Genomic DNA, 113,984 nt, shown 5'->3' with positions numbered 1-113,984 from the left:
AGATCACGGTCGGGGCGCGCGGCGAGGTCGCCGAGCTGGCCGACACGATGAACTCGCTCACCGACACGCTGCGCCTCTTCGCCGAGCAGGTGACCCGGGTGGCGCGCGAGGTGGGCACGGAGGGCAAGCTGGGCGGCCAGGCCGACGTGCCGAACGTCGCCGGCACCTGGAAGGACCTCACCGACAGCGTCAACTCGATGGCGTCGAACCTGACGGCGCAGGTGCGCAACATCGCCCAGGTCTCGACGGCCGTCGCCCGGGGCGACCTGTCGCAGAAGATCACCGTCGCCGCGCAGGGCGAGATCCTGGAGCTGAAGGACACCGTCAACACGATGGTGGACCAGCTCAGTTCGTTCGCCGACGAGGTGACGCGGGTGGCGCGGGAGGTGGGCAGCGAGGGGAAGCTGGGCGGTCAGGCGCAGGTGCGCGGGGTCTCCGGCACCTGGCGCGACCTCACCGAGAACGTCAACCAGCTCGCCGGCAACCTGACCAGCCAGGTCCGCAACATCTCGCAGGTCTCGACGGCCGTCGCGAAGGGCGACCTGTCGCAGAAGATCACGGTGGACGCGCAGGGCGAGATCCTGGAGCTGAAGAACACCGTCAACACGATGGTGGACCAGCTCAGCTCGTTCGCCGACGAGGTGACACGGGTGGCGCGGGAGGTGGGCACCGAGGGCAAGCTGGGCGGCCAGGCCCAGGTCAAGGGCGTGCTGGGCACGTGGCGGGACCTGACCGACAACGTGAACTCGATGGCGTCGAACCTGACGTCGCAGGTGCGCAACATCGCCTCGGTGACCACGGCGGTGGCGAAGGGTGACCTGTCGCAGAAGATCACGGTGGATGCCCGGGGCGAGATCCTGGAGCTGAAGTCGACGGTGAACACGATGGTGGACCAGCTCAGTTCGTTCGCCGACGAGGTGACGCGGGTGGCGCGGGAGGTGGGCACCGAGGGCAAGCTGGGCGGTCAGGCCCAGGTGCGCGGCGTCGCCGGCACGTGGCGGGACCTGACCGACAACGTGAACTCGATGGCGTCGAACCTCACCGCCCAGGTGCGCAACATCGCCCAGGTCTCCACGGCGGTGGCGAAGGGTGACCTGTCGCAGAAGATCACGGTGGATGCCCGGGGCGAGATCCTTGAGCTGAAGTCGACGGTGAACACGATGGTGGACCAGCTCAGTTCGTTCGCCGACGAGGTGACGCGGGTGGCGCGGGAGGTGGGCACCGAGGGCAAGCTGGGCGGTCAGGCCCAGGTCAAGGGCGTCTCCGGCACGTGGCGTGACCTCACGGACAACGTGAACTCGATGGGGTCGAACCTGACGTCGCAGGTGCGCAACATCGCCTCGGTGACCACGGCGGTGGCGAAGGGTGACCTGTCGCAGAAGATCACGGTGGACGCGCAGGGCGAGATCCTGGAGCTGAAGAACACCGTCAACACGATGGTGGACCAGCTCCGGTCGTTCGCCGACGAGGTGACCCGGGTGGGCCGCGAGGTCGGCATCGAGGGCAAGCTGGGCGCACAGGCCCAGGTGAAGGGCGTCTCGGGCACCTGGCGGGACCTCACGGAGAACGTCAACCAGCTCGCCTCGACGCTCACCACCCAGCTCCGGGCCATCGCCGAGGTGTCGACCTCGGTGACCCGGGGCGACCTGACCCAGCGGATCGCGGTCGAGGCGCAGGGCGAGGTCGCCGACCTGAAGGACAACATCAACCAGATGATCGTCACCCTCCGGGAGACGACGAAGAAGAACGCCGAGCAGGGCTGGCTGGACTCCAACCTGGCCCGCATCGGCGGCCTGCTCCAGGGGCAGCGCGACCTCGGCGAGGTCTGCCGGATGATCATGATGGAGGTGACCCCGCTGGTCGACGCGCAGCTCGGCGCGTTCTTCCTGGCGGACACCTCGGACGGCAGCATGCGGCTGCGGCTGACCGCCTCGTACGGCTACGTGGCGCGGGGGCACGACGTCACGTTCGGGCCGGGCGAGGGACTGGTCGGGCAGGCCGCGCTCTCCCGCCGGACGATCCGGGTGAGCGCCTCGCCGGACGGCCGGCTCACCCTGCGTTCCGGGCTCGCCAACACCCCGCCGGCCGACCTGGTCGTGCTCCCCGTCCTGTTCGAGGGCGAGCTGCTCGGCGTGATCGAGTTCGCCGGCGTGGCGGCCTTCCCCGACCTGCACCTGACGTTCCTGGAGCGGCTGGTGCTGACCATCGGCGTGGCCGTCAACACCATCCAGGCCAACCGGCGCACCGAGGAGCTGCTGGCGCAGTCGCAGCGGCTGGCCCACGAGCTGCAGGAGCAGTCGGCCGAGCTGCAGCGCACCAACGCCGAGCTGGAGGACAAGGCCCAGCTCCTGTCGGAGCAGAAGGCCAACATCGAGACCCAGAACCGGGAGATCGAGCTGGCCCGGCTCGGCCTGGAGGACAAGGCGCAGCAGCTCACCCGGGCGTCGGCGTACAAGTCGGAGTTCCTGGCCAACATGAGCCACGAGCTGCGTACGCCGCTGAACTCGCTGCTGCTGCTCGCGCGGCTGCTGGTGGAGAACTCCGAGCAGAACCTCACCCCGAAGCAGATCGAGTTCGCCCGCACCATCCACGGCTCCGGCTCGGACCTGCTGCGCCTGATCGACGACATCCTCGACCTGTCGAAGATCGAGGCGGGCCGGATGGACGTCGAGCCGACGGAGGTCCAGTTCACCGAGATCCGGGGGTACGTCGAGCAGGCGTTCGCCCCGCAGGCGGAGGAGAAGGGCCTCGACTTCCAGGTGCGGCTGGCCAAGGAGCTGCCCCCGGCGCTGGTCACCGACGCGGGGCGGTTGCAGCAGATCCTGCGCAACCTGCTCTCCAACGCGGTGAAGTTCACCGACAACGGCGCGGTGACGCTGCGCATCGCCCCGGCCCCCGAGAACGTCGTGTTCGACGTCCCGGCGCTGACCAACGCCCGCCAGGTGATCGCCTTCACGGTGATCGACACGGGCATCGGCATCTCGGACGACAAGCTGTCGCTGATCTTCGAGGCGTTCCAGCAGGCGGATGGCACGACGAGCCGCCGGTACGGCGGGACGGGGCTGGGCCTGTCGATCAGCCGGGACCTGGCCCGTCTGCTCGGCGGGTCGATCACGGTCAGCTCGGCGCCCGGGGAGGGTTCGACGTTCACCCTCTACGTACCGGAGGTGCTGGCGCCGGACGCGGTGGTCGCGCCCGCGCCGCCCTCGCCGGCCCGGGCGGGCCTGCCGTCGTCGCTGCTCATGCCCCCGCTGGAGCTGCCGGAGCCGGCCGAGGCGCCGGGGACCCGCCGGCTGGAGGGCGTGACCGTGCTGATCATCGACGACGATGTGCGAAATGTCTTCGCTCTGACCAGCGCATTGGAGTTGCACGGTATGACCGTGTTGTACTCGGACAACGGGGCGGACGGGGTCCGCCTGCTGGCCGAGCATCCGGAGGTGGACATCGTGCTGATGGACGCGATGATGCCCGACCAGGACGGCTACGAGACGACCCGGCAGATCCGCCGCAACCACCACTTCGCCGACCTCCCGATCGTCTTCCTGACCGCGAAGGCCATGCCGGGGGACCGCGAGTCCGCGCTCGCGGCGGGAGGCAGCGACTACATCACCAAACCGGTCGACCTGGACGAGCTGATCGAGCTGATGTCGTCCTGGGTGAGCGGCAGCCGAGGCGAGGAGAGTTCGTGATTCAGACGGCCAAGGCGCTGCTGGTCGACGACCGGCGGGAGAATCTGATGGCCCTGGAGGCGATCCTCCAGGGGCTGCCGGTGCAGTCGGTGGCGGTGGAGAGCGGCGAGGCGGCGCTCAAGCAGCTGCTGGTGGACGACTTCGCGGTCATCCTGCTGGACGCGCAGATGCCCGACATGGACGGCTTCGAGACGGCCAGCCACATCAAGCGGCGGGAACGCACCCGGCACGTGCCGATCATCTTCCTCACCGCCGCCGACAAGGACGCCCAGCTGGCCCTGCGCGGGTATGCGGTCGGCGCGGTGGACTACCTGACCAAGCCGTTCGACCCGTGGGTGCTGCGGGCCAAGGTGTCGGTCTTCGTCGAGCTGTGGGTGAAGACCCGGCAGTTGGCCGCGCAGTCCGACCTGGTCCGCGAGCGCGAGACGCAGTGGCGGGCGCTCACCGACGCGGTCGACGAGGCCACGACGCTGCTGCGCGGCGACACCCCGGACGGCCGCGCCCGTGCCGTGGAACTCCTCGAACAGGCCCGCTGGGGCAACAGCCTCTAGGCCGCGCGGCGGCGGGGCGGGCCGACCGGCAGGGCGGTGGTCGGCACGGGGCGGGTCACCGGTCGGCCGGGTGCCTGCCGTGCCCGGTGGCGGCGCGCCGGGCCCGCCAGCGCTCGCCCAGCGAGTCGATCTCCTCCTGGACGAAGACGAAGAAGTCGCGCATCTCGGAGACCCGCTCGCCGGCCACGGTGCCGCGTCCGTTCAGGGCGTCGACCCCGCCGTCGGCGAGGTCGATGAGGTTCTTGTAGATCCCGGTCTTGGTGATGGTCCCCTCGTACCAGGGGTTGTCGGGCAGCCGGTACCGGTCGCGGCGGGAGCCCTTCACCGGCTCGCGGACCAGCATGCCGAACTGGGTCAGGTAGCGGACCGCGCCGGAGACGGCCGCCGCGCTGACGTCGAGCCGCTCGCCGATCTCGGCGGCGGTCAGCGGGTCGTCCGCGCTCATGACCGTGAACAGCACCCGGGCCGCCATCCGGGGGAAGCCGACCTCCGCGAAGGCCATGGCCATCCGCTCGACGAAGTGGTGGACCGCCTCCTCGTTGCGGCGGGGCGGATCGGCGGCGCTCATCGGGCTCTCCTCGGCGGTCGGGTATCTGATCGTGCCTCAGGTTCTACAGACTTCACAACTTTCTGAAATCACTGTAGCTTCGGAAGCGTGGAAACTCCGATAGAGATCTCCGGCCTGGTGAAGACCTTCGGCCGGACCAGGGCGCTCGACGGGCTCGACCTGACCGTCCGCGCCGGCGAGGTGCACGGGTTCCTGGGCCCCAACGGGGCCGGCAAGTCCACCGCCATCCGCGTGCTGCTCGGCCTGCTCCGCGCCGACGCGGGAGCCGTCCGGCTGCTCGGCGGCGACCCGTGGCGCGACGCCGTCGCCCTGCACCGCCGGCTCGCGTACGTGCCCGGCGACGTGACGCTGTGGCCCAACCTGACCGGCGGCGAGGTGATCGACCTGCTCGGCCGGATGCGCGGCGGCCTCGACCGCGCCCGCCGCGACGAGCTGCTCGCCGCCTTCGAGCTGGACCCCCGCAAGAAGGGCCGGGCCTACTCCAAGGGCAACCGGCAGAAGGTCGGGCTGGTCGCCGCCCTCGCCTCCGACGCCGAGCTGCTGATCCTCGACGAGCCCACCTCGGGGCTCGACCCGCTGATGGAGGAGGTCTTCCAGCACTGGGTCCGCCGGGCCCGCGCCGACGGCCGCACCGTGCTGCTCTCCAGCCACATCCTCGGCGAGGTCGAGGCCCTCTGTGACCGGGTGACGATCATCCGCAGCGGCCGGGCCGCCGAGGCCGGCACCCTGAGCGAGCTGCGCCACCTCCAGCGCACCAGCGTCGACGCCGAGCTGGCCGGGCCGCCGCACGGGCTGGCCGGGCTGCCCGGCGTGCACGACCTGCGGGTCGACGGCGACCGTGTCCGCTTCGACGTGGACACCCCGGCCCTCGACGCCGCGCTGCGCCGGCTCACCGAGATCGGCGTACGCAGCCTGGTCAGCCGGCCGCCCACCCTGGAGGAGCTGTTCCTGCGGCACTACGGGACGGCCGCGCCCGACGCCGCGCCGGCCGGGGCGACGCGATGAGCCGCGCAGCCGCCGCACGGGGCGACGCGACGAGCCGCCCGGCCACCGGGCGGGGCGGGCCGCTCACCGGCACCCGGCACCTGGTCCGGCTGATCCTGCGCCGCGACCGCGTCCTGCTGCCGATCTGGGTGCTGGTGATCGCCGTCCTCCCCGCCAGCTACGCGGCGACCTACGCCGAGCTGTACCCGACCGCCGCCCAGCGCGCCGAATACCTGGCCACCACCGCCGGCAACCCGTCGATCGTGGCGCTGCTCGGCCCCGCGTACGGCGACAGCGTCGGCGCGCTCGCCACCCAGCGGGCCGGGCTGCTGCACCTGATCGTGGGCCTGATCAGCCTGCTCGTCGTCGTCCGGCACACCCGCACCGAGGAGGAGGCGGGCCGGCGGGAGCTGCTCGGTGCCACCGTCCTCGGCCGGGCCGCGCCGCTGGCCGCTGCGCTGCTCGTCACGTACGCGGCGGACCTGCTGCTCGGGCTGCTCGTCGCCGGCGGCCTGGTCGCCACCGACCTGCCGGCCGCCGGCTCGGTGGCGTTCGGGCTGTCGGTGACCCTCGCCGGCATGTTCTTCGCCACCGTCGGCGCGCTCGCCGCGCAGCTCACCGAGAGCGCCGGCGCCGCCCGGGGGCTGGGCCTCGCGGTCCTCGGCGTGGCGTACCTGGTCCGGCTCGCCGGGGACGCCGGCGGGGTGGAGTGGCTGAGCCGGCTCTCCCCGCTGGGCCTGGCCCAGCGCACCCACCCCTACACCTCGGAGCGATGGTGGCCCCTGGCGGTGCTGGTCGTGCTGACCGCCCTGGTCGGGGCGCTGGCGTCGGGGCTGGCCGCCCGGCGGGACCTCGGTGCCGGCGTGCTGCCGCAGCGGCTCGGCCCGGCCACCGCCGGTGGTGCCCTCGCCGGCCCGCTGGGGCTGGCCTGGCGGCTCAACCGGGTCGCGCTGCTCGGCTGGACGGTCGGCGCGGCGGCGCTCGGGGCGGTGCTCGGCGGCGCGGCCGAGGCGGCCGGCAGCGCGGTGGAGGGCAACGAGGCCGTCGCCCGGCTGATGGAGCGCCTGGGCGGCTCCGCGTCGGTCGCCGAGGCGTACCTCGGGGCGACCCTGAGCATCACCGCCCTCGCCGCCGCCGGCTACGGCATCCAGGCCGCGCTGCGGATGCGGGCCGAGGAGACCGCCCAGCGGGCCGAGCCGGTGCTCGCCACCGGCGTGAGCCGGTCCCGCTGGCTGCTCGGCCACCTCGCCTTCGCCCTGCTCGGCCCGACGGCCGTGCTGGTCGTCACGGGCCTGGTGACCGGGCTCGCGTACGGCCTCAGCATCGGCGACGTCGCCGGGCGGGTGCCCCGGCTGACCGGGGCGGCGCTGGCGCACGTGCCGGCGGTGTGGGTGCTGGTCGGCGTGGCGGTGCTGCTGTTCGGCCTGCTGCCGCGCGTCAGCGTCGGGGTGGCCTGGGCGGCGCTCGCGGCCTGCCTGCTGCTCGGGCAGCTCGGCGCGGTGCTGGAGCTGAGCCAGTGGCTGCTGGACCTGTCGCCGTTCACCCACACCCCGCAGGTGCTGGGCGGCCCCGTCCCCCGCACGCCGCTGCTGGCGCTCACCGCCACCGCGGCGGCCCTGTCGGCGGCGGGCCTGCTGGCGTTCCGCCGCCGCGACCTGCCGCGCTGACCCGGGGTGCGACCGGCGCCCGGGTCAGTCGGCGGGCGCGCCGTTGCGGATCATGAGGGCCGAGCGCAGGCCCGTGATGTCCAGGACGCGCAGCAGGAAGTCGCCGACGTTGGTCAGGACCAGCAGGCTCTGCGCGTGGCTGGCCTTGCGGCTGAGGACGACCAGGGTGCCCAGGCCCTGGGAGTCGCAGAAGGTGACGCCGCCCAGGTCGAGGACGATGCGCGGCGGCGGGTCGGCCAGCGCCTCGTTGACGGCGGTCGAGAGCTGGGCGGCCGTGAGCATGTCGATCTCACCGGCGAGGCGAAGCACGGCTTCATCGCCCGTCCGGTGTACCGTGATGGACAGTTCGGCACGATCCACCCGGTCAGCCTATCGCGATCTCGCCCACCCGGCCCGTCGAGGCGACCAGGCGCGGCGGGGCCCGCCGCAGCGACCGTCCCAGCCCTCGTCGAGCCCCACCGCAGGGGTGAGCCCGGTAACCCCGATCAGGGGTGGGTGCCGATTCGCCGTCCGGCGCTGACACAATGGCCGCATCGTGACCGATGACTTCTCCGCCGGATCCGGCCGCTACCCAGCCGACGCGCCGGCCTCAGAGGCCCTGTTCGACCGCGCCCGCGCCATCGTGCCGGGCGGGGTCAACTCCCCCGTGCGCGCGTTCCAGGCCGTCGGCGGGACGCCGCGCTTCATGGTCCGGGGGGAGGGTCCCTGGCTCTACGACGCGGACGGTCGGCGCTACGTCGACCTCGTCTGCTCCTGGGGGCCGCTGCTGCTCGGGCACGCCCACCCCGAGGTGGTCGAGGCCGTCCAGGCCGCCGCCGCCCTGGGCACCAGCTTCGGCACCCCGACCCCCGGCGAGGTCGAGCTGGCCGCCGAGATCGTCGACCGGACCCCGGTCGAGCAGGTCCGGCTGGTCAACTCGGGCACCGAGGCCACCATGTCGGCGATCCGGCTGGCCCGGGGCCACACCGGCCGCTCCAAGATCATCAAGTTCGCCGGCTGCTACCACGGGCACGTCGACGCGCTGCTCGCCGCCGCCGGCTCCGGCGTGGCCACCCTCGGCCTGCCCGACTCGCCCGGCGTCACCGGCGCGGCGGCGGGCGAGACCATCGTGCTGCCGTACAACGACGTCGCCGCCGTCGAGGAGGCGTTCGCCGCGCAGGGGCAGCACATCGCCGCCGTCATCACCGAGGCGGCGGCCGGCAACATGGGCGTGGTCGCCCCGCGCGACGGGTTCAACGCCCAGCTCGCCCGGATCGCCCACGCGCACGGCGCGCTGCTCATCGTCGACGAGGTGATGACCGGGTTCCGGGTGTCCCGCTCCGGCTGGCACGGGCTCGACCCGGTCGACGCCGACCTGTGGACGTACGGGAAGGTCATGGGTGGCGGGCTGCCCGCCGCGGCCTTCGGCGGGCGCGCGGAGATCATGGCGCGACTCGCCCCGGCCGGGCCGGTCTACCAGGCCGGCACGCTCTCCGGAAACCCCCTCGCGTGCGCCGCCGGCCTGGCCACGCTGCGGCTGGCCGACGACGCCGTCTACCGCCGGCTCGACGACACGGCCGCCGTCGTGGGCAAGCTCGCCGCCGACGCGCTGGCCGCCGCCGGGGTCCCGCACCGCCTGTCGTACGCGGGCAGCATGTTCTCGATCTTCTTCACGGACGCCGACGTGGTCGACTACGACAGCGCGCGGACCCAGCAGGTCCCGGCGTTCCGGGCGTTCTTCCACTCGATGCTCGCCGACGGCGTCTACCTGCCGCCGAGCGCTTTCGAGTCCTGGTTCGTCTCGGCGGCGATCGACGACGCCGCCCTGGAGCGGATCGCCTCGGCCCTGCCGGCGGCGGCGAACGCGGCGGCAGCGGCAGGCAACGGGGGGTAACCGGTGAGCAAGACGGTGGTGCACGTGCTGCGGCACGGTGAGGTGCACAACCCGGGCCAGATCCTCTACGGCCGGCTGCCCGGCTTCCGCCTGTCGGAGCTGGGCGTGCAGATGGCCAAGGCGGCGGCCCAGGGGCTCGCCGAGCGGCACGTGGTGCACGTGGTGGCCAGCCCGCTCGAACGCGCCCAGCAGACCGCCGAGCCGATCGCCGCCCAGTTCGGCCTGCCCGTCGGGGTGGACGAGCGGCTGATCGAGAGCGCCAACTGGTTCGAGGGCAAGAAGGTCTCCCCGGGCGACGGGTCGTTCCGCGACCCGCGCAACTGGTGGGTGCTGCGCGACCCGGTCACCCCGAGCTGGGGTGAGGCGTACCGGGCCATCGCCGAGCGGATGTTCGCCGCCCTGCACGCGGCCCGCGTCGCCGCCGAGGGCCGGGAGGCCGTGCTGGTCTCCCACCAGCTCCCCATCTGGACCCTGCGCCGGTACGTCGAGCGCAAGCGGCTCTGGCACGACCCGCGCAAGCGGCAGTGCGGGCTGGCCAGCCTCACCTCGTTCCACTTCGACGGCGCGAAGGTGGTGGGCATCGGCTACTCGGAGCCCGCCGCGCACCTCGTCGCCACATCGCCGACCGCCCGGACGGCCAAGGGGGCCTGATGCCAGCCCGAAGGTGGATCGCCGGACTCCTCGCGGCCGTGACGGCCACGGCGGCGCTGGCCGGCTGCTCCGGCGACAGCCAGGAGCGGCGCTGCGCCACCACCGACGGGGTCATCGAGTGCGCCCCCGACGAGCGCTCCGCCGCGCCGAAGCTCGCAGGTGAGCTGCTCACCGGCGGCAGCTACGACATCGCGAAGGACCTCGGGCAGGTCGTCGTGGTCAACTTCTGGGGCTCCTGGTGCCCGCCCTGCCGGGCCGAGGCCGACGACCTGGAGGCCACCTACCAGGCCACCAAGGGCTCCGGGGTGACGTTCCTCGGCATCAACGTGCAGGACAACCGGGACAAGGCGCTCGCGTTCGAGTCCGGCCGGGTCACCTACCCGAGCCTGTTCGACCCGCCGAGCCGGCTGGCCCTCGCTTTCGACATCGCGCCGAACACCATCCCGGCCACCGTGATCCTCGACCGGGACGGCCGGGTCGCCGTGGTCATCCGGTCGGCGGTCACCCAGGACCGGCTGCAACCGATCGTCGAGCGGATCGCCGCCGAGAAGCCCGCGCCCGACGGTTCCCGCTGATGGGCGAGACCTTCCACGACATCGCCAGCGGCGGCCCGCTGCTGCTGGCCATCGGCGCGGCGGCGCTCGCCGGTCTGGTCAGCTTCCTCTCCCCGTGCATCCTCCCCCTGGTCCCCGGCTACCTGTCCTACGTGACGGGCCTGGCCGGCACCGACCTGGAGCGTGCAAGGAAGGGCCCCCTGTTAACGCCTTCTGTAGAGCAGGGGCCCCCTGTTAACACCCCCGCGCCGGGGGAGCCGGCCGGCGGCGGGGTCGCCGTGCGGGAACGGGCGGCGGAGCGTACCCGGGAGGGCAGCCGGACCGGCGCGGCCGTCAAGGGGCGGGTGCTCGCCGGGACGCTGCTCTTCATCGCCGGCTTCACCGCCGTCTTCACCGCCACCGCGATCCTCTTCGCCAGCGTCGGCCGGGTCCTCATCCAGTACGAGCGGCAGCTGGAGATCGGCGCGGGCGTGCTGATCGTCGTGCTCGGGCTGGCCTTCGTCGGAGTGCTCCCCGGCCTGCAACGGGAGTTCCGCATCCAGCGGCTGCCCGCCGCCGGCCTGCTCGGTGCCCCCGTCTTCGGCGCGGTCTTCGCGCTGAGCTGGATGCCCTGCACCGGCCCGACGCTCGCGGCGGTGCTCGGCATGGCCACCCCCGGCGGGCAGCTCGACCGGGCCGTGGTGCTCGCCGTGGCGTACTGCCTCGGGCTGGGGGTGCCGTTCGTCGTCTTCGGGCTGGCCTTCCACCGGCTGCTCGGGGTGTTCCGCGCCGTGCGGCGCAACAGCCGCTGGGTCACCCGCGTCGGCGGGGTCCTGCTGATCCTGATCGGCCTGGCGCTGGTCACCGGCGGGTGGACCAACTTCGTGATCTGGTTGCAGACCACCGTCGGCGTGGGCGAGGTGAGCATCTGATGACGGTCGTCGAGGACCGGCCGGCACCGCCGGCCGACGCCCCCCGCCGCCGGCCCAACCCCGTGCTGGCCCTGCTGCGCAACTCGTGGCGGCAGCTCACCAGCATGCGTACGGCGCTGATCCTGCTCTTCCTGCTCGCGGTCGCCGCCGTCCCCGGCTCGGTGCTGCCGCAGCGCGGGGTCAACCCGGAGAACGTCAACAAGTACTTCGCCGAGCACCCCGACCTGGCCCCGAAGCTGGACCGGATCGGCGCGTTCGAGGTGTTCGGCTCGGTCTGGTTCTCGGCGATCTACCTGCTGCTGTTCACCTCGCTGATCGGCTGCATCGTGCCCCGGCTGCGCGACCACGTGCGCGCCCTGCGGGCGAAGCCGCCGGCCGCGCCGAAGCGGCTCGACCGGCTGCCCCAGCACGCGGTGCTGACCGGCGTCGGCACGGCGGGCCCCGGAGCCGAGGCCGGCGTGGCCGACGCTGTCGCCGTCGAGGCCATCGCGGCCGAGCTGCGCCGGCGCCGCTGGCGGGTCCAGGTGCGCGGCACCGAGGTCTCCGCCGAGAAGGGCTACCTCAAGGAGACCGGCAACCTGCTGTTCCACACCTCGCTCATCGCCGTGCTGCTCGGGGTCGCGCTCGGCTCGTGGTACGGCTGGCACGGCAACAAGCTGCTGGTGGCCGGCCCGGACAACGCGTTCTGCAACACCCGGCAGCAGTACGCCGAGGCCAAGCTCGGCCCCCGCGTCGACAGCGCCGACCTGCCGCCGTTCTGCCTGACGCTGAAGAAGTTCGACGCGACGTTCCTGGAGTCGGCGCAGCCGGAGTCGTACCGGGCCACGGTCGACGTGGAGGAGCGGGGCCGGGCCACCCGCACCGCGTCCTTCTCGGTGAACGACCCGCTGCGCCTCGGCGGCGCCAACGTCTACCTGCTCGGCCACGGCTACGCGCCGGTCCTGCGCTACACCGACCGCTACGGCAAGACGCAGACCAGCAACTTCCCGTTCCTTACCACCGGGGACGCCACCCTGACCAGCGAGGGAGTGGCCGCGTTCCCCGACGTCAACGTCGACCCGGCCACGGGGAAGCGCAACGCCGACCTCCAGGTCGCCTTCGAAGGGCTCTACCTGCCCACCGCGCCGCAGCAGCCCCCGTTCACCCGGTCGGAGTTCCCGACCGAGCGCAACCCGGCGGTGGTGCTGGTCGCCTACCGGGGCAACCTGGGCATGGACGCCGGCATCCCCGGCTCGGTCTACCAGCTCGACCAGCGCCAGGTCAGCAACGGCAAGCTCAAGCAGATCGGCGACCGCAAGCTCGCCGTCGGCGAAAAGTGGACGCTGGACGACGGCAGCGTGCTGGAGTTCGTCGGCACGCAGCCGTACATCACGATCTCGGTCCGGTACGACCCCGGCTCGGCCCTGCTGCTGGTCAGCTCGACGACGCTGCTGATCGGCCTCATGGGCGCGCTGTTCGGCAAGCGCCGCCGGGTCTGGTTCCGCGTCACGCCGGCCGGGACGCCCCCGGCGACCGGCGCGACGGAGACTGCGGCGGACCCCGCCGGTGGATCTCCGACGGCCGGTAGTAGCTTGGTGGAGGCCGGTGGCCTGCCGCGCACCGACTATCCAGGGTTCGCCGACGAGTTCGCGCAGCTCGTCGCCGCCATCCGCGGCGACGGGACGCCGGGCGAGCGGGCCGGCGAGGCAACAGCGCGTGGCCCGGCCGGGACGCGAGAAGGAGCGCAGTGATGTCCGCACTCTCCGACCAGCTGGTCACGTTCGCGACCCTGGCGTACCTGATCGCGATGATCAGCCACGCCGTCGAGTACGCCCTGGGCAACGCCCGCGCCGTCGCCCGGCCCGCCGCGCCCGCGCGCGAGCTGGTCGGGGCGGGGGTGGGTGCCGGTGGCGGCGTCCTTCCCGACGGTCCCGTCGCCAAGGCCGACGCCCCGCCGGTCGGCGTCGACCGTTCGACGGCCCGGGGCCGGCTCGCCGGCCGCATCGCGGTGTGGATCACCGCGCTCGCCGCCGCGCTGCACCTCGGCGCCACGGTCACGCGCGGCATCGCCGCCGACCGGATGCCCTGGGGCAACATGTACGAGTTCGTGCTGACCGTGTCGTTCATCGGCACGGCGGCGTGGCTCGCCGTGCTGTGGAAGCGCCCCTCGCTGCGCCGCCTCGGGCTGTTCCTCACCCTCGTCATGGTGCTGCTGCTGGCGTTCGCCGAGCTGAAGCTCTATGTCGAGGTGGTGCCGCTGACCCCGGCGCTCAACTCCTACTGGTTCATCGTGCACGTGTCGACGATCAGCTTCTCGTCGGGCATCTTCCTGCTGGGCGTCGTGCCGGCGGTCGCGTTCCTCATGCGTAACGGCTACGAGCAGGGCAAGCGCAGCTTCCCGTACACCCTGGCGAAGCGGCTGCCGGCGGCGGCCGGCCTGGAGCGGCTGACCTTCTCGCTGCACGCCTTCGCGTTCCCGGTCTTCACCTTCGCGGTGATCGCCGGGGCGATCTGGGCGGAGGCCGCGTGGGGCCGGCCGTGGGGCTGGGACCCGAAGGAGACCTGGGCGTTCATCTCCTGGGTGGTCTACGCGGGCTACCTGCACGCCCGGGCCACCCCGAGCGTGCGACGCAACGTGGCGACCTGGCTCGCCATCGTCGGCTTCCTCACCGTGCTGATGAACCTGTTCGGCGTCAACTTCTTCTTCACCGGCCTGCACTCGTACGCCGGGGTGAGCTGACCCCGCCGGGCCCGACCCGCACGGGCGGGCCGGACCCGGCCCGGGTCAGTGGCAGGTGCCGGTGCCCGAGTCGGTGAAGGTGCCGCCGAGCACCGGCAGGAACTGCCAGGTGTAGCTGCTCGGGGAAAGCGTCAGCTTGAGCACGCCAAACGTGTTGCCGTTGCGGACCTGGCTGTTGGCGGCGGGCTCGGGGAACGTGCTCATCAGCGGGCGGCCCCCGGTGCCCGCCACCCACTCCCGGATGCCCCGGGCCGGGTCGGCGACCCCGGACGGGTTCTGCGGGGCGAACCGTTCGTACTGGTGGTTGTGCCCGTTGACGACGATCTCGGCCCCGGCGTCGTAGAGCGCCTGGAACAGGGGCCGCACGTTCGACGACGTCCGGCCGCCGGAGCTGAACAGCGGATGATGGTATTGGGCCAGGGTGCAGCGGGTCGGGTGCGCGGCCAGGTCCGCGCGCAGCCACCGTTCCTGCGCCGAGCCGGCCTGGCAGCCGCCCACCTGGGAGCAGTTGGTGTTCAGCACCACGATGTGCCAGCCGGCCTTGTCGAAGGAGTAGTAGCCCTTGCCGGGCGGCAGGACCGGGCCGAAGTAGTCGAAGGTGGGCTTGGCGTTGGCGGTCAGGTAGTCGTGGTTGCCGAGGATGGGCTTCGTCCGGTCCTTGAACTGGCCCCACGTCGGGCCGTAGCAGTTGGCGAGCTGGGCCGCCGTACCGCTGTCGGTGAGGTCGCCGCCGGCCATCACGGTGCCGGGCTCGCGGGCGATGATCTGCGCGGTCTGCGCCGCCCCGGTGGTGCTGCACGCGGAGATGTCCCCGGCGTTGAGCAGAACGTTGTCGCCGGTGGGCGGGGTGCCGGTGCCGACGATCAGCTGCGGGGCGAAGGTGGCGGACTCCCGGCTGTCGTAGAAGGCGCCGTCCGGGTTGGTGGACGACAGGGAGAAGGCGACGAGCCCGTTGCCGGTGACGGCGGCGGTGACGTCCAGCTCGTACCAGGTGTTGCTGCGCACCGTGCCGAGCGACCCGAGCGGTCCGCCGATCGACGGCGGCCGGGTGGCGTACGTCAGCGTGCGTTCCGACCAGTCGGTGCCGACCTGCTGTGCGGTGCCGCCGGCCGGGCTGGGGGCGTTGGTGACGCTCTGGACGTGCAGCCGAAGGCGGGCGCTGGTGACCGGGTCACTCAGCCGGGTGACCGTGAACTGGAGGTACGAGATCCGGGCCGGGGATGCGCCGACCATGAGCGAGTTGGTGCTGTTGAAGTTCGTGTTCGGGCTCGACGAGTTGACGTAGGTGTCCTGGCCGGGGAGGAACGTCACGGTCGTGGTGGCCGCCGTAGCCGGCGGCGCGCCGCCGAGCAGCCCGGCCACGAGGGCGAGGGCCGTCAGCACGCGGTGGGAAGCGCGTGTGCTCATGGGATCTCCGTCCGGGCCGGCCGACCGCCACGGCTCGCGGCGCTGCCTCCCGGCCCGCCCATACCCGGCGAGTGGACCCCGGGATCCGTCACCGTCGTGTCAACGGCTGGTCACCGCCGGGTGATCACCCCATCGACGCGGAGCGTCACCTGGTAGGCGATCTCCGGCACGTCGGCCAGCTCGATCCGGTCCGACCGCATGGCGAGCTGGGCGTGCAGCTCCCGGGCCACGGCGTCGCGGATGCGGACCAGCAGGGGCGAGAGGCCGTCCGGGTCGCCGGACACGTACGCGTCGTCCATGCCCCCATCCTGTCGCCGGGTGCGCCTTCGGAGCGAGCGCCAACCCGCTTCTGCGAGATGTCCAACTACACGAAGCAGTCCGGCATCCGCTACCCGGGCAGCCTGGCCGCCGTGATTCCACAACTGCTCCACCTGTTCCGGCTGCTGGCGGTGCGGGCCCCGGTGGTCGGTCAGGTGCCGAACCAGCCCGGGACGTCGAGCCGGAAGAAGTTCGGCTGGGCGACCCGGCGCAGGTCGTCCTCCAGGGCGCTCACCCGCTGCTCGCCCAGCGTCTGCGCCCACCGGGCCCGCAGCTCGTCGAAGAGGGTCGCCGAGCGGCGCAGCCCGTCGTGCCCCCGGTCGGTCAGCCGGATGAGCTTGCGCCGTGCGTCGGCGGGGTCGTCGGCGCGTTCCAGGTAGCCGAGGACGACGAGCCGGTCGACGGTCTTGCCGGCGGCCTGCTTGGAGACGCCGAGGCGGTGGCCCAGCTCGCTGGCGGTCGTGCCGGCCGGGCCGACGGCCTGAAGCACGAAGCCGTGCACCGGCCGTAGGTCCGCGTGCCCCTGCCGGGCCAGCTCCGCGTGCAGGTCGTCGACGAGGGTACGGAAGCCGGCCAGCAACAGCAGCGGCAGCAGGAAGCCGGGGCGCTCCGGGTCGGCCGTCGCCGTGTTCGCGGGGTCAGCCGTTGCCATGTTCGACAACCACGTTTACTATTTGGTCAACCACGTTGACTATCGTACGCGAAGAGGTTGTCCATGTCTCGATCGGCCTTCACCATCCACACCCTCGACACCGCGCCCGCCGCCGCCCGGCCCGCCATGGCCGGGGTCCGCCGCAAGCTCGGGCACCTGCCCGCCGCCGTCGCCCTGATGGCCGAGTCTCCGGAGCTGCTCAAGGGCTTCCTGGGCGCCGCCGCCGTCTTCGAGTCCACCGATCTCGACCCGGTCGCCCGCGAGGTGGTCGTGCTCACCGTCGCCGCCCGCAACGGGTGTCAGCTCTGCGTGGCCATGCACACCGCCACCCTGGCCCGACACGACGGCACCACGGCACTGATCGAAGCGCTGCGCGCCGGGGCGGCGCTGCCCGCACCGCGACTCGAAGCGCTGCGCCGGTTCACCGTCGCCGTGCTCGATCACCGGGGCGACGTCCCCGACGAGGAGGTGGCCGCCTTCCTCTCGGCCGGCTGGCGGCCCCGGCACGCGCTGGACGTCGTGCTCGGCATCGGCGCGTACACCATCTCCACCTTCGCCAACCGCCTCCTGGACGCCCCCCTCGACCCGGCTCTGCCCGACCCGGCTCCTCTCGACCCAGCTCGTCTCGGCCCGGCTCTTCCCGGTGATCAAGAGAAAAGTGTCACCGCATAGATCAACTCTGACGCTCTTCTCTTGATCACCGATCCGGGGGGCGGGGCAGGGGGCCGGGGTGGGGTGGGTCAGTCGTGTAGGAAGGGGAGCAGGAGGGCGGTCAGCTTGGCCGGGCGCTCCTCGAAGAGCCAGTGGCCGCAGTCCTCGACCACTCGGCCCTCGACCGTGCGGGCATACCGGCGCACCTGGTCGGCCACCTGCCCGCCGAGGCTGGCCGCGGCCCCGATGGCGAGCACCGGCATCGGCAGCGGTCGCTTCCGGTACGCCGCGTTGTCCACGACGTCCTGCCCGAACGCCCGGAAGTAGGCGAAGCTCGCCCGCAGGTGCGCCGGGTCGGTCAGATGTCGGGCGTACTCCTCGATGTCGTCCGCGCCGATGCTGCCCTTGTGCACCATGATCGAGTCGGTGAAGCGGTCCACCCAGAGGGACTCCCGGCCGGCGACCAGCTCCTCCGGCAGGCCGTTGGCGAGGTTGAAGAAGCCGAAGTTCCACACCGCCGGCCCGGCGGCGGTCAACGCGGGGAACGCGTAGATGCTCTCGTCGGGGATCGGCGCCTCGGTCAGCACCAACCGGGACACCTCGGCGGGTGCGCGGCGGCGTAGGCGTACGCGACCATGGTGCCGACGTCGTGGCCGACCAGCCGGATGTCGCCGGCCAGGCCCAGGCCGGTCAGCAGCCCGTGCAGGTCGGCGGCGACGGTCTTCTTGTCGTACCCGTCGGGCGGGGCGTCGCTGTCGCCGAAGCCGCGCAGGTCGGGGGCGATCACGTGGTACGAGTCGGCCAGCTCCGGCAGCAGCCCCCGCCACATCCGCCAGCACTGCGGGTAGCCGTGCAGCAGCACCAGGGTCGGTCCCCGGCCGCCCCGGACGTAGTTGATCGCCACCGCGCCGACCTGGGTCCGCTGCTCGGTGAACCCCGCCGGCACCCGTCCGTCGCCCATCGCCGCCCCCTCTCCCACCCCCGGCGGCCCGACCACCCGGCGCACCGCCACCCGATCCAACGAGCGCCGGTCGGCTGTGGAGACGCCCACCGCCCGCTGACCGGGCTTGTTAACAGGGGGCCCTTCCTCTACGGAAAGCGTTAACAAGGGGCCCTTCCTTGCACCTCAGCACGGTGCGGGAGACTGGGGGGCATGGCGGTTCGTGGGTTTCCGTACACCGATCTGTTGGACTTCCTCGCGGCCCTGGAGCGGGCGGGGGAGCTGCGCCGCGTCCGCGTCCCCGTGGACCCGACGTTGGAGATCAGCGAGATCGTCACCCGGACCGTGCGCGAGGGCGGCCCCGCGTTGCTGTTCGAGCGCCCCACCCGGGGCGAGCTGCCGGTGGCGATCAACCTGTTCGGCACCGAGAAGCGGATGGCGATGGCGCTGGGCGTCGACTCGCTCGACGAGATCGGCGCGCGGATCGGCGCGCTGATCAAGCCGGAGCTGCCCGTCGGCTGGTCCGGCATCCGCGAGGGCCTCGGCAAGGTCATGCAGCTCAAGTCGGTGCCGCCGCGCAAGGTCAAGACGGCCCCCTGCCAGCAGGTGGTCTACTCCGGCGACGACGTCGACCTCGGCCGGCTGCCCGGCCTCCAGGTCTGGCCCGGCGACGGCGGGATCTTCCACAACTACGGGCTCACCCACACCAAGCACCCCGAGACCGGCAAGCGCAACCTCGGCCTCTACCGGCTCCAGCAGCACTCCCGCAACACCCTCGGCATGCACTGGCAGATCCACAAGGACTCCACCGCCCACCACGCGGTCGCTGAGCGGCTCGGCCAGCGCCTGCCCGTCGCGGTCGCGATCGGCTGCGACCCGGTCGTCTCGTACGCGGCCAGCGCGCCGCTGCCCAGCGACATCGACGAGTACCTGTTCGCCGGGTTCCTGCGCGGCGAGCGGGTCGAGATGGTCGACTGCCTCACCGTCCCGCTCCAGGTCCCCGCGCACGCCCAGATCGTGCTGGAGGGCTACCTGGAGCCCGGCGAGCGGCTGCCCGAGGGGCCGTTCGGCGACCACACCGGCTTCTACACCCCGGTCGAGCCGTTCCCCGTGCTGCACATCGAGACGATGACCATGCAGCGCGACGCCGTCTACCACTCGATCGTCACCTCGAAGCCGCCGCAGGAGGACCACGGCCTCGGCAAGGCCACCGAGCGGATCTTCCAGCCGCTGCTCAAGCTGCTGATCCCCGACATCGTCGACTACGACCTGCCGGCCGCCGGGGTCTTCCACAACTGCGCGATCGTGTCGATCCGCAAGCGCTACCCCAAGCATGCCCAGAAGGTGATGAACGCCATCTGGGGCGCGCACCTGATGTCGCTGACCAAGCTGATCGTGATCGTCGACGAGGACTGCGACGTGCACGACTACCACGAGGTCGCGTTCCGGGCGTTCGGCAACGTCGACTACGCCCGCGACCTGCTGCTCACCGAGGGGCCCGTCGACCACCTCGACCACTCCTCCTACCAGCAGTTCTGGGGCGGCAAGGTCGGCGTCGACGCCACCCGCAAGCTGGCAGGCGAGGGCTACACCCGGGGCTGGCCCGAGGAGATGACCATGGCACCGGAGGTCGTCTCCCTGGTCGACAAGCGCTGGAAGGAGTACGGGATCTGATGGCCACCGCCGCCGCTGCGCCCGCGCGGCCGGGCCGCGTCAAGTCCTTCCTCAAGCTCGTCGCGATCGAGCACTCCGTCTTCGCGCTGCCGTTCGCGTACCTGTCGGCGCTGACCGCGATGCAGGTCGACGGCGGCCGGGTGCGCTGGCTCGACCTGCTGCTGATCACCGTGGCGATGGTCGGGGCGCGGACGTTCGCCATGGCCGCCAACCGCATCCTCGACCGGCGGATCGATGCGCGGAACCCGCGTACCGCCGCCCGGGAACTGGTCACCGGGGCGGTGAGCGTGCGGACGGCCTGGACCGGCGCGGGCGTCGCGCTCGTGGTGTTCCTCGCCGCCGCCGCCCTGCTCAACCCGCTCTGCCTGGCGCTCGCGCCGCTCGCGGTGGTCCCGCTGGTCGTCTACCCGTACGGCAAGCGGTTCACCAACTGGCCGCACGCGATCCTCGCGGTCGCCCAGGCGGTCGGCCCGGTCGGCGCGTGGCTCGCCGTCACCGGCACCTTCGCCGGCTCGTGGCCGGCGTTTCTGCTCGGCGCGGCCGTCGGCCTGTGGATCGGCGGCTTCGACCTGATCTACGCCTGCCAGGACGCCGAGGTGGACCGCGAGATCGGCGTGCACAGCGTGCCCGCGCGGTACGGGCTGCGGTTCGCCCTGCACGCCTCCACCGTCGCGCACGTGGTGACGTTCGCGCTGTTCGTCTGGTTCGGGGCGCTCGTCGGGTTCGGCTGGCCGTGGTGGATCGGGCTGGCCCTCACCGCCGCCGCGTTCGGCTACCAGCACCTGGTGGTCAGCCCGACCGACCTGAGCAAGGTCAACCGGGCGTTCTTCACGGCGAACGGGTTCGTCGGCATCGCGCTGTTCGTGTTCGCGCTGGTCGACCTCGTGGCCAGACTGGGCCTGCGCCCCTGAGCCAGCCCTCGCCGCCGCCCCCGGCGTTGCTGCCCGCGCTGCTCCCGCCGCTGCCCAGCGTTGTTAAGAAGGGGCCCCTGCTCTACCTGAAGCGTTAAGAAGGGGCCCCTCCTTACCGCCATCGCCGCCTCCGTAGCGGGCGCTCTCCAGCGTCCAGTCGATCGTGCCCCGGACGGCGGCGGCGACCCCGTCGAGGTGGTCGGCGACCGCCTCGTCCAGCGCCGGCCCGAACGACGGCACGCCCGCGCGCAGCTCGACGAAGCGGCGCATCGCCGCCCGCCACCGCTCGGCGGCCGGGCCGAGCGCCGCCTCCACCCCGACGCCCCGCTCGGCGGCCAGCGCCAGCACCAGGTTGTGCCCGCCGGAGGTGGCCCGGTCCCGCTCCAGCGAGGCGATGTCGTTGTACCAGGAGAGCAGGTCGTTGCCGAGATCGCCGATCTCGCGCAGCCGCGGGTGGTGGTACACCGCGTCGGGCAGCGGCCGGCCCGTCACGAACTCGATCAGCGGATACGACACGTACGCCGCCGAGGTGGCCCGGCGCAGCTCGACGTACCGGGCGACGTCCGGCGGGCGGCCGGCCGCCTTCTCCACCGCCTCCAGCCACGCGCCGTGCAGGTGGTTACCGACCGCGTCCGTGAACCTCTCCCGCCAGCGCGCCGGCATCCGGCGGCGCGGTTCCCGCCACGCCCGCACCAGCAGCCGGCGCAGTGGGCCCGTGAGGCCCGGGTGTCGCCCCCGGGGCCCGTCGCGCAGCAGCCGGAGCGTCCCGTCCCGCAGGGCGAGGATCTGGTCGGGGCGCAGCCGGTCCGGTCGGTCGCAGGCGTCGTCGACCAGGAAGAACCAGGTGAACAGTGCCGCGATGGCGCGCAGGTCGGGCTCGGTGGCCTCCGGGTAGAGCCGGCCCGCGTACCGGGCGAACCGGGCGCGGGACAACCGGTCCAGGGCGGGGGAGTCCAACGGCAGGCCGACCCCGGGCAGCCGGTCGTCGAGCCAGCGTTGCACCCGGTCGGCGTACGGCGACAGCCGAGGCGGAATCGGGCAGTCGGCGCGCAGCGACCGGAGGATGTCGTCGGTCATCACCGATTCCCCCTGTGGGACGTGAATCGTTTTCGGCAGCATGGCAGGTCGACCCCGTGCGATGCCCCCCACCCTGCCCGGGGTGGGGGCGGTCGGTGGACCATCCCCGTGACCAGGCAGGCTGGAGGGCATGCGGGAACCATGGGTGGTGGGAGTCTCCGGCGCATCGGGCACGCCGTACGCGGCTGCGGTCGTCCGGGGGCTGCTCGACGCCGGCGAACCGGTGGACCTGGTCGTCTCCCGGGCCGCCCGGCTGACCATCCTCGACGAGACCGGGCGGGCCTTCCGCGACGGGCACTGGGCCGAGGACCTCGCCGCCTGGCTCGGCCGCGACCTGGGCGACGCCGACGTGCGGCACTGGCCCGCCGGCGACCTCGCCGCCGGCCCCAGCAGCGGCTCCTACCGGGTACGCGGAATGGCGGTGGTGCCGGCCAGCACGGCGGCCTGCGCCGGCATCGCGATCGGCCTGTCGAAGGACCTGTTGCAGCGGGCCGCCGAGGTCAACCTCAAGGAGCGCCGGCCGGTGGTGGTCGTGCCCCGGGAGACGCCGGTGACCCGCAGCCACCTGGAGCACCTGATCGCCCTGCACGACGCCGGGGCGGTGGTGTTGCCGGCCAGCCCCGGCTTCTACGGTGCCGGGGCGTCCGCCTCCGCGCAGCAGCTCGTCGACTTCGTGGCCGGGAAGGTGCTCGACGCGCTGGGCGTGCCGCACACGCTGTTCCGCCGCTGGTCCGGCGAGCTGGGCGCCACCCGCTCCTGAACCACGTCCGGGGCCGGTGGTCGGCCCTGCCGCTGCGGGCTTCCGACGCCCGGGACCGGTGGCGGGACGCGGGCCGGACTGGCCGGCCCGTGCCCGTCAGCGCACCTGCTCAGTACATCCCGGCATTGGCCGGGCCAGGGCCGGTCGACGCGGCGGGGCCGACGTTACGGGCCTTCCCCATCTCATCCGCCTCGTCCAGCATGCCCTCCCCCTCAAGCAGGGCCCGCACCTCGGATTCCCGAAACCGGCGATGCCCGCCTGGAGTCCGGATGCTGCCGATCCGGCCGGCCGCCGCCCAGCGCGTCACAGTTTTCGGGTCAACCCGAAACAGCGCGGCGACCTCACCCGGTGTCAGCAGGCGATCTCCAGTGTCCACAGCCCCCTCCTCGCGTCGACGAAGCCCCCGGCTGAACACACTGCCCCCGGCCGGTGCGAGCCCAGAGCCGTCATGAGGGACGTATGGCAATTACAGCACCAGCGACCTGGCCTGTCCGCCAAACGCGAAAAACGCACTGAGTGGGAAGTTAGTAAACTGGGGCGTCTCTGCTCTCCCTCGACCGAAGGTCTGCGGACACTCACCTACTGTCATGTGCAACGCATGCCGGGCGACCGGCGTTACGCCCCAACGACTAGGGTCACAGTCCGTGGACGCCATCGACCTGAGCCTCGTGGAGCTGTTGCAGGGCAACGCCCGACTCTCGTACGCCGAGCTGGCCCGCCAGGTCGGGCTCTCCGCCCCGGCCGTGCACGAGCGGGTCGGCAAGCTGGAGTCGGGCGGCGTCGTGCGGGCCTACCGGGCCGAGGTCGAGCCCGAGGCCATCGGCCTCGGCGTGACCGCGCTCATCGGCATCGTCGAGGACTCCGGCGGCGACACCGACGACGTGCTGGAGGCGTTCCGGCGGATGCCCGAGATCGAGTCCTGCTACTTCATGGCGGGAGTCGAGTCGTTCCTGCTCAAGGCCCGGGTCGGCACCATCGCCGAGCTGGAGCAGCTGATCGTGCGGCTGAACCGTACCCCCGGGGTGGCCTCCACCCGGACGGGCATCGCGCTGTCCACCAAGTGGGAGAACCGCCCGCAACCGCTCGCCCGCCCCGCGACCTGACCGGGCCACCCGGCGGCCTCGCCGGCCTCGACCGGCCGGCGACCAGGGCCGATCCGCTTGCTACGTTTCCGAACATGACTCATCTCGACCGGTGCGACGAGGCCAGCCGGCGCTGGGTGACCGAGGCGATCGCCACGGTCGAGGCCGACGCCAACCGGTCCGCCGACACCCACCTGCTGCCGTTCCCGCTGCCCCGCGAGTGGGGCATCGACCTCTACCTCAAGGACGAGTCGGTGCACCCCACCGGCTCGCTCAAGCACCGGCTCGCCCGCTCCCTGTTCCTGTACGGGCTCTGCAACGGCTGGATCGGCCCCGGGACGACGATCGTCGAGGCGTCCTCCGGCTCGACGGCGGTCTCCGAGGCTTACTTTGCCCGGATGCTGGGGCTGCCGTTCATCGCGGTCATGCCGGCGTCCACCTCGCCCGAGAAGATCACCCAGATCGAGTTCCAGGGCGGGCGCTGCCACCTCGTCGACGACCCGGCCAAGGTGGTGGTCGAGGCGCGCTGGCTCGCCGAGGACTCCGGCGGGCACTTCATGGACCAGTTCACGTACGCCGAGCGGGCCACCGACTGGCGGGGCAACAACAACATCGCCGAGTCGATCTACGCCCAGCTCGCGCTGGAGCGGCACCCCGTGCCGGCCTGGATCGTCGTCGGGGCCGGCACCGGCGGCACCAGCGCCACCATCGGCCGCTACACCCGGTTCCGGCGGCTGCCCACCAAGCTCTGCGTGGTCGACCCCGAGAACTCGGCGTTCTACCCCGCCTGGCAGGCCGCCGACTGGACGGTGTGCACCGGTCGGGGCTCGCGGATCGAGGGCATCGGCCGGCCCAGCGTGGAGGCGTCGTTCCTGCCCGCCGTGGTGGACCGGATGGTCCAGGTGCCCGACGCCGCGTCCCTGGCCGCCATGCGGGCCGGCTCGGCGCTGCTCGGCCGCCGCGTCGGCGGCTCCACCGGCACCAACCTGTGGGGCGCGTTCGGCCTGATCGCCGGCATGCTCGCGGAGGGCCGCACCGGCTCGGTGGTCACTCTGATCTGCGACCCGGGGGACCGGTACGCCGACACGTACTACGCCGACGACTGGGTGGCCGGGCAGGGCCTCGACCTCGCCCCGCACCTGGCCACCGTCGACCGCTTCCTGGCGACCGGCGCCTGGCCCGCATGAAGCGCAAGGAAGGGCCCCCTGTTAACGCATTCTGTTGTACAGGGGACCCCTGTTAACACGGACCGCGCGGCCGTGGGCCCTCAGCGCGGGGCGATGCGTTCGGCCAGGCCCGGATAGCGCAGCACCCAGCCGCCCGGGTCGACGTCCAGCTCCGTGGTGAACGTCTCGCTGGCGAAGCGGAGCCGGCCGGGCCCGAGCGCCGCGTAGACCTGCTCGGCGGGCAGCACCATCAGGCTGGGCACCTGCACCCACGCCACGGTGATCCGGTGCGCCGCCCCCGGCTCCGCCGGACCCGGAGACGACGTCGTGGTCGCGGCCGGGGCCAGCCCGAGCCGGCGTACCGGAAGGGTGTTGAACAGCGGCGAACCGCCCAGGTCGACGTCCACCGCGCCCGCCAGCCGGTCCGGATCGTCGAGGCCGGGCAGGCCGGCCGCCGGATGCCCGGCCGCCCGCAACGCCGCGTCCAGGTCGCCCTGCTCGGCGGCGGTCACCCGCCACCGGTCGCCCGCCGGCTCCAGGCGCACGCTCCGCTGCCAGCCCGCGCCCTCCGCCTCGACCTCCAGCCGGCTGGTCGCCCAGTCGGGCCCGACCGTCAGCCGGTACCGGCAGGTGTAGGGGATCGGGTCGACGGCGAGCACGACGCCCTGCGCGCCGAGCCCGGCGCCGTCGTCGAACACCACGTGCTCGCTGCCGGCGGTGTCCGTCCGGGCCCAGAACAGCGACTTCGGCATTGTCGGCATGAACCGGACATTACGGCACGCCGGACCGGCCGGCAGCGCAAGCGGAAACGCCGCCGCGGAGCGTGGGCTCCGCGGCGGCGTTCCGGTCGTCGTCAGAATCAGTGGGTACGCGCCGGCGGTCGCCCGCCGAAGCCGCGCCGGTCGTCACGGGGCCGGTCGTCCCGTCCGCGCCCCTCGGGGCGGAAGCCGCCCCGCCGGTCGCCGGTACGCGGGTCCCCGCCCCGCTCGCCGAAGCCCCGCTCGCCGAAGCCCCGCTCGCCGAAGCGGCGCTCGCCCGTGGGGCGGTCGCCGGTGGGGCGGTCGCCGGTGGGCCGGTCGTCGTGGCGGCGGTCGCCGCCGGGGCGGTCGCCGTAGCGACGTTCCCCACCGGCGCGCTCGTCGAACCGACGCGGGCCGGCCGTCCGGTCGCCGAAGCGCCGCTCGCCGGTGGGCCGGTCACTGGTCGGCCGGTCGCCGTAGCGCCGCTCGCCCGTGGGCCGGTCGCCGGTGGGCCGGTCGCCGTAGCGGCGGTCGCCACCGGAGCGGTCGTCGAACCGTCGCTCGCCGAAGCCTCGGTCGCCCCGGTCGTCGTGGCGGCGCTCGCCCGTCGGGCGGTCACCGAACCGGCGGTCCCCGCCGACGCGCTGCTCCCGATCGCCGTGCCGCCGCTCGCCGTAGCCGCGCTCGCTGGTGGGCCGGTCGCCGTAGCCGCGCTCGCTGGTGGGCCGGTCGCCGTAGCCGCGGTCGCTGGTCGGCCGGTCAACGTAGCGGCGCTCGCTGGCGGGCCGGTCGCTGTAGCGGCGCTCGCTGGTCGGCCGGTCGCTGGTGGGCCGGTCGCCGTAGCCGCGTTCGCCGGTGGGCCGGTCGCTGTAGCGGCGCTCGCCGTAGCTGCGTTCGCCGGTGGGCCGGTCGCCGTAGCGACGCTCGCCCCGGCCGTCCCGGTCGCCGTAGCGGCGTTCGCCCCGCTCCTCGAACCGGCGCGGCCCGGCCGGACGGTCGCCGTGCCGGCGCGGGGCGGGCGGCTCGTCGCGGACCGGCACGCCGCTGGGCTCCTGGGCGCCGGTCAGCTCGGCCAGGGCCGGGTCGCCGGCCCGGACCCGGGTCTCCGCCGGCTCGACGCCGGCCTTCTGCAACATGGCGAGGGTGGTCCGGCGCTGCTTGGGCAGCACCAGCGTGGCCACCGCACCCGACTCGCCGGCCCGGGCGGTACGCCCCGCCCGGTGCAGGTAGTCCTTCGGGTCCTTCGGCGGGTCCACGTGCAGCACCAGGGAGACGCCGTCCACGTGGATGCCCCGGGCGGCGACGTCCGTGGCGACCAGCACACTCATCCGGCCCTCGCGGAACTCGGCCAGGGTCTTGGTGCGCATCCGCTGCGTCTTGCCCCCGTGCAGCCCACCGGCCCGTACGCCGACGGCGGCGAGCTGCTCGACGAGCCGGTCCACCCCGAGCTGGGTGCGGGCGAAGAGCATCGTCCGGCCGGACCGGGCGGCGATGGACGCCGCCACGGCGAACTTGTCGTGCGGCGGGATCAGCAGCAGGTGGTGGTCCATCGTGGACACGGCGGCGGTAGCCGGGGCCGTCGAGTGGGTGACCGGGTCGGTCATGAACCGCTTGACCAGCGAGTCCACGTCACCGTCCAGGGTGGCGGAGAAGAGCAGCCGCTGGCTGCCGGCCGGCGTCTTGGCCAGCAGTTCGGTGACCTCCGGCAGGAAGCCCATGTCGGCCATCTGGTCGGCCTCGTCGAGCACGGTCACCTCGACGTCGTCGAGGTGGCAGACGCCCCGGTTGATCAGGTCGCCCAGCCGGCCGGGGGTGGCCACGACGATCTCCACGCCCCGCCGGAGCGCGTCGATCTGCCGGTCGTACGGCACGCCGCCGACGGCGGTCTTCAGGAAGATCCCGACCGCCTTGCCGAGCGGCACGAGCGCGTCGTTGACCTGCATGGCCAGCTCCCGGGTGGGCACCAGCACCAGGGCCCGGGGGTGCAGCGGGCGGGCCCGGTTGCGCTTGGCGAGCCGGGCGATCACCGGCAGGCCGAAAGCGAGGGTCTTGCCGGAGCCGGTCTGGCCCCGACCGAGGACGTCGCGCCCGGCGAGGGCGTCGGGCACGGTGGCCCGCTGGATCGGGAACGGCGTGGTGATGCCCAGCCGGTCGAGCGCCTGGACCAGCGACTCGGGCAGGCCGAGCGCGCCGAAGTCCACGGCGACGTCGGACTCGGCGTCGGGTTCGCTGGCGTCGGCCTTGGCGGGTTCGTCGGCGGCGGCGCCGAGCGCCGCGTCGTCGACGACGGCGGTTTCGAGCGCCGCGTTGTCGTCGACGGTGTCGCGGGGGGCGGTCCCGGCGACGTCGGCGGAGCCGGTCTCGGCGGCGGGGGCGTCGGCCGGGTCGTTCGCCTCGGCCGTGGTGTCGAGGACGGACGGGAACGTGCTGGGGTCAGCAAACGTGGTCAAGAAATGCCTTTCGAGCGGGGCGCATCTTCGCGATGGCCTGCCGCAGCTGAACGCCGCCGGATCGCCCGCAAGATCGCCCATGGGCGCGCCTCACGCGCGCCGGGTCAAGGATCACGACAAGTGTACGGCGACAAGGCAAACCCGCCACCGTGCCACGAGACCGTAGTGGGCGGGCTCACCATCCCCGGCCCGCTCAGCCGCCCTCCGGTCCGGCTCGGTGGCCTGTGCGGTCCGCTCAGGGCCGCCCACGCCCGCCGGGTCGTCTACCTGTCCGCGCGTGCCCCGCCGCCTGCTCAGCTGTTGAGGAGGCCGCCGACCAGCCCGTCCATCGCGTCGCCGGCCAGCAGCACGACGAGCACGCCGATCGCGACGAGCAGCCCGAGCGACGCCACCAGGACGATCAGCACCTTGGCGGTGCTGGATCGCGCGGCCGGGGCGTCCGTCCAGCCCTGGGCCAGGATGTGCCCGGTCAGCGAGCCGGAATTGTCCAGTTGGTTGCCGGTGGGCAGCGCGACCGTGGCGAAGCCCGGCCCGTCGGTGCCGTACGCGGTGCTGGCGAGGTCGGCCGTCCCCGGCTCCGGGCGAGGGGCGGGGCTGCCGACGGTGGCCCGGCCGCCGGGGGCCCCGCCCGGGGGCGCGGGAGGCGCGTCCGGGGGCGCCACCGGCCAGGCGGTGGTCGGGGCCGCGCCGTACAGGCCGGACGCCGGCCGACCTGCGGCCGGCAGCCCCGTTGCGGGAGCACCCGACGCCGGGACGCCCGATGCGGGAGCTGCCGATGCGGGAGCTGCCGAGGCGGGGACGCCCGAGACCGGGGCGGCCGGTGCCGGCGTCCTTGCCACGCCGCCGGCGGCGGGCGTGCCGTCGCGCTGGGTGGCCGGGTTGGTCGGCGGCGGCCAGGCCGGGAGCGCCGGGGCCGGCACGACAGGGGACTGCGCGGCGGGCGGCGACGCCGGTTCCGTCGGGAACGGCGGTGCGGCGTGGCCCGCCGGCCAGCCCGCGGGGGCCCCGGACGACGGCGGAGCTGACGACGGCGCGGAGCCGGCCGGGCCGGCCGGTGGCCAGGTCGGGGTGGCCGGCGCGGTCAGTGGTGGTGGCGGGAACGGCGGTGCCGGCATCGGGCCGGGCGGCAGCGGGGACGGCGGCACGGCCGGACCGGGCGGGGGGACCGGCGGGCCCGGCACGGGACCGGGCGGAGGCACGGGACCGGGCGTCGGCGGCGGCACGGCCGGGCCGGGCGGCGGGACCGGGGCTGGCGGGTACGGCCCGGGGGTCGGCGGCGTCGGCTCGGGGACCGGCGGGTTCGGCGACGGCGGCGGGGGACCCGGCACGGGCGGCGTGGGCGGGTTCGGCCCCGGAACGGGCGTGGGTGCCGGGGCGGGCTCCGGCTCCGGCGGCGAGGGCGGCCCGGCCGGCTTCGGAGGCTCGGCCGGCTCCGGGGGCCGGGCGGGCTCGGGCGGCTCGGGGCTCACCGGGGCCGACCGGTAGACCTTGGCGCTGCCGGGCTTCGCCGCGCCGGCCGCCTCCGCCCCGACGGCGCCTGCCGCCTCGTCGGCGGAGACCCGGTTCAGGCCGGGCACCGAGACGCTGGCCCGGGCGGACCCGCTGCCGCCGGCCCGCTGGCTCGGCACGCCAGCGCCGGTCCGGGCGCTGCCCGGGGCGGGTGCCACGCCGACGCCGGCGGCCGGTGTGACACGGGCGTCCGGCGTGACGCCGCCGCCTTCGGCACCCGGTGTCGGCCCGGTGGCGCCGCCCCCGATCGTCCCGCCGGGCGGCGTCGAAGGCCGTCCCGGGACGGAATCGAGCGCCGGGGCACCCGCGCGGTACGTGGTGCCGCTGCTGCCCGCGACCGGCAACGCGGAGCTGTCGGGCGGGACGGTCACGCCGGAGACGCTCACCCGGGCCCGCGCTGTCGCGGCGGGCACCGCCGCCCGTCCGGCCGACCCGGGCTGCGACCCGTCGGCCGGCGCGGTGCCGACCGGGGTGCGTGTGGAGCCGGCCGGGCCACCGCCCGGGGCGGGTGGGGATCCGGGGTCAAGCCGGGATCCGGGGTCGGTCGTTCCCGCCGGAACCTCTTGCTCGCCCATGGTCGTCCTCCGTGCCCACGCTCGCCTCCGGGCCCGAGGCGTCGGGCCGGAAGTGTATGGGTGTCACGGTGCCACATTCCCGCCCGGCAGCACAGCCGGAGTGGACGGATGCGCTCAGTCCGCCGTGCTCGTCGAGGGGTCCGGTGCGGCGCTGTCGCTCGGTGCCAGGCTGCTGGCCTGGGTGGTTGGCGCGGGCGACGGGGACGGGGTGTCCGACGGGCTCGGCGTCGGAGTCGGCGTCGGCGTCGGGCTCGCCGTCGTCGGCTTCGGCGACGGGGTCGTGGGCTTGGGCGACGGGGTGGTCGGCTTCGGCGTCGGAGAGTTCGTCGGCTTGGGGGTGCTGGTGGGCTTCGGCGTGGTCGGAGCCGGGGTGGGGGTGGGCGTCGGGGCGGGCACCGCGCCGACCACGCGGGTCGCGGCGTAGAGCCGGGACCAACCCACCGTGCTGATCTTCACCGTCTGGCCCGTGGTGGGGGACTGCACCATCTTGCCGTTGCCGATGTACATCGCGACGTGGTGGATCGTCGTCCAGCTGCTGCCGGAGGCGAAGAACAGCAGGTCGCCGGGGAGCAGCGCGCTGCGGCTCACCGTGCGGCCCCGGGTCGCGTAGTACTGGTCGCGGGAGACCCGGGGCAGCTGGTTGTAGCCGGCCGACCGGTAGGCGGCCCACATCAGCCCGGAGCAGTCGAAGGCGTCCGGGCCCTCGGCGGCCCAGACGTACGGGTCGCCGAGCTGGGCCAGGGCGTAGCGGACGGCGGCCAGCGCGGTCGGGCTCGCGGTGAGGCCGTTGCTGCTCTGCCCGTCGACGTAGCCCGCGCCGAGCTGCTGCTCGAGGGCCTCCTGCTGGCGCTCCAGCTCGATGATCTGCGCGGCGTTGTCCTTGCGCAGCTTGAGCAGCTTCTTCTCCTGCTCGTGGAGGGACTTCTCCACGGCGGCGTACTGGTTTCGGACCGAACGCACCCGGGTGTCGGCGGCGAGCCACGCCTGGTAGGCGACCTGTTCGGCGGCGCGGGCGCGGGTCAGCTCGCCGGCTGCGGCGGTCGTCGCCCCCTCCGCCTCCTCGCCCCGGGTGATCTGCTGGAGCATGTTGAGCCCGTGCAGGTCCTCGGCGAACTCGCCGGGCGGCAGCGCGGCGGCGGCCTTGAGCGCGCCGGCCGCGGCGGCGTCGGCGCCCTCCTGGGCGCGGGCCAGGGCGTCGCGGGCCGCCTTCAGGTCCCGGTCGGCGGCGGCGAGCTGGGCCTCGGCGTCGGTGCGGGTCTGCCGCAGCCCGAGCAACTGGTCGCCGAGGAGGCCCACCTGGGCCTCGGCGGCCGCGATGGCGGCGGCGAGCGGCCCGGTGCCGAGCGGCGTCACCGGCGCGCCGGCACCGGGGATGGCGGGGCCGTTCAGGCCGGGCACCGGGAGCCCGCCGACGGCGACGGGGCGGGAACCGGTGTCGGGCACGACGTTGGGCAGCGGCGGTTCGGCGTACGCGGGGGTGGCGAGCGCGGCCGTGGCCACGGCGCTGAGCAGGGCGGACCACAGCGCTGGCCGGAGCACGGGCGAGAACAGGGGCGCCCTCCGTCGCTGCCGTCGCTGTCGTCGCGTGCTCTGCACCATTCCGCTCCCCGTCCGGCGTGGGTGGGCGCCGCGCTCGGGTGGCGCGACGGCGGGGGCGGCCCCGAATGTGGCGCGCCCCACCCTGTCTTACCGCACCCGGGCAGTGATGTCGATGGCGTAACAGGTTACGAGCGGCTGAGAGTCCGGTGAGGTACGTCGCTGGGGTCGACCGCATCGGCGGTGGGTCGACGACCCGACGTAGGCTCGACGGGACCGCAGGTGGAAGGGACGTGGCTTTCGATGGACGCCGGACTCAAGCGCGAGCTCGAAGAGAAGGTGTACGCGGGCGAACGGTTGACCCGTGAGGACGGGATCGCCCTCTACGACAGCGACGACCTGACCTGGCTGGGCCGCCTGGCGCACCACCGGCGCACGGAGCTCAACGGCGACCGGGTGATGTTCAACGTCAACCGGCACCTCAACCTGACCAACGTGTGCAGCGCCTCCTGCGCGTACTGCTCGTTCCAGCGCAAGCCGGGCGAGAAGGACGCGTACACGATGCGCATCGACGAGGCGGTCCGCAAGGCCAAGGAGATGGAGGACGAGCAGCTCACCGAGCTGCACATCGTCAACGGCCTGCACCCGACGCTGCCCTGGCGCTACTACCCGAAGGTGCTGCGCGAGCTGAAGGCGGCGCTGCCGAAGGTCAACCTGAAGGCGTTCACCGCGACCGAGGTGCAGTGGTTCGAGAAGATCAGCGGCCTGGGCGCCGACGAGATCCTCGACGAGCTGATGGACGCCGGCCTGGAGTCGCTGACGGGCGGCGGCGCGGAGATCTTCGACTGGGAGGTCCGCCAGCACATCGTCGACCACGCCTGCCACTGGGAGGACTGGTCGCGGATCCACCGGCTGGCCCACTCGAAGGGCATGAAGACCCCGTCGACGATGCTCTACGGCCACATCGAGGAGCCCCGGCACCGGGTCGACCACGTGCTGCGGCTGCGCGAGCTGCAGGACGAGACGGGCGGCTTCCAGGTCTTCATCCCGCTGCGCTACCAGCACGACTTCGTCGACTCGGCGGACGGCAAGGTCCGCAACCGGATCCAGGCGCAGACCACGATGGCGTCGCCGGCCGAGTCGCTGAAGACGTTCGCGGTCTCCCGGCTGCTGTTCGACAACGTGCCGCACGTGAAGTGCTTCTGGGTGATGCACGGCCTGTCGGTGGCCCAGCTCTCGCTGAACTTCGGCGTGGACGACCTGGACGGCTCCGTCGTGGAATACAAGATCACCCACGACGCCGACTCGTACGGCACCCCGAACACCATGCACCGCGACGACCTGCTGCACCTGATCTGGGACGCGGGCTTCCGCCCGGTCGAGCGCAACACCCGCTACGAGATCGTCCGCGAGTACGACGGGCCCCCGTCGCTGGCGGAGCGCCGGTCCGAGCCGCAGCAGGTGTGGGCCTGAGCAGCCCGTACCCTCGTAGGTCATGAGCGAGTCGAGTCGGCAGGGTCAGGGCGGGTTCCCGCGGCGGGACGCCGACGGGCGGATCGTCGCCCTCGGTGACCTGCTGGGCATCAGCCTCGCCGGTCTGGTGATCGGCCTGCTCGCCCTGCTGCTGTTCGACTGGGGCTTCGCCACGGTGGGCGCGGGCGACTTCGGCCGGGCCAACGGCTGGCTGGCGATCATCCTGCCGGCCTGGCTCTACTGGGAGGACTTCCGGGCCTGGGAGTTCGGCGCGGCCCGCGTGGTGGCCGCGCTGGTGGCGGCCGGGCTGGCCGTGGTCGGTGGCCTGGTGGTGGCCGGGCTGGCCGACGGGCTGCCGCCGCTGCTGGGCGGCGGGCTCGGCGCGGCGGCCTTCACCGTGGTCTACGCGGTGGTCTGGTTCACCGGGGTCCACTGGCTGGCCCGCCGGACGGGCTGAACCCCGCCCGGCGGGGACAGCCGGGGCGAACCCTACGGCCGGCCCCGCCGGCGGAGAACGGAGTGCGACGTGAGCGCGGCGGTCAAGTACACGCTGGGCCGGATCGGTCTGTTCGTGGTGGTCGTCGCGGCGCTCTGGCCGGTCGACCTGAACATCTTCCTGAAGCTCATGCTGGCGTTGGCGTTCTCCGCCGCGCTCTCGTTCTTCCTGCTGCGAAGCTGGCGGGACGAGATGGCCGGGGAGATGGCCGGGGCCGCCGAGCGCCGCCGGGCCGAGAAGGAGCGGCTGCGCTCCGCCCTGGCCGGCGACGACGAGCAGCCCGGCGACAAGAGCTGACGACCCCGCCGGTCACCAGTTGGTCGAGCCCGGGACCACCGGCCACGGCTGGTCCGCCGGCTTGATCAGGTACGCGATGCCGCCCGAGCCGCTGGCCACCTTCCCGTCGGCGCGGTAACGCTTGGTGCGCAGCCAGATCTGCTCGAACTGCTCCCGCTGGTAGACGTTGCGTACCTCCGCGTTCGACGACGACGCCGGGTCGTTGACGATCACGTCGCCGTCGGCGGTGAAGCCGACGACCACGAAGAGGTGCCCGGAGGTGCCGTAGTTGGACCCGTCCAGCTCGGTGTCGAGGAAGGACTGCGAGGTGATCACCGGGATGCCGGCGGCGACGAAGCGTTCCACCTCGTCGAGGGAGTGCAGCCGGGTCACCCGGGCGTCGATGTCGGGGAAGCTCGCGGCGTACGCGGTGTTGAACGGCCAGTTGCCCGCGCCCTCGTACTCGTAGTCCCAGGTCATCCGGGCGGCGTGGGCGACCTGCGGGTCGGTGTAGCCGGGGGTGACCCAGGCCAGGTCCTCGGCCGACGGGCCCCGGCCGTAGTACTCCAGCACCATCGTGGTCGACGTCGGGCTGCACCAGACCTGCCCGCCGCCGCCCCACTCGGGGTAGTTGCCCTTGTGGATCATCTGGGAGTGGGCGGGAACGGGCAGTTCCCTCCCCCAGGCGATCCCGCCCCGGCTCGGGGTGACGGTGAACCGGTCCGGCACGTTCGAGCTCATCGCGCCGAGCATCCGGACCCGGGGCGAGGCCGTCTGGCCGGGCTTGCGGTAGAGGCTGAGCCGCAGCTGGTACGACCGCAGCAGCACCCCGGCGTCGGCGTCGTCGATGGCGAACGTGTCCGTCCACACGCTCGACCACGGGTCGCCCTGACCGTCGAGGGTGGCCCGCCTGATGTCGGCGTCGCCGGAGGCCCACCGGCCCATGACGTACCAGGGGGTGCGGTCGCCGGTGTTGTACGTGCCCTGCAGCTCGACCTGGAGCCAGGTGCCCGCCGGGGTGTCGGCGTTCCACGAGGCGACCAGTTCGGTGGCGTCGAAGCCGATCCGGGTGGCCGGCGAGGTCCAGGTGGCGTACTCCCAGGTGCTGGTGGTGCCGGCGTGCTCGTCGGTGAACTCGGTCGTCCCGGCGGGTCGGCCGATGGTGATCCCGGCGCGGTGGCCGGGGACCGCCCGGGTGCCCCGGTGCGTGCCGGTACGCCAGTCGGGGTGGCGGGACCACTCCTGGAAGGTGATCTGCTCGTCGTGCTCGGCGGGCGGGTGGTGGCCGCTGGCGTGGGCGGGGACGGCCGTGCCGGCGAGGGCGAGGGTGGCGACGCCGGTGAGCGCGATCGCGCGTAGGGCAATGCTGGCCATGGGATCTCCGCGGGGTGAGGCGGGTCGGGGCATGCTTGCCGGTCACTATCCCGCTCGTCGGGAAGTTTCGCCAGATGTTCCCGCCAGGAAAATCCTTGCCGGCGTGAGGATGCGGTCGGGATGGATCGCGTAGTGAAAGATATTGATCTGACCATGTGACAGGTGGTGAAGTGTTGACCACGAGACGGGATCTCCCCGTACCCCCAGGAGGTTGTCCATGGCCTTCCGCACCTCGACCCGCCTGCGTCGCGCACTGGTGCTCGCCACCGCCGCCGGCCTGGGCCTCACCGTCGCCACCGGGCCGGTCTCCGCGCGCCCCGCCCCGGAGCCCGCCGCCGAGCCGGCCGCCGCCGAGTACGACGTGCTCGGCGTACGCACCCTGGCCGCCCGCACCGCCATCGCCCGCACCGGCGCCGCCGTCGACGCCGCCGAGCACGGCATCCTGCACGTCACGGCGACCGACGCCGAGGCGGCGGCGATCAGGCGGCTCGGCTACCAGGTGGAGAAGCAGGCACCCGTCCACGCAGACGGCGTCGGCACCACCGGCTTCCCGTCCGCCGACTCCAACTACCACGACTACGCCGAGCTGACCGCCGTGGTGAACAAGGTGGTCGCCGACCACCCGACCCTCGCCCGCAAGATCAGCATCGGCAAGTCGTACGAGGGCCGCGACCTGATGGCCGTCAAGATCTCCGACAACGTGGCCACCGACGAGGCCGAGCCGGAGATCCTGTTCAACTCGCAGCAGCACGCCCGCGAGCACCTGACCGTCGAGATGGCGATCTACCTGCTCAACCTGTTCACCGACAGCTACGGCAGCGACTCCCGGATCACCAACATCGTCAACACCCGGGAGATCTGGATCGTCCCCACCGTCAACCCCGACGGCAGCGAGTACGACATCGCCACCGGCTCCTACCGGTCCTGGCGCAAGAACCGCCAGCCCAACAGCGGCGCGTCGGCCGTCGGCACCGACCTGAACCGCAACTGGGGCTACAACTGGGGCTGCTGCGGCGGGTCCTCCGGGCTGCCGTCGTCGTCGACCTACCGGGGACCGTCTGCCTTCTCCGCCCCCGAGACGAAGGCGCTGCGTGACTTCGTCAACAGCCGGGTCGTCGGCGGCGTCCAGCAGATCAAGGCCAACATCGACTGGCACACGTACTCGCAGCTCGTGCTCTGGCCCTTCGGCTACACGACGGCGAACACCACCACCGGCATGACGGCGGACCAGTACAACACCTTCGCCACGCTCGGCCAGCAGATGGCGGCCACCAACGGCTACACCCCCGAGCAGTCCAGCGACCTCTACATCACCGACGGCGACAGCCTCGACTGGATGTGGGCGACGCACGGCATCTGGGCGTACACCTTCGAGATGTACCCCGGCTCGTCCGGCGCCGGCGGCGGCTTCTACCCGCCCGACGAGGTCATCCCGGCCCAGACCTCGCGCAACAAGGAGGCGGTCCTGCTGCTCTCCGAGTACGCCGACTGCCCCTACCGGGTGATCGGCAAGCAGGCCCAGTACTGCGCCTGACTCGCCCGTGGTGCGGGGTCCCGTCCGGGGCCCCGCACCCGTGTCGGTGTCGTCACGCCGGGTCATAGTCCCTAGATCAACGAGGTGTCACCGGGGCGTGCGCTACGGTGGCACCGACCAGACCGCAGCGAAGCCGGTGTGAATCCGGCGCTGTCCCGCAACTGTGATGCCCCACCCGCGGCGTCCGGCCCCCGGCCGCCGTCGACCCAGGCGTCGGCCGCCCGGCCGACGCCGACGTGTGTGGGGCGAGCCAGGTCGCCTGCGGCACGGTCGCGACACGCGCTCTCGAGGAAGGGCGCCTCGCGGACGGGCACCCCACCAGGCTCCTGTCGGCGAAGCACCACGCTCCTCGACCGACAGGAGGACCAGTGTTCCGACGTACCCCCCGGCTCTTCGCCGCGACCCTCGCGGTGGCCGCGCTCGCGCTCGGCGCGTGCGCCGAGAAGAGCCCCGACGAAGCCCCCGCCCCCGGCGGCACCTCGGCCGCCGCCGCCTTCCCGGTCACCGTCGGCAAGCTCACGCTCGACAAGCGACCCGAGAAGATCGTCTCGCTCTCGCCGACCGCGACCGAGATGCTCTTCGCCATCGGCGCCGGCAAGCAGGTCGCCGCCGTCGACGACCAGTCCAACTACCCGCCGGACGCGCCGAAGAGCGAGCTGTCCGGTTTCCAGCCCAACGCCGAGGCGATCGCCGGCAAGAGCCCCGACCTGGTGGTGCTCTCCAACGACACCAACAAGATCGTCGATCAGCTCACCACGCTGAAGATCCCGGTGCTGCTCACCCCGGCGGCGGCCACGCTGGAGGACTCCTACCGGCAGCTCGCCGACCTCGGCACGCTGACCGGCCACCCGGACGAGGCCGCCGACGTCGTCACCCGGATGAAGGACGACATCGCCAAGCTCACCAAGGACCTGCCGCAGCGGTCGGCGAAGCTGACCTACTACCACGAGCTGGGCCCGGAGCTGTACAGCGCGACCAGCAAGACCTTCATCGGCTCGATCTACGCCCTCGCCGGGCTGGAGAACATCGCCGACGCCTCCGACGCCGACGGCAAGAACGGCGGGTACCCGCAGCTCTCCCAGGAGATCATCGTCAAGGCGAACCCCGACTTCGTCTTCCTGGCCGACACCAAGTGCTGCAAGCAGAGCCCGGAGACGGTCAAGGCGCGCAGCGGCTGGGCCGGCGTCACCGCCGTCAAGAACAACCAGGTCGTCGCGCTCGACGACGACATCGCCTCGCGCTGGGGCCCGCGGGTCGTCGACCTGCTCCGGGCCGTCGTCGACGCCGTCGCCAAGGTGCCGGCGTGACCCTCGCCGCGGGGCGTGCTGCGCGCGGTGCGGGGCGTGTTGCGCGCGGTGCGGGGCGTTAAGAAGGGGCCCCTGCTATGCAGAAAGCGTTAACAAGGGGCCCCTCCTTCGCGCAGCGGCCGGCCGGGCTGCGGCCCGGCTGGCTCGCCGCGGGGGTCGCCGCCGTGCTCGTCGCGCTCGTCGCCGGAGTCTCCCTCGGCCCGGTCAGCCTGCCCCCCGGCAGCGTCGCCGCCGAACTGCTCAACCTGCTGCCCGGCGTGCGCCTCGACAGCGGGCTGAGCGAACGCGAGATCGCCATCGTCACCGAGCTGCGGCTGCCTCGGGTCGTGCTCGGGCTGCTCGTCGGCGGCCTGCTCGCCCTGGCCGGCGGCTGCTACCAGGGCGTGTTCCGCAACCCGCTGGCCGACCCGTACCTGCTCGGGGTGGCGGCCGGGGCCGGGCTCGCCGTCACCGCCGTGATCTCCCTCGGGGCCGGGGCGGGCGGCGCGCTGACCGGGCTCCCGCTCACCATCCCCCTCGCCGCGTTCGTCGGCTCGCTCGGCGCGGTCGCCATGACGTACCTGCTCGGGGTGGCCGGCGGGCGGGGGCGCTCCACCGCCACCCTGATCCTGGCCGGGGTGGCCGTGTCCGCGTTCCTCTCCGCCGGGCAGACGTACCTGCTCCAGCGCAACTCCGACAGCATCCAGCAGGTCTACTCGTGGCTGCTCGGCCGGCTGGCCACCGCCGGCTGGCACGACGTCCGGCTCGTCCTGCCGTACTTCCTGCTCACCACCGTCGTGGTGCTGCTGCACCGGCGCGAGCTGGACGTCCTCTCCGTCGGCGACGACGAGGCCAGCAGCCTCGGCCTGCACCCGCAGCGCTCCCGCTACCTGCTGATCGCGGCCGCGTCGCTCGGCACCGCCGCCGCCGTCTCCGCGTCCGGGCTGATCGGCTTCGTCGGGATCATCGTCCCGCACACCGTGCGGCTGCTCGCCGGCTCCAGCTACCGGGTGATCCTGCCGCTGTCCCTGCTGTTCGGCGGGGCGTTCCTGGCGCTGACCGACGTGGTCGCCCGGACCGCCGCCGCCCCCGCCGAGGTGCCCATCGGCGTGGTCACCGCGCTGCTGGGCGGCCCGTTCTTCGTCCTCGTGCTGCGCACCGCCCGCCGGGTGCTCACGTGAGCGCCCCGTCGGCCGACGACCCGTCGCCGGGTGCCGCGCCCGCGGTCGAGGTGTGTGGCCTGCGGGTCAGCCTGGACGGCGCGCCGATCCTGGCCGGCGTCGACCTGACCGTCGAGCGGGGCGAGTGGGTCACCGTGATCGGCCCGAACGGCGCCGGCAAGTCGACCCTGCTGCGCGCGCTCGGCGGCCTGCTGCCCGCGCCGGGCGCGATCCGCATCTTCGGTACGCCGAGCGAGGCGCTGCGCCGCCGCGAGCGGGCCCGGGTGGTGGCCACCGTCGCGCAGTCCCCGGTCGTCCCGGCCGGCATGACCGTCTTCGACTACGTGCTCCTCGGCCGCAGCCCGTACGTCCCGCCGTTGGGCCGGGAGTCCGCCGCCGACCTGGCCGCCGTGCGGGACGTGCTGGACCGCCTCGACCTCGGCGGCTTCGGCCGCCGCGAGCTGGCCACCCTCTCCGGCGGCGAGCGGCAGCGGGTCTTCCTGGCCCGGGCGCTGGCGCAGGGGGCGACCCTGCTGCTGCTCGACGAGCCGACCAGCGCCCTCGACATCGGCCATCAGCAGGAGGTGCTCGAACTGGTCGACCAGCTCCGCCGCGAGCACGGCCTCACCGTCCTCGCCACCATGCACGACCTCTCCCTGGCCGGCGAGTACGCCGACCGGATGGTCCTGCTCGCGGCGGGCCGGGTGGCCGCCGCCGGCCCGCCGCGCGACGTGCTCACCGAGGACCTGCTGGCGACGCACTACCGCGCCTCCGTCCGCGTCCTGCCCGGCGAGCACGGCCCGCTGGTGGTCCCGGTCCGCCCCCGCTGAGGCGCAAGGAAGGGCCCCCTGTTAACGCTTTCTGTATAGGAAGGGGCCCCTGCAAACAAGCCGCTGGCCGTCAGCCGCGCGCGGGGCGGGCGATGACCGAGAACAGCGCGCCCTCGGGGTCGCGCAGCGCGGCGAGGCGGCCCTGCGGGGTGTCGTGGGGCGGCACCAGGACGGAACCGCCCAGCTCGGCGGCCCGCTGGGCGGTGGCGTCGGCGTCGGCCACGGCGAAGTACACGGTCCAGTACGCCGGCAGGTCGGCCGGGAAGTCGTCGGCCAGCGGCGGCATCATCCCGCCGACGATCCGTTCGCCGCACCGCCAGCCGGTGTAGGGGGAGTCGCCGACCTCCGGCGGGACCGGCCCCGCCGGCTGTTCCTCCGGGTGCCAGCCGAAGACCAGCTCGTAGAAGACCTTCGCGCCCTCCGGGTCGGGGGTGACCAGCTCGTTCCAGCTCATCGCCCCGGGGGTGTCGAAGAGTTCCGCCCCGGGGTGGGCCATCGGCTGCCAGACGCTGAACACCGCGCCGGCCGGGTCGGCGAAGACCGCCATCCGGCCCTGGTCGAACACGTCGAACGGGGCGACCAGCACCTGCCCGCCGGCCGCCTCGACGCGGGTCGTGACCAGGTCCGCGTGGTCGGTCGCCACGTACGTCGACCAGATCGGCACCTGGTCCGGCGCGGCGGGCGGACCGGCCCCGGCCACGGCGCGCCCGTCGAGCAGGAACGTGGTGTAGCCGGCGGCCTCCGGCTGCGGGGCGATCCGGGTGGTCCAGCCGAACAGTTCCGGGTAGAAGCGCCGGGCCTCCGCCAGGCCCGGGGTGGCCAGGTCGGCCCAGCACGGCGTGCCCGGCGGGACGCTGCTCACGCTGACCCCTCTCCACAGGTGGCGGCCCGGTGGGACGCCCTGCCCGCATCCTGGCACCGCAACCCGATGGAACGGGCTCAAACGGGACGAATAACCCCAGCCGGGCGGCGCTCGCCGGCCCCGGCCCGCGCCCCACGGCCGATCGCCGGCCCGAACAGCGCCCCACGGCGCGGGTCGTCAGCGGAAGCGACGGCCCTCGTCGCGCCGGTACGCCCAACCGGCGAGCGCCGCCAGCGCCACCACCCAGACGCCGAGCATCACCACCGACACCGGCGCGGGACGCCAGTCGCCGACCGCCGCCCACATCAGCTCGACCGCGCCCCGCGTCGGCAGGTACGGCGCGATCGCCCTGACGAAGGCGGGCGCGGCGTCCGGCGCGGAGAGCAGGCCGCCCCCGAACGCCAGCGGAAAGAAGACGATCTGGGCCACCACGATCGCCGCCTTGCTCGGCAGCGCGTACCCGATGGCGAGGCCCATCAGCGTGAACGGCACGGAGATCAGCCCGACCACGACGACGGCCAGGACGAACGCCCCGGGGCTGATCCGGGCGTCGGTGAACAGCGCCGCGATCACCACCACCGGGAGCAGGGAGAGGAAGGTCAGCGCCAGGCCCGCGAGCACCCGTCCGGCGAAGGCCGGCGCCGCCCCGGCCGGCAGGGTCCGGGTGTACGGGTTCCAGGGCTGGTCGCGGTCCTCGGCGACGCCCACGCCGTACTGGAAGATGTTGGCGCTCATCACCGCGAACGTGACCATCGCGGCGGTGGCGTAGGTGGCGCCCGTCGGGTCGTCCCCGGCGAACGGGACCACGAAGAAGAGCATCGCCACGGCCGGGAAGAAGGCGCTGCCGAAGACCGCCACCGGGATGCGGAGCGTCTGCAACAGCTGGTAGCGGGCGTGCACGAGGGCGAGTCTCACGGGGGTCGGTCTCCTCACGCGGCGGTGGCCTGCTGGCCCGGGACAGTGACGGTGCCCTGCCCGCCCGGGGCGGTGATGGCCAGGAACGCCTCCTCCAGCGAGGTGGGGCGCACCTCCAGGTCGCGGAAGGACACCCCGCTGGCCACCAGCTCCCGGACCAGCCGGTCGGCGTCGGTGGTGAGCAGGTGGGTGCGGTCGTCGACCTGCTCGACGCGGACCACGCCCGGCAGGTCCGGCAGGTCGCCCGCGACCAGGCTGACCCGGCGTACGCCGACCACCGAGCGGATCGCCGCCGTGGTGTCGTCGGCCAGCACCCGGCCCTGCCCGATCACCACCACCCGGTGCGCGAGCGCCTCCACCTCCTCCAGGTAGTGGCTGCTCAGCAGCACGGTGCCGCCGTCGGCGTGGAAGCCGCGGATCGCCTCCCACAGGGTGTGCCGGGCCTCGACGTCGAGCCCGGTGGTCGGCTCGTCGAGGAGCACCAGCCGGGGCCGGCCGACGAAGGCGAGCGCCACGGCCAGCCGCCGCCGCTGGCCGCCGGAGAGGCCGCCGGTCTGCCGGCGTGCCTGGTCGGTGAGGCCGAACCGGTCGAGCAGCTCGCCCCGGGGGACCGGGTCCGGGTAGTGCGCGGCGACGAAGTCGACCACCTCGCCGACCCGCAGGGTGGCCGGCAGCCCGGTCTCCTGCGGCGTCACCCCGACCTGCAGGCGGTGGGCGGGGTCGCGCGGGTCGCCGCCGAACAGCTCGACCCGGCCGGCGGTGGGCCGGCGCAGCCCGACGAGCAGGTTGAGCAGGGTGCTCTTGCCGGCGCCGTTCGGCCCGAGCAGGCCGACCAGCTCACCCGCGCGCACGTCGAGGTCGACCCGGTCGAGGGCGAGCACGTCGCCGTACCGGCGGGTGGCCTGGTCGGCGCGGGCGAGGATCATCGGTGCTCCTTTGGTCGGGCCGGCGGACACGGTCGGCCGTCACCTTCGGTGTACTCCCCTCGCGCCACCGGGGGCAGGGTCCATCGGCCGTGTGGTGACCGCCGGAGTGACCGTGCCGGGCCGGCGCGGAGGTCAGCGGGGCAGGGGCCGGGTCAACGCCGGGCTCCCCGGTGCCGGGGTCGCCGGCAGCGGGGCCGGCAGCGGGGTCGCCGGGGTCGGCGTCCGGGTCGCGCCCGCCGACCGCGCGGTGACCGCACCGGACAGGGCGGTGACCAGGAACGCGCCGGTGGCGGCCCCGATCGGGTCGGGCTGGCCCGGCACCTGGTAATGGGTGACGTTCGTGCCGAGCGTCACCTGGCGGGAGCCGTCGGGGGCGTGCAGCGAGATCGTGGCGTGCCCGAAGACCACCCCGTCGTGCCCCCAGAGCCGGCCGCCGGGCAGCGCCAGCCACAGCAGGCCGAGGCCGTACCCGCCGGCCTCCGGCTGCGTCGGGTCCAGCGGCACGGTGGTCCGCATCCGGGCCAGCTCGGCCGGGCGCAGCAGCCGGCCCCCGAGCAGCGCGCGGAAGAACCGGTTGAGGTCGGCCGCCGTGGAGACCAGCGCGCCGGCCGTCCACGCCCACGACATGTTCGCCACGCTGAAGTCGCGGAGTTGGCCGTCGTACCAGGGCAGGTACGCCTCGCTGTGCGGCCCGGCGATCCGGGTCCGCCGCCCCGGGAAGTACGTCTGGTGCAGCCCCAGCGGCCGGATGACCCGCCGGTGCACCTCGTCGGCCGCGCCGCGGCCGGTCACCCGCTCGACGACCAGGCCGGCCAGGATGTAGTTGGTGTTCGAGTACGCGAACCCCGCCCCCGGCGCCCCGGTGCGGGGCTCGCCGAGCCCGATCCGGACGAGCTGGTCCGGGGTGAACGTGGTGAACCGGAGCCGCTCGACGTCGTATCCGCTGGTGAACAGCACGGTGTCGTAGTCGCCGATGCCGCTGGTGTGGTTGAGCAGCATCTCGACGGTGACCCCGGGCACGGCGTACTCCGGGAGGTAGCGGCCGAGCGGGGCGTCCAGCGCCACCCGGCCCTCGCCGGCCAGGCGCAGCAGCGTGGCGGCCACGAACGTCTTCGTGATGCTGCCGACCCGGTGCTGGAGGCCGGGCCGCATCGGTCGCCCGGTGTCGAGATCGGCGATGCCGCTCGCGCCGCGCCACCGGTCCCGGCCGTCGCGGGCCTCGGCGAACACCCCCACCATGCCGGCGTCGGTGATCGCGCCGATCCCGGCGTCGAGCGCGTCCGCCGGCAGCCGCCCCGCCGTCGCTCCCGGCCCGGTGGCCGGACCCGATCCGTCGGCTGCGGCCGTCCCGCCGGGCGTGGTGGTCCCGGCGGGCGCGGCCGTCGCCGGGGCGGCGGCCAGCAGGGGCGTGGCCGCCAGCGCGGTGCCGGCCCCGGCGAGCAGGAGATCGCGGCGCGACAGGTGCATGCTGCCTCCCAAGTGGACGAGGTGCACCCATCATCACCGATCGCCACAACTCCCGCCGATGGTGAACCGCCCGGTAAGAAGGGGACCCTTCTCGACCGTATGCGTTAACAGGGGGCCCTTCCTTACAGCGGGGCGGGGAGCGGGGCGGTGTGCAGCACCGTCAGGCGGGACACCGCCCGGGTCAGCACCACGTACAGCCGGTGCAGCCCGCGCGGCTCGGCCGCCACGATCGCCGCCGGCTCCACGGTCACCACGTGGTCGTACTCCAGGCCCTTGACCAGCGTCGCCGGGACCACCGTGACCCGCGCCGGGGCCGCCACGTCGTCGGCGGTCGCGGTGTCGATCCCGGCGTCGGCCAGCGCCGCCCGCAGCCCGCCGACCGCGGCGTCGGCGGCGATCACCCCGACCGAGCCGTCGTGGGCCAGCGCCGTCCGCACCTCGTCCACCGTCGCCGCCACCAGGTCATCCACGGTACGCACGTCCAGCGCGCCGTCGCGGCGCAGCGACTCGGCCGGGGGTACGTCCACCGCGAGCGCCGGCAGCAGCCGGTTGGCGAACGCCACCACGGCGGCGGGCACCCGGAAGCCGATGCTCAGCGGCACCACCGTCGCGTCCGGCTTGCCCAGGTGGGCCAGGGACTCCCGCCAGTCGCGGGCGGCCCACGGGGCGGTGCCCTGCGCCAGGTCGCCGAGCAGCGTGATCGACCCGTGCTCGCTGCGACGGGCGATGGCCCGGCACTGCATCGGGGAGAGGTCCTGCGCCTCGTCGACCACCACGTGCCCGAAGCCGGCGGGGCGCTCCAGCAGCCCGGCGGCCTCGTCGACGAGCACCGCGTCGGCGGCCGTCCACTTCGTCGCCTTCGGGGTGCGCGGCGGCTTCGCCCAGGTCAGCAGCGCCTGCTCGGCCTCGGTGAGCACGCCGTCGGCGGCTGTCGCGAGCGCCGCCGGGTCGGCGAGCAGCCCGTGCACCAGCCCTTCCGGGGTGAGCGCCGGCCAGACCGCGTCGAGGAAGTCGGCGACCGGGCGGATCCTGCCCATCCGGCGCAGCCAGGCGTCGCCGGGCGACTCGGCGCGGCGGGCCTCGGCCTGGCGTTGCAGCAGGCCCACCACCCGGGCCCGCACCCGTTCCCGGCCGGTGGCGTACGGCAGCCCCTCCCGGCGGGTCTCCTCGACGACGCGGTGCAGCGGGTCGAGGCCGATCCGCCAGCGGAACGACCCGTCGGAGACCATGATCGGCTCGGTGGGGGCGGCGATCCGGGCCTCGACGGCCCGCCGCAGCACCTCGGCCATCCGCGCGTCGTGCTTGAGCGCCGCCACGGCCGGGTCCTCCACCGCCCGCACCGGCACCCGGGCGATCAGGTCCTCCACGGTCGCCTGCTCGACCTCGACCTCGCCGAGCGCCGGCAGCACCGCCGCGATGTACGACAGGAACGCCCGGTTCGGCCCCACGATCAGCACCCCGCACCGGCGCAGCCGCTCCCGGTGCAGATAGAGCAGGTACGCCGCCCGGTGCAGCCCGACGGCGGTCTTCCCGGTGCCGGGCGCGCCCTGTACGCAGATCGAGGCGGCCAGGTCGGCGCGGACCAGCTCGTCCTGCTCCGGCTGGATGGTGGCGACGATGTCGCGCATCGGGCCGACGCGGGGGCGCTCGATCTCGGCGGTGAGGATGCGGCTGGCGGTGCCCAGCTCCTCGCCCCGGTCCAGGTGCTCGTCCTCGAAGCTGGTCAGCGCGCCCGCGCTGAAGCCGAACCGGCGGCGCACGGTCACGCCCTGCGGGTCGCGGGCGCTGGCCCGGTAGAACGACCGGGAGACCGGGGCCCGCCAGTCGAGCACCATGGGCTCGCCGAGATCGTCGGTGACGTGCCGGCGGCCGACGTGGTGCTCCTCGTCGCCGAACGTGAGCCGGCCGAAGAACAGCGGGGTGTCGGGCTGGTCGGCCAGCTCGGCGACGCGGCGGGACAGGGTGCGCCCCAGGGTCTCCGCCGTGTACGCGTCGCCGGCGACGTTGTGGCCGGTGGCGAAGAGGGCCTCGGTGCGTTGGCGCATGCGGGTCAGCGCGGCGCGGGACGCGTCCAGGTGGGCCCGTTCGGCGGCCAGTTCGGTGTCCAGGGACATGGGGGCGTGCGGGGTCATCCGACCTACTCCTCGGCGCGGGGGACAACACTGCCGCTCGCGTTTCCGGCAACGATGGCCGGCGCGGGGACGTCCGCTGCGGTGCTGGACACCTCGGCCGTCGGCGGGGGAACAGTCTACTCCGCCCCACCCACTCGCTCAGCCGCTTTACCCACCCCACCCGAGTCCGGTGATCAAGAGAAAAGCGTCAGAGTCGATCTTTGCGATGACGCAAACCTTTTGATCGCTGGGCTGGGGCTGGGGCTGGGGCTGTGGGTGGGTGCGGTGGGCTATTCCGCGGCGGCGAGCACGAATGTGCCCTTTCCTTGGCGGCCCTCGATCAGGCCCTCGGCGCGGAGCAGGAACAACGCGCCCACTGATGTTCAACTCCAAGATCAGCGCCACGCTCATCCGGTCGCCGGTCGCCGGTCGCCGGTCGCCGGTCGCCCGTCGCGCGGAGGCGTGGTCCCGGTCCGGCTTCGATGCTGAGCCCAGGCCTCAGCCCTGTTCGTCCTCGTCGGCTGGCGGGCGGCGCGGGCGATTGTGGCGGGCCCACTCGTCGACCTCGTCCGCGTCCCAGACGTTCATCCCGACCAGGCGGGCGAGGGGCTCCGGGAACCCGGGCCGACGCGTGATCTGTAGGACGCGTTGTCGAGACACGCCAAACAGGGCGGCGAGTTCGCCGGGCCCGTACAGGCGTGGTCGCTTCACAGCCTGAACGTAGGCACGACACGTCGTTTACGTTTGTCACTTACAGATTGACAAGTAGGTGACGGAGGGTGTGGGATTGATTGCGCGGGGCCCTCGGCCTGGTGGAGCGGTGCTCGGTGGGCCGGGGTGCCGCAATCGGATCCGGCATCCTTAGGGGAGGCGCAGTGATCAACCGGCGAATGCCTCTGCTGATCCGGGCCGCCTGGCGGACCCTCGACTGGCACCGGCGCCGCCGGTGCTCGGCCTGCTCCCCGAGTGGCTGGTGTCCCCTTGTGCAGGCGGCTCAGACCAGGATCACCTCGTGGCGTCGGTACGGCCCCCGGTGATCGAACTGAACGCTGGCGACGTCCTGCACATCACAAGGGCCTGCAGCGTCCAGTTCACCAAGCCGATCATGTTCCGGCTGATCAAGGTACGGACCGATCTGGTCACCTACTTCGGCTGGATGTGGCTGGACGGCTACGAGTTGGATGGCAAGGGCGAGGCCGTTGCTCGTCGCGAGCTGTTCGTCATCGAGGAGGGCATCCGAAAATTGAGCCCGCCAGCGCGTCGCGTCATCGTCCAGCCCGGCCGTCGGGCCGCCAACCTGCGCCCCGGCTGAGCCGCCACCCCCTGACGAATCCTCTGACCTGAGCATCCGGCCAGGGTCGCAGCGCCTCCAGGGCAGCTGCCGTCCGGATGAGCAGGTGTTCGTGGCGGTGGCGGGCGACGATCTGGAGGCCGACCGGGGTGCCGTCGGGGGCGAACCCGGCCGGGACGCTTGCGGCGGGGTGCCCGCTGAGGTTGAACGCCCAGGTCAGCGCCACGCTCATCCGGTCGCCCGGCCCGGCGTGGCCGTGCGCCGGGCCGGGGGTGGTGGGGGTGAGCAGCAGGTCGGCAAGGTCGAAGAGCCGCGCCAGGCGCGCGTCGTTGCCGGCCCGCAGGTCCCCGGCGGCGGCCCGGTCGCCGGGCGCTCGCAGGGCCCGCCACGCGGGCGCGGGATCGGCGAGCGTCAGGTCGTGCGCGACCCACCGGAGGAGACCCGCGTCGGCGAGCCGGTCGGCGGCGGCGCGGGCGGGCCCCGCGACGTCGGGGTCGACCTCGGCGTGGCCGAGCGTGGCCGACCAGACCGCCCGCAGCGGCCCGCCACCCGCCGGGCCGAGATGCCCGGCGAGCCGGGTGCCGAGAAGAGCGTCGAGGTACGCGGCGGCGTCGGCGACCGTACGGGCGAGCGGTCCCGGCGCGTTGAGCCCGGCGGCGTCGATGGCGGGCAGCCGCCCGTTGGTGAGCTTGATCCCGACGACCCCGCACCAGGCGGCGGGGATGCGCACCGAACCGGCCCCGTCGTTGCCGGTGGCCAGGGGCACGAGCCCGGCGGCGACGGCGGCTGCCGACCCGGCCGACGACCCGCCGGGCGTACGGTCGGTGCGCCAGGGGTTGGCGGTGGGGCCCCGGTCGGTGTGGCCCCACGTCTGCCAGGGCGTGCCCCGGGGGACGGCGGTGGCCCCGACCGGAATGCAGCCGGCGGCGACGAGCCGGCGGGTCTGGAGCGAGTCGACGCCCTCGGTGGCCTTGACGCCCAGCGGCACGCCGGCCAGCGGCAGCGGTCCGGCGGCGAGGGCGCGTTCCAGTTCGCGGGCGGCGTGCCGGGCCTGCTCCGGCCAGGTTTCGCGGAAGGCCCGCAGCGTGGCGTCGGCGGTGCCGATGCGGGCCAGGGTCGCCTCGACGACGTTGACGGGGCGGAGCCGGCCGGCGTTGACCAGCTCGGCGATCTCGACGGCGCTCCGGGGCGCGGCCGGATCGTCGGAGGCGACCGGGTCGGCGGGTGCGGCGGGGTCGTTGGAGGCGACGGGTGCGGCGGGGTCGTCGGGAGTCGTGTCCATCGTGGGGGCTCGCTCGGCACCGGGTCGGCGGTCGCGCTCTGCGCCGCCGTCGAGGTGCCGCCGCCGAGCTTAGCGGCGGGGTCGATGGCAGGCGCGGGTGGCGGGCGGGATCATGGGGGCATGAGCGAGGCACCGCCCGAGCGGCAGCGGGTGACGATCAGCGATCCGCAGGTGATGCGGGCCCTGGCCCACCCGGCACGGCTCGCGATCATGGAACATCTCGCCTCGATCGAGTCCGGGGCCACCGCCACCGAGTGCGCGGAGATCGCCGGCCTGTCGCCGAGCGCGACCAGCTACCACCTGCGCGCGCTGGCGAAGTTCGGGCTGGTCGAGCAGGCCCCGAGCCGGGGGGACGCCCGCGAGCGGGTGTGGCGGGCGTTCAGTCCGTCGTACAACGTGGAGGCGGGGCAGGTGGCCGGTTCCGAGGCGCGGGCGGCCGAGCTGGCTCTCGTGGAGGCGCACCTCGCCCGGGACGCGCAGCGCACCCGGGACTGGTTCCGCCGGGGGCCCGAGGAACCGCCGGAGTGGTACCGGGCCGGGTGGTTCAGCGACAGCGTGCTCCTGCTCACCGCCGAGGAGCTGCTGGCGCTCAACGAGGCGGTCCAGGACCTGATGGCGCCCTATCGGCGTCGGGTGCGGACCGACCCGCCGGACGGGGCGCGTCCCGTGGCCGTCCAGTACCGGTCGGTGCCCGTGGACTGAACCGGTTGCGACGGGGGATTGCCCGGCCGAGGTGTGAAGGATTACTTTCGAAGTATGTCCTTCACACTTGGTCGGTCGCGTTGGCCCGACGTCTGGCTCGCCACCGCCGCCCGGGGCATCTCCAGCTGCGGTGACTTCCTGGCCGCGAGCACCCTCACCCTCGCCCTCCAGTCCGCCGGGGCCGGCGGCCCGGCCGTGGCGGGGCTGCTGATCGCCGCCAGCCTGCCGCTCGTCGCGCTCGCCCCGTTGACCGGCCGGCTCGCCGACCGGGTGGACTCCCGCACCCTGCTCGTCGCGGCCGGCATCGTGCAGGCGGCGATCTGCCTCGCCCTCGCGTACGCCGGACACCCGGCCCTGGCGATCGGCCTGGTGGCGCTGCTGGCCGCCGGGCTCGCGGTCACCCAGCCGGTGCTCGCCGCCCTCGTCCCGGCGATGGTCACGCCCGGGGACCTGCCCCGGGCCAGCGCGCTCAACCAGACGGCCGGCACCCTCGGCGCGCTGGCCGGCCCGGCGCTGGCCGGGCTGCTGGTGGGGCAGTTCGGCACCCGCGTGCCGCTGCTGTTGGACGCCGCCAGCTACCTCGCCCTGGTGGCCGCCGGCCTGCTGATCCGCACCCGTCGGGGCGGCGCCCGCCCGACCGCCAGACCCCGCCCGGCCGCCGACGCCCACTCGACGCCGACTCCCGACGGCCCGGCCCGGGCTTGGCGGCTGCGCCCGGACCGGCTGCTGTTCGCGATGGTGGCCTCGCTCGCCGGGGTGGTCGGCGCGGTCGGGGCGATCAACGTGATCGAGGTGTTCTTCATCCGCGAGACGCTGGGCAGTTCCACCACCGTCTACGGGCTGGTCACCGGGGCCTGGCCGCTGGGCATCGTGGCCGGGGCGTGGGCGCTCGCCCCGCTGACCCGCCGGCTCACCGACGACGGTCGGCTGCTCGGCGTGGGGCTGCTCCTGCTCGGCGGGTGCTGCCTCGCGGTCCTGGTCTCCGCCGCCGTGCCGTCCGCCTGGCTGCTGGTGCCGATCTGGCTGCTCGGCGGCCTGCTCAACGGCGGCAACAACGTCGTCTGCAACGTGCTGCTCGCCCGCCGGGTGCCCGAGGCGGCGCGGGGCCGCGCGTACGCCGTCTTCGGCGCGGCCGTGCAGGGCGCGGGCATGGTCGGTCTCGCGGCCGGCGGCCTGCTGCTCGACCTGGCCCACCCCCGGCCGCTGGTGGCGGCGTGCGGCACGGTGGGGCTGCTCGCGGTGGCCGCGTTCGCCGTCCCCGTCGTCCGGGCGGCCCGCGCCGAACGGTCCGCGAACGGACCGGGGCAGCGGCGCGGGGCGGCCCGCGCGGCGGGGTCTACGCCGTGAGCAACTGCCGGATCCGCGCGTACTCGGCGGCCATCTCCGGCTCGGCCAGGAAGTCGTCGAGCGCGGCCGAGACCCGGTAGTCGACCTCCTCCAGGGAGCGGATGGCGAGCTCGTACAGCTCGCCGCGCCGGTGCTCCTCAAGGTAGGTGGTCCAGTGTTCGAGCGCGGTGAGGACGATCAGCAGGCCGGGGTCCATGTCGCCGTCGGCGAGGGTGCCCTCGTCGATGCGGTCCAGCAGGGCCCGCAGTTCGCTCGCGTCGGCCGTGGCGACGGTCTCCAGAGCGGTGGCCAGCGCCGCCTGGGCGTCCTCGTCGAGGTCGTCCTCGTCGGCCTCGTCCACCAGGTCGGCGGTGGTCAGGCGGGTGATGGTCGCCAACCCGAAGGCGTGCAGGTCGTCCTCGCCAGCGGCGTCGATCAGTTGCTGGATGGCCGTCTCGACCTCTTGGTATCGCACCGCCTCAGGGTAGTGGCCGGCGGTGGGGCACCCACGACCGGCTTGCTTGTGCCGCTCATCGGGGTCGGCACACGAAGCGGGCCACCCGGAGACCCGGATGGCCCGCTCGCCGTGCCGAGGTCAGAGGTTCAGGCTCCAACTGTTGAGGTAACCGGTGTCGAGGCTCGCCGCGTCCTGGACCCGCAGCCGCCAGCTCCCGTTCGCCACCTCCGAGGAGAGGTTCACGGTGTACGTCTGGTCGATGTTGTCGGTGCTGCCACCGGAGCGGCTCTGCAGCGTGTACACGCTGCCGTCCGGCGCGACGAGGCTGACCACGAGGTCACCGATGTAGGTGTGCACGATGTGCACCTCGACCTTGCTCGTGGTCGACGGGGTCGCCGCGCAGCCGCTGATCACGATGGTGCTCTCCACCGTCGAGTTGTCGGCGATCGCGACGTCGGTGCCGTTGCTGCCGGAGCAGCCCGGCAGCCCGTTCACCGTCAGGCTCAGCGTGGTCGTCCGGGCCACCGAGGGGGAGGTGCCCACCAGCGTGATCGCCACCGTGCCGCTGCCGGCGGTGGCGGCGGCGCTGACCGTGACCGTGGTCGACCCGCCGGCGGTGACCGACGACGGCGCGAACGACACGCTCACCCCGGCCGGCAGCGGGCCGGTCGAGAAGGTGACCTCCTCGGCGGTCCCCCGGATGACCGTGGTGCCGACCGTGGCGGTGCCCGAGGTGCCCGGGTCCAGGGTCAGCGCCGCCGGGGTGGCCGAGACGGTGAAGTCGTTGGCCGCGCACGACTCGGTGCCGGTGACGTTCACCGACGTCCAGGCCGCCATCACCGCCTTGTACTCGGTGCTGCACAGGCCGTACAGGTCGGTGGCGGCCGACAGGGTGTGCAGCCGCGCGGTGTTGGTCGGCTGCGCGGTGTTCACGTAGCGGGTGTTCGACACGAAGTACGCGTCGAGCGCCCGGAACCAGATCTTCTCCGCCTTCTCCCGGCCGATCCCGGTCACCGGCGCGGCCGACCCGCACAGCGGCGAGGTGCCGTACGAGGTCGCCCCGGAGCCCTCGGCCAGGTTGAAGTAGAAGTGGTTGGCCACGCCCGAGGAGTAGTGCACGTCGAGGCTGTTGGTGCCGGTCGACCAGCAGCCGTGCGACTTGCCGTCCAGCGTCGGGTCGTACATGTAGCGCAGCGGGGTGCCGTTGCCGTTGATGTTGATCTTCTCGCCGACCTGGTAGTCGCCGGGGTCGACCGGGGTGTTGGCGTAGAACTCCACCATGTTGCCGAAGATGTCGCTGGTGGCCTCGTTCAGGCCGCCGGACTCACCGGAGTAGGTCAGGCCACCGGGGACCACGTTCTCGGTGACGCCGTGGGACATCTCGTGGCCGGCGACGTCGAGGGCGACCAGCGGCCGGGCGTTGCCCGCGCCGTCGCCGTAGGTCATCTGCGCGCCGTCCCAGAAGGCGTTGACGTACGCGTTGCCGTAGTGCACCCGGCTCGGCACGCCGGTGCCGTTGCCGAAGACGCCGTTGCGGCCGTGCACCTCGGTGAAGTAGTCGAAGGTCGTGGCCGCGCCGAAGTGCGCGTCGACCGCGGCGGACTGCCGGTTCGAGGCCGCGCCGGTGCCCCACACGTTGTCGGCGTCGGTGAAGGTCGTGCAGGTCGAGGTGCCGTTGTTCATGTCGCAGGTGCGCCCGTTGCCCCGGGTCGGGTCGATCATGTTGTACGTCGAGCCGGACAGGGTGGTGTCGATCGGGACCGGGCCGGCGTAGATGCTGTTGCCGGTGCCGACGACGGACTCGACCTCGTCGAAGGAGCCGATCCGGGCGCCGGTCAGCGCGTCGCTGATGACGTGCAGCTTCGAGGGGGTCTGCCCGTCCGGGGCCCAGCCGGTCACCACCGTCTCCCAGGCGAGCCGTCCGGTCCCGCTGCTCGCGTCGACGAACAGCTCCGCCGCGCCGGTGCCGGTGACCCGGCCGGAGAACTCGGCGATCGCCGCCCTGCGGGCCTTTGCGGCGCTGACCTTCGGGGTGGTGGCGAGGCTCAGCGGGGCGGCCAGGCCGACCGAACTGCCCGCGTAGTCGCCGTCGGCCTCGGTGCGGATGACGACGTCCCCGCCGTAGACGCGGAGCCCGTCGTACGTGCGGGTGTAGCGGACCGTGCCCCGGCCCTCGGCGTCCCGCTTGCTGCTGTGCACCGCGTAGCGGTCCTTCGCCGAGGACCTGACGGCCCGGGAGTGCTCCTTCAGGGCGGTGTCGGCGGCGGCGACCAGCGCCGGCCCCGGGGTGGATGGCGGGGCGGCGGACGCGCTCGTGGTGGTGACCACGAGACCGCTGCCGACCAGCATGGTGACGCCGGCCAGCGCTAGGGCTGATCTCAACATGACCTCCCCAATACGAGATGCACTCGCATCTATCGATAGCGAGATCATCGTCCGCTGCGGGGATCCTGGGAAGGCGAGCGTCGATGGATAAACATACCTACTTGTCCATCCTGGCGATGCTATTGCCGGCGAGGCGCGCGAGGATGTTCCGTCTCTGTTACGAAAGGAACCCATTGACAACAATCGCCTCAATAGATGGCAACCTTCGATGGCTGTCCGATCCCTAGCGTGGTGGGCACGTCGAACCCGACGTACCGCGAAGGCCCTCCGCCCCACACATCCCGTTGGCGCGGGAGGCCGCCGGTCGACGCCGTCGACCGGCCCAGGAAGGAGCAGCCCAGTGAGGCTCACCCCGTACGTCACCCGCCGTTGGATCGGCACCCTCGGCACCGCCGCCCTCGCCGGCGCGCTGCTGGCCACCGCCGGGGTCGACCCGGCAGCGGCGACCCCGGCCACCGGCACCGTCCTCGGTGCCGACCGGCCCACCGCCGTCGACGGCAGCTACCTCGTGGTGCTGAAGGAGGGCCAGCGGCCCGACCGGGCCCGCGCCGAGGCCATCACCTCGCGCTACGGCAACGGCCGGGTCGACCGGGTCTACGGCCGGACCGTCAACGGCTGGTCGGCCCACCTCACCGAGCGGGCGGCCCGCCGGCTGGCCGCCGACCCCGCCGTCGCCTACGTGGAGCAGGACCAGCGGGTGCGGGCCCTCGTCACCCAGACGAACCCGCCCTCGTGGGGGCTAGACCGCATCGACCAGCGCAACCTGCCGCTCAACCGGTCCTTCACCTACGGACCGAGCAACGGGGTGCGCGTCTACGTCGTCGACACCGGCGTCCGGGTGACCCACCAGGACTTCGGCGGCCGGGCGGTGAGCGGGTACGACGCGGTGGACAACGACAACAACGCCGACGACGGCAACGGACACGGCACCTTCGTCGCCTCGGTCGCCGCCGGCACCGCGTACGGCGTGGCCAAGAACGCCACCGTCGTGGGCGTCCGGGTGCTCGACAACAGCGGCTCGGGCACCACGGCCGGCGTCATCGCCGGCATCGACTGGGTCACCGCGAACGCGACCCGTCCCGCCGTGGCCAACCTGAGCCTCGGCGGCGGTGCCAGCACCACTCTCGACGCGGCGGTCCGCCGGTCGATCGCCGCTGGCGTCACCTACAGCATCGCGGCCGGCAACTCCGGCGTACCGGCCACCGGCACCTCGCCGGCCCGGGTCACCGAGGCGCTGACCGTCGGCGCGACCGACCAGACCGACACCCGGGCGAGCTGGTCCAACTACGGCACCGCGCTCGACCTCTTCGCGCCCGGTGTCTCCATCACCGCCGCCTGGCGGACCAGCGACGCCGCCACCTACACCGGCAGCGGCACCTCGTTCGCCGCACCGCACGTCGCCGGCGCCGCCGCGATCTACCTGCGGAACAACCCCACGGCCAGCCCCGCCACGGTCAACGCGGCGATCGTCGCCGCCGCGACGCCCAACGTGGTCGTCAACCCCGGCGCCGGCTCCCCGAACCGGCTGCTCTACGTCGGAAGCTGACCCGCCCGCACCACCCGTCCGCGCCGGGCCACCCCCGGCGCGGACGGCGGCCGGTGGCCCGCCGCCCCGCACGACTCGCCGGTGCGGTCACCCGGCTCGACCGCCGCCCCACCCGGGCGGCGGTCGAGCCGTTCGGGCCGCCCGGACCCGGCGCACGGGCCCCGGGTGCGGGATTGGCCACTCCGGGGCCCGCCCGTTGAGACCGTGTCCCGCGGCGGGGATACGGTCGCAGCATGGCTGACCGCATCGCCCGTCCCCGGGTCGGACACATCCAGTTCCTGAACTGCCTGCCGATCTACTGGGGCCTGATGCGTTCCGGCGCGCTGATCGACGTCGACCTGCACAAGGACTCGCCGGACCGGCTGAGCGCCGCCCTGGTCGCCGGTGACCTGGACATCGGGCCGATCTCGCACGTCGAATACCTGCGCCACGCCGACGAGCTGCTGCTCCTGCCCGACCTGGCGGTCGGCAGCGACGGCCCGGTGCTCTCGGTCAACATGGTGTCCACGAAGCCCCTCGCCGAGCTGGGCGGCGGCCGGGTGGCCCTCGGTTCGACGTCGCGCACCGGCGTGCTGCTCGCCCGGCTGCTGCTCGGCGAGCGGTACGGCGTCCACCCCGACTACTTCCGCTGCCCGCCCGACCTGACGCAGATGCTGCTGGAGGCGGACGCCGGGGTGCTGATCGGCGACGTGGCGCTGCGGGCGCTGTACGAGGCCCCGCAGCGGGGGCTGGAGGTCACCGACCTCGGGCAGGCCTGGCGCGACTGGACCGGGCTGCCGATGGTCTTCGCCGTCTGGGCGGTGCGCCGGGACTTCGCCGCCGCCCACCCCGGCCTGGTCAAGGAGGTGCACGAGGCGTTCCTGCGCTCCCGCGACCTGTGCCTGGCCGAGCTGGACCAGGTCGCCGAGGCCGCCGCCCGGTGGGAGTCGTTCGACGCCGCGACCCTGGCCACGTACTTCCGGGCGCTGGACTTCTCGCTCGGCGAGCGGCAGGTGGCCGGGCTGCGCGAGTTCGCCCGCCGGGCCGCCGAGATCGGCGAGGCCCCGCCGCTGCCGGCGGACGGCCCCCGGTTCTTCGCCGGCTGAGGCCGACCACCAGACGTACGCCGTGATCGCCGCCGCCCGACGGCGGTCACGGGGCACCCGTCAGGTGCCGGAGCGCAGCACCGCCTCGGTGATCTTCTGGCAGTTCTTCATGCCGTACTCGTAGCCCATGTTGATCGGGTAGCGGACCATCACGCCCATCGTCCAGTTGTCGCCGATGGCGAGGCAGTTGATGTGCATCTCCTGCTCGCTGGTCCGGTCGATCCAGCCGTTCTTGATGGCGATCTTCTTCTGCTCGGCCGCCGGGAACGCCTTGCGGATGCCGAAGTCACCGGAGCCGCGCACCAGCCGCATCTCGTTGATCAGCCACTTGGTCCACTCCGGCCCGGCCGCCCGGCCGTCCTTGATACACGCGCCGAGGCGCGCGGTGTCCCGGGGGGAGAGGTTCGTCCGGCTCCAGCCGCCGTCGGCGGCGGGGCTGCTGTCGGTGGTCTTGCAGATGGAGATCATCCGCTTGATCGACGCGGACCGGCCCACGGTGTTGTAGAACTGCTCGGCGCGGGTGTTGTCGCTGTCGCGGATGATCCGGGTGGCGTCGGCGAGCTTGGCGTCGCTGGGCTTCTGCCCCTGCTCGTCGGTGCGCCGCAGGTAGTCGGCGACGATCCAGGACTTGATCAGCGACGCGGTGGTGCTGGTCTCGTCCATGTTCTTCGAGCCGATGATCTTGCCGGTGCGGGTGTCCAGGACGCTCCAGGCGTACCAGCCCTCGATGTCGAGGTCGATCTGCTTGTCCGCGAACGGCAGCGGCTCCAGCGTCGGGGAGGGGCTGGGCGAGGCGGTGGGACGCGACTTGCGGTCCGAGGCCGCTCCGGCGGCGCGGTCGACGGGCGCGGACGCGTCGCCCCACTGGGCGGCGGCGGTCGACGCCATCGGCGAGCCGGGCAGCAGCCGCAGCGACACCAGCACCAGCCCGATCAGGACGGCCGCGATCGCGATCAGCCGCAGCGGCGACGCCTCGCCCCGCCCGGCACCTCCACCGCCGGCCCGGCGGCGGCTGCCCGCCATCAGAGCTTGCCGATCGGCTGCTGCGGCACCTTCAGGGCGGCGCCGGGCTGCGGGGTGACCAGCTGGGTGGCGACGCTGGCGCAGACCTTCGCGCCGTACGACAGCCCCTTCTTCTGCGGGTAGCGCAACATGACGGCGAGGCTCCACTTCTCGGTGACCGCAAGACAGTTCACGTGCCAGTTGCCGTCGTAGTTCAACGGCGTCCAGCCGTTCTTGATGCTGACCGGCCCCTGGGCCTTGATCTCGGCGGGCAGGCCGTCGACGATGCCCCACTTGCCGCCGCCGGACGTGGTGCGCTGCTCCTTGACGCTGCCGCGCACCTTGCTCATCTCGTCCAGCACCCACGTGGTCCACTTCGGCCCGGCCGCCTTGCCGCTGGCGATGCAGTCGCCGAGCCGGACGGCGTCGCGGGGGGACATCCGGGTGAAGCTCCAGTAGCCCAGGTAGCCCGCAACGTTGCCGCGCTTGGTGTCGGTGAGGCCGCAGATGTCGACGGCCCGCTTGAGCACCGGGTTCAGCTGGCCGTTCGGATACACCCTGTACGAGCCGCCCGCCGCACCCCACACCGCGTCCGCGGCGCCGTCGTTGCTGTCCCGGATGGCCAGGCTCGCCATCTGCTTCATCCTGGGCGAGGGTTCCTTGTCGCCGAGCTGCCGCAGGTAGTCGGCGACGATCCAGGCCTTGATCATCGACTCGGTCGAGCTGGTCGACGCCAGGTTCTTCGAGCCGGAGATGCTGCCGCTCTCGCGGTCCAGCAGGGCCCAGGAGAAGAACTCGCCGGAGAAGTTCACCGAGACGGGGGCGGCGGCCAGGGTCGGCGGCGGCGGGGCGGTCGGCTCGGGGGCCGCCACGATCTGCATGCCGCTCCCGCCGGATCCGCCGTCGTCGTCGCCGGAGAGCTTGGCGTACGCGGCGGGCACCAGCATGGCGCTGCCGAGGAGGATCGCCGCGACGGCGAACACCATGGCCACGCGAGGTCGCATGAGTGGATGAGCTCCAGATGTCAGGGGCCGGGGGACCGACTGCTTTCCGAACTGGTTCGTCCTGATCGCTGGGGGCCGGGGGAAGTGGCCCGCGTCATACGCCCGGCGGTCGTTCGCAGCCGGTCGGTGTGACCGGGAAAGTCTACGTCCGGATGGCCGACACGCCAGGAACCGAAGCCTGTCAAGTCGCTATGAAGGCGGGATTGTGGCCTGTTATGCCAGCCTTGGGGGGATTCATCTCCGCTTAGTGAGCCATGTCATACCTGCGCCCTGGCCTGCGGCAATACGAAAAGGGGTCGACTCGTGACGGAAGGTGCTTTCGGAAACCTGTGACACCCTCTGGTGTGGGCTGGCGCGAGCTGTAACACTTGTCGGCATGTATGGCAACGACTTCTCCGCCCCGGAGGACGCGCCCGGCGGTGGCCTGCTCGGCGAGGTGGCGGCGGCGGAGGCGGCGCTGCGCGCGGCGGCGACCCGGCAGCGCGGCGGCGGCCCCGGCCCGGACGCCGACCTGGAGGCATACTTCGCCGACGTCATCGACGCCGACCAGAAGATCGAGCCCCGCGACTGGATGCCCGAGGCGTACCGGAAGACGCTGATCCGGCAGATCGCCCAGCACGCGCACTCCGAGATCATCGGGATGCAGCCGGAGGGCAACTGGATCAGCCGCGCCCCCTCGCTCAAGCGCAAGGCCATCCTGCTGGCCAAGGTCCAGGACGAGGCCGGACACGGCCTCTACCTGTACGCCGCCGCCGAGACCCTCGGCGTCAGCCGGGACGAGCTGGTGCAGCTCCTGCTCGACGGGCGGCAGAAATACAGCTCGATCTTCAACTACCCGACCCTGAGCTGGGCCGACGTGGGGGTGATCGGCTGGCTGGTCGACGGCGCGGCGATCGTCAACCAGGTGCCGCTGTGCCGCTGCTCCTACGGCCCGTACGCGCGGGCCATGATCCGGGTCTGCAAGGAGGAGTCGTTCCACCAGCGCCAGGGCTACGAGATCCTGCACACCCTGGCCCACGGCACCCTGGAGCAGAAGGCCATGGCCCAGGACGCGGTGGACCGCTGGTGGTACCCGTCGCTGGCCATGTTCGGCCCGCCCGACGGCGACTCCACCCACTCCGCCCGCTCGATGGCCTGGAAGATCAAGCGGTTCTCCAACGACGAGCTGCGCCAGCGCTTCGTCGACATGTGCGTGCAGCAGGCGGAGATCCTCGGCCTCACCCTGCCCGACCCCGACCTGCGCTGGAACGAGCAGTGCCAGGCGTACGACTTCACCGAGCCGGACTACGCCGAGCTGATGCGGGTGATCTCCGGCGAGGGACCGTGCAACCGGCAGCGGATGGAGCACCGCCGCCGCGCCCACGCCGAGGGCGCGTGGGTCCGCGTGGCCGCCGCGGCGTACGCCGCGAAGCGGTCGACTGCGCGAGAGGCGGTTGCGGCATGAGCGGCACCGACAGCACGTCCCCCCTGTGGGAGGTCTTCGTGCGGGCCCGGCGCGGGCTGGCGCACACCCACGTCGGCAGCCTGCACGCCCCCGACGCCGAGTTGGCCCTGCGCAACGCCCGGGACCTCTACACCCGCCGCCAGGAGGGCGTGTCGATCTGGGTGGTGCCGGCCGCCGCGATCACCGCGTCCAGCCCCGACGAGAAGGACGCCTTCTTCGACCCGGCGGCCGACAAGGTCTACCGCCACCCCACCTTCTACGACGTGCCGGACGGGGTGGCCCACCTGTGAGGAGTCCCTTCGACTTCGCCCTCGCCCTCGGCGACGACGCGCTGGTCGCCGCGCAGCGCCTCGGCGAGTGGACCAGCCGCGCCCCGGAGATGGAGGAGGACGTCGCGCTGGCCAACATCGCCCTCGACCAGCTCGGCGCGGCCCGGCTCCTGCTCACCTACGCGGGCGAGCTGGAGGGCGCCGGCCGCGACGAGGACGCGCTGGCGTACCTGCGCGACGACCGGGAGTTCCGCAACTGCCTGCTGGTCGAGCTGCCCAACGGCGACTTCGCGGTGACCATGGCGAAGCTGCTGTTCCTGTCGGCCTACCAGCTTCCGCTCTATTCCGCGCTGGCCGGGTGCGCCGACGAGCGGCTCGCCGCGATCGGGGCGAAGGCGCGCAAGGAGTCCGCGTACCACCGGGACCACGCCGCGCTGTGGGTGCGCCGGCTCGGCGACGGCACCGCCGAGTCGCACCGCCGCATGCAGGCCGCCGTCGACCAGGTCTGGCCGTACGCGCACGAGCTGTTCGCGCCGTGGCCGGGCGCGCCGGTCGACCCGGCCGGCCTGCGCGGCGACTTCGACGCGTACGTCGGGCCGGTGCTGGCCGAGGCGACCCTGACCCGGCCGGCGGACGGCTGGGCCCCGGCCGGCGGGCGGGACGGCGTGCACACCGAGCACCTGTCGTACCTGCTGGCGGAGATGCAGGTGCTGCACCGCGCCCACCCGGGGGCGACGTGGTAGACCCGAGGGACGCCGTGGCGGCGGTGGTGGACCCGGAGATCCGGGTGATCACCATCGACGAGCTGGGCATCCTGCGGGCGGTCGACCGGGACGCAGCCACCGGCCGGGTCACCGTGACCATCACCCCCACCTACACGGGCTGCCCGGCGATGGACGTGATCCGGGCCGACATCCGGCGGGCGCTGGCCGCCGCCGGGCACCCCGACGCCGACGTCCGCACGGTCTACAGCCCGGCGTGGAGCACCGACTGGATCTCCGCCGCCGGCCGGGCCAAGCTGGCCGCCGCCGGCATCGCCCCGCCGCCGGCCACCCGGGACGCCGGCACCGCCCCGGCGACCCGGGCCGGCACGGTCGTGCCGCTGACCCTCGCCGTCCGCTGCCCGCTCTGCGGGTCGGCGGAGACCGAGCAGGTCAGCCGGTTCGGCTCCACCGCGTGCAAGGCCCTGTGGCGCTGCCGCGCCTGCCGTGAACCCTTCGACCACCTGAAGGCGCTGTGACTGTCACGATCACCCGCCCGGTCCGCCGCCGGCCGGCCTTCCACCCGCTGCCCGTCGCCGCCGTCGACCGGCTCACCGCCGACGCCGTGGCGATCACCTTCGCCGTGCCGGAGGAGCTGCGGGCGCTCTTCGCGTTCTCCGCCGGCCAGCACCTCACCGTGCGGCTGCCCGCCGGCCCCAACCGGGCGGACGGGGACGTGCGGCGGTCGTACTCGATCTGCTCGACGCCCGACGACCTGGCCCGGCACGGCCGGCTGCGGATCGGGGTGCGCGAGATCCCCGGCGGCGCGTTCTCGGCCTACGCCTGTTCGGTGCTGCGGCACGGCGACACCGTCGAGGTGCTGCCCCCGCTCGGGCACTTCACCACGGCGTTCGACCCGGGCCGGGCCCGCCGCTACGGCGCGGTCGCCGCCGGCTCCGGCATCACCCCGGTGCTCGCGCTGGTCGCCACCGCCCTGGCCGTCGAGCCGGCCAGCACCTTCACCCTGGTGTACGGCAACCGCACGGCGAACTCGGTGATGTTCGCCGAGGAGCTGGCCGACCTGAAGGACCGCTACCCGACGCGGCTGCACCTGGTGCACGTGCTGTCCCGGGAGCCGGGCGAGTCGCCGCTGCTGTCGGGGCGGATCGACGCCGACCGGCTGGGCCGCCTGCTGGGCACGATCGTGCCGGGCGACGCGATCGAGGAGTGGTTCCTCTGCGGCCCGTACGGCATGGTGGTCGACGCGAAGGCGGTGCTCGCCGCGCGGGGCCTGCCGGAGTCGGCGGTGCACGCGGAGCTGTTCCACGTCGACGACACGCCCGCCCCGGCGCAGCGCCGCCCCGCCGGGCCGACCGGGGACGCCGAGGTGACGATCGTGCTGGACGGCCGGGCGTCGACGTTCCCGATGGGCCGCGAGGAGCGGGTCCTCGACGCGGCGCTGCGGGTGCGCGGCGAGCTGCCGTACGCGTGCAAGGGCGGGGTCTGCTCGACCTGCCGGGCGAAGGTGGTCTCCGGCGCGGTGACGATGGCCCGCAACTACGCCCTGGAGCCGGACGAGGTCGCCGCCGGGTACGTGCTGACCTGCCAGTCCACCCCCACCACCGACACCCTCACGGTCGACTACGACGCGTAGCCGGCGCGGCGGGGCCGCTGGCGGCTTCGTGGACTGACCGCCGTGCTGGTATGACAGGCGGCGTGGACAAGCAGCGGGCCATCGTGGTCGGTAACAGTGACGGCATAGGGTTGGCGGTCACCCGCCGGCTGTTGGACGACGGCTGGACGGTGGCGGGCCTGTCGCGCAGCAGCAGCCCGTTGACGTCCAGCGGCTACGAGCACCACCGCGCCGACGTCACCGACGCCGGCTACCGCGAGGTCCTCGCCGGGGCGCTGGACACCCTCGGCGGCGTCGAGGTCTGCATCTACGCCGCCGGCATCGGTGACTTCTTCGACGTGGCGGACCTGGCCGCGCAGACCAGGGCGTTGGAGGTCAACCTCGTCGGCGCCGCGCGCACCATGGAGGTGGTGGTGCCGTCCATGGCGCGCGCCCGGGCGGGGCATGTGGTCGGCCTGTCGAGCCTCGCCGACGTGGCCCCCTCGGCCGAGGCGCCCGGCTACGCCGCGGGCAAGGCCGGGATGTCGTCGTACCTGCTGGGGCTGGGCGGGGCCCTGCGGTCACACGGGGTGCGGGTCAGCGTCGTCCGGTTCGGCTTCGTGGACACCAAGATGGCCAAGGCGCGGGTCAAGCCGATGATGCTCTCGGTGGACCAGGCTGCCGACGTGGTGCTGGACTGCCTGCGTACCCGCGCGGCGGTCGTCTCACGGCCTCGACGGATGGCGGCGCTGGCGCGTACCGCCGGGGTGCTGCTGAACGTGCGGGCGCGCCGGTGAGGTCGGCCGCGCCGGCGGCTGGCCCGGATTTGTTACGGTCGCGCCAGCAGCGCCGGTCGGACTGGGAGCGATGATGGAGAAGAGGCACGTCGGCACGTTGGTCGCCGTACTGGCCGTCGTGGCGGTCGTCGGCGCGGTCGGCGGCACCTACCTGGCCACCCGGGGCGACGGTGCGACGGCGGACCGCACCGTGGACGCCGGCAGCACCGTGGACGCGGGCGGGGACGCGGGCCGGCAGACGGGCGGCCCCGAGGCCAGCGGGGGAGCCGACCCGGCCGACCAGCCGGCGCGTCCGTCGTCCGGCGCTCCCACGGTCTCGTCGGGTTCCTCCGGCTCCTCGGATGGGGGGTCGCGGACGTACCGGCTCGACCGGACCTTCTACGACCAGGCGTCGATGACGGTCACCCTGGTCAGCGCCGAGGTCACCGGGAGCAAGCTGCGGCTGAACCTCCGGTACCGCAACGGCTCGGTGGTCCCCTGGGGGCTGGAATGCTCGCCCGTCGCCGAGGACCGCGAGCTGGTGCTGCTCACCCTCGCCGACGGCAGGACCGTGCGCCCGGAGAGCACCTACTGCTCCACCCGGCCCGGCGAGTCGTTCGACCTCGCGCCCGGCCGCGAGCTGGCGAGCTGGGCCGTGTTCCCGGTGGCGCCGCAGCCCGGCTCGTCGCTCGACCTGTCCTGGTACGACTTCCCCGCCACCGACCTCACCCTCCGCTGACGCGCCCTGTTGCGAGCCCTTCGGGCCTTGGACAGTTGCTGCACCGCCACCACCGACACCTCACGATCGACTACGGTGCCTGACCCATTGCCTCATCCCAAAGTTCCGGCCGAAGGTAAGCTGTACCTGCCAGGGGCAGTAGCCGCTGGAAGTGGACCCGGCAGCCTTCCGGACGGTGGGTGGGCCGGGTTTCGCGCTTTCGGCCTTGTCAGACCTGCCGCCGCTCACTGAGCATGTTGGAGTCGTCAGCGCCGGTAGGGATCGATGATCTCCCTGGGTCGGAGCGCGGGGACGGCGAGTTCGCGCAACGTGGTCGATGCGACGTAGTACCTGCCGCGCGTCTGACCGTGCTGCTGAAGGAACCCCGCCCTAACCAGGGCGCGAAGGTCACGAACTGCCTGGTCGTCGGTCAGGGCCTCGTCGCGCTGGTAGACGGTGCGGCGGACCCGACCGCCGGTCGCCGCGAGTTGCAGAGCGCTGACCACGCGCTCGGGGAGCCCGCCCTGACGGGCCCGGTCGTCGAGCAGTTCCCACAGGCGGGCGGCCTGGTCGAGGCGCTGCCGGACCAGCTGCGCCTGCTGGTGGTGGGCGCTCAGGCAGAACCTGATCCATGGCCCGGTGTCGTTGGCCGGCTGCCAGCTCGGACCGCCCACCTCGGCCAGCACGTCGTAGTAGGCGTAGGTGTTCCGCCCGTTGCCCAACCACTCCTCGATGGAGGAGAACTCGGGGGCCAGGACGCCGTCGCGGGCCAGGACCAGGGTATGCAGGCATCGCGACATGCGCCCGTTTCCGTCGCGCCATGGATGGATCTTGACTAGGTTCAGGTGCGCCATTGACGCGCGCACCAGAAGTGGGCTGTCGGGCTCTCCGTCGGCGAGCCAGTCGACCAGCTCGGAGACCAGGGCTGGCACCTCGTCGGCGTCGGGCCCCGTGTAGACGCGCCGTCCCGTGTGGGCCTCGTCGACGTAGATGTCACCGGGGCGGTACCGACCCGGCCACTTGGCCAGCTCGTTGCGCATCATCATGAAGTGCAGGGCGTTGAGGAGCATGTGATGCCAGGCGAACTCCCGGGAATGCCCCAGTTGCTGCACGTAGGTGAGGGCGTCCCGGTATCCGGTGATGACGTCCCAGGTGCCCGGACTGGTCTCCATCGGGTCTTCCCCGGTCACCGCGGCTACGGCGTCGTCCAGGCCGACCTGGTAGCCCTCGATCGAGTTGGACCCCTGGATGGCGTGGGCGATCAGGGACCTGCGCAGGTGCCCGCTCCACCGGCGTGGCTCGGCGACCTGGTAGCGAAGGGCCTCCCGCATCTTCTCCAGCTCGGCCAGGACGCGGTTGTCCTCGCTCGTCAGCCTGGGCGTCGCGTACAGCATGCCGGAATCATACAATCTTTCCGGCGGCACGCCGAAATGATTAAAGGATTCGGGGCTGCGGGCGATCAGCTCTCCTCGCGTACGTGTGCCGTCCAGTAGGTGAGGTCCGAGTGGTGCTCCGTGAGGACGACCGGCTCGCCGCAGGCCTCCCCGATCATCTTGGCCGCGTCGTCCAGGTGCGCCGGCTGGTGATCCCAGTCGTCGTCGCAGAACAGGTGCAGGCCGACCTCGCCCCGGTCGTCGCCGAGCGCCTCGGCCGCGGCGGGCGGCACCAGCACCACCGTGTAGCGGGCGGCCTCCCGCTCCGCCTCGGTGGGCGGCTCCGGCTCGTCCCGCCGCCGTCGGCGGAAGCGTTCGATCACCGACGGGATGGGGCCGGGCGAGTCCGCCGGATCGTACGGCCGCAGCCAGGTGGGAGGAGGTAGGGCGGGCCTGGTGCCGAGTGTGTCCACTTCGAGAGTCCTTCGCAATCGGTCGCAAATTGCTCACTCAAATCGCAATTTGCGACTATGATGGTTCGCGTAGGGTCCCGTGTCAATAGCTCTCAGTAAGGGGTGTCGGTGGCGAAGCAGAGCGTGCCGTCGGTGGCCGGACGCGGGTTGAGCGGCGAGTTGCGGCAGCTACGTCGGGCCAGGCGGCTGAAGGGGGCGTCGGTGGCTGTCCAACTTGGCTGGCAGCCGTCGAAGCTCTCCCGGATCGAGACCGGCCAGCAGGGCGTTCGGGTGGAGGAGGTCGCCGCGCTGCTGGCCGTCTACGGCGTGGTCGGGGAGGAGCGCGAGCGGTTGCTGGCTATGGCTGAGCGATCCCGTGACAAGGGCTGGTGGGAGGCCCATGGGACGGGTCTGACCGCCTGGTCGCGCACCTTCAACCTGTTCGAAGCCGAGGCGACGCGGGTCGTGAGCTGGCAGCCGCTGCTGGTGCCGGGGTTGCTTCAGTTGCCCGAGTACACCATCGCCCTGATGAAGGGTTGCGACGTCGGTGCGGCGGAGGTGGAGACACGCGTGGCCGCCCGGCTGGCGCGTCAGGCGATCCTCGCCCGGGACGATCCGCCAGAGCTGCACATGATCATCGATGAGACCGTGCTGCGCCGGCCGCTCGGCGGTCATCAGCTGATGACTCGTCAGCTTCGACACCTCATCGAGCTGTCCGAGCGGCCCAACCTCAGCCTTCAGGTGGTGCCCCTCGCGTGCGGCGGACACACCGGCCTGGATGGCGGGTTTGTCCTGTTCGATTTCCACCGTCATCCATCCGTGGTGCACTTAGAGCACAAGATCTCGGGCGTCTTCCTGGAGGAGCCCGATCAGGTGGCCGTGTTCCGCCGAGCGGCGGACGCCTTGGCTGCGATCGCCCTGAGCCCAGCCGATTCGAAGGACATCGTCGCGCGGATCGCGGCGGAGCACGAGCGAGAGGGAGTCTCCGATGACCACGCCTGACCCCTGCGGAGCAACGTGGCGCAAGTCGTCCCGCAGCGGATCCGACAGTGACTGTGTGGAGGTGGCGACGGGCGCGCGGGCGGTGGGCGTACGCGACTCGAAGGATCCGGCCGGGCCGGTGCTGGCCTTCGACCGGCGGGCCTGGACCACCTTCGTCGCCGGTCTGCCGGGCCGGGCCTGACCGACCGGCCCCGGCCGCCGCCCCGCTCGCGGAACCCCCTGGACCTTGGGCAGTTCCCGTCCGGAGCTGACGGGATCTGTCCAGGATTGGCGTGGATCTCCGGCAGTGTCCGGGTGCGGGACGCGTCACGGCGCTGCGCACCCCTGCGGGCCTGGACGGCCGCCCGGCGTACGCTCGGAGGCGTGACGGTGAGCCGGGAGATCGACGACATCCTGCAACGCGGCGCGGACGGCGGGCGGATCACGCCCGAGGAGGCCCTGCTGCTCTACACCGAGGCGCCCTTCCACGCCCTCGGCGAGGCGGCCGACGCGGTGCGCCGGCGGCGCTACCCCGACAACATCGTCACCTACCTGATCGACCGCAACATCAACTACACGAACGTCTGCGTGACGGCGTGCAAGTTCTGCGCCTTCTACCGTGCGCCCAAGCACAAGGAGGGGTGGACCCACCCGACCGAGGAGATCCTGCGCCGCTGCGGCGAGGCGGTCGAGCTGGGCGCGACCCAGGTCATGCTCCAGGGCGGCCACCACCCCGACTACGGCGTGGAGTACTACGAGGAGCTGTTCTCCTCGGTCAAGCAGGCGTATCCGCAGCTCGCCATCCACTCCATCGGGCCGAGCGAGATCCTGCACATGGCCAAGGTGTCCGGCGTGAGCCTCGACGAGGCGATCGCGCGGATCAAGGCGGCCGGGCTCGACTCGATCGCCGGGGCCGGCGCGGAGATGCTGCCGGACCGGCCGCGCAAGGCGATCGCCCCGCTCAAGGAGTCCGGCGCGCGCTGGCTGGAGGTCATGGAGCTGGCCCACCGGCAGGGCCTGGAGTCGACCGCCACGATGATGATGGGCACCGGCGAGACGGCCGCCGAGCGGATCGAGCACCTGCGGATGATCCGCGACGTGCAGGACCGCACCAAGGGCTTCCGGGCGTTCATCCCGTGGACGTACCAGCCGGAGAACAACCACCTCAAGGGCCGCACCCAGGCGACGACGCTGGAATACCTGCGCCTGGTCGCGGTGTCCCGGCTCTTCTTCGAGACCGTGCCGCACCTGCAGGCGTCCTGGCTGACGACCGGCAAGGACGTCGGCCAGCTCGCCCTGCACATGGGCGTGGACGACCTCGGCTCGATCATGCTGGAGGAGAACGTGATCTCCTCGGCGGGCGCGCGGCACCGGTCCAACCTGCACGAGCTGATCGGCATGATCCGCTCGGCGGACCGCATCCCTGCCCAGCGGGACACCCTCTACCGCCGGCTCGCGGTGCACCACACCCCGGCCGACGACCCGACCGACGACCGGGTGGTCTCGCACTTCTCCTCGATCGCGCTGCCGGGCGGCGGGGTCGGGAAGGCCCTGCCGCTGGTCGAGGCCCGCTGACGGGGCGCGCTCCAGGGCAGGCCGGAACGTCACGCAGGGTGGTTGCCGGATGGCGTGCTGCGACCGGCCGAAAGTCCCGTGACCGGTCGTCGGGAGGGCATTAGTGGTCGCCGTTCGGGGGACGCCCCGGGTTGCGGGCCCGCCCCACAAGCGGCCAATCCCGACAATCCCTGAAGGTGACCGAACGTATGGCCCGGGCATCGTCGGCGCGGGGGGTGGCGGCACCGCCCAGGGGCCGATAACGTGCGGCGCGCACCCTCCGACGCAGGTCGGAGCGGGTCGGCCGGGGTGGAACGGCCGGCGGGCCACATCCTCCATCGGCCCATGAGGGCCGTTCATATAACGCACCGCGGTGAGGGCGGGATGGGCGACCATCCCGCCCTCACTGTCGGTACGGGCGACGGCCGGACGGATAAACAGCCCGCGCCACTGCTGGCGCGACACGATCTACCTCGGATAACGTCCGCGCGATTCCGCAACCTCCCTCCTCACCAGACTCCGGGGGCGGCGGCTGGTGATGCTGTGGGCGTCAATAGCGCTCACTAGATTGCTAGAGTGACGGGGTGAACTTGAAGGAGTGGGCATCAGCAACCGGGATCTCGTACGCGACCGCGCGGCGGCGCTATGTGTCCGGGACGTTGCCCGTTCCCACGTACCGTCTCGGTCGGCTCATCATGGTCGGTGAGCCGTTGACCGGTGCAGTTGCGAACAGCGGGCTGACGGTGGTGTACGCCTGTGTGTCGTCGGCCGACCATGAATCGGATCTGAATCGGCAGGTCGCCCGGGTCGCTGTGTGGGCCACCGGACAGAAACTCGCTGTCGGCCGGGTGGTGACCGAGGTCGGCTCTGCGCTCGACGGGCGTCGTAAGGAGTTGCTCGCTCTGTTGCGCGACCCGGCTGTGACGACCATTGTGGTCGAGCACCGCGACCGGTTCGCCCGTTTCGGGGCCGAGTACGTCGAAGCGTCGCTTGCTGCGCAGGGGCGGCGGCTTCTGGTGGTCGATCCGGCCGGGGTCGATGACGATCTCGTCCGGGACGTCACCGAGATCCTGACGTCATTGTGCGCCCGCCTGCACGGTCGTAGCGCCGCCGCGGATCGCGTCCGCCGTGCGGTTGAGGCGGCGACCGAGGGCGGCCCGGAGTGAGGACGATCCAGGCGTACCGGTTCGCCCTCGACCTGAGTCCGGCGCAGGAACGTGCGGTGCTCGCGCACGCCGGGGCGGCGCGGGTCGCGCACAATTGGGCGCTGGTCCGGGTCAAGGCGGTCATGGATCAGCGGGTCGCCGAACGCACCTACGGCACGCCGGATGAGCTGTTGACCCCGGCGGTGTCATGGTCGCTGCCGGGGCTGCGGCGGGCGTGGAACGCGGCGAAGGGCGACGTCGCGCCGTGGTGGCGGGAATGCTCGAAGGAGGCGTTCAACACCGGTCTCGACGCGCTCGCCCGCGCGCTGAAGAACTGGGCCGATTCCCGGTCGGGTAAACGTGCCGGGCGGCCGGTCGGTTTTCCCCGGTTCAAGTCCCGGCGTCGCAGCATGCCGAGCGTGCGGTTCACCACCGGCGCGATCCGGGTGGAGCCTGACCGTATGCATGTCGTGCTGCCCCGGCTGGGCCGGCTGAAGCTGCACGAGTGCGCCCGCAAGCTCGCCCGCCGCCTCGACAACGGCACCGCCCGGATCATGTCCGCCACCGTGCGGCGAGACGGCGGCCGGTGGCACGTCGCGTTCACCTGTGAGGTGGAGCGCGTGGAGCGTAACCCGGCCCGGCCGGAGTCGGTGGTGGGTGTGGACATCGGGATCAAGCACCTCGCGGTGCTGTCCACCGGCGAGTTGGTCGACAACCCGCGACACCTTGCCGCCGCGCGGGCACGGCTGCGGACGCTGGGACGGGCGCTGTCGCGTAAGACCGGCCCGGACCGGCGGACCGGCCGTCGGCCGTCGAAACGTTGGGAACGTGCCGCTGCCCGTGTCGGCAGCGCGCACGCCCGGGTGGCGAACCTGCGCCGCGACGGCCTGCACAAGCTGACTACCCGGCTGGCCCGCGAGCACGGCACGATCGTGGTGGAAGACCTCAACGTGTCGGGGATGCTACGGAATCGGCGGCTGGCCCGGCACATCGCCGACGCCGGCTTCGCCGAGATCCGCCGTCAGTTGACCTACAAGACCGAGTGGAACGGCGGCCGGCTGCTCATCGCCGACCGCTGGTATCCCTCATCGAAGACCTGCTCGGGATGCGGCACGGTGAAAGCCAAGCTGGCCCTTTCCGAGCGCGAGTACCACTGCGAGGCATGCGGTCTGATCATGGACCGCGACCGCAACGCCGCGCTGAACCTCGCCGCCCTGGCGGCTGAGTTCGATACCGCCGGGAGTGGCCCGGTGGCAGCACGTGGAGCCGACCAGAAGACCCGCGTACGCGGGCAGGTGGCCGTGAAGCGTGAACCCGGCACGGCATCCGCCGGCAAGACCGGGACCGTCCTGCCGCAAGGCAGAACTACGAATCGTGTGCTCGCCAGAGCGCACTGAAAGGTAACGGATCAATGACCTCGTTCCACCGTTCGGCGCTGGCCCGTGTCGGCGCCGCGGCGCTGCTGGCCGCCGGTGGCCTCGCCACCGCCGCCGCCCCGGCGCAGGCGGCCGACCAGGCCGACCTGGCGCTCGTCCCGCTCAGCCAGAACCTGGCCCGGGGCGTGCAGGCGGCCAAGGCCAAGCCGTTCAAGTTCACCGTCGACAACACCCGCAGCTCGGCCGTGGCCCGCGACGTCCGGGTCACCGTGGAGACGAAGGGGCTGACCCAGCGGGTCGGCTTCGTCGTCCCGCAGGGCTGCGACGTCGCCGGCACCGCGTTCACCTGCCTGCTCGGCGACCTGGCCGGCGGCACCACGGAGGACTTCGGCATCCCGCTGTTCAGCGCGGGCCTCCGGGGCAAGGGCGGCGCGCTGAAGGTGACGGTCACCTCGGCGACCGCCGACCCGAACACCGACGACAACTCCGAGACCGTCGACATCACCGTGACCCGCCCGGGCTACGACCTCACCTCCTGGGTGCAGGACGGGTACGCCAACGTCGTGGTCGACGGCGCGCAGAACAGCGAGCCGGACCTCAAGCCGATCCCGCGCGGCGGCACGGCCCCGCTGGACTGGGCGGTCTACAACGACGGCAGCCGCAGGGCGACGGGCATCTTCTACATGCTCACCCTGCCGGCGAAGGTCAGCTTCGCGAAGCTGCCCGAGAACTGCGTCGAGCAGGAGATCGGCGGGCTGGCCCAGGCGCTCTGCGAGGACTCCGGCGCGGTGGTGAAGCCGGGCGAGTACTACACCGACGACGTGCAGGTGAAGGTCGCCGACGACGCGGCCGAGCCGGTCCTGCGCCCCGGCGAGCTGTTCGCGTACGGGCTGGACGGGGCGGAGGGCGAGCCCGAGGAGGAGCCGCAGGTCGCCTCCTCGGCGCAGCGTCGCGCCTTCGCCGAGACGGACGACGTCGACAACCAGGCCGTGTTCGACGTGTTCGTGGACCTGTCGGCCCAGCCCAGCCCCACCCCCACCCCGAGCGGTGAGCCGAGCGCCACGCCGACCGCGTCGCCGTCCGGGCAGCCGAGCGTCACCCCCTCGCCGACCACCGGCGGTGGCGGCGGCGGGCTGCCGGTGACCGGCGTGCAGGCCGGCCTGATCGGTGGCGTCGGCGCGGCCGTGCTGCTGGCCGGCGGCGTGCTGCTGGTGCTGGCCCGCCGTCGCCGGGTGGTGCTGGTCACGCCGGGCGACGAGAAGTCGACCGACTGACCCGGAGCACGACAGCCGGTCGGCGGCGATGCACGACGGTACGGGCGGGGTGGGCGACCACCCCGCCCGTACCGCGTCCGGGCGGCGGCTGGCAGAGTGGAGGGGTGAGCCGTACCCCGCAGGGCCAGCGCGCCAGCCTGGACAAGCAGCCGCACGAGGTCGCCGCGATGTTCGACGGGGTGGCGGCCCGCTACGACCTGACCAACACGGTCCTCTCCTTCGGGCAGGACCGCTCGTGGCGGCGGGCCACCCGGGCGGCCCTGGGGCTCGGCCCCGGCGACCGGGTGCTGGACGTGGGCGCGGGCACCGGCGTCTCCACGGAGGAGCTGTCCCAGTCCGGCGCGTACGCGGTCGGCGCCGACCTCTCCCTCGGCATGCTGCACGCCGGCAAGCGGTCCCGCCCGGCGGTGCCGCTGCTGGCCGGGGACGCGCTGCGGCTGCCCTTCGCCGACGCCAGCTTCGACGCGGTGACCATCTCCTTCGCGCTGCGCAACGTGTCGGACACCGACGCAGCCCTGCGGGAGCTGGCCCGGGTCACCCGCCCCGGCGGCCGGCTGGTGGTCTGCGAGTTCAGCACCCCGGTCAACCCCGCGTTCCGGACGGTCTACCTGTCGTACCTGATGCGGTCGCTGCCGGCGGTGGCCCGCACGGTGTCGAGCAACCCGGAGGCGTACGTCTACCTGGCCGAGTCGATCCGGGCGTGGCCGGACCAGCCGGCCCTGGCCGGGCGGATCGGCGCGACCGGCTGGGAGCGGGTGGCGTGGCGCAACCTCACGGGCGGCGTCGTGGCGCTGCACCGCGCGACCCGCCGCGCCTGACCCGAGTCGCCCACACCTTTCCTAATTGCGGGGAAATAGTCCACTTTGCCGCTTAGGCTCGCGGCATGACCGGAGCGGATCAGGCGGGCGACGAGCCGCCGGACGACGACGCGGCGGAGTTGGTCGCCCAGCTCCGGGACCTGGCCGGTGCCGATCCCGCCGACGTGCGCCGCGTGGTGGCCGAGGTGCTGGCCGCGCTCGACCGGGTGGCCGGCGGCGCGCTGCGCGACCACCTGCCCGAGTCGATCCGGGCCGACGCCGGACTGGACGACGCGGCCGACACCCGGCTGGACGGCACGGTCCCCGCCCCGCGCTGACGACCGAAGTGGACCTTGGTGGCCCTCACCTCGGCAAGTTAGGGCCACCTAACCGGGCGCGCGTGTTACGCCGGTCATAGACTCCACCCGACTGGCTTGTGAAGCATTTCACGAGCATGGGGAGGAGGCGCAGATGACCGCGGTGGAGAACGACGCCGACGTGATCGTCGTGGGCGCCGGTCCCGGCGGCTCGGCGACGGCATATCACCTGGCGCGGCACGGCGTGCGGGTGCTGCTGCTGGAGAAGACCGAGTTCCCCCGGGAGAAGGTCTGCGGCGACGGGCTGACCCCGCGCGCGGTCCGGCAGCTCATCCGGATGGGCGTGGACACCTCGACCGAGGCGGGCTGGCTGCACAACCGGGGCCTGCGCGTGATCGGCGGCGGCGTCCGACTGGAGCTGGACTGGCCCGACCTGGCCAGCTTCCCCAACTACGGCCTGGTCCGCACCCGGCTCGACTTCGACGACCTGCTCGCCCAGCGCGCCGTCTCGGCCGGGGCGAAGCTGCGCACCAGCGTGAACGTGACCGGCCCGGTGCTCGACGCCGACGACCGGGTGATCGGCGTGGTGGCCGAGGTCGGCCCGGAGAAGGAGCCCGCCACCTTCCGCGCGCCGCTGGTGGTCGCCGCCGACGGCGTCTCCGGCCGCTTCCCGCTCGCCCTCGGGCTGGCCAAGCGCGAGGACCGGCCGATCGGCGTGGCCGTCCGGCGCTACTACCGCTCGCCCGCCAAGCACGACGACGACTACCTGGAGTCGTGGCTGGAGTTGCGCGGCAAGGGCAACGGCGAGCTGCTGCCCGGCTACGGCTGGATCTTCGGCCTCGGCGACGGGCGGGTCAACGCCGGCCTGGGCATCCTCAACTCCTCCACCGCCTTCGGCAAGACCAACTACCGGCGGCTGCTCACCGACTGGCTGGCCAACACCCCCGAGGAGTGGGGGCTGACCGACGAGACGAACGCCGAGGGGCCGATCCTCGGCGCGGCGCTGCCGATGGGCTTCAACCGGGTGCCGCACTACACCCGGGGCGTCCTGCTGGTCGGCGACTCCGGCGGCATGGTCAACCCGTTCAACGGCGAGGGCATCGCGTACGCGATGGAGTCCGGCGAACTGGCCGCCGAGGTCGCGGTGCAGGCCCTCGCCCGGCCGGCCGGCGCCGAGCGGGAGCGGGCGCTCATGGCCTACCCGCAGGAGCTGAAGGCCCGCTTCGGCGGCTACTACCGGCTCGGCGGCATCTTCGTGAAGCTGATCGGCCGCCCGGAGATCATGCGGGTCGCCACGAAGCACGGCATGCCGCACCCCGCCCTCATGCGCTTCGTGCTCAAGCTGCTGGCCAACCTGACCGACCCGCGCGGCGGGGACGCGATGGACCGGGTCATCAACGCGATGACGAAGGCGGCACCCGCCGTGTGAGCCATCGGGCCGAGGTCGACGAGGACACCGGCCAGGCAGAGATCGACCCCCGCCGACAGCCGTCGTGAGGGACGTGAATAGTGTGATTTTGGCCCACCACCGCTGAGGGCAGGGAAGGACGAGCAGGAGACCACGATGACGCTCTCGCCTTACGCACCCATTATCGGGCTGTTCGCCCTCGCCGCGGCGTTCTCGCTGTTCTCCGTGGCCGCCGCCCGCTTCGCCGGCCCGCGCCGGTACAACAAGGCCAAGCTCGAGGCGTACGAGTGCGGCATCGAGCCCAGCCCGCAGCCCGTCGGGGGCGGCCGGTTCCCGATCAAGTTCTACCTGACGGCGATGCTCTTCATCGTCTTCGACATCGAGATCATCTTCCTCTACCCCTGGGCGGTCTCGTTCGACGCCCTGCCGATCTTCGGCTTCGTGGAGATGGTCCTGTTCATCGTCGCGGTCTTCGTCGCGTACGCCTATGTGTGGCGGCGCGGCGGCCTGGACTGGGACTGAGGGAGGTACGTCAGATGGGTATCGAGGAGAAGCTTCCCGCCGGCGTCCTGCTCACCTCCGTGGAGAAGCTGGTCAACTGGTCGCGGAAGTCGTCCGTCTGGGGCGCCACCTTCGGCCTGGCCTGCTGCGCCATCGAGATGATGGCCGCCGGTGGCCCGCACTACGACATGGGCCGCTGGGGCATGGAGGTGTTCCGCGCCTCGCCCCGCCAGGCGGACCTGATGATCGTCGCCGGCCGGGTGAGCCAGAAGATGGCCCCGGTCCTGCGCCAGATCTACGACCAGATGGCCGAGCCCCGCTGGGTGCTCTCGATGGGCGTCTGCGCCAGCAGCGGCGGCATGTTCAACAACTACGCCATCGTGCAGGGCGTCGACCACATCGTCCCGGTCGACATGTACCTCCCGGGCTGCCCGCCCCGGCCGGAGATGCTCATCGACGCGATCCTCAAGCTCCGCGAGAAGATCATGTATGAGCCGCTGGGCCCGAACGGCCGCAAGATGCTCCAGGCCCGCCAGGAGCGCGGCGACGTCCCCGTCGTGCCGTACGGCTCGATGCCCTCGTCGTACCGCAACGACAAGGCCCGGCGCGCCGAGTGGACCCGGGCGGTCCGCGAGGGGCGCGAGGAGCAGCTGCGGATCGAGAACTGGATGAACGCGCAGAACCACCTCCACCCGCACGGGGGCCCGAAGTGACCGCACCGAACGACAGGAACAGCACCGGCGGCGTGCCCGTGCCGGTGACGCCGGCCGGGGCCAGCAGCGGCGCGCCGGCCGAGCACCCGCCGTCCAGCCCGGCCGGGCGCGGCATGTTCGGCAACCAGGGCACCGGCGACGTCTCCGGCTTCGGCGGCCTGGTCCGCCAGCAGCGGCCGATCGAGGAGACCCCCCGGCCGTACGGGGGCTACTTCGACGAGGTCCGCGACGCGCTGGAGGAGGCGTACCCGCACTTCGGCGACGCGATCGAGAAGGTCGTGGTCGACCGGGGCGAGCTGACCCTGCACGTACGCCCGGAGCGCATCGCCGAGGTCTGCCAGGTGCTGCGCGACGACCTCGCGCTCCGCTTCGAGCTGTGCTCCTCGGTGTCCGGGGTGGACTACCTGGGCGCGGACGAGCGCCGGCTGCACGTGGTCTACCAGCTCACCTCGATGACCTACCGCCGCCGGCTGCGGCTGGAGGCCGCGGTCTCCGTCGAGGCCCCGCACCTGCCGAGCGTCACCGCCGTCTACCCGACCGCCGACTGGCAGGAGCGGGAGGCGTACGACATGTTCGGCATCGTCTTCGACGGCCACCCCAACCTGACCCGGATCCTCATGCCGGACGACTGGGAGGGGCACCCGCAGCGCAAGGACTACCCGCTCGGCGGCGTGCCCGTCGAGTACAAGGGCGCGGAGATCCCGCCGCCGGACCGACGGAGGTCGTACCAGTGACGACGTCGAACTACGCCACCGAGCGCGAGACGACCGAGGGCAAGGTCTTCACCGTCACCGGTGGGGACTGGGACCAGGTGGTCTCCGGCACGGACCCGATCAACGACGAGCGGATCGTCGTCAACATGGGTCCGCAGCACCCGTCGACCCACGGCGTGCTCCGGCTGATCCTGGAGCTGGAGGGCGAGACCGTCCGCGAGGCCCGGTCGGTCGTCGGCTACCTGCATACGGGCATCGAGAAGAACCTCGAATACCGCAACTGGGTGCAGGGTTCGACGTTCGTGACCCGGATGGACTACCTCTCCCCGATCTTCAACGAGACGGCGTACAGCCTCGCGGTGGAGAAGCTGCTCGGCATCACCGACGACGTGACCGAGCGGGCCACCACGATCCGGGTCCTGATGATGGAGCTCAACCGGATCTCGTCGCACCTGGTCTGGCTGGCCACCACCGGCATGGAGCTGGGCGCGATCTCGATCATGCTGTACGGCTTTCGCGAGCGGGAGTACATCCTCGACATCTTCGAGACCATCACCGGCCTGCGGATGAACCACGCGTACGTCCGGCCGGGCGGCGTGGCGCAGGACGTCCCGGACGACGCGATCCGCAAGATCCGCGACTTCCTGAAGATGATGCCGAAGAAGCTCAAGGAGTACGAGGACCTCCTCTCCGGCCAGCCGATCTGGACCGAGCGCACCAAGCACGTGGCGGTGCTCGACGTGACCGCCTGCCTGGCGCTGGGCGTCACCGGCCCCGTGCTGCGCTCCGCCGGCCTCGCCTGGGACCTGCGCAAGACGATGCCGTACTGCGGCTACGAGTCCTACGAGTTCGACGTGCCCACCCACCCGGACGGCGACGTCTGGGGCCGCTACCTGGTGCGGCTGGCCGAGATCCGGGAGTCGCTGAAGCTCGTCGAGCAGGCGCTGGACCGGCTCAAGCCGGGCCCGGTGATGGTGGCCGACCGCAAGATCGCCTGGCCGGCGCAGCTCGCCATCGGCGTGGACGGCATGGGCAACTCGCTGGAGCACGTCGCCAAGATCATGGGCCAGTCGATGGAGTCCCTGATCCACCACTTCAAGCTCGTCACCGAGGGCTTCCGGGTCCCGCCGGGCCAGGTGTACGTCGGCATCGAGTCCCCCCGGGGCGAGCTGGGCGTGCACGCGGTCTCCGACGGCGGCACCCGGCCCTACCGGGTGCACTACCGGGAGCCGAGCTTCGTCAACCTCCAGGCCCTCCCGGCGATGGCCGAGGGCGGCCTGATCGCCGACGTGATCGCCGGCGGCGCCTCGCTGGACCCCGTGATGGGTGGTTGTGACCGATGACGACGACTTTCACTGAGCAGACGCGGGAGCGGGCGCGCGAGATCATCGCCCGCTATCCGGCCGACCGGTCCCGGTCGGCGCTGCTGCCGCTGCTGCACCTGGTGCAGTCGGAGGAGGGGTACGTCTCCCCGGCCGGCGTCGCGTTCTGCGCCGAGGTGCTCGGCCTGAACAAGGCCCAGGTCGGCGCGGTCGCCACCTTCTACACGATGTACAAGCGCCGGCCGACCGGTGACTACCTGGTCAGCGTCTGCACCAACACGATGTGCAACGTGCTGGGCGGGCAGGAGGTCTACGACACCCTCGCCGAGCACCTGGGCGTCGGGCACGACGAGACCACCGCCGACGGCAAGGTCACCCTGGAGCACGCCGAGTGCCTCGCGGCCTGCGACTACGGCCCCGTCATGACGGTCAACTACGACTTCTTCGACGGCGTCGACCCGCAGACCGCGGTCGGGGTGGTCGAGGAGCTGCGGGCCGGCGGCCGGCCGATGCCGACCCGGGGCGCGCGGCTCTGCACGTTGAAGGAGATGTCGGTGCAGCTCGCCGGCTTCGCCGACGAGCGCGAGGGCGCGGTCGCCGACGGCGGCCCGGGCGAGCCCACCCTGCGGGGCCTGCGGCTGGCCGAGCAGCACGGCATCGCGGTGCCGGGCTACGACCCGAACACCCCGATCCGGAGCAAGGCCGAGGCCGACCGGGCCGCCGCCGAGGCGAAGGCCAAGGCGGACGCCGAGAAGGCGAAGGCCGAGGCCGAGAAGGCCGCCGCCGAGGCCAAGGCTAAGGCCGCGAAGCCGGCTCCGGCAGCCGAGCCCGAGCCCGCGCCGGCCGCGCCCGGGGTGGCGGTGCCGGTCGACGGGGCGCCCCCGGTGCCGCGCGACGCCCAGCAGGCCCAGGCCGCGGGCGCCGCCGCGAACCCGCCGGCCGGCGACCGCAAGCCCGCCGGCGACGACGCCGAAGCCCAGGAGCGCTCCCTCAAGGAAGCGGAGGCCCAGCAGTGACGACTCCCCGGCCGGAGACCCTGGCCAAGCTCACCCCCGTGCTCACCAAGCGTTGGCTGTCGCCGGACGCCTGGCGGATCGGCACCTACGAGAAGCTCGACGGCTACGCCGCCCTGCGCAAGGCGCTCAAGGCGCACCCGGACGACCTGATCCAGCTCATCAAGGACTCCGGGCTGCGCGGTCGCGGCGGCGCGGGCTTCCCGACCGGCCTGAAGTGGGGCTTCATCCCGCAGGGCGACGGCAAGCCGCACTACCTGGTGGTCAACGCCGACGAGGGCGAGCCGGGCACCTGCAAGGACCTGCCGCTGATGACCCACGACCCGCACTCGCTGGTCGAGGGCGTGATCATCGGGTCGTACGCGATCCGGGCCAGCCGGGCGTACATCTACATCCGGGGCGAGGCGGTGCACGCCGCGCGCCGGCTGCGCAGCGCCGTCCAGGAGGCGTACGCCAAGGGCTACCTCGGGCGCAACATCCTCGGCTCCGGGTTCGACCTGGACCTGGTGGTGCACTCGGGCGCGGGGGCGTACATCTGCGGCGAGGAGACCGCGCTGCTGGACTCGCTGGAGGGCTTCCGGGGCCAGCCCCGGCTGCGCCCGCCGTTCCCGGCGACCCACGGCCTGTACGCCAGCCCCACCGTGGTCAACAACGTCGGCACCATCGCCAGCGTGCCGTACATCGTGCTCGGCGGGGCCGACTGGTGGAAGACCATGGGCACGGAGAAGTCGTCCGGGCCGATGATCTACTCGCTCTCCGGCCGGGTCGCCAACCCCGGCCAGTACGAGTGCACGATGGGCGTCACGCTGCGCGAGCTGCTGGAGCTGGCCGGCGGGATGCAGCCGGGCCACAACCTGCGGTTCTGGACCCCGGGCGGCTCGTCCACCCCGCTGCTCACCGCCGAGCACCTGGACGTGCCGCTGGACTTCGAGGGGGTGGCGGCGGCCGGCTCGATCCTGGGCACCACGGCCACCCAGCTCTTCTCCGACCAGGACTGCCCGGTCTACGCGACCTACCGGTGGCTGGAGTTCTACCACCACGAGTCGTGCGGCAAGTGCACCCCGTGCCGCGAGGGCAACTACTGGATGGTCCGGGTCTACCGGCGGATCCTCGCCGGCCAGGGCACCCACGAGGACCTGGACACCCTGCTCGACACCTGCGACAACATCCTCGGCCGCTCGTTCTGCGGCCTGGGTGACGGTGCGACCAGCTCGGTGACCTCGTCGCTGAAGTACTTCAAGCAGGACTACCTCGACTACATCGAGGGACGTACCGCGCCGAAGCTGTCGGACAAGCAGCTGGTGGGAGCGCACTAATGACCGACGTAGCGAAGCAGACCGAGACCGTCACCCTCACGATCGACGGCGTCGAGGTCACCGCACCCAAGGGTGCGCTGCTGATCCGGGTCGCCGAGCAGCTGGGCACCGAGATCCCGCGCTTCTGCGACCACCCGCTGCTGGCCCCGGCCGGCGCGTGCCGGCAGTGCCTGGTCGAGGTGGAGGGCCAGCGCAAGCCGGTGGCCTCCTGCACCCAGACCGTCGCCGAGGGCATGGTGGTGCGCACCCAGCTCACCTCGCCGGTCGCCAAGAAGGCGCAGGAGGGGGTCATGGAGCTGCTGCTCATGAACCACCCCCTCGACTGCCCGATGTGTGACAAGGGCGGCGAGTGCCCGCTGCAGAACCAGGCGATGTCCACCGGCCGCACGGACTCCCGGTTCCACGAGCACAAGCGGGAGTACCCCAAGCCGCTGCCGATCAGCACCCAGGTGCTGCTCGACCGCGAGCGCTGCGTGCTCTGCCAGCGCTGCACCCGGTTCTCCGAGGAGATCGCGGGCGACAAGTTCATCGACCTGATGGGCCGGTCGTCCGCCGAGGAGATCAACATCTACCGGGACGAGGAGTACGGCGCGGAGGCCGGCGAGGACAGCGGCGACGTCCCGTTCAACTCCTACTTCTCCGGCAACACCGTGCAGATCTGCCCGGTGGGCGCGCTGACCGGCGCGCAGTACCGGTTCCGGGCCCGCCCGTTCGACCTGGTCTCCAGCCCCAGCGTCTGCGAGCACTGCTCGGCCGGCTGCGCCCAGCGCACCGACTGGCGGCGCGGCAAGGTGCTGCGCCGGCTGGCCGGCGACGACCCGCAGGTCAACGAGGAGTGGAACTGCGACAAGGGCCGCTGGGGCTTCCAGTACACCCGCGCGTTCGACCGGATCACCAACCCGCTCGTGCGCGACGCCGAGACCGGTGAGCTGCGCGAGGCGTCGTGGAGCGAGGCGCTGACCGTCGCCGCCGAAGGGCTGGCCGCGGCCCGGGACTCCGCCCGGGGCACGGCGGTGCTGACCGGCGGCCGGCTCACCGTCGAGGACGCCTACGCGTACGCGAAGTTCGCCCGGGTCGCCCTGCGCACCAACGACATCGACTTCCGGGCCCGGCCGGTCTCCCGCGAGGAGTCCGACTTCCTGGCCAGCTCCGTCGCCGGGCGCACCGACGTCACCTACGCGGACGTGGAGAACGCCCCGGCCGTGGTGCTCGTCGGCCTGGAGCCGGAGGAGGAGTGCCCGATCCTCTTCCTGCGGCTGCGCAAGGCGTACCTGAAGAAGAAGCTGACGGTGTACGCGATCGCGCCGTTCGCCACCCGCGGCCTGGAGAAGCTCGGGGCCAAGCTGGCCCGGGTGGTGCCGGGCGAGGAGGCGAGCGTGCTCGCCGAGCATGCCACGGTGGCCGAGGCGCTGAGCACCCCCGGCGCGATCCTGATCGTCGGCGAGCGGCTGGGCGAGGTGCCCGGCGGCCTGTCGGCGGCGGCGGACGTGGCCCGGCGTACGGGCGCGAAGCTGGCCTGGGTGCCGCGGCGCGCGGGCGACCGGGGCGCGGTCGACGCGGGCTGCCTGCCGAACCTGCTCCCCGGCGGCCGTCCGGTCACCGAGCCGGCCGCGCGGGCCGAGCTGGGCGAGGCGTGGGACATCCCGGCCGGCGTGATCCCGAGCCAGGCCGGCCGGGACACCGACGCCATCCTCGCGGCGGCGGCGGGCGGTCAGCTCGGCGCGCTGGTGGTCGCCGGCGTCGACCCGGCCGACCTGGCCGACCCCCGGCTGGCCGAGCAGGCCCTGGACGCGGTGCCGTTCCTGGTCAGCCTGGAGCTGCGGATGAGCGCGGTGGCCCGCCGGGCCGACGTGGTCCTCCCGGTCGCCCCGGTGGTCGAGAAGGCCGGCAGTTTCCTGGACTGGGAGGGTCGCCTGCGGCCCTTCGAGGCGGTCCTGCACACCGCAGCGATGACCGACGGCCGGGTGCTCGACGCCCTCGCCGCGCTGCTCGACGTGCAGCTCGGCACCGGCGACGTGCTCAGCGTCCGCCGCGAGCTGGGCAGCCTGCCGCCGACCCGGGCCGACCGGCCGTCCACGCCGTCGGTGCAGCCGGCCACGGCGCCGCAGCCCGACGCCGGGGAGGCCGTGCTGGCCACCTGGCACCAGCTCGTCGACCTGGGCAGCCTGACCGACGGCGACGAGCATCTCGGCGGCACCGCCCGCCCGCCGGTGGCCCGGCTGGGCAAGGGCACCGCGGAGGCCCTCGGCGTCGCCGACGGCGACCCGGTGACGGTGGGCACCGACCGGGGGGCCATCACCCTGCCGGCGGCGATCACCGAGATGCCCGACGGCGTCGTCTGGCTGCCGACCAACTCACCCGGCTCCACCGTCCGGCGCGGCCTCGGCGCGACGTCCGGCACGGTGGTGCGGATCTCCGCCGCCACGGCGACCGGACCGGCCCCGGCCGGCGAGGTCGCCGCCGACGCGGCCGGCCGCCCGGGTCCCCTCCTCAACTCCGGGGGTGTTTCCCAGTGAACGCGGTCTACCTCGCGCAGGACCCGACGCTGGCCGACTTCGGCAAGGACCCGTGGTGGCTGGTCCTGATCAAGGTCCTGTTCGCCTTCGTCTTCGGCCTGCTGGCCACGCTGCTTGGCGTCTGGTTCGAGCGGCGGGTCGTCGGCTACATGCAGGTGCGGCCCGGCCCCAACCAGGTCGGCCCGTTCGGCCTGCTGCAGACCCTCGCCGACGGCCTGAAGATGGCCTTCAAGGAGGACATCCTCCCGAAGGCGGCGGACAAGGTCGTCTACTTCTTCGCCCCGGTCATCTCGGTGGTCTGCGCGGTCACCGCGCTGTCGGTGATCCCGTTCGGCCCGATGGTGAGCATCTTCGGCCACCGGACGCCGCTGCAGGTCACCGACGTGCCGGTGGCGGTGCTGGTGCTGCTGGCCTGCTCGTCGCTGGCCGTCTACGGCATCGTGCTCGGCGGCTGGGCGTCCGGGTCGACGTACCCGCTGCTCGGCGGCCTGCGCTCCAGCGCCCAGATGATCTCGTACGAGGTCGCGATGGGGCTGAGCATCGTGGCGGTGTTCATGACCGCGGGGACGATGTCGACCAGCGGGATCGTCGCCGCCCAGGGCGACGCCACCCGGTTCACCATCGCCGGCGTCGAGGTGCCGGCCCCCGGCTGGTACGCGATCCTGCTGCTGCCGAGCTTCATCATCTTCTTCATCGCCACCGTCGGTGAGACCAACCGGGCGCCGTTCGACCTCCCCGAGGCCGAGTCGGAGCTGGTCGCCGGCTTCATGACGGAATACAGCTCGCTGAAGTTCGCGCTCTTCATGCTCAGCGAGTACGTGGCGATGGTGACCATGTCCGCGGTCACCACGACGCTGTTCCTCGGCGGCTGGCGGGCCCCCTGGCCGATCACGCTGTGGGCGGACGCCAACACCGGCTGGTGGCCGATGCTCTGGTTCTTCGGCAAGGTGCTGGCGCTGGTCTTCGTCTTCGTCTGGCTGCGGGGCACCCTGCCCCGGCTCCGCTACGACCAGTTCATGCGGTTCGGCTGGAAGGTGCTGCTGCCGATCAACCTGGTCTGGATCCTGGTCCTGGCCGGCCTGCGCTCGATCGAGGGCTGGCAGACCCGGGACCGGCTGCTCGCCACGGGCCTCGGCGCGGGTGTGCTGCTGCTGGTGACGCTGCTGTGGCCGAGCCGCAAGAAGGAGCCGCGGCCGACGCTGCAGGAGCAGGTCAACAGCCGCCCGCACGGCAGCTTCCCGCTGCCACCGATGGACCTGCAAGTGCCACCGAGCCCGCGCACCAAGCGCGTGGTCGCCGAGCGGGAGCCGGCCAACATCGCCGCCGGCTCGGACTCCAGGGAGGTGTGACGTGGGCGCGATCACCGGAACGTTCAAGGGCTTCGGGGTCACCTTCTCGCACATGTTCAGGAAGGTCGTCACGACCGACTACCCGTTCAAGCCGCCGGTCTCGGCGCCGCGCTACCACGGGCGGCACATCCTCAACCGGCACCCGGACGGCCTGGAGAAGTGCATCGGCTGCGAGCTGTGCGCCTGGGCCTGCCCGGCCGACGCGATCTACGTCGAGGGCGGGGACAACACCGAAGAGAACCGGCTGTCCCCGGGTGAGCGGCACGCGTCGATCTACCAGATCAACTACGCCCGCTGCATCTTCTGCGGGCTCTGCATCGAGGCCTGCCCGACCCGGTCGCTCACCATGAGCAACGAGTACGAGCTGGCCCGGGACAACCGGCAGGACCTGATCTTCACGAAGGAGCAGCTGCTCGCGCCGCTGCTGCCGGGCATGGAGCAGCCGCCGCACCCGATGCGGCTCGGCGACAGCGAGAAGGACTACTACGTCGGCGCGCTGAGCAACCCGGGCACGTCGGCCGGTGCCGAGCACGCGGCGAACAGCCCGGGTCGCTACCAGGTCGAGGAGCACCCCGGGGTGACCTTCCCCGGCGCCGAGCAGCAGGCCCAGCGGGCGGCGGCGGGCAAGGGGGACGAGGCATGACCACGCAGACGGTGCTCGCCGCGGCGGGCGGGGTCTCCGGCGGCGAGGAGGTCACCTTCTGGATCCTCGCCCCGCTGGCGCTGCTCGGCGCGATCGGCATGATCGCGGCCCGCAACGCCGTGCACTCGGCGCTCTGGCTGGTGCTGACGATGCTCTGCCTGGGCGTCTTCTACGTCCTGCAGGCCGGGCCGTTCATCGGCATGGTGCAGATCATCGTCTACACCGGCGCGATCATGATGCTCTTCCTGTTCGTGCTGATGCTGGTCGGCCGGGACGCCTCGGACTCACTGATCGAGACCCTGCGCGGCCAGCGGGTCGCCGCCGTGGTGCTCGGGCTCGGCTTCGCCGGCCTGGTCGGCGGCGGCCTCTACCGGGGCCTCGGTGGCGTCTCGGCGGTCGGCCTGGAGCAGGCCAACGCCGAGGGCAACGTGCAGGGCATCGCCCGGCTGCTGTTCACCAAGTACGTCTTCGCCTTCGAGCTGACGTCGGCGCTGCTGATCACCGCGGCGGTCGGCGCGATGGTGCTGGCGCACATCGAGCGGCGGCGGGAGGACAAGATGGACCAGATCGCCACCATGAAGGCCCGCTTCGCCCCGGGCAACTACCCCGGCCCGAAGCCCGGCCCGGGTGTCTTCGCCACCTCGTCCTCGGTGGCCACGCCGGCCCGCCTGCCCGACGGCCGGCTGACGGAGCGCAGCATCCCGGAGATCCTGCCGGCCCGGGAGCTGACCGCCGAGGAGACCACGCTGAAGGGGACGGACCGATGACCCCGGACTACTACCTGGTGCTCGCCGCGGTGCTGTTCACCATCGGTGCGGTGGGGGTGCTCGTCCGCCGGAACGCGATCGTGCTGTTCATGTGCGTCGAGCTGATGCTGAACGCGGCCAACCTGACCCTGGTCACCTTCAGCCGGATCAACGGTGACCTGAACGGCCAGATCATGTCGTTCTTCGTGATGGTGGTGGCCGCGGCCGAGGTCGTGGTCGGCCTCGCGATCATCATGTCCATCTTCCGGACCCGGCGCTCGGCCAGCGTCGACGACGCCAACCTGCTGAAGTACTAAGGGGCCCTGCGGTGGGAACGATTCTGATGAACGCCCCGGCTGAGCCGGCAGGTGACGTCGCCTACGCTGCGGCGAGCGGCCTGCTGGGCAGCTTCTGGCTGCTGGTGGCGATTCCGCTGGCCAGCGCGGCGGTCCTGCTGCTGCTGGGCCGGCGGGCCGACCGGTGGGGGCACTGGCTCGGGGTGGCCGCGATCGGGGCCTCCTTCGTGCTCGGCCTGACCTACTTCTTCCAGCTCCGTGGCCTGGAGAACAAGTCGGCGGAGCTGAGCCTGTGGGACTTCATCGCCGTCGGTGACCTGCACGTGGACTTCGGCCTGCTGTTCGACCCGCTGGCCGCGGTCTTCGTCCTGCTGATCACCGGGGTGGGTTTCCTGATCCACCTGTACGCGGTCGAGTACATGGCGCACGACGAGGGCCGGCGGCGGTTCTTCGCCTACTTCAACCTCTTCGTCGCCGCGATGCTCCTGCTGGTGCTCGGCAACAACTACGTGATGCTCTACTTCGGCTGGGAGGGCGTCGGCCTGGCGTCGTACCTGCTGATCTCCTTCTGGTACGGCCGGCCGAGCGCGGCCACCGCCGGCAAGAAGGCGTTCCTGATGAACCGGGTCGGCGACGCCGGCCTGGCCATCGGCATCTTCATCATGTTCGCCACCCTCGGCACCACCCAGTACGACGAGGTGTTCAACGGGGTCGGCTCGCTGACCGGCACCACGGTGCTGGTGCTCGGCCTGCTGCTGCTGCTCGGCGCGGCCGGCAAGTCCGGCCAGTTCCCGCTGCAGGCGTGGCTGCCGGACGCGATGGAGGGCCCGACCCCGGTGTCGGCGCTCATCCACGCCGCCACCATGGTCACCGCCGGCGTCTACCTGATCGCCCGGTCCAACCCGGTCTTCTCGGCCAACTCGACGCTCCAGCTCGTGGTGGTCAGCGTCGGCGCGCTGACCCTGCTGCTCGGCTGCATCATCGGCGCGGCCAAGGACGACATCAAGCGGGTGCTGGCCTGGTCGACGGTCAGCCAGATCGGCTACATGTTCCTCGGCGTCGGCCTCGGCGGCGGGGCGTACGCCCTGGCGATCATCCACCTGCTGGCGCACGGCTTCTTCAAGGCCAACATGTTCCTCGGCGCCGGCTCGGTCATGCACGGCATGAACGACCAGGTGGACATCCGCCGCTTCGGCGGGCTGTCGAAGTACATGAAGGTCACCTGGATCACGTTCATGATGGGCTGGCTGGCCATCATCGGCCTGCCGCCGCTGTCCGGCTACTTCTCCAAGGAGCCGATCATCGTCGCCGCCTTCACGCGCGACGACTGGACGGCGTGGCTGTTCGGCGGCGCGGCGCTGCTCGGCGCGGGGCTCACCGCGTTCTACATGACCCGGCTGTTCGTCCTCACCTTCCACGGCCCGAAGCGGTGGACCGAGGACATCGAGCACCCGCACGAGTCTCCGAAGCTGATGACGATCCCGCTGATCCTGCTGGCGATCGGCTCGGTGGTCGCCGGTGGCCTGATGGTGTGGAACGACGGCCTGGCCTCCTGGCTGACGCCGGTGCTCGGCGAGGCCGGCGAGGAGCACCACGCCGTGCTGTCGCACACGGTGATCACGATCCTGTCGCTGGTCGTCACGATCGCCGGGGCCGGGCTCGCCTGGTCGCTGTTCCGCAACGGCACGGCCACCGAGCCGCAGCCGGCGGGTGTGCTGGTCACCGCCGCCCGGCGCAACCTCTACACCGACGCCTTCAACGAGGCGGTCTTCGAGAAGCCGGGGATCTTCCTCACCCGGGCGCTGGTCTTCCTCGACAACCGGGGCATCGACGGGCTGGTCAACGGCCTCGCCGCCGCCGTGGGCGGGGGCTCCGGCCGACTCCGGCGGCTGCAGACCGGCTTCGTCCGGTCGTACGCGACGTCCATCCTGACCGGCGCGCTGCTGGTGGTGGCGGCGTTCCTGGCCGTGCAGGCGGGGTGGCTGGCGTGATCGACCTCTCTACGGCCGCCCCCGCCGGCGGACCACGCAGTGACGACGGAGGTAAGGCCGCATAATGTCCAACTTCCCGTTCCTCTCGGTGCTGACCGTGGCGCCGCTGGTCGGCGCGCTGGTCGTGGCCGTCCTGCCGCGCCGCCGGCCGGAGCTGGCCAAGCAGGTGGCCTTCGGGTGGTCGCTGCTGGTGCTCGCGCTGTCCGTGGTCATGTGGCTGGCGTTCAAGACCGGCGGTGAGCGGCTCCAGTTCCGTGAGTCGTACACCTGGATCCCGCAGTGGGACGCCCGGTTCACCTTCGCCGCCGACGGCATCGCCCTGGTGATGCTGATGCTGATCGCGGTGCTGGTGCCGCTGGTGATCCTCGCGTCCTGGCACGACGCCGAGTCGTCGAAGCGCTCGATCCCGGTCTACTTCGCCCTGCTGCTCGTCCTCGAATCCACGATGATCGGCGTCTTCGCCGCCGCCGACGTCTTCCTGTTCTACGTGTTCTTCGAGGTCATGCTGGTGCCGATGTACTTCCTGATCGGCAGCTACGGCGGCCACCAGCGGCAGTACGCGGCCGTGAAGTTCTTCCTCTACTCGCTGGTCGGCGGCCTGTTCATGCTGGCCGCCGTGATCGGCCTGTGGGTCGTCGGCGGGAAGACCTTCGACTGGCAGGCGCTCACCCAGATCGACATCTCCACCGGGACCGAGCGCTGGCTGTTCCTCGGCTTCTTCCTCGCCTTCGCGATCAAGGCGCCGTTCTTCCCGTTCCACACCTGGCTGCCGGACGCCGGTGGGGCCGCCCCCGCCGGGGCCGCCGCGCTGCTCGTCGGCGTGCTGGACAAGGTCGGCACGTTCGGGATCCTGCGCTACTGCCTGCCGCTGTTCCCGGAGGCGTCGAAGTGGTTCGCCCCGTACGCGCTCGCGCTCGGGGTGATCGGCATCATCTACGCCGCGCTGCTGGCGGTCGGCCAGAACGACCTGAAGCGGCTGGTGTCGTACACCTCGATCGCGCACTTCGGGTTCATCGGGGTCGGCATCTTCGCCTTCACCACGCAGGCCGGCACGGGCGCGGTGCTCTACATGCTCAACCACGGCCTCGCCACCGGCCTGCTCTTCCTGGTGGTGGGCATGCTGGTGGCCCGGCGCGGCTCGGCCCTGATCAGTGACTTCGGCGGCGCGGGCAAGCTGGTGCCGCTGCTGGCCGGGGTGCTCTTCTTCGCCGGCCTCGCCTCGCTGGCCCTGCCCGGCACCGCGCCGTTCGTCTCCGAGTTCCTGGTGCTGATCGGCACCTTCACGGTGAACAAGCCGGTCGCGGTGATCGCCACGCTCGGCATCATCCTGGCCGCCGCGTACGTGCTGTGGATGGTGCAGCGGACGACCCAGGGCACCCTCAACCCGGCCCTGACCGAGGTCGAGCCGATGCGCCGCGACCTCAACCTGCGCGAGAAGGTCGTGGTCGCACCGCTGATCGCGCTGATCGTGCTGCTCGGCTTCTATCCCAAGCCGGTCACCGATGTCATCAACCCCGCCGTCCGGGCCACCATGGAGGACGTCGGCAGGACCGATCCGGCCCCTGAGGTCGGCGGTGTCGTGCAGGAGGCACACCGGTGAGCGCGAGGAGTGAACGAGCGGAGCGAGTGAGCCCCGCAGTCGCGAACGAAAGGCGGCACCCGAAGTGACCGAGCTCAAGTTGCCGTCGATCGACTACGCGGCGCTCGCTCCGATCCTGATCATGCTGGGCGCCGCCCTGCTGGGCGTGCTGGTCGAGGCCTTCGTGCCCCGCCGGCACCGCCACCTCGTGCAGCTCTCGCTGGGGCTGCTCGCGGTGCTCGCCGCGCTGGTGATGGTGATCTTCAACGCCGACGACCGGCTGATCACCGCCGGCGGGGCGCTCGCCGTGGACGGGCCGACCCTGTTCCTGCAGGGCGCGATCCTGGTCCTCGCCGCGATGTCGCTGCTGCTCATCGGCGAGCGTTCGGTGGAGCGGGGCGGGGCGTTCGTCGCCCAGGCCGCCGTCACCGCCGAGTCGGTGGAGGACCGGCGGCAGGCCGAGGGCAGCAACGGGGCGACCGAGGTCTACCCGCTGGCCAGCTTCGCCATCGGCGGCATGCTGATCTTCGTGGCGGCGAACGACCTGCTGACCATGTTCATCGCCCTGGAGGTCTTCTCCCTGCCGCTCTACCTGCTCTGCGCGCTGGCCCGTCGCCGGCGGCTGCTGAGCCAGGAGGCGGCGATGAAGTACTTCCTGCTCGGCGCGTACGCCTCGGCGTTCTTCCTGTTCGGCGTGGCCCTGGTGTACGGCTTCACCTCCGGCATCCCGGGCCGCCCGGCCGGCGTCGACTTCGCCACCATCCACGCGGCGGTCGGCGAGTCCCCGGCCAGCCAGGTGCTGCTCTTCGCCGGCATGGCGCTGCTCTCCATCGGCCTGCTGTTCAAGGCCGCCGCCGCCCCGTTCCACGTGTGGACCCCCGACGTCTACCAGGGCGCCCCGACGCCGGTCACCGGCTTCATGGCGGCCTGCACGAAGGTCGCCGCGTTCGGCGCCCTGCTGCGGGTCTTCCACGTGGCGTTCGCCGGCGCGGCGTGGGACTTCACCCCGGTCCTCGGCGCGGTGGCGGTGCTCACCATGCTGGTCGGCGCGGTGCTGGCGGTCACCCAGACCGACATCAAGCGGCTGCTGGCCTACTCGTCGATCGCCAACGCGGGCTACCTCCTGGTCGGCGTGCTCGCGCCGAGCCGGGACGGGCTCGCCGGCACGATGTTCTACCTCGCCGCGTACGGCTTCTCGGTGCTGGCCGCATTCGCGGTGGTGACCCTGGTCCGCGACGCCGACGGGGAGGCCACCCACCTGTCCCGCTGGGCGGGGCTGGGGAAGCGCTCGCCGTTCTTCGCGGCGGTCTTCACCTTCATCCTGCTGGCCTTCGCCGGCATCCCGCTCACCAGCGGGTTCATGAGCAAGTTCGCCGTCTTCGCCCCGGCCCTCGACGCCGACCAGGCGTGGCTGGTGGTGGCCGGCGTGCTGACCAGCATGGTGCTCGCGTTCCCGTACCTGCGGGTCGTGGTCATGATGTGGCTGTCCGAGCCGGGGGAGTCCACCCCGACGGTGACGGTGCCGGGCGGCCTGACCTCGGCGGCGCTCATGATCGGCGTGCTGGCCACGCTGGTGCTGGGCGTCGTGCCGGGCCCGCTGCTCGACCTCGCCAACGGCGCCGCCGAATTTGTGCGATGACCGACGTTTCCCCGCGACGGGGCCGGTACGCGACAGCGTGCCGGCCCCGTCGCCGCATCCCCGCCCCGGAGCAGGTCGAACGGGTGTGGCATGGTGGATAGCGTGGTGAATCCGGCTGGCGAGCGTTCAGGTGCCACCGGCTCCGCTCGGCGGGGTCGGGAGAGCATGGGTCAGTTCGGCGCGCTCGGCCTGCACCTGGCCGATGCCCGCGTCGAGGCGTCCGTGTTGGGCCTGCTGGAGTCCGTCGAGGCGGAGCTGCGGGCCACCGTGACGAGCGCCGACCCGCTGGTGACCGAGGCCGCCCGGCACCTCGTGGACGCCGGCGGGAAGCGGTTCCGCCCGCTGCTGGTCTCGCTTGGCGCCCAGTTCGGCGATCCGGCCGACCCCCGGGTCGTCTCCGCCGCCGTGGTGATGGAGCTCACCCACCTGGCGACGCTCTACCACGACGACGTCATGGACGAGGCCGCCGTGCGGCGGGGCGCCCCGAGCGCCAACTCCCGCTGGACGAACTCGGTGGCGATCCTGGTCGGCGACTACCTCTTCGCCCGCGCCGCGGACCTCTCGGCCGATCTGGGCCCGGAGGCGGTGCGGCTGCAGGCGCGCACGTTCGCCCGCCTGGTGCATGGCCAGATCGCCGAGACGGTCGGCCCCCGGGACGGGCAGGACCCGGTGGCCCACTACCTCGGCGTGATCGCCGAGAAGACCGGCTCGCTGATCGCCACCTCGGCCCGCTTCGGCGGCCTGTTCTCCGGGGCGTCCGCCGCACACACCGAGGCCCTGGCGGGGTACGGCGAGACGATCGGCGTCGCCTTCCAGCTCTCCGACGACCTGCTCGACATCGCCAGCGAGTCGGTGCAGTCGGGCAAGACCCCCGGCACGGACCTGCGCGAGGGCGTGCCGACCCTGCCGGTGCTCTACGCGCTCGCCTCCGACGACTCCGACGCCGCCTCGGTGCGGCTGCGGGAGATCCTGGCCACGGGCCCGCTCGTCGACGACGCCCTGCACGCCGAGGCCCTCGGCCTACTCCGCGAGTCCCCGGCGCTCAAGCGCGCCCGGGAGACCGTCCGCAGCTACGCCGAGGAGGCCCGGGAGCAGCTCGCGCTGCTGCCGGAGACGTCGTCGCGCCGTGCGCTGGAGTCCCTCTGCGACTACATCGCCGACCGCACCGGCTGACCCTTTCCGGGTCCCGGTGCGGGTTCCGCGAACCCTTCGCGAGTCCGACTCGGACAACTCACCGTGTCGCTCGACGCACTGACCGTTTAGGATGATCTGGCAGCGTCGACCCGAACAGGCATTTCGCCGGACGCCTGGATTTCATATGGTGTAAGTCCCCGGCGGCGGAGGTGGTTGTGCGCGACCCCTTGGCGGAACCTTCGGACCTCATCCGGAGTGTCTCCCGCGCGCTACGCGTGCTCGAATCGGTCGGTCGCGCCCCGAAGGGGCTGACCGTCAAGCAGATCGCGCGGCGCTGCGAGCTGACCGTGGCCACCACCTACCACCTGGTCCGTACGCTGGCCTACGAGGGCTACGTGATCCGCCGGGAGGACGGCACGTACATCGTGGGGCTGGAGATCGCCGACCGCTACCGCGAGCTGGTGACCGCGTTCCGCGGGCCTGCGGCGGTCGGCGAGTGCCTGCGCCGCGCCGCCCTGGACACCGGCTACAGCCACTACCTGGGGCGCTTCGTCGGCGGCCAGGTCGCCGTGACCGCCGTGGCCGAGGGGCACCGCTCCCCGCACCTGGAGGACCTGGTCCCCGGGTTCGACGAGGGCGCGCACGCGACCGCGCTCGGCAAGGCGCTGCTGGCCACCCTCACCGCCGAGCAGCGCTTCCGCTACCTGCGGGAATACGGCATGCGCCCGTTCACCAACGCCACCCTCACCACCCCCGAGGCGTTCGAGGCGGACGTGGCGGCCGGCGACCGCCGGGGCATGCAGCTGGAGCTGGGGCAGTTCCGCCAGGGCGTCGCGTGCGCCGCCGTGCTCGTCGTCCCCGACAAGGACATGGAACGCCGGATGGTGCTGGCCTGCTCGCTGCCGGCCAGCGAGATGATGACCTCCGCCCGGGTGGTGCGGGCCAAGCTGCTCACCGCCGCCCGCGCCATCGCCGACGCCGTCGCCGCCGAAAACTGAGCCGGCACCGCCGAGAACTGAGCCGTCGTCGAGGACCGACGCCGTCGAGAGCCGAAACGGGACGGGCCCCCTCCCTGGTGGGGAGGGGGCCCGCCGCGACGCCCAGCGGGTCAGCTGCCGATCGGGCCGCCGTCCAGCCGCCAGGTGACCACCACGCCGGGCTTGGCGTAGTCGCCGTCGGGCCAGGTCGACGCCGGGTTCTCCACGGTCGCCCCGGTGATCTCACCCGGGTGCTGCACCGCCACGAACACCGAGCGGTTGTCGCCGGTGATGAACGGGCCGCAGGTCTCCGCGCCCAGCGGCACCGTGAGGAACTGCTTGAGGTACCCCCGCTCCGGCCCCTCCACAGCGGTGGCGAACAGGCCGTCGTTGCTGCCCAGCGCGTTGCCGTCGGTCGAGATCCAGAGGTTGCCGGTGGCGTCGAAGGCGACGTTGTCCGGGCAGGAGATCGGGGAGACCTTCGCCTTGTCGTACCCGGCGAAGTGGGTCGACGGGTCGGTCGGGTCGCCGCAGACGATCGGCAGCGACCAGGCGAACGTCTCGGCGGCGTTGTTGTTGCCGTCCTCGACCAGCTCCAGGATCTGACCGTGCTTGTTGAGGTTGCGCGGGTTGGCCTCGTCAGCCGGGGCCTTGCCCGCCTTGCCGCGGTCGGTGTTGTTGGTCAGCGCCACGTACACCTTGCCGGTCAGCAGGCTCGGCTCGACGTCCTCCGGGCGGTCCATCTTGGTCGCGCCGACCTTGTCGCCGGCCAGCCGGGTGAAGGTGAGCACGTCCGCGGCGGTCATCCCGTCGACGTACGAGCGGTTGCCGCTGACCAGCTTGATCCAGCGGCCCCGGCCGTTGAACGCCCCGTCGGCGGGGAGCTTGCCGGAGCCGTCGATCTCGGCCGCCGAGTTGCCTTCGAGCTGCGCCACGTACAGGGTGCCCGACTCCAGCAGGGTCAGGTTGTGCTTGCGGGCCACCCACGAGTCGCCGGCCATGAACTTCTTGTCGGAGACGAACTTGTAGAGGTAGTCGAACCGCTCGTCGTCGCCCATGTAGGCCACCACGTGGCCGGTGCGGGCGACGATGACGTTCGCGCCCTCGTGCTTGAACCGGCCGAGCGCCGTGTGCTTGCGCGGCCGGCTCTCCGGGTCGAACGGGTCGATCTCGACGACCCAGCCGAAGCGGTGCGCCTCGTACGGGTTCTTCGCCAGGTCGAAGCGCTCGTCGGCGCGGTCCCACTTGCGGTTGCCGCTCGGGTACCGCTCGGTGGTGTTGATGCCGTAGCGGGCCAGCTTCGGCTTCAGCTCCTCCGGCGCGGCGTCCCCGCCGACGAAGTACTGGTTGAAGTTCTCCTCGCCGGAGAGCACCGTGCCCCACGGGGTGACGCCGCCCGCGCAGTTGTTCAGCGTGCCGACCACCGTCCGGCCCTTCGGGTCGGCGGCGGTACGCAGCCACGCCGAGCCGGCGGCCGGGCCGGTCAGCTCGAACTTCGTGGCCAGTGCGGTGACCCGCCGGTTGTACGGCCGCCGGCCGCTTTCGACCGGCCGCCACTGCCCGGTGCCGTCGACCCGCTCCAGCTCGACCACGGACATGCCGTGCGCCGCCATGGCGACCTTCACCTGCTCGACGGTGAGCGCGTCGAGGCTGGTGAAGCCGGGGAACATCAGGTCCTCGTTGGTGTACTCGTGGTTGACCACGAGCAGCGCCCGGCGGCCCCGCTTGTCCAGCGGCAGCACGCCGACGAAGTCGTTGTTGTAGCCGAACTGCTTGGCCTGCTTCGCGGCGGTCTGCCCGTGCACGTCGAACTCGGGCGCGCCCGGCACCACCGGGTCGCCCCAGCGGATCACGACACTGTGGTCGTACCCGTTGGGCACGACCAGGGTGTCGAGCTTGTTCGGCGGGATCGGCCGGAAGGTCAGCGCGCCGCTGCCCACCCCGCCGGCCGGGCGGCCGAACCCGGCGGCCTCCGGCACGACCGGGGCGGCCGGCGCGGCGGACGCGGCACCGGCACCGGCCAGCGCCCCGGCGGCCGCGCCGCCGAAGCCCAGGACGAGCGCACCGACCGCGCCGGCCCGGACCACGCCTCGCCGGGACACCTCGGCGTCCACGATGTCGCCGAGGTACGGGTTGTCGGACGTGTTGGGCACCGGGTGGTCACAGGCGTTGCCGCACCGGTAGAGACAGGTCATGGCGTCACGGCTGCCGTGGCGGGTGGCGCCCAGCAGGGGGAGCAGCCGGGGTCGGTCGCTCATCGGGAGGTGCCTCCAAGGAAGTCGGTGCACGCCGGGGTCAGCCCTCCGACGTGCGTACCCGGCGGACGCTAGGAGGGCGCGGTGAGCGCGGGTCGGCCCGAACATGAACCGGATGTGAACACCTGCGCCGGACCTCCCCGTCGACCAGCGGATGAACCGATCGGCGGCACCGTACGTACTGTCCGGCGAACGCACCGCTGAGCGCGTTCGACAGCGGGAGCCGCTGGACTCCGGCGACAGCGAGGAGGTCGTCATCAGCGACCACGACGCCCAACTGCTGCGCGCGCTGCACGACGAGCATGCGGACGCGCTCTACGCGCACGCCCTGCGGCTGGTCAACGGCGACCGGACCCGGGCCGAGGACCTGGTGCAGGAGACGCTGCTGCGGGCCTGGCGGCACCCGGAGTCGCTCGACCCGACGCGCGGGTCGGTGCGGGCGTGGCTGTTCACCACGGCCCGCAACCTGGCCATCGACGCGTGGCGGCGGCGCTCGACCCGGGTAGGCGAGATCTACACCGACGAGTTGCCCGAACCCCCGGAGACGATCGACGAGGCGGAGCGTGCGGTGGAGGCGTGGACGGTCGCCGAGGCGTTGAACCGGCTCAGCCCGACCCACCGCGAGGTGCTGATCGAGTGCTTCTACCAGGGGCGTTCGGTGTCCGAGGCGGCGGTCCGGCTGGGCGTGCCGCCGGGGACGGTCAAGTCCCGTACCCACTACGCGCTGCGCTCACTGCGGTTGGCGCTGGCCGAGATGGGGGTGACGGGATGACCCGCTGCGAGTTCGCGCACGACGACGGCGCGTACGTGCTGGGCGCGCTCGCCCCCGCCGACCGGGCCGCCTACGAGCGGCACCTCGGCGGCTGCGCCTCCTGCCGGGACGCGGTGGCCGAGATCGCCGTGCTCCCCGGGCTGCTCGGCCGGCTGGACCCGGCCGGGCTGGAGCAGTTCCTGGAGCCGCCCGCCGAGATCTCCCGGGTGCCCGCGCTGCTCGACGCCGCCCGTCGCCGCCGACGCCGCGAGCGGTCGGCCGCCCGCCGCCGGTACGCCCTGACCGCGCTGGCCGCCGCCGTCCTGGCGGTGCTCGCCGGGCTCGGCGCGGCCACCCTCCGGCCGCCCGTCGAGGTCGCGCCGAAGCCCACCCCGCAGATCGCGCTGGCGTCCATGCGGCCGATCGCCGGCACGGTGCCGGTGCGCGCCGAGGTGGCGCTGACCGGCACGCCGTGGGGCACCGAGGTCACCATGCGCTGCGGGTACGACCGGCGGGCCGGGCACCGCGAGGCGTACACCTTCCGGCTGATGGCGCACGGCCCGGACGGCGCGACGGAGCAGATCGGCTCCTGGCTGGCCGCCCCCGGCGACGAGCTGAGCCTGACCGCCACCACCCACTTCACCGACGGCGAGCTGGTCCGCCTGGAACTCCTGCGCGCCGACGGCACCCCGGTCCTCGCCTACGACGTCCGCTGAGCCCCGTCGGGGCTCCGCCGGGGGACTGTGCTCCCGCGCGGGGCGGTGATCGTGCGCGTTGCTCGTCTCGGCGATGTTGCGGCGCGTAGTTGCCCTGCCCGACCGGGCCACCCCGGACGCACCCCTTTGCTCTGCACCCATATACGCAACGGTCACGCGGCGCAACCGGCCGGCGTGGGCGCCGCGAGCGGCGTGATCCTCATGTTCCCAGCTCGCGGGTGGTGCTGCGTGGATGGGTGCAGAGCAAAGGGGGCGCGAGGTCCGTGGCGAGGTCGAGCGGTGGTGACCGACGGTCAGCCCGGTGGGGCGCCGCGATCGGCACCGCATTCCCATCACGGAAAGCGACGGAAAGCGACGGGGTGCGGCGGCGGGCGCTCAGGGGGCCGTCGTCCCCTGCCCCACCGGCGACGGCGCGAGCGGCCGGGCGGCACCGGGGCGGCGGGCGCGGCGTGCGCGGCGGGAATGGCGGAGGGCGTCGGCGGTGAAGGCCAGCAGGGCCAGCCAGACCAGCGCGAAGCCGGCGAGCCGGGCCGGAGGCATCGGCTCGTGGAAGATCAGCACCCCGCAGCCGAGCTGGAGGATCGGGGCGAGGTACTGGAGCATGCCCAGCGCCGTCAGCGACAGCCGGTTCGCGGCACCGGCGAAGAGCAGCAGCGGGGTCGCGGTGGCCGCGCCGGCCAGCACCAGCAGCGCCGTGTGCCCGGCCGAGACGTGACCGAAGGTCAGGCCACCGGCGGCGGCGAGCCAGCCGAGATAGCCGAGGGCGGGCAGGGCGAGCACCGCCGACTCCACGAACAGCCCCTCCGCCGCCGGCAGCCCGAGGCGCTTCTTGACCAGCCCGTACGCGGCGAAGCTGACGGCCAGGACGAGCGCGAGCCAGGGCAGGTGGCCGTAGTCGACGGTGAGCACGGCCACCGCCGCCGTGCCGATGCCCAGCGCCAGCCACTGCCCGGGGCGCAGGCGCTCCCGCAGCACGGTCACCCCGAGCAGCACCGACACCAGCGGGGTGATGAAGTAGCCGAGGGCCGTCTCCACCACCCGCGCCGAGTTCACGCCGTAGATGTAGGTGCCCCAGTTGACCGCGATGAGCCCGGCGGCCACGGCGATGCCGGCCAGCGCCCGGGGCCGGCGCGCCAGCCGGCGCAGGAAGCCCACGTTGCGCAGCGCGGCGAGCAGCAGCGCGACGAAGAGCACCGACCAGACGATCCGGTGCGCCAGGATCTCCAGCGGGCCGGCCGGCTTGAGTGCCCTGAGGTAGAGCGGGAAGAACCCCCAGAGCAGGTACGCGCCGATGCCGTAGAGGTAGCCGAGGCGGAGCGGGCTCACGCCTGCCCCCGCCCGTCGTACTCCATCCAGCGCCCCGGGTCGACGGGGGTGAAGCCGATCTTCGCGTAGACCCCGTGCGCGTCGGAGGTGGCCAGCACGATCCGGCGTACGCCGAGCGTGGCCAGGTGGTCGCGGACCCCGCCGGCCAGCCAGGTGCCCAGCCCGCGCCCCCGGGCCGACCGGTCCACGTAGACGTCGCAGAGCCAGGCGAACGTCGCGCCGTCGGTCACCACCCGGGCCACCGCCACCTGCCGACCGTCACCGGGGCGGTAGACCCCGTAGGGCAGCGAGCCGGCGAACGCCCGCCCGACGGTCTCCCGGTCCCGCCCCAGCGCCCAGTACGCGTCGGTGGAGAGCCAGTGGTGCACGAGGCCGAGGTCGAGCCGGGCGGGGTCGGTGCTGAGCTGGTGGCCGTCGTCGCGGGTCAGGGTGAACACCCTGCGACGCTAGCGTGCCCGCCCGGCCCCGCGCGCCGTGAATCCGCCCACCCCGACCCGGCCGGGACCGCCCCCGCTCGCCTCAGTCGCGGTCGAGGACCGCGCCCAGCAGCCAGGTCACGACGCCGACGAACAGGGCGCCGAGCACCGCCTCCGGCCAGAAGCCGTCCACGTGGAACGGCAGCCCGGCCTCGCCCGCGATCCAACTCGTCAGCAGGAACAGCAGGCCGTTGACGACCAGGGCGATCAGGCCCAGCGTCAGCAGGTAGAAGCCGCAGCCCACGGTCTTGACGATCGGCTGGAGCACGGCGTTGACGACCCCGAAGATGACCGCCACGAGCAGCAGCGTGACGATCGCCTCGGTGGCCGAACCCGTGTCGAGCGTGATGCCCGGAATGAGCAGAGTGGCCAGCCAGAAGGCCACCGCCGTGCTGCCCAACCGGATCAGAAGACCCTTCAGGAAACCCATGGCCACGGATGGTGCCACGGACCCGCCACCGGCGGAACCCGCCGCGTCAACCCCGACCGGGGCGGCCGATCAGTTGCGACTCGATGGGGGTAGGCGACAGCAGCGCCCAGCGCAGCGCCCGGCGGTTCACCACCGCCACCATGTCCTCCCGGATGCGGGTCAGCCACTCGGCCGAGCCGCCGAGGCCGAGCGCGGCACCGGCCAACGCGGCCTCGGCGGGACGCAGCGGTTGCAGCACGACCAGGTCGGCCCGGCCCAGCTGGTCGACGTCGGACGTGGTCAGGCCGTCCCGGACCACCAGCGTGGAGCGCCAGGCCGACCCGGGATCGGCGTCGGCGGGCAGCGGGCCCGCGTCCACCACGAGCAGCATCGGACGCAGCGCCGAACCGGCCGCCGCACCCACCGCGCGGCCCGGCGGCAGCACCGGGATCGGCCCGTCGGGCGTGGCGACGCCCCGGACGAAGGGCTCCCACGCCCGGGGCCGGGTCGTCTGGACCACCACCCGGGCGCCCAGCGCCAGCGCCCGCAGGGCCAGCAGTTGCGCGACACGCACCCCGCCGACCAGCACCAACCGGGTGCCCTCCGGCCGGAACAGCCGGATCGTCACCGCCGCCCCGCGCCGGTTCGCGCCGACCATCAGCCCCGCGTCGCCGACCGGCAGTTCCAACTCGTCGAGGGCCGCCGGGTCGACCGCCGCGCCCGGAACGGCGAGGGCGAGGGGCAGCGTGCCCGCCAACGCGGGGAGTTGCTGGCCGTCGAGCCGGTCAACCTCCGCGCCCGCGCCGTCGGCCAGCCGCCGCAACGCCTGCGTCGCCGCCGCCAGCTCGGCCGGGGTCCAGGCGGCCAGGCGTACGGTCAGCTCGGCCGGCACGGTCACGCCGCCGGCACCGGCGCGCGGCCCCACGCACAGCGACACCGTGGTCGCGGCGGCCGGCAGGGTGAGCAGCCGGGGCACCAGCCGCCGCCCCGCGTCGGTGGCCGGGTCCGGCCCGCGCCGCACCCGGAGGGTGGTCTGGCACAGCGCCCCCGTCCGCACGGCCGGCCAGGTCTCCACCATCGGCCCGCCGCCGTCGTGGTGGGCCAGCTCGGCGAGTACGCGGGGCGCGGCGTGCTCGCCGAGCGGACGGGCGGTCACCGGCCCCAGCCGGCGCACGATCCGCCGGACCACCCCGGACAGGGCGGCCCGCAGGTCCTCGTCGGTCCACCCGTCCACCCGCAGCACCCGCACCGCCAGCAGCACCGAGTCGCGCCCGGCTAGCAGCCCGTCGGTGAGCTGCCGGTACGACGTCGCCACCGTGCTTCCCCCCACCGCGACGGCGGGTGCCGGAGAGCCGCTGATCAGGAGCTGGAGCCGGACCGGGGGCAGCTCCGGGGAGACCGGCGGCAGCAGCGTCGACGGCGGGGGCAGCGCCCGGGGCCCGTCGCCGAGCAGGTCACCCGGGTCGCCGACCTCCAGCACGGCGGTCAGGCCTTCGGCGTCGTCGACCACGGCGGCCGGGCCGCCGGCCAGCTCCGCCGCGCGGACCACCGCGCCGGGGTCGAGCAGCCCCAGCAGCGCCCCCGGGCCGGTGGTCGCCGCCAGGGCCCGCCGGCGGGACAGGTGGCCGGCGGCGACGCCGAGCCAGGAGAACAGCCAACGCCCCCGCACCCGCACCCAGGCGCCGGCCAGCAGCGGCGCGGCCACCGCGACGGCGGCCACGGTCGCGACCGCGCCCCGGCCGACCCCGGCGGCGACCAGCGCCACCGCCGCCTGTGTGGCGACCACCTGACCGACCAGCACCCCGGCCGGGCCCCGCCGGGTGGTGGCCGGGATCCACTGTGGGGGCAGCGGCTGCCGGTGCGCCGGCTGGACCGGGGCCGTGGTCGTGCTGGCCGTCACCGCGCCTCCTCAACGCCCGCCCGGAACGCCGCCGTGGCCCGGGGCGTGACCGCGGGCGGTTCCGCAGCGTCATCGTATGGTTCCACCCCGAGATCACGGGAGCCGAGGTTGTCCACAGGGGAGCGGGGCGGGGTAGCAGAACCGCCATCGGGCCGCTACCGTCAGCGACGAATCGGCTGACCCTGTCCCGCCCCGGTGCGCCGCCGGGACAGGCGAGCGGCGCGTCCGCCGCGGGCGCGTCCGACGGCCAGCCACGATCGAGGAGACGAGGTGACGTCCGGGGTGTCCCAGACCCAGGCAGAAGCCGCGGTGATGCAGCAGACCGCCGCGAAGTTCGAGCAGGTTGACCAGTCCCTGCAGGCCATGCTGACCGGCCTGCTGGCAGAGCTGGAGGTGTTGCAGCAGGCCTGGCGGGGTGCCGGCGGGCGCTCGTTCGAGCAGGTGAAGCGGCAGTGGTCGCAGGACCAGGCGGCGTTGCAGCGGGCCCTGCGGGAGACCGCCACCGCCATCCGCACCGCCGGCCAGCAGTACGACGTGTCCGACAACGAAGCCGCCAGCCGGGTCGCCGGCACCAACCGCGGCATCCAGCTGCCGCTGTAGCACCTCCCGGAAAGGGGATCATCCGATGGACCATGGGGTTCTGGTCGTCAACTTCGCCGCGCTGCAGCAGGCGGGCGCCGACATCCAGCGGGCGTTGAACACGCTGGACAGCCAGCTCGGCCAGCTCGAACGCGACGCCGCCCCGCTGGTGGCGAGCTGGGACGGCGAGGCCCGTCAGGCGTACGAGCAGCGGCAGGCCCGGTGGCGCTCCGCCTCGCAGGACCTCCAGGCGATGCTGCGCGACATCAAGCTCGCGGTCGACGACTCCGCGCACGACTACCTCGACACCGAGAAGCGGAACGTCAACCTGTTCCAGTGAGCGCGGCGGCCCGCTCCGGTGAGCGGCGGCGACGGCGGCGTTCGGCGGCAACGCCGGGCGCCGCCACCGCAGCCGGTCAGGCCGCCGGCCGCCAGCGGCGGCGACCGCCCCGGGGCAGCACCACCGCCAGCAGCACCGCGCTCGCCACGGCCGCCCCGGCGACGGCCGCGACGACCACCGCCCGGTCCCGGGCCGCCGCCCGCCGGGCCTGACGGGCGACCAGCGCCGGGTCGACCTCGCCCGCAGGCAGGGCCACGGCCTGTCTAGCCGGCCCCTGCGGGCCCGCCCACGTCTCGGTGACCGCCCGGTACGGGTTGAGCACCCCCGCGCCGTACCCGCCGCCGGGTGCCGGGTCGACCGTGGCGAGGATCTGCCGCGTCACCTGCCCAGCCGTCAACTCCGGCCGGTACTGCCGGACGAGGGCGGCGGTGGCCGCCACGAACGGGGCGGCATAGCTGGTGCCCTCGGCCCGGCGGTGACCCTGCCCCGGGGCGGCCATCAGCACCTCGCCGCCCGGGGCGACCAGGTCGACGTACGGGCCGGTCTGCGAGAAGTCGGCCCGCCGGCCGTCGGCGCCGATCGCACCCACCCCCAGCACCCCGTCGTACGCCGCCGGGTACGGTCGCGGGTCGCCGCTGTCGTGCAGGTTGCCGGCGGCGGCCACCACGACCACGTCCCGCGCGACGGCATAGCCGACCGCCGCCCGGACGGCCGGGTTGTCGGTGTAGAGCACGACGGAGAGGTTCACCACGTCGGCCCCGTGGTCGACCGCCCAGCGGATCGCCCGGGCGAAGTCGGCGGCGCTGACCGTGCGCCCCGACTCGCGCCCCTCGACCACCTGCTGCTCGCTGACGCGTACGGGCAGGATGCGGGCGCCCGGCGCGAGGCCCTGGAACGCGACGCCGGCGCGGGGCTCGGCCGCGATGATGCTCGCCACACCGGTGCCGTGCCCGGCGCAGTCGCCGCTGCCGTCGCCGCCCGGGTCGAGGAAGTCGGCCCCGGCGGTGACCCGCCCGGCCAGTTGCGGGTGCCGGCGGTCCACGCCTGAGTCGATCACCCCGACGGTGACGCCGGCCCCGCTGGCCAGCGCGGCGAGCCGCTGCGGGGCGTACCGTTGCTGCGGCCACGGGGTGGCCGCGACCGGCCGTGCCGGGGCCGGCGGGGTGGCGCAGCCGGGGGCGGCGCGATGCGCGCCAGCCGCCTGCGCCGGGGCGACGGGTAGGGCGGCCAACAGGGCCGCGGCCGCTGCGGCGAGGGCCGGACGCGCGGTGGGCCGGGGCATCACGCCTCCGTATCGTGTCGGCTTCGAAACCGGATGTTATCCGCATCCGGATTGTCCGGCGGGGCGTCCCCGGCCAGCCATTGTGATCTTGTTACCACCTTGTAGGTTGTACGCGATGGCTATGGCCTGATGGCGGGAGGAGAGGTGGCCGTGACCGACTGGGAGCCGGCTACCGAGGCCGAAGCGGCGATGCGGGACGCCCTCCGCGCCAACGACCAGGAGCTCTACTTCCGGATCCTGGCCCGCACCGACCTGCTGCTGCCGGTCTCCGCGGAGGCCCTGGCCGGGCAGGTCCCGATGGGGTGGGGCACCTGGACCACCGGCGGCCGGACGCACGTGCTGGCCTTCACGTCGCCCGCCGCGCTGCGGGCCTGCCTCGGCGGCAACCCCGCGCCCGCCCGGCGCAGCGCGTACGCCGACCTCGCCGCCGAATGGCCCAACCACGAGTGGTGGCTGGCGGTCAACCCGGGGCTGCCCATCGAGGGCTACCTGCCCGCCTGGTTCGTCTCCCAGCTCTCCAGGGGCGACGTGCGGCTGCCGGGCCGCACCCTCGGTGCCCGCGCCCGCCTCGACCGCGTCGAGTCCGCCGCGAAGGCCCGGGCCACCGCGGTGGTCCCCGGCCGGGACGCGCCGGTGTCGCCCGCGCCCGGCGCGGCGGCCGTGGGCCCGCTGCCGGGCACACCGACCACCGGGCCCGCCGACGTCGCCGGCACGCCCACCACCCGGCTCACCGTGTCGCCGGCGGCCCCGCCCCGCCCGCAGGGGGCCGACCTGCCCCCGGCCCCGCCGCGCCCGGACGGGCCGGGGGGCGGCCGGGCCCGCGATGCCGGGCCCGCTCCCGCCTCCGCCGCCCCCGCCGGTACGCCCGGCGGCGAGCCTGCGCCGGGCGGCTCGGCGTGGTTGAACGTCCCCCGGCGGCGGCCGCCCGTGGAGGTCCCGCCGGGCGAGGCGACGCCGACCGGCAACGGCCCACCCGCCGCCGCGCCGGGGCCACCCCACCAGCCCAGCTCCTTCTTCGAACCGGCGTCCGGTCGCAGCCGCGCGGCCCGGGTGCTCGGCGAACCCCGCCGTCCCGCCGAGCGGCCCGCCCCGCAGTCCCGGGGCTTCGGCGGCGGTGGCCAGCCGTTCCCCCGGCGGCGTCCCGCGTCGGACCCGCTCGCCGAGCAACCGACCCAGCCCTTCCGTCCGGCCCCGGCTCCGGCTCCCGCCCCGGAGCCGCCGACGGTGCCGATCTCCCGGGCCGGGGCGGCACCGGCGGCGTCGCCGACAGACGCGCCCGGCTCCGCTGCGGCCCAGGACGAGCCGACCCGCCTCCTGCGTTCCGGTGGCGCCGTGCCGCCCCGGGTGCCGCCCCGGCCGTCGCCGGCGGAGGAGCCGACCAGGGCCTTCCGGGCCGTGCCGCCCGGCGACGAGCCGACCCGTTCCTTCGCGGCGGCGGCCGGCGGCGCGGCGGCCGGACTCTTCGGCCCGGCGGGTGGCGCGGGCGCGGACGAGCCGACCCGCGCCTTCGGCACGACCGGTGCCGGGGTGGCGGAGGACCTGCCGCGTCGTGGCCCCGCGCCGGGGGCCGAGCCGGCGTTCGTGCGCCACCGCCCCGGTGCGGTCGACGAGGAGCCGACCCGGCCCCTGCGGGAGCGTCCCGGCCCCGCTCCGGTCGAGGAAGTGGTCGAGGAGGTGACCGCCTCGGTCGCCGAGCCGGTCTCCGCGCCGCCCGCGCCCCGCCAGTCCTTCTCGCCGATCGTCATCGAGGGCACGATCATCGAGGCGCGCGACCTGCCCGCCGCGGAGCCGGACCCGGTCGCCCCGCCGGACGCGACGGTCTCCCTCGACGCGACGGTCTCGCTGGCCACCACGACTCCGCCGGACCTGACCGTTCCGTTGGGCACCACGACTTCGCCCGACGCGACCGTCGCGTTGGGCATGACGGTCCCGCCGGAGCCGACCGTTGCGCTGGGCACGACGGTGCCGACCGAGCCGGTCCCCGACCCGGTCGGGGGCGACCCGTCCGTCGCCGGGTCCGCCGACGGATCGACCGCGCCCATCACCCTGGCCGGCTCCGCAGCCACCGCCCCGCCCGTCGGCACCGCCGACGCGGAGGCGACGGTGTCCCTGTTCACCCCGTCGAGGCGGCCCACGCCGGACCCGTCGGCCGGGTCCCTCTTCCAGCCGGGCGCCCCCACCGATCCGATCCCGGCCGCGCCTGACCTGCCGACGTCGACCGACGTGTCCGACGGTCCCGCTGCGGCCGACGGGCCCGCACCCACCGACGGGCCCCCGCCGGCCGACAGCGCCGCACCGGCCGGCGAGGCCACGACACCGAGCGGAGTCGTCGCCGATCCGGAGCAGGTGACTGAGCAGGGCCCGGAGCTCGTCGCGTCGCCCGCCCCCGAGTTCCAGCCGGCGAACGAGGTCGAGGAGGACCTGCTCGCCGCCGCCGGGACCGGCAGCACCGACACCTTCCTCTCCACCCTGCTGCTGGCCCGGGTGCTGCTCCCGGTGGCACCGGACTCGGCCGACGGCAGCCGCCCCGGCGAGCCGGGCTTCGTCTGGCGGACCGAGCGGCTGGACGGCGGACGCTACGTCGTGGTCTACACCTCCGCCGAGCGGCTGGCCGACCACGCCGACGGCCCGGTGGAGACCGTGTCGGTTAAGTTCGCCCAGCTCATCCGCCGCTGGCCGGACGACGCCTGGTCGTTCGCGGTGAACCCCAACACCCCGGTGGGCGCGAAGCTGCCCGGGGAGCAGATCGTCGCGCTGGCGAACTGGGCCGCCGACGTGGGGCTCGGCGACGACGTCGAGAGCGAGCCGGAGCCGCAGCCGGCGGCCGAGGCGTCGGCCGGCGCGTCCCGGCAGGTCCCGCCGCCGGTCGACCCGAACCGGCCGGTGGTGATGCAGAAGGCCGTCGCCCCGAGCCAGCTCTCCTACTATCTGGAGCGCGGCTACGACCGGGTCTCCGGCTTCGTGCACCGGGCCAGCGAGCTGGCCCACCTGAACACCCCGGCCAAGCTGCACGACGCGCTCGGCCTGAGCCACCCGGGCTCGCCGTTCTCGCGGGACGCGGAGGAGATCTACGTCCTGCGCTGGCCCGCCCACCGGCCGAGCCTCTACCGCATCCCGTACGGCGGCCAGAACGAGGGCGCCATGCGGGCCATGGAGGGGTGGGTCATCGAGCGTCCACCATTCCGGGGCAACGGCTTCGCACCGGGAGACAGCAGCGACGTGGTGGCCGAGTTCAAGGTGGACAGCGCCCGGCTGCCGCACGGTGCGCAGCTGTGGCGGATCGGGGCGGACGGCACCGAACGGGTGGTCGCGACCCTGGACACGGACGCGCTGCTGTGGCGTCGGGCCGGTGAGGACTGATGCGCGACGGCTACGTGGCCCGCTGGCGGGGCCGGGAATACCAGGCCAGCCCCGACGGCGACGACGTGCGGCTCTACCAGCCCGAGCCCGGCGAGGGGTTCGAGGAGATCCGCCCCGGCCGGTACGTCCGGGTGCTGCCCGCGTCCGAGGTGGAGGAGCTGGCGTACGTGCGGACCACCTGCACGTGGCAGGGCCAGCCGTTCATCGTCCTCGCCGAGCACGACGGCTGGCTGCGGGTCGAGTACACGGGTGGCCGGTGGCCGGTGGCGCAGGCGATGGGGCTGGAGGTCTTCGACTTCGGGGTCTATCAGGGCTGGGCCCCGGCCGGCGCGGTCGCCGACCTGCGCGAGCAGCGGCTCTGACCCGACCGGCGGCCAGGGTCGGGGCGGGAGCCGCTCAGGACTTCGCCCAGCGCAGGATCTCGCCGAGCACCACGTCCCGCGCCTCGACGTGCGGGAAGTGGCCGACGTCGTCCAGCAGCCGCCACTCGTAGGGGGCCGTCACGTAGCGGCCGGAGCCCTGGGCGGTGCGCGGCAGGGACGCGACGTCCAACGCGCCGTGCAGTTGCAGCGTCGGGGTGACCAGGGGCTTCTGCATCAGCCGCACGAACCGGTAGCCGTGCAGCCGCAGCACCGAGCGGAACGCCCAGCGGTAGCCCTCCAGCGCGCAGAACGCGGCCTGCGGGATCCGCATCGCCTCCCGGCAGCGCCGGGCGTACGCGTCGAAGTCGGGGCCGTCGACCCACCGGGGGCCGCCCCAGCGGCGCAGCATCTCCTCGACGGCCGCCGCGTCGTCGCGGGTGAGCACGTGCTCGTAGCGGGGAAGCTGGAACTTCAGGGCCGGGGTGGCGGCGGCGAACTGGCCGCGCGGGTCGGCGAAGATCGCGGCCCGCAGCCGCAGGGGGTGGGGCGCGCCGAGCACGACGAGCCGGCGGACCAGCGACGGGTGGAACGAGGCGGCGGTCCAGCCGATCAGGCCGCCGGCGCCGGTGCCGACGACGGTGGCGGAGCGTTCGCCGAGGCCCCGGATCAGGCCGGCGACGTCGGCGGCGAGGGTGTAGCCGTCGTACCCCCGGGGCGGCTTGTCGCTGGCCCCGTAGCCGCGCAGGTCGACCGCGACGGCCCGGAAGCCGGCGTCGGCGACGGCCGGCAGCACGTCGTGCCAGGCCCACCAGTGCTCGGGGAAGCCGTGCAGGAGGAGCACCATCGGGCCGGTGCCGGCCTCGACGACGTGGAAGCGGCTGCCGTTCGCCCCGACGAACCGGTGCGTCCACGGCCCTTCGGTCAGGACGCAGGACTCGTCGACGGCCCCGCCGCGCTGCTCGGTCATGACCCCAGCCTAGGACCCCGGAGCACCGGGGCCGAAAGGGCGATGCCCGGGCAGGTGGCCTGCCCGGGCATCGCGGTGGAGCGGTCGATCAGCGCGTGCTGATCAATGGATCAGCGCGTGCTGATCAGCGGATCAGGAGAAGCGGACCTTGATCGAGGTGCCCTTCTGCTCCAGCACCTTGATCTTGGTGCCGGTGGCCGGGACCTTGACGCCGTGGTTCGGCAGCTCCGGGAACCAGTACTGCTTGGTGTCGTCGAACAGCGGCTGCGCGGCCTGACCCCGGATGTACTGGGCCTGCCCGTTGATGTGCAGCGTGAACGAGTCCGCCTTCTTCGTGCTGAACGGCGCGTCGTACACCTGGACGCGGGCCCGCCACGGGTTGCCGGTCAGGTTGTAGATCGGCTGCGGACGCGAGTCGATGATCATGTTGCGACCCTCGCCCGGGTGCTCGAACGTGTCGTTGTCCGCGAACCGGAGGTTCCAGTACGAGATCAGCAGGCCCTCCTGGTACGCGTAGTGGTCCACGTAGTCCGGGCGGGTGTTGCCGTAGCCGAAGTAGTACGGGCCGGTCTTGAGGTACTGGTCGTACGAGACGTAGGACCGGTGGCCGGCGATGTAGTAGTTGTCGAAGAGCCGGGTGTAGCTCTCCTCGACGATGCTCCAGCCCTTGGCGGCCCAGTCGCCGGTGCCGCTCTCGGCGCCGTCGCTGGACAGCGTCTGGCCGTCGGCGGTCACGGTGATGTTGTCACCGAAGAAGCCGCCCTCGGCCACGCCACCGTCGGTGATGTAGTGGAACCGGAACTGGATGCTCTTGCCGGTCAGGGCGTCGAGCGGGATGTTGATGTCGGTCCACGCGCCGTTGCTGCTGCCGCTGAGGCCCGGGGTCGGGTCGCTGCCGGACACCGGCGGGATCGGCTTGCCGTTCACGGTGCCGGGCAGCGCGTCCCAGGTGGTGCCGCCGTCGGTCGACGCCTCGAAGAAGAGGTAGTCGTAGCCGGACTCGATGTCGAACCGGCCCTTGAGCGACAGCGCCGCCGAGGTCTTCCCGGTCAGGTCGATCGTCCTGGTCAGGGTGTTGTCCAGGTCGTCGTCGTTGCCGGAGAAGAACTGCTTGCTGCCCTCGAAGGGCGCGCCGTAGTCGAAGGTGTACTCCCGCTGCGGGAGGACCACCACGGCGGCCTGCGGCTTGGCCGTGTTGTATTCCTGCGGGCCGAGCTCCAGGGTCTTCTTCTGGCCGGCCTTGACCACCTCGTAGTCGAGCCAGCCGAGCTGGAGCTTGTTCCAGGCGCCGAGGTCGCCGCCGCGCTCACCGATGCCGCCGTCGTTCTTGGCGCCGAGCCGGCTCTGGGCCATCAGGGTCCAGTGCTCGTTGTTGTTGTCGCCGCCGCTCGTGACGTTGTAGTCGTCCGGCAGGCCGAGGTCGTGGCCGTACTCGTGGTAGAAGACGCTCCGGCCGCCGTTCTCCGGCTGGATCGTGTAGTCGCGGATCCAGACGCCGGTGTTGCCGATCTGGGTGCCGCCGATCGGGAAGTTCGCCGGGCCGGTGCGCGAGGTGTTGTACGCCGACCAGCGGTGGCTCCAGATGGCGTCCTCACCCTGGTACGGGTCGCCGTCGGCCTGGTCGCCGCCGGAGTGGACGATCTGGAAGTGGTCGATGTAGCCGTCGGACTCGTTGAAGTCGCCGTCGCCGTCGTAGTCGAACCGGTCCCACTGGTCGTAGGACTGCATGTCGGCCTTGATCTGGGCGTCGGTGCGGCCCTTGGCCTTCTGGTCGGCGACCCACTGGTTGGCGGCGTCGCGGACCAGGTCCCAGGTGCTCTGGCAGACGTTGGACGCGCAGACCGCCGGGTCGTTGGCCGGGTTGTCGGTGTCCTCGTCCGCGATCGGGTCGTTGGAGCGGCCGTAGCGGGCGGCGTTGTACTTGACCTTAACCCAGTCGGAGACCTGGCCGTCGACGCTGTAGCGCCCGGACGACTGGGCCTCGTAGTACTGCTTGAGCGACTCGTCGCCCTGCCCGGTGCCGAAGTACAGCTTGCGGAAGTAGTCCGCGCTGTAGTCCGCCTGCCACACGGTCGAGTTGTCCACGGCCCGGTTCGGGGCGGGGATCTCGTTGTGCAGCGGCCCGTCGAACCGGGACGGCCCGGCGACGTTCGGGTTCGTGTCCTTGTCCGGGTACGCGGGGTCCCGCTCGTCGCCGAACTCGGCGAGGATGACGAAGATCTTGTCGGTGCGCTCCCGGGCCAGCTCGACGTACTGGTCCTTCTGGCCTTTCTTGGCGCTGCGCGCGCCGGCCGCGGAGGCCGCGCCGCCGGCGGTCTTGCCGACCTTGACGACGGTGCTGCCGTTGATCTTCTGGGCCTTGGCCCGGCCGGAGAGGACCTCGCTGAGGCCCTCCTGGCGGAGCGAACGGCGCTTGTCCTCGAGCTTGTCCGGCAGATCGTGATCCGCTGGGGCCTTCTCGGCGGCCGACGGGGCGGCCGTCGGGAGCTTCGCGGTCGGCGCCGCGTTGGCGGTCGTGGCGACCACCAGACCCGTCGCCGTCAACGAAAGCCCGAGCAGACCCACTGCGACTTTCCGCACGTGGTACCTCCGGTGTGAGGGAACCGGCCCAACGGGGGTAGGAGCCGGTGAGTCGTCCCGACTGTGGGACCAATGGTGAACATAGAGTCTCGCGGGACGGGTGGGAAGACGCGTGCGTCGATTTGTTGCAAACTTTTGTTGAGAACGCTTTTCACCGTCACACCGATCGCCTTCGACGGCAGGCTGAGCAGCGCGGACGCCCGACGGCGAATTGCAGCGACGAATCTCGATGGGTGGTCGGATAAATGCGGAAGGGGCCGGTGGCGTCGCCGCCACCGGCCCCTTCGTTGATCTTCCGATCAGTTGCCGCCCGTCGTCACGGGGTCGCCGCGGTCACCTTCACCGTGGCGACGGCGTTGTTCCACGCGGTCTTCTTCACCGTCAGCGAAACCCCGTACGCGGCGTTCGCGTCACCGGGGTTGCCGGTGCCCAGGACGATCGCCCCGCCACCCAGGGTGACCCCGTAGAACGAGGGCGCCGGGGTGCCGTCCGGGTTGACCACCCGGGTGGTGTACGGCACGTTGCCGCGCGACGGCAGCACCACGGAGGCGTCGCTGTCCCGCGCGTACGGCGAGCCGTCCCGGATCTCGATGCCCGGGTACCAGCCCTTGGAGTCGGTGAACTGCGGCACCGCCGGCTGCGCCGGGAAGCTCGTGCAGTACTCGCTGTACGGCTCGTCCGCCGCCTCCAGGCACTCCTTGAAGGAGTACGTCTTCTTCAGGCCGAACGCCGCGTTCGACGACTGGGGCCGGCTGGGCAGGTTGTCCAGCACCGACGGGTCCTTCTCGGCCGCCGTGCCCTGCCGCCGCAGCGGGTCGAAGTGCGAGTCGACGATCAGCAGGCCACCCTTGGCGCCGTAGCTCGGCAGGGCGGTCAGCTGCCCGGTGACGTGGTTGACGTCGCCGAGCGCCGTGTCGCGGTACCAGACCAGCATGCCCGGGGCGTTGTAGGAGATCCGGTCGACCTTCCACGCCTCGTGCGAGTACACCGTGTCGTACGCGTACTTCAGGCCCTTGTCGAAGCCGTCGAAGTTACGCCACTCGGCCAGGTAGTAGTGCGCCCGGACCTCAGTGCCCGAGTTGGTCTTCCAACCCGCGCCGGTGGTGTCGGTGAAGCTGCCGCCGGTGGGGGTCCAGCCGTTCGCCCCGCCCTCGACGTCGTCGCTCCAGGTGGTGGCGCCGCCGCCGGTGACCGAGAAGTCGTCGGCGAACCAGCCGCGCTCCACGAACGCCTCGTCGGTGGCCTGCCGCAGCCGCAGCTGCACGGTCTGCCCCGCGTACGCCGACAGGTCGACGTAGTCGTGCCGCCAGCCGCCGGACGAGCCGGTCAGGCCGTACTTCTTGCCGCCGAAGTCGGCCATCCGGCCGTTCGGGTCGGCGTAGTTGTCCGGCGTGGTGACGACGGTGCCGTCGGCGTCGTAGACCTTCTGCTCGGACCAGGTGGCCCCGCCGTCGGTGGAGAGCTCGACGAAGCCGTAGTCCCAGTCGTCCTCGATGATGTAGTTGTTCCACATCCAGAACTTGGCGTCGGCGGCCGAGGGGACGCTCACCGAACGGCTCAGCTTGACGTCCGCCCAGTTCTGGTCGGCGCCGCTGTGCCACATGTTCGACCCGCTGTGCGGGGTGGCCAGGGTGATCACCTTGTCCGGCAGGTCCACCTTGATGCCGTCGGCCGTGCCGACCGGCGTGCGGGAGGTCTGCCCGAGCTTGATGGTGCGCGGGGCGGAGCCGGGGGCGACCGTCACCGGGTCGGCCCAGCCGAGCACCCACTTGTCCCAGATGCCCATGTGGGTAGGGAGCGCCTGGAAGATCTCGCCGCTGTGCGACCCGGAGGCCATCAGGTCCCAGAAGTCCACGTCGGAGTCGGCGTTGCCGGACGTGTCGTAGAGGTCCGGCAGGCCCAGGTCGTGACCGTACTCGTGGGCGAAGACGCCGACGCCGGCGTCCTCCGGCTGCACGATGTAGTTCGACACCTTCAGCTGCGTGCCGGGGATGGTGTAGCCGCCCGGAACGGTCGAGGAGTGCGCCCACACCGCGTACGTGCCCTCGGCGCCGCCGCCGCGGGACTTGCCCTGGCCGGCGTGCACCAGCACCAGGTGGTCGATCACGCCGTCGGGCTCGAAGAGGTTGCCGTCGCCGTCGCGGTCGCTCTGGTCCTCGATGTCGTAGTCGGCCCACGGGAAGCTCGGGTCCATGGCGGCCAGCGCGTCGATCGCGTCCGTGGCCAGCCGGCCCGCCCCGGCCGGGTTGTCCGGGTGGCCGTTCATGGCCTGCTCACGCCCGGCGACCCAGTCGCCGTTCTCGTCCTGGAAGCAGCGCGACGCCGCGTACCAGCCCTCCGAGTGCGGCACGGTGATCCACGGGCTGGCCTGCCCGTCCACCGTGTACGCGCCCTTGGACATCTCCAGGTACATGTTGTGCATGGTCCGGCCGGCGAGGCTGATGCCCTTCTTGCCGTCCGGGCCCTTCAGGTCCTTGCGGACCCGCTCGGTGATGCCCGTCTTCGTGTAGAGCATCTTGTCGAAGTGGGCCGGGGAGAAGTCCGGCACCCAAAACGAGTTGTTGTCCTTGTGCGGCAGGCTCGCCGGGTTCGGGATGTTGTTGTGCTTCGGCCCGTTCTGCACCGTGCCGGGGACGCACGTCCGGTCCTCGAAGACCGTCTTCGGCACCATCGTGCCGGTGAAGTCGTCGTTGGCCTGGTCGTTGAACTCCACCAGCAGGGTGAGGAGCTTCGCCTTCTGGGTGCTCGGGGCCTTCTTGATCCACCGGGGGCTCTTGCCGGAGCGGATCGACTGGGCCTCCAGCTTCGCCAGCTGCTTGGCGGTCGTCGGGTTGCCCGCGGCGTACTTGCGGTCGTAGGCCCGGGCCTCGTCCGCCGCCGTGGTGTACACGCCGTCGGCGCCCTTGACCTCCTTGCCGGCGGTGTCCGGCTGCACCTCGGGCTCGGCGTAGTTGATGTAGTGCTCGTCCGCCCCGATCGTGGCAGGAGCCGGGCCGGACGTCTGGGCCGACGCAGTCCCCGTCACGGTCAGTGACGTGGCCGCGAGGGCGATGGCGGGCAGCGCGACGAGTAGGCGTCGGCGTGACCGTCGTTGCGGAATCATGTGCATGCCGCTCCGTTTCTCGGGCATGGGCGTGGAGCCGGCCGGCGCGCACGGCAGAGACATCCGTCGAACCGACCGATGCGGCTGAACCTAAAGGAGAAAGAACCCTTCCGACAGGGGGTGGCGTCCCCTGTGTCCGTTCAGCCGGTGCCCCTCAACCGACCGACCGACACCCCTTCGTCACGCACCGTTCACAAATACAGACACGGAGGGTGGCGGCCCGCGCGGGGCCCGCCACCCTCCGAAAGGTACGTCCTACGTCAGTCCTCGTCGGACTTGCCGCCACCCATCCCCGAGGAGATCAGCTCCATCACCGAGGAGTCCTGCAGGGTCGTCACGTCGCCCAGCGACCGGTTCTCCGCGACGTCCCGCAGCAACCGGCGCATGATCTTGCCGGAGCGGGTCTTCGGCAGCTCCGGCACCAGCATGATCTGCCGCGGCTTGGCGATCGGGCCGAGCGTGCGCGCCACGTGGTTGCGCAGGTCCGCGATCAGCTGCTCGCCCGCCTCGCCGGCCGTGTCGACCGAG

102 protein-coding genes and 1 pseudogene (2 of these 103 only partly in view) are annotated in these 113,984 nt (G+C 73.0%); 66 read left to right on the top strand and 37 right to left on the bottom strand.

Annotated elements, in window-relative coordinates:
* Together GA0070558_RS14430 and GA0070558_RS14425 are read left to right on the top strand one after the other, a co-directional pair.
* Positions 1-3,689 carry the 3' portion of a HAMP domain-containing protein gene (locus GA0070558_RS14430; protein ID WP_091279651.1) on the top strand. 679 nt of this gene lie to the left of the window's left edge, so the window shows 3,689 of its 4,368 coding nt (coding positions 680-4,368); the start codon falls outside the window, past its left edge; it ends in the stop codon at positions 3,687-3,689.
* Entirely contained in the window at positions 3,686-4,240 is a 555-nt protein-coding gene (locus GA0070558_RS14425; protein ID WP_091279648.1) for a response regulator, read from the top strand. The genes GA0070558_RS14430 and GA0070558_RS14425 overlap by 4 nt, the downstream gene beginning before the upstream one ends.
* Positions 4,241-4,295: 55 nt before the next feature.
* Here the strand turns inward: GA0070558_RS14425 and GA0070558_RS14420 are convergent, their stop codons facing one another.
* On the bottom strand, positions 4,296-4,808 hold the full coding sequence (locus GA0070558_RS14420) for a GbsR/MarR family transcriptional regulator (RefSeq protein WP_091279644.1): 513 nt from the start codon (positions 4,806-4,808) through the stop codon (positions 4,296-4,298).
* Positions 4,809-4,895: 87 nt separating this feature from the next.
* Between GA0070558_RS14420 and GA0070558_RS14415 the strand changes: the two genes are divergently transcribed.
* Together GA0070558_RS14415 and GA0070558_RS14410 are read left to right on the top strand one after the other, a co-directional pair.
* Positions 4,896-5,813 carry an ABC transporter ATP-binding protein gene (locus GA0070558_RS14415; RefSeq protein WP_077935610.1) on the top strand — a complete coding sequence of 306 codons (918 nt, stop codon included), beginning with the start codon at positions 4,896-4,898 and terminating at the stop codon, positions 5,811-5,813.
* The gene (locus GA0070558_RS14410) at positions 5,810-7,459 is read left to right on the top strand and encodes an ABC transporter permease (RefSeq protein ID WP_256091939.1); all 1,650 of its coding nucleotides are present in this window, start codon (positions 5,810-5,812) and stop codon (positions 7,457-7,459) included. Before GA0070558_RS14415 ends, GA0070558_RS14410 begins: the two co-directional genes overlap by 4 nt.
* 24 nt (positions 7,460-7,483) lie before the next feature.
* Here GA0070558_RS14410 and GA0070558_RS14405 read toward each other — a convergent pair whose 3' ends face one another.
* Complete coding sequence (locus GA0070558_RS14405; protein ID WP_043961324.1) at positions 7,484-7,819, bottom strand: STAS domain-containing protein; 336 nt, start codon at positions 7,817-7,819, stop codon at positions 7,484-7,486.
* A gap of 175 nt (positions 7,820-7,994) precedes the next feature.
* Between GA0070558_RS14405 and hemL the strand changes: the two genes are divergently transcribed.
* The 6 genes from hemL to ccsB are packed head-to-tail and all read left to right on the top strand — an operon-like array spanning position 7,995 to position 14,167.
* Entirely contained in the window at positions 7,995-9,332 is a 1,338-nt protein-coding gene (hemL, locus tag GA0070558_RS14400) for a glutamate-1-semialdehyde 2,1-aminomutase (protein ID WP_091279641.1), read from the top strand.
* 3 nt (positions 9,333-9,335) lie between these two features.
* A complete protein-coding gene (locus GA0070558_RS14395) occupies positions 9,336-9,983 on the top strand; it encodes a histidine phosphatase family protein (RefSeq protein ID WP_043961327.1) in 648 nt (215 codons plus the stop codon).
* The gene (locus GA0070558_RS14390; RefSeq protein WP_091279638.1) at positions 9,983-10,558 is read left to right on the top strand and encodes a TlpA family protein disulfide reductase; all 576 of its coding nucleotides are present in this window, start codon (positions 9,983-9,985) and stop codon (positions 10,556-10,558) included. The genes GA0070558_RS14395 and GA0070558_RS14390 overlap by 1 nt, the downstream gene beginning before the upstream one ends.
* The gene (locus GA0070558_RS14385; protein WP_091279636.1) at positions 10,558-11,448 is read left to right on the top strand and encodes a cytochrome c biogenesis CcdA family protein; all 891 of its coding nucleotides are present in this window, start codon (positions 10,558-10,560) and stop codon (positions 11,446-11,448) included. Before GA0070558_RS14390 ends, GA0070558_RS14385 begins: the two co-directional genes overlap by 1 nt.
* Positions 11,448-13,178 (top strand): cytochrome c biogenesis protein ResB, encoded by a 1,731-nt coding sequence (resB, locus tag GA0070558_RS14380; RefSeq protein ID WP_091279632.1) that lies wholly within the window; start codon positions 11,448-11,450, stop codon positions 13,176-13,178. The genes GA0070558_RS14385 and resB overlap by 1 nt, the downstream gene beginning before the upstream one ends.
* Positions 13,178-14,167 (top strand): c-type cytochrome biogenesis protein CcsB, encoded by a 990-nt coding sequence (ccsB, locus tag GA0070558_RS14375; RefSeq protein WP_091279628.1) that lies wholly within the window; start codon positions 13,178-13,180, stop codon positions 14,165-14,167. Before resB ends, ccsB begins: the two co-directional genes overlap by 1 nt.
* A 45-nt stretch (positions 14,168-14,212) precedes the next feature.
* On the opposite strand, the gene GA0070558_RS14370 is transcribed toward ccsB, so the two are convergent.
* From GA0070558_RS14370 to GA0070558_RS14360, 3 genes are all read right to left on the bottom strand, one after another.
* A complete protein-coding gene (locus GA0070558_RS14370) occupies positions 14,213-15,574 on the bottom strand; it encodes a CBM96 family carbohydrate-binding protein (RefSeq protein ID WP_218106996.1) in 1,362 nt (453 codons plus the stop codon).
* A gap of 110 nt (positions 15,575-15,684) precedes the next feature.
* Positions 15,685-15,873: a hypothetical protein gene (locus GA0070558_RS14365; RefSeq protein ID WP_043961338.1), complete on the bottom strand. Its 189-nt coding sequence runs from the start codon at positions 15,871-15,873 to the stop codon at positions 15,685-15,687.
* A gap of 170 nt (positions 15,874-16,043) precedes the next feature.
* Complete coding sequence (locus GA0070558_RS14360; RefSeq protein WP_091279625.1) at positions 16,044-16,544, bottom strand: MarR family winged helix-turn-helix transcriptional regulator; 501 nt, start codon at positions 16,542-16,544, stop codon at positions 16,044-16,046.
* Between the two features lie 63 nt (positions 16,545-16,607).
* On the opposite strand from GA0070558_RS14360, the gene GA0070558_RS14355 reads away from it, so the two are divergent.
* Positions 16,608-17,216: a carboxymuconolactone decarboxylase family protein gene (locus GA0070558_RS14355; protein ID WP_091279622.1), complete on the top strand. Its 609-nt coding sequence runs from the start codon at positions 16,608-16,610 to the stop codon at positions 17,214-17,216.
* Between the two features lie 68 nt (positions 17,217-17,284).
* On the opposite strand, the gene GA0070558_RS34340 is transcribed toward GA0070558_RS14355, so the two are convergent.
* Positions 17,285-17,785 carry an alpha/beta fold hydrolase gene (locus tag GA0070558_RS34340; RefSeq protein ID WP_256091938.1) on the bottom strand — a complete coding sequence of 167 codons (501 nt, stop codon included), beginning with the start codon at positions 17,783-17,785 and terminating at the stop codon, positions 17,285-17,287.
* Positions 17,776-18,246, bottom strand: coding sequence for an alpha/beta fold hydrolase (locus GA0070558_RS34335; RefSeq protein ID WP_256091937.1), 471 nt, complete (start codon positions 18,244-18,246; stop codon positions 17,776-17,778). Before GA0070558_RS34335 ends, GA0070558_RS34340 begins: the two co-directional genes overlap by 10 nt.
* Before the next feature lie 102 nt (positions 18,247-18,348).
* Here GA0070558_RS34335 and GA0070558_RS14345 point away from each other — a divergent pair, with 102 nt between their 5' ends.
* Together GA0070558_RS14345 and mqnP are read left to right on the top strand one after the other, a co-directional pair.
* Positions 18,349-19,809 carry a menaquinone biosynthesis decarboxylase gene (locus GA0070558_RS14345; protein ID WP_091279618.1) on the top strand — a complete coding sequence of 487 codons (1,461 nt, stop codon included), beginning with the start codon at positions 18,349-18,351 and terminating at the stop codon, positions 19,807-19,809.
* On the top strand, positions 19,809-20,720 hold the full coding sequence (gene mqnP, locus GA0070558_RS14340) for a menaquinone biosynthesis prenyltransferase MqnP (RefSeq protein WP_077935625.1): 912 nt from the start codon (positions 19,809-19,811) through the stop codon (positions 20,718-20,720). Before GA0070558_RS14345 ends, mqnP begins: the two co-directional genes overlap by 1 nt.
* Positions 20,721-20,783: 63 nt before the next feature.
* On the opposite strand, the gene GA0070558_RS14335 is transcribed toward mqnP, so the two are convergent.
* Positions 20,784-21,797, bottom strand: a complete 1,014-nt coding sequence (locus GA0070558_RS14335; RefSeq protein WP_091279615.1) for a terpene synthase family protein — start codon at positions 21,795-21,797, stop codon at positions 20,784-20,786.
* 130 nt (positions 21,798-21,927) lie between these two features.
* Here GA0070558_RS14335 and GA0070558_RS14330 point away from each other — a divergent pair, with 130 nt between their 5' ends.
* Positions 21,928-22,557, top strand: coding sequence for a UbiX family flavin prenyltransferase (locus GA0070558_RS14330; protein WP_043961350.1), 630 nt, complete (start codon positions 21,928-21,930; stop codon positions 22,555-22,557).
* A gap of 109 nt (positions 22,558-22,666) precedes the next feature.
* Here the strand turns inward: GA0070558_RS14330 and GA0070558_RS14325 are convergent, their stop codons facing one another.
* Positions 22,667-22,933 (bottom strand): BldC family transcriptional regulator, encoded by a 267-nt coding sequence (locus GA0070558_RS14325; RefSeq protein WP_043961351.1) that lies wholly within the window; start codon positions 22,931-22,933, stop codon positions 22,667-22,669.
* Positions 22,934-23,201: 268 nt separating this feature from the next.
* Between GA0070558_RS14325 and GA0070558_RS14320 the strand changes: the two genes are divergently transcribed.
* On the top strand, positions 23,202-23,660 hold the full coding sequence (locus GA0070558_RS14320) for an Lrp/AsnC family transcriptional regulator (protein WP_091279612.1): 459 nt from the start codon (positions 23,202-23,204) through the stop codon (positions 23,658-23,660).
* A 74-nt stretch (positions 23,661-23,734) separates the two neighbouring features.
* Entirely contained in the window at positions 23,735-24,826 is a 1,092-nt protein-coding gene (gene cds1 / locus GA0070558_RS14315) for an L-cysteine desulfhydrase Cds1 (protein ID WP_091279610.1), read from the top strand.
* A gap of 80 nt (positions 24,827-24,906) precedes the next feature.
* On the opposite strand, the gene GA0070558_RS14310 is transcribed toward cds1, so the two are convergent.
* The 4 genes from GA0070558_RS14310 to GA0070558_RS14290 form a co-directional block, all read right to left on the bottom strand.
* The gene (locus tag GA0070558_RS14310; RefSeq protein WP_256091936.1) at positions 24,907-25,566 is read right to left on the bottom strand and encodes a putative glycolipid-binding domain-containing protein; all 660 of its coding nucleotides are present in this window, start codon (positions 25,564-25,566) and stop codon (positions 24,907-24,909) included.
* Positions 25,567-25,664: 98 nt separating this feature from the next.
* Positions 25,665-27,995: a DEAD/DEAH box helicase gene (locus GA0070558_RS14305; RefSeq protein WP_256091935.1), complete on the bottom strand. Its 2,331-nt coding sequence runs from the start codon at positions 27,993-27,995 to the stop codon at positions 25,665-25,667.
* A 293-nt stretch (positions 27,996-28,288) separates the two neighbouring features.
* A complete protein-coding gene (locus tag GA0070558_RS34330) occupies positions 28,289-29,875 on the bottom strand; it encodes a hypothetical protein (RefSeq protein WP_141722212.1) in 1,587 nt (528 codons plus the stop codon).
* Positions 29,876-30,193: 318 nt separating this feature from the next.
* Entirely contained in the window at positions 30,194-31,678 is a 1,485-nt protein-coding gene (locus GA0070558_RS14290; protein WP_091279596.1) for a C40 family peptidase, read from the bottom strand.
* Positions 31,679-31,918: 240 nt separating this feature from the next.
* On the opposite strand from GA0070558_RS14290, the gene mqnE reads away from it, so the two are divergent.
* From mqnE to GA0070558_RS14275, 3 genes are all read left to right on the top strand, one after another.
* Positions 31,919-33,088: an aminofutalosine synthase MqnE gene (mqnE, locus tag GA0070558_RS14285; protein WP_077935631.1), complete on the top strand. Its 1,170-nt coding sequence runs from the start codon at positions 31,919-31,921 to the stop codon at positions 33,086-33,088.
* Positions 33,089-33,110: 22 nt separating this feature from the next.
* Entirely contained in the window at positions 33,111-33,545 is a 435-nt protein-coding gene (locus tag GA0070558_RS14280; protein WP_077935632.1) for a hypothetical protein, read from the top strand.
* A 69-nt stretch (positions 33,546-33,614) separates the two neighbouring features.
* Positions 33,615-33,881 carry a DUF4229 domain-containing protein gene (locus GA0070558_RS14275; RefSeq protein WP_091279593.1) on the top strand — a complete coding sequence of 89 codons (267 nt, stop codon included), beginning with the start codon at positions 33,615-33,617 and terminating at the stop codon, positions 33,879-33,881.
* A gap of 12 nt (positions 33,882-33,893) precedes the next feature.
* On the opposite strand, the gene GA0070558_RS14270 is transcribed toward GA0070558_RS14275, so the two are convergent.
* Positions 33,894-35,234: a C39 family peptidase gene (locus GA0070558_RS14270; RefSeq protein ID WP_091279590.1), complete on the bottom strand. Its 1,341-nt coding sequence runs from the start codon at positions 35,232-35,234 to the stop codon at positions 33,894-33,896.
* Between the two features lie 217 nt (positions 35,235-35,451).
* On the opposite strand from GA0070558_RS14270, the pseudogene GA0070558_RS14265 reads away from it, so the two are divergent.
* The 4 genes and pseudogenes from GA0070558_RS14265 to GA0070558_RS14250 form a co-directional block, all read left to right on the top strand.
* Positions 35,452-36,762: pseudogene (locus tag GA0070558_RS14265) on the top strand (M14 family metallopeptidase); the annotation flags it as partial.
* Between the two features lie 374 nt (positions 36,763-37,136).
* A complete protein-coding gene (locus GA0070558_RS14260; protein WP_091279582.1) occupies positions 37,137-38,075 on the top strand; it encodes an ABC transporter substrate-binding protein in 939 nt (312 codons plus the stop codon).
* A gap of 77 nt (positions 38,076-38,152) precedes the next feature.
* Positions 38,153-39,235: a FecCD family ABC transporter permease gene (locus GA0070558_RS14255; RefSeq protein ID WP_091279579.1), complete on the top strand. Its 1,083-nt coding sequence runs from the start codon at positions 38,153-38,155 to the stop codon at positions 39,233-39,235.
* Entirely contained in the window at positions 39,232-40,044 is an 813-nt protein-coding gene (locus GA0070558_RS14250; RefSeq protein WP_091279576.1) for an ABC transporter ATP-binding protein, read from the top strand. The genes GA0070558_RS14255 and GA0070558_RS14250 overlap by 4 nt, the downstream gene beginning before the upstream one ends.
* Before the next feature lie 70 nt (positions 40,045-40,114).
* Here GA0070558_RS14250 and GA0070558_RS14245 read toward each other — a convergent pair whose 3' ends face one another.
* From GA0070558_RS14245 to GA0070558_RS14220, 6 genes are all read right to left on the bottom strand, one after another.
* Positions 40,115-40,906: a VOC family protein gene (locus GA0070558_RS14245; RefSeq protein WP_091279572.1), complete on the bottom strand. Its 792-nt coding sequence runs from the start codon at positions 40,904-40,906 to the stop codon at positions 40,115-40,117.
* Between the two features lie 177 nt (positions 40,907-41,083).
* Positions 41,084-41,821 (bottom strand): ABC transporter permease, encoded by a 738-nt coding sequence (locus tag GA0070558_RS14240; protein ID WP_077935640.1) that lies wholly within the window; start codon positions 41,819-41,821, stop codon positions 41,084-41,086.
* Between the two features lie 14 nt (positions 41,822-41,835).
* Positions 41,836-42,747, bottom strand: a complete 912-nt coding sequence (locus tag GA0070558_RS14235; protein WP_091279569.1) for an ABC transporter ATP-binding protein — start codon at positions 42,745-42,747, stop codon at positions 41,836-41,838.
* A gap of 132 nt (positions 42,748-42,879) precedes the next feature.
* On the bottom strand, positions 42,880-44,214 hold the full coding sequence (locus GA0070558_RS14230; RefSeq protein ID WP_256091934.1) for a serine hydrolase domain-containing protein: 1,335 nt from the start codon (positions 44,212-44,214) through the stop codon (positions 42,880-42,882).
* A 122-nt stretch (positions 44,215-44,336) separates the two neighbouring features.
* Positions 44,337-46,346: a HelD family protein gene (locus tag GA0070558_RS14225; protein WP_091279566.1), complete on the bottom strand. Its 2,010-nt coding sequence runs from the start codon at positions 46,344-46,346 to the stop codon at positions 44,337-44,339.
* Between the two features lie 477 nt (positions 46,347-46,823).
* Positions 46,824-47,036, bottom strand: a complete 213-nt coding sequence (locus GA0070558_RS14220; RefSeq protein WP_091279563.1) for a helix-turn-helix transcriptional regulator — start codon at positions 47,034-47,036, stop codon at positions 46,824-46,826.
* Positions 47,037-47,337: 301 nt separating this feature from the next.
* Between GA0070558_RS14220 and GA0070558_RS14215 the strand changes: the two genes are divergently transcribed.
* Positions 47,338-47,637, top strand: a complete 300-nt coding sequence (locus GA0070558_RS14215) for a hypothetical protein (protein WP_256091933.1) — start codon at positions 47,338-47,340, stop codon at positions 47,635-47,637.
* Here the strand turns inward: GA0070558_RS14215 and GA0070558_RS14210 are convergent.
* A complete protein-coding gene (locus GA0070558_RS14210; RefSeq protein ID WP_091279558.1) occupies positions 47,591-48,898 on the bottom strand; it encodes an amidase in 1,308 nt (435 codons plus the stop codon). The genes GA0070558_RS14215 and GA0070558_RS14210 overlap by 47 nt on opposite strands.
* A gap of 120 nt (positions 48,899-49,018) precedes the next feature.
* Here GA0070558_RS14210 and GA0070558_RS14205 point away from each other — a divergent pair, with 120 nt between their 5' ends.
* Together GA0070558_RS14205 and GA0070558_RS14200 are read left to right on the top strand one after the other, a co-directional pair.
* On the top strand, positions 49,019-49,600 hold the full coding sequence (locus tag GA0070558_RS14205) for an ArsR/SmtB family transcription factor (RefSeq protein ID WP_091279555.1): 582 nt from the start codon (positions 49,019-49,021) through the stop codon (positions 49,598-49,600).
* A 54-nt stretch (positions 49,601-49,654) separates the two neighbouring features.
* Entirely contained in the window at positions 49,655-50,947 is a 1,293-nt protein-coding gene (locus GA0070558_RS14200) for an MFS transporter (RefSeq protein WP_091279552.1), read from the top strand.
* Here the strand turns inward: GA0070558_RS14200 and GA0070558_RS14195 are convergent.
* Together GA0070558_RS14195 and GA0070558_RS14190 are read right to left on the bottom strand one after the other, a co-directional pair.
* Complete coding sequence (locus GA0070558_RS14195; protein ID WP_077935646.1) at positions 50,937-51,401, bottom strand: hypothetical protein; 465 nt, start codon at positions 51,399-51,401, stop codon at positions 50,937-50,939. The two genes, GA0070558_RS14200 and GA0070558_RS14195, sit on opposite strands and share 11 nt — an antisense overlap.
* 120 nt (positions 51,402-51,521) lie before the next feature.
* Positions 51,522-53,765: a M4 family metallopeptidase gene (locus GA0070558_RS14190; RefSeq protein WP_439709598.1), complete on the bottom strand. Its 2,244-nt coding sequence runs from the start codon at positions 53,763-53,765 to the stop codon at positions 51,522-51,524.
* Positions 53,766-54,108: 343 nt separating this feature from the next.
* Between GA0070558_RS14190 and GA0070558_RS14185 the strand changes: the two genes are divergently transcribed.
* Together GA0070558_RS14185 and GA0070558_RS14180 are read left to right on the top strand one after the other, a co-directional pair.
* Positions 54,109-55,314: a S8 family peptidase gene (locus tag GA0070558_RS14185; protein WP_256091932.1), complete on the top strand. Its 1,206-nt coding sequence runs from the start codon at positions 54,109-54,111 to the stop codon at positions 55,312-55,314.
* A gap of 233 nt (positions 55,315-55,547) precedes the next feature.
* Positions 55,548-56,399, top strand: a complete 852-nt coding sequence (locus GA0070558_RS14180; RefSeq protein ID WP_043961386.1) for a menaquinone biosynthetic enzyme MqnA/MqnD family protein — start codon at positions 55,548-55,550, stop codon at positions 56,397-56,399.
* Positions 56,400-56,459: 60 nt separating this feature from the next.
* Here the strand turns inward: GA0070558_RS14180 and GA0070558_RS14175 are convergent, their stop codons facing one another.
* Both GA0070558_RS14175 and GA0070558_RS14170 read right to left on the bottom strand, forming a co-directional pair.
* Complete coding sequence (locus GA0070558_RS14175; RefSeq protein ID WP_091279542.1) at positions 56,460-57,422, bottom strand: serine hydrolase; 963 nt, start codon at positions 57,420-57,422, stop codon at positions 56,460-56,462.
* The gene (locus GA0070558_RS14170; protein WP_091279538.1) at positions 57,422-58,405 is read right to left on the bottom strand and encodes a hypothetical protein; all 984 of its coding nucleotides are present in this window, start codon (positions 58,403-58,405) and stop codon (positions 57,422-57,424) included. The genes GA0070558_RS14175 and GA0070558_RS14170 overlap by 1 nt, the downstream gene beginning before the upstream one ends.
* 376 nt (positions 58,406-58,781) lie before the next feature.
* Here GA0070558_RS14170 and paaA point away from each other — a divergent pair, with 376 nt between their 5' ends.
* The 7 genes from paaA to GA0070558_RS14135 all read left to right on the top strand — a co-directional run bounded on the left by paaA (position 58,782) and on the right by GA0070558_RS14135 (position 63,946).
* Positions 58,782-59,849 (top strand): 1,2-phenylacetyl-CoA epoxidase subunit PaaA, encoded by a 1,068-nt coding sequence (gene paaA / locus GA0070558_RS14165; RefSeq protein ID WP_091279536.1) that lies wholly within the window; start codon positions 58,782-58,784, stop codon positions 59,847-59,849.
* Positions 59,846-60,139: a 1,2-phenylacetyl-CoA epoxidase subunit PaaB gene (paaB, locus tag GA0070558_RS14160; protein WP_077935652.1), complete on the top strand. Its 294-nt coding sequence runs from the start codon at positions 59,846-59,848 to the stop codon at positions 60,137-60,139. Before paaA ends, paaB begins: the two co-directional genes overlap by 4 nt.
* Entirely contained in the window at positions 60,136-60,861 is a 726-nt protein-coding gene (paaC, locus tag GA0070558_RS14155) for a 1,2-phenylacetyl-CoA epoxidase subunit PaaC (RefSeq protein WP_077935653.1), read from the top strand. The genes paaB and paaC overlap by 4 nt, the downstream gene beginning before the upstream one ends.
* Positions 60,855-61,358: a 1,2-phenylacetyl-CoA epoxidase subunit PaaD gene (paaD, locus tag GA0070558_RS14150; protein WP_077935654.1), complete on the top strand. Its 504-nt coding sequence runs from the start codon at positions 60,855-60,857 to the stop codon at positions 61,356-61,358. The genes paaC and paaD overlap by 7 nt, the downstream gene beginning before the upstream one ends.
* A complete protein-coding gene (paaE, locus tag GA0070558_RS14145; protein WP_091279532.1) occupies positions 61,355-62,473 on the top strand; it encodes a 1,2-phenylacetyl-CoA epoxidase subunit PaaE in 1,119 nt (372 codons plus the stop codon). Before paaD ends, paaE begins: the two co-directional genes overlap by 4 nt.
* Before the next feature lie 62 nt (positions 62,474-62,535).
* Entirely contained in the window at positions 62,536-63,228 is a 693-nt protein-coding gene (locus GA0070558_RS14140) for an SDR family NAD(P)-dependent oxidoreductase (protein WP_256091931.1), read from the top strand.
* 73 nt (positions 63,229-63,301) lie between these two features.
* Positions 63,302-63,946 carry a hypothetical protein gene (locus GA0070558_RS14135; RefSeq protein WP_091279526.1) on the top strand — a complete coding sequence of 215 codons (645 nt, stop codon included), beginning with the start codon at positions 63,302-63,304 and terminating at the stop codon, positions 63,944-63,946.
* Between the two features lie 245 nt (positions 63,947-64,191).
* On the opposite strand, the gene GA0070558_RS14130 is transcribed toward GA0070558_RS14135, so the two are convergent.
* Entirely contained in the window at positions 64,192-65,319 is a 1,128-nt protein-coding gene (locus GA0070558_RS14130; protein WP_176734211.1) for a Fic family protein, read from the bottom strand.
* A gap of 65 nt (positions 65,320-65,384) precedes the next feature.
* Positions 65,385-65,771 carry a hypothetical protein gene (locus GA0070558_RS14125; protein WP_091279523.1) on the bottom strand — a complete coding sequence of 129 codons (387 nt, stop codon included), beginning with the start codon at positions 65,769-65,771 and terminating at the stop codon, positions 65,385-65,387.
* Between the two features lie 108 nt (positions 65,772-65,879).
* Here GA0070558_RS14125 and GA0070558_RS14120 point away from each other — a divergent pair, with 108 nt between their 5' ends.
* The 25 genes from GA0070558_RS14120 to GA0070558_RS14000 all read left to right on the top strand — a co-directional run bounded on the left by GA0070558_RS14120 (position 65,880) and on the right by GA0070558_RS14000 (position 93,071).
* Positions 65,880-66,752 (top strand): helix-turn-helix domain-containing protein, encoded by an 873-nt coding sequence (locus GA0070558_RS14120; RefSeq protein WP_218106995.1) that lies wholly within the window; start codon positions 65,880-65,882, stop codon positions 66,750-66,752.
* Positions 66,739-66,933: a DUF397 domain-containing protein gene (locus GA0070558_RS14115; protein ID WP_091279518.1), complete on the top strand. Its 195-nt coding sequence runs from the start codon at positions 66,739-66,741 to the stop codon at positions 66,931-66,933. Before GA0070558_RS14120 ends, GA0070558_RS14115 begins: the two co-directional genes overlap by 14 nt.
* A gap of 182 nt (positions 66,934-67,115) precedes the next feature.
* Entirely contained in the window at positions 67,116-68,306 is a 1,191-nt protein-coding gene (gene mqnC / locus GA0070558_RS14110; protein ID WP_091279515.1) for a cyclic dehypoxanthinyl futalosine synthase, read from the top strand.
* Positions 68,307-68,869: 563 nt separating this feature from the next.
* Positions 68,870-69,451, top strand: a complete 582-nt coding sequence (locus GA0070558_RS14105; protein ID WP_091279513.1) for an IS607 family transposase — start codon at positions 68,870-68,872, stop codon at positions 69,449-69,451.
* On the top strand, positions 69,448-70,827 hold the full coding sequence (gene tnpB, locus GA0070558_RS14100) for an IS607 family element RNA-guided endonuclease TnpB (RefSeq protein ID WP_091279510.1): 1,380 nt from the start codon (positions 69,448-69,450) through the stop codon (positions 70,825-70,827). The genes GA0070558_RS14105 and tnpB overlap by 4 nt, the downstream gene beginning before the upstream one ends.
* A 14-nt stretch (positions 70,828-70,841) precedes the next feature.
* Positions 70,842-72,080: a cell wall anchor protein gene (locus GA0070558_RS14095; RefSeq protein WP_091279507.1), complete on the top strand. Its 1,239-nt coding sequence runs from the start codon at positions 70,842-70,844 to the stop codon at positions 72,078-72,080.
* Between the two features lie 104 nt (positions 72,081-72,184).
* On the top strand, positions 72,185-72,898 hold the full coding sequence (locus GA0070558_RS14090) for a demethylmenaquinone methyltransferase (protein ID WP_077935666.1): 714 nt from the start codon (positions 72,185-72,187) through the stop codon (positions 72,896-72,898).
* Positions 72,899-72,963: 65 nt separating this feature from the next.
* Entirely contained in the window at positions 72,964-73,215 is a 252-nt protein-coding gene (locus GA0070558_RS14085; protein WP_091279503.1) for a hypothetical protein, read from the top strand.
* Positions 73,216-73,348: 133 nt separating this feature from the next.
* The gene (locus tag GA0070558_RS14080) at positions 73,349-74,623 is read left to right on the top strand and encodes a geranylgeranyl reductase family protein (RefSeq protein WP_091279500.1); all 1,275 of its coding nucleotides are present in this window, start codon (positions 73,349-73,351) and stop codon (positions 74,621-74,623) included.
* Between the two features lie 135 nt (positions 74,624-74,758).
* On the top strand, positions 74,759-75,124 hold the full coding sequence (locus tag GA0070558_RS14075) for an NADH-quinone oxidoreductase subunit A (RefSeq protein ID WP_043961418.1): 366 nt from the start codon (positions 74,759-74,761) through the stop codon (positions 75,122-75,124).
* Positions 75,125-75,138: 14 nt separating this feature from the next.
* Complete coding sequence (locus tag GA0070558_RS14070; RefSeq protein WP_007074124.1) at positions 75,139-75,816, top strand: NuoB/complex I 20 kDa subunit family protein; 678 nt, start codon at positions 75,139-75,141, stop codon at positions 75,814-75,816.
* Complete coding sequence (locus tag GA0070558_RS14065; RefSeq protein WP_091279497.1) at positions 75,813-76,550, top strand: NADH-quinone oxidoreductase subunit C; 738 nt, start codon at positions 75,813-75,815, stop codon at positions 76,548-76,550. Before GA0070558_RS14070 ends, GA0070558_RS14065 begins: the two co-directional genes overlap by 4 nt.
* On the top strand, positions 76,547-77,872 hold the full coding sequence (locus tag GA0070558_RS14060) for an NADH-quinone oxidoreductase subunit D (RefSeq protein ID WP_091279494.1): 1,326 nt from the start codon (positions 76,547-76,549) through the stop codon (positions 77,870-77,872). Before GA0070558_RS14065 ends, GA0070558_RS14060 begins: the two co-directional genes overlap by 4 nt.
* Entirely contained in the window at positions 77,869-78,867 is a 999-nt protein-coding gene (gene nuoE / locus GA0070558_RS14055; protein WP_091279490.1) for an NADH-quinone oxidoreductase subunit NuoE, read from the top strand. The genes GA0070558_RS14060 and nuoE overlap by 4 nt, the downstream gene beginning before the upstream one ends.
* A complete protein-coding gene (gene nuoF / locus GA0070558_RS14050) occupies positions 78,864-80,180 on the top strand; it encodes an NADH-quinone oxidoreductase subunit NuoF (RefSeq protein ID WP_043961427.1) in 1,317 nt (438 codons plus the stop codon). The genes nuoE and nuoF overlap by 4 nt, the downstream gene beginning before the upstream one ends.
* Positions 80,180-82,696, top strand: a complete 2,517-nt coding sequence (locus GA0070558_RS14045) for an NADH-quinone oxidoreductase subunit G (RefSeq protein WP_091279486.1) — start codon at positions 80,180-80,182, stop codon at positions 82,694-82,696. Before nuoF ends, GA0070558_RS14045 begins: the two co-directional genes overlap by 1 nt.
* Entirely contained in the window at positions 82,693-84,045 is a 1,353-nt protein-coding gene (gene nuoH / locus GA0070558_RS14040; protein ID WP_077935673.1) for an NADH-quinone oxidoreductase subunit NuoH, read from the top strand. The genes GA0070558_RS14045 and nuoH overlap by 4 nt, the downstream gene beginning before the upstream one ends.
* A 1-nt stretch (position 84,046) precedes the next feature.
* Positions 84,047-84,688 (top strand): NADH-quinone oxidoreductase subunit NuoI, encoded by a 642-nt coding sequence (gene nuoI / locus GA0070558_RS14035; protein ID WP_074475428.1) that lies wholly within the window; start codon positions 84,047-84,049, stop codon positions 84,686-84,688.
* Complete coding sequence (locus tag GA0070558_RS14030; protein WP_077935674.1) at positions 84,685-85,455, top strand: NADH-quinone oxidoreductase subunit J; 771 nt, start codon at positions 84,685-84,687, stop codon at positions 85,453-85,455. The genes nuoI and GA0070558_RS14030 overlap by 4 nt, the downstream gene beginning before the upstream one ends.
* The gene (nuoK, locus tag GA0070558_RS14025; protein WP_007074133.1) at positions 85,452-85,751 is read left to right on the top strand and encodes an NADH-quinone oxidoreductase subunit NuoK; all 300 of its coding nucleotides are present in this window, start codon (positions 85,452-85,454) and stop codon (positions 85,749-85,751) included. Before GA0070558_RS14030 ends, nuoK begins: the two co-directional genes overlap by 4 nt.
* Positions 85,752-85,777: 26 nt before the next feature.
* Positions 85,778-87,721: an NADH-quinone oxidoreductase subunit L gene (gene nuoL / locus GA0070558_RS14020; RefSeq protein WP_077935675.1), complete on the top strand. Its 1,944-nt coding sequence runs from the start codon at positions 85,778-85,780 to the stop codon at positions 87,719-87,721.
* Positions 87,722-87,785: 64 nt separating this feature from the next.
* Positions 87,786-89,321, top strand: coding sequence for an NADH-quinone oxidoreductase subunit M (locus GA0070558_RS14015; protein ID WP_091279484.1), 1,536 nt, complete (start codon positions 87,786-87,788; stop codon positions 89,319-89,321).
* Positions 89,322-89,385: 64 nt separating this feature from the next.
* A complete protein-coding gene (nuoN, locus tag GA0070558_RS14010) occupies positions 89,386-90,939 on the top strand; it encodes an NADH-quinone oxidoreductase subunit NuoN (protein ID WP_077935676.1) in 1,554 nt (517 codons plus the stop codon).
* Between the two features lie 90 nt (positions 90,940-91,029).
* Positions 91,030-92,112, top strand: coding sequence for a polyprenyl synthetase family protein (locus GA0070558_RS14005; RefSeq protein WP_077935677.1), 1,083 nt, complete (start codon positions 91,030-91,032; stop codon positions 92,110-92,112).
* A gap of 176 nt (positions 92,113-92,288) precedes the next feature.
* Positions 92,289-93,071 (top strand): IclR family transcriptional regulator, encoded by a 783-nt coding sequence (locus tag GA0070558_RS14000; RefSeq protein ID WP_074475423.1) that lies wholly within the window; start codon positions 92,289-92,291, stop codon positions 93,069-93,071.
* 110 nt (positions 93,072-93,181) lie between these two features.
* Here GA0070558_RS14000 and GA0070558_RS13995 read toward each other — a convergent pair whose 3' ends face one another.
* Positions 93,182-95,308, bottom strand: a complete 2,127-nt coding sequence (locus GA0070558_RS13995; RefSeq protein ID WP_091279479.1) for a PhoX family protein — start codon at positions 95,306-95,308, stop codon at positions 93,182-93,184.
* 151 nt (positions 95,309-95,459) lie between these two features.
* Here GA0070558_RS13995 and GA0070558_RS13990 point away from each other — a divergent pair, with 151 nt between their 5' ends.
* Together GA0070558_RS13990 and GA0070558_RS13985 are read left to right on the top strand one after the other, a co-directional pair.
* Complete coding sequence (locus GA0070558_RS13990) at positions 95,460-96,077, top strand: sigma-70 family RNA polymerase sigma factor (protein ID WP_256091930.1); 618 nt, start codon at positions 95,460-95,462, stop codon at positions 96,075-96,077.
* Positions 96,074-96,772, top strand: coding sequence for an anti-sigma factor family protein (locus GA0070558_RS13985; protein WP_077935679.1), 699 nt, complete (start codon positions 96,074-96,076; stop codon positions 96,770-96,772). Before GA0070558_RS13990 ends, GA0070558_RS13985 begins: the two co-directional genes overlap by 4 nt.
* Positions 96,773-97,147: 375 nt before the next feature.
* On the opposite strand, the gene rarD is transcribed toward GA0070558_RS13985, so the two are convergent.
* The 4 genes from rarD to eccE form a co-directional block, all read right to left on the bottom strand.
* Positions 97,148-98,098, bottom strand: coding sequence for an EamA family transporter RarD (gene rarD, locus GA0070558_RS13980; protein WP_091279475.1), 951 nt, complete (start codon positions 98,096-98,098; stop codon positions 97,148-97,150).
* On the bottom strand, positions 98,095-98,535 hold the full coding sequence (locus GA0070558_RS13975) for a GNAT family N-acetyltransferase (RefSeq protein WP_091279471.1): 441 nt from the start codon (positions 98,533-98,535) through the stop codon (positions 98,095-98,097). Before GA0070558_RS13975 ends, rarD begins: the two co-directional genes overlap by 4 nt.
* An 82-nt stretch (positions 98,536-98,617) precedes the next feature.
* Positions 98,618-99,004, bottom strand: coding sequence for a phage holin family protein (locus tag GA0070558_RS13970; protein WP_043961446.1), 387 nt, complete (start codon positions 99,002-99,004; stop codon positions 98,618-98,620).
* Positions 99,005-99,050: 46 nt separating this feature from the next.
* Positions 99,051-100,883, bottom strand: coding sequence for a type VII secretion protein EccE (eccE, locus tag GA0070558_RS13965; RefSeq protein WP_176734210.1), 1,833 nt, complete (start codon positions 100,881-100,883; stop codon positions 99,051-99,053).
* A 282-nt stretch (positions 100,884-101,165) separates the two neighbouring features.
* Between eccE and GA0070558_RS13960 the strand changes: the two genes are divergently transcribed.
* Both GA0070558_RS13960 and GA0070558_RS13955 read left to right on the top strand, forming a co-directional pair.
* The gene (locus GA0070558_RS13960) at positions 101,166-101,483 is read left to right on the top strand and encodes a WXG100 family type VII secretion target (protein WP_043963744.1); all 318 of its coding nucleotides are present in this window, start codon (positions 101,166-101,168) and stop codon (positions 101,481-101,483) included.
* Positions 101,484-101,508: 25 nt separating this feature from the next.
* On the top strand, positions 101,509-101,802 hold the full coding sequence (locus GA0070558_RS13955) for a WXG100 family type VII secretion target (protein ID WP_043961448.1): 294 nt from the start codon (positions 101,509-101,511) through the stop codon (positions 101,800-101,802).
* A gap of 76 nt (positions 101,803-101,878) precedes the next feature.
* Here GA0070558_RS13955 and mycP read toward each other — a convergent pair whose 3' ends face one another.
* Positions 101,879-103,084, bottom strand: a complete 1,206-nt coding sequence (gene mycP / locus GA0070558_RS13950; RefSeq protein WP_091279468.1) for a type VII secretion-associated serine protease mycosin — start codon at positions 103,082-103,084, stop codon at positions 101,879-101,881.
* A gap of 150 nt (positions 103,085-103,234) precedes the next feature.
* Here mycP and GA0070558_RS34325 point away from each other — a divergent pair, with 150 nt between their 5' ends.
* Together GA0070558_RS34325 and GA0070558_RS13935 are read left to right on the top strand one after the other, a co-directional pair.
* Positions 103,235-106,444 (top strand): SseB family protein, encoded by a 3,210-nt coding sequence (locus tag GA0070558_RS34325; RefSeq protein WP_256091929.1) that lies wholly within the window; start codon positions 103,235-103,237, stop codon positions 106,442-106,444.
* The gene (locus GA0070558_RS13935; protein ID WP_043961450.1) at positions 106,441-106,806 is read left to right on the top strand and encodes a UCP033725 family protein; all 366 of its coding nucleotides are present in this window, start codon (positions 106,441-106,443) and stop codon (positions 106,804-106,806) included. The genes GA0070558_RS34325 and GA0070558_RS13935 overlap by 4 nt, the downstream gene beginning before the upstream one ends.
* A gap of 34 nt (positions 106,807-106,840) precedes the next feature.
* On the opposite strand, the gene GA0070558_RS13930 is transcribed toward GA0070558_RS13935, so the two are convergent.
* The 4 genes from GA0070558_RS13930 to acs form a co-directional block, all read right to left on the bottom strand.
* On the bottom strand, positions 106,841-107,773 hold the full coding sequence (locus tag GA0070558_RS13930) for an alpha/beta fold hydrolase (protein ID WP_043961451.1): 933 nt from the start codon (positions 107,771-107,773) through the stop codon (positions 106,841-106,843).
* 132 nt (positions 107,774-107,905) lie between these two features.
* Positions 107,906-110,338: an immune inhibitor A domain-containing protein gene (locus tag GA0070558_RS13925; protein ID WP_091279465.1), complete on the bottom strand. Its 2,433-nt coding sequence runs from the start codon at positions 110,336-110,338 to the stop codon at positions 107,906-107,908.
* A 331-nt stretch (positions 110,339-110,669) separates the two neighbouring features.
* Positions 110,670-113,462, bottom strand: coding sequence for an immune inhibitor A domain-containing protein (locus GA0070558_RS13920; RefSeq protein WP_256091928.1), 2,793 nt, complete (start codon positions 113,460-113,462; stop codon positions 110,670-110,672).
* 254 nt (positions 113,463-113,716) lie between these two features.
* Positions 113,717-113,984, bottom strand: partial view of an acetate--CoA ligase gene (gene acs / locus GA0070558_RS13915; protein ID WP_091279461.1) — the 3' portion only. 1,697 nt of this gene lie beyond the right edge of the window; only the last 268 of its 1,965 coding nucleotides appear in the window; the start codon falls outside the window, past its right edge — the gene reads right to left on this strand; it ends in the stop codon at positions 113,717-113,719.

It is taken from the genome of Micromonospora haikouensis (assembly GCF_900091595.1).
GTDB lineage: Bacteria > Actinomycetota > Actinomycetes > Mycobacteriales > Micromonosporaceae > Micromonospora > Micromonospora haikouensis.
Note: the sequence above shows the minus strand (reverse complement) of the source record. Positions and strands in the feature narration are given on the sequence as shown.

What these genes read in the sequence shown, in the direction of transcription:
- resB (WP_091279632.1), top strand. Translation starts at nt 11,448, where the DNA reads ATGACGGTCGTCGAGGACCGGCCGGCACCGCCGGCCGACGCCCCCCGC.
- GA0070558_RS14130 (WP_176734211.1), bottom strand. Translation starts at nt 65,319, where the DNA reads ATGCTGTACGCGACGCCCAGGCTGACGAGCGAGGACAACCGCGTCCTG.
- GA0070558_RS14225 (WP_091279566.1), bottom strand. Translation starts at nt 46,346, where the DNA reads ATGACCCCGCACGCCCCCATGTCCCTGGACACCGAACTGGCCGCCGAA.
- GA0070558_RS14115 (WP_091279518.1), top strand. Translation starts at nt 66,739, where the DNA reads ATGACCACGCCTGACCCCTGCGGAGCAACGTGGCGCAAGTCGTCCCGC.
- nuoL (WP_077935675.1), top strand. Translation starts at nt 85,778, where the DNA reads ATGAACGCCCCGGCTGAGCCGGCAGGTGACGTCGCCTACGCTGCGGCG.
- GA0070558_RS14355 (WP_091279622.1), top strand. Translation starts at nt 16,608, where the DNA reads ATGTCTCGATCGGCCTTCACCATCCACACCCTCGACACCGCGCCCGCC.
- GA0070558_RS14270 (WP_091279590.1), bottom strand. Translation starts at nt 35,234, where the DNA reads ATGGCCAGCATTGCCCTACGCGCGATCGCGCTCACCGGCGTCGCCACC.
- ccsB (WP_091279628.1), top strand. Translation starts at nt 13,178, where the DNA reads ATGTCCGCACTCTCCGACCAGCTGGTCACGTTCGCGACCCTGGCGTAC.
- GA0070558_RS14365 (WP_043961338.1), bottom strand. Translation starts at nt 15,873, where the DNA reads ATGGACGACGCGTACGTGTCCGGCGACCCGGACGGCCTCTCGCCCCTG.
- mycP (WP_091279468.1), bottom strand. Translation starts at nt 103,084, where the DNA reads ATGCCCCGGCCCACCGCGCGTCCGGCCCTCGCCGCAGCGGCCGCGGCC.
- GA0070558_RS14410 (WP_256091939.1), top strand. Translation starts at nt 5,810, where the DNA reads ATGAGCCGCGCAGCCGCCGCACGGGGCGACGCGACGAGCCGCCCGGCC.
- GA0070558_RS14170 (WP_091279538.1), bottom strand. Translation starts at nt 58,405, where the DNA reads ATGCGACCTCGCGTGGCCATGGTGTTCGCCGTCGCGGCGATCCTCCTC.
- GA0070558_RS14135 (WP_091279526.1), top strand. Translation starts at nt 63,302, where the DNA reads ATGGAGAAGAGGCACGTCGGCACGTTGGTCGCCGTACTGGCCGTCGTG.
- GA0070558_RS14310 (WP_256091936.1), bottom strand. Translation starts at nt 25,566, where the DNA reads ATGCCGACAATGCCGAAGTCGCTGTTCTGGGCCCGGACGGACACCGCC.
- GA0070558_RS13990 (WP_256091930.1), top strand. Translation starts at nt 95,460, where the DNA reads ATGAACCGATCGGCGGCACCGTACGTACTGTCCGGCGAACGCACCGCT.
- GA0070558_RS14360 (WP_091279625.1), bottom strand. Translation starts at nt 16,544, where the DNA reads ATGGCAACGGCTGACCCCGCGAACACGGCGACGGCCGACCCGGAGCGC.
- GA0070558_RS14085 (WP_091279503.1), top strand. Translation starts at nt 72,964, where the DNA reads ATGACCGGAGCGGATCAGGCGGGCGACGAGCCGCCGGACGACGACGCG.
- paaB (WP_077935652.1), top strand. Translation starts at nt 59,846, where the DNA reads ATGAGCGGCACCGACAGCACGTCCCCCCTGTGGGAGGTCTTCGTGCGG.
- GA0070558_RS14075 (WP_043961418.1), top strand. Translation starts at nt 74,759, where the DNA reads ATGACGCTCTCGCCTTACGCACCCATTATCGGGCTGTTCGCCCTCGCC.
- GA0070558_RS13920 (WP_256091928.1), bottom strand. Translation starts at nt 113,462, where the DNA reads ATGCACATGATTCCGCAACGACGGTCACGCCGACGCCTACTCGTCGCG.
- nuoK (WP_007074133.1), top strand. Translation starts at nt 85,452, where the DNA reads ATGACCCCGGACTACTACCTGGTGCTCGCCGCGGTGCTGTTCACCATC.
- GA0070558_RS14200 (WP_091279552.1), top strand. Translation starts at nt 49,655, where the DNA reads ATGTCCTTCACACTTGGTCGGTCGCGTTGGCCCGACGTCTGGCTCGCC.
- GA0070558_RS13985 (WP_077935679.1), top strand. Translation starts at nt 96,074, where the DNA reads ATGACCCGCTGCGAGTTCGCGCACGACGACGGCGCGTACGTGCTGGGC.
- GA0070558_RS14045 (WP_091279486.1), top strand. Translation starts at nt 80,180, where the DNA reads ATGACCGACGTAGCGAAGCAGACCGAGACCGTCACCCTCACGATCGAC.
- GA0070558_RS14330 (WP_043961350.1), top strand. Translation starts at nt 21,928, where the DNA reads ATGCGGGAACCATGGGTGGTGGGAGTCTCCGGCGCATCGGGCACGCCG.
- GA0070558_RS14230 (WP_256091934.1), bottom strand. Translation starts at nt 44,214, where the DNA reads ATGCACCTGTCGCGCCGCGATCTCCTGCTCGCCGGGGCCGGCACCGCG.
- GA0070558_RS14235 (WP_091279569.1), bottom strand. Translation starts at nt 42,747, where the DNA reads ATGATCCTCGCCCGCGCCGACCAGGCCACCCGCCGGTACGGCGACGTG.
- GA0070558_RS14290 (WP_091279596.1), bottom strand. Translation starts at nt 31,678, where the DNA reads ATGGTGCAGAGCACGCGACGACAGCGACGGCAGCGACGGAGGGCGCCC.
- mqnP (WP_077935625.1), top strand. Translation starts at nt 19,809, where the DNA reads ATGGCCACCGCCGCCGCTGCGCCCGCGCGGCCGGGCCGCGTCAAGTCC.
- GA0070558_RS14080 (WP_091279500.1), top strand. Translation starts at nt 73,349, where the DNA reads ATGACCGCGGTGGAGAACGACGCCGACGTGATCGTCGTGGGCGCCGGT.
- nuoE (WP_091279490.1), top strand. Translation starts at nt 77,869, where the DNA reads ATGACGACGACTTTCACTGAGCAGACGCGGGAGCGGGCGCGCGAGATC.
- GA0070558_RS14385 (WP_091279636.1), top strand. Translation starts at nt 10,558, where the DNA reads ATGGGCGAGACCTTCCACGACATCGCCAGCGGCGGCCCGCTGCTGCTG.
- GA0070558_RS14030 (WP_077935674.1), top strand. Translation starts at nt 84,685, where the DNA reads ATGACCACGCAGACGGTGCTCGCCGCGGCGGGCGGGGTCTCCGGCGGC.
- GA0070558_RS14070 (WP_007074124.1), top strand. Translation starts at nt 75,139, where the DNA reads ATGGGTATCGAGGAGAAGCTTCCCGCCGGCGTCCTGCTCACCTCCGTG.
- GA0070558_RS13995 (WP_091279479.1), bottom strand. Translation starts at nt 95,308, where the DNA reads ATGAGCGACCGACCCCGGCTGCTCCCCCTGCTGGGCGCCACCCGCCAC.
- GA0070558_RS14345 (WP_091279618.1), top strand. Translation starts at nt 18,349, where the DNA reads ATGGCGGTTCGTGGGTTTCCGTACACCGATCTGTTGGACTTCCTCGCG.
- GA0070558_RS14255 (WP_091279579.1), top strand. Translation starts at nt 38,153, where the DNA reads ATGCAGAAAGCGTTAACAAGGGGCCCCTCCTTCGCGCAGCGGCCGGCC.
- paaA (WP_091279536.1), top strand. Translation starts at nt 58,782, where the DNA reads ATGTATGGCAACGACTTCTCCGCCCCGGAGGACGCGCCCGGCGGTGGC.
- GA0070558_RS13970 (WP_043961446.1), bottom strand. Translation starts at nt 99,004, where the DNA reads ATGGGTTTCCTGAAGGGTCTTCTGATCCGGTTGGGCAGCACGGCGGTG.
- GA0070558_RS14335 (WP_091279615.1), bottom strand. Translation starts at nt 21,797, where the DNA reads ATGACCGACGACATCCTCCGGTCGCTGCGCGCCGACTGCCCGATTCCG.
- GA0070558_RS13930 (WP_043961451.1), bottom strand. Translation starts at nt 107,773, where the DNA reads ATGACCGAGCAGCGCGGCGGGGCCGTCGACGAGTCCTGCGTCCTGACC.
- GA0070558_RS14015 (WP_091279484.1), top strand. Translation starts at nt 87,786, where the DNA reads ATGTCCAACTTCCCGTTCCTCTCGGTGCTGACCGTGGCGCCGCTGGTC.
- GA0070558_RS13955 (WP_043961448.1), top strand. Translation starts at nt 101,509, where the DNA reads ATGGACCATGGGGTTCTGGTCGTCAACTTCGCCGCGCTGCAGCAGGCG.
- GA0070558_RS14210 (WP_091279558.1), bottom strand. Translation starts at nt 48,898, where the DNA reads ATGGACACGACTCCCGACGACCCCGCCGCACCCGTCGCCTCCAACGAC.
- cds1 (WP_091279610.1), top strand. Translation starts at nt 23,735, where the DNA reads ATGACTCATCTCGACCGGTGCGACGAGGCCAGCCGGCGCTGGGTGACC.
- GA0070558_RS14175 (WP_091279542.1), bottom strand. Translation starts at nt 57,422, where the DNA reads ATGGCGGGCAGCCGCCGCCGGGCCGGCGGTGGAGGTGCCGGGCGGGGC.
- GA0070558_RS14180 (WP_043961386.1), top strand. Translation starts at nt 55,548, where the DNA reads ATGGCTGACCGCATCGCCCGTCCCCGGGTCGGACACATCCAGTTCCTG.
- GA0070558_RS14370 (WP_218106996.1), bottom strand. Translation starts at nt 15,574, where the DNA reads ATGAGCACACGCGCTTCCCACCGCGTGCTGACGGCCCTCGCCCTCGTG.
- GA0070558_RS14095 (WP_091279507.1), top strand. Translation starts at nt 70,842, where the DNA reads ATGACCTCGTTCCACCGTTCGGCGCTGGCCCGTGTCGGCGCCGCGGCG.
- mqnE (WP_077935631.1), top strand. Translation starts at nt 31,919, where the DNA reads ATGGACGCCGGACTCAAGCGCGAGCTCGAAGAGAAGGTGTACGCGGGC.
- GA0070558_RS14005 (WP_077935677.1), top strand. Translation starts at nt 91,030, where the DNA reads ATGGTGGATAGCGTGGTGAATCCGGCTGGCGAGCGTTCAGGTGCCACC.
- GA0070558_RS14280 (WP_077935632.1), top strand. Translation starts at nt 33,111, where the DNA reads ATGAGCGAGTCGAGTCGGCAGGGTCAGGGCGGGTTCCCGCGGCGGGAC.
- GA0070558_RS14205 (WP_091279555.1), top strand. Translation starts at nt 49,019, where the DNA reads ATGAGCGAGGCACCGCCCGAGCGGCAGCGGGTGACGATCAGCGATCCG.
- GA0070558_RS14420 (WP_091279644.1), bottom strand. Translation starts at nt 4,808, where the DNA reads ATGAGCGCCGCCGATCCGCCCCGCCGCAACGAGGAGGCGGTCCACCAC.
- GA0070558_RS14390 (WP_091279638.1), top strand. Translation starts at nt 9,983, where the DNA reads ATGCCAGCCCGAAGGTGGATCGCCGGACTCCTCGCGGCCGTGACGGCC.